108 protein-coding genes, 1 tRNA gene and 1 pseudogene (2 of these 110 only partly in view) are annotated in these 113,276 nt (G+C 56.9%); 45 read left to right on the top strand and 65 right to left on the bottom strand.

All coding sequences use genetic code 11. The features are described 5' to 3' along the window. From AA74_RS0106990 to AA74_RS0106970, 5 genes are all read right to left on the bottom strand, one after another. Nucleotides 1–1,957, bottom strand: partial view of an ATP-binding sensor histidine kinase gene (locus AA74_RS0106990; protein WP_025912071.1) — the beginning only. The gene continues 3,626 nt to the left of window position 1, outside the view; 1,957 of the gene's 5,583 nt are visible here — the first part of the coding sequence; the start codon lies at nt 1,955–1,957; its stop codon lies beyond the left edge, outside the window. A gap of 9 nt (nt 1,958–1,966) precedes the next feature. After that, nucleotides 1,967–2,347: a response regulator transcription factor gene (locus AA74_RS0106985; protein ID WP_008501346.1), complete on the bottom strand. Its 381-nt coding sequence runs from the start codon at nt 2,345–2,347 to the stop codon at nt 1,967–1,969. A 20-nt stretch (nt 2,348–2,367) separates the two neighbouring features. Next, nucleotides 2,368–2,631 carry a XapX domain-containing protein gene (locus tag AA74_RS0106980; protein ID WP_008501347.1) on the bottom strand — a complete coding sequence of 88 codons (264 nt, stop codon included), beginning with the start codon at nt 2,629–2,631 and terminating at the stop codon, nt 2,368–2,370. Further along, a complete protein-coding gene (locus AA74_RS0106975; protein WP_008501348.1) occupies nt 2,628–2,849 on the bottom strand; it encodes a DUF1427 family protein in 222 nt (73 codons plus the stop codon). The genes AA74_RS0106980 and AA74_RS0106975 overlap by 4 nt, the downstream gene beginning before the upstream one ends. Nucleotides 2,850–2,910: 61 nt before the next feature. Further along, nucleotides 2,911–3,597: a hydrolase gene (locus AA74_RS0106970; protein WP_008501349.1), complete on the bottom strand. Its 687-nt coding sequence runs from the start codon at nt 3,595–3,597 to the stop codon at nt 2,911–2,913. A gap of 218 nt (nt 3,598–3,815) precedes the next feature. Here AA74_RS0106970 and AA74_RS0106965 point away from each other — a divergent pair, with 218 nt between their 5' ends. From AA74_RS0106965 to AA74_RS0106950, 4 genes are read left to right on the top strand one after another with little or no spacing between them, the layout of a single operon-like run. Further along, the gene (locus AA74_RS0106965) at nt 3,816–5,687 is read left to right on the top strand and encodes an amidohydrolase (RefSeq protein WP_025912068.1); all 1,872 of its coding nucleotides are present in this window, start codon (nt 3,816–3,818) and stop codon (nt 5,685–5,687) included. Further along, nucleotides 5,687–6,094 (top strand): DoxX family protein, encoded by a 408-nt coding sequence (locus AA74_RS0106960; RefSeq protein WP_025912067.1) that lies wholly within the window; start codon nt 5,687–5,689, stop codon nt 6,092–6,094. Before AA74_RS0106965 ends, AA74_RS0106960 begins: the two co-directional genes overlap by 1 nt. Next, on the top strand, nt 6,091–7,710 hold the full coding sequence (locus AA74_RS0106955; protein WP_025912065.1) for an MFS transporter: 1,620 nt from the start codon (nt 6,091–6,093) through the stop codon (nt 7,708–7,710). The genes AA74_RS0106960 and AA74_RS0106955 overlap by 4 nt, the downstream gene beginning before the upstream one ends. 30 nt (nt 7,711–7,740) lie before the next feature. Then, complete coding sequence (locus tag AA74_RS0106950; protein WP_025912063.1) at nt 7,741–8,562, top strand: alpha/beta fold hydrolase; 822 nt, start codon at nt 7,741–7,743, stop codon at nt 8,560–8,562. Nucleotides 8,563–8,603: 41 nt separating this feature from the next. On the opposite strand, the gene AA74_RS0106945 is transcribed toward AA74_RS0106950, so the two are convergent. Together AA74_RS0106945 and AA74_RS0106940 are read right to left on the bottom strand one after the other, a co-directional pair. Continuing rightward, nucleotides 8,604–9,998, bottom strand: a complete 1,395-nt coding sequence (locus AA74_RS0106945) for an MFS transporter (RefSeq protein ID WP_025912061.1) — start codon at nt 9,996–9,998, stop codon at nt 8,604–8,606. A gap of 50 nt (nt 9,999–10,048) precedes the next feature. Then, nucleotides 10,049–11,137, bottom strand: coding sequence for a cellulase family glycosylhydrolase (locus AA74_RS0106940; protein WP_025912059.1), 1,089 nt, complete (start codon nt 11,135–11,137; stop codon nt 10,049–10,051). A gap of 185 nt (nt 11,138–11,322) precedes the next feature. On the opposite strand from AA74_RS0106940, the gene AA74_RS0106935 reads away from it, so the two are divergent. Continuing rightward, nucleotides 11,323–12,330 (top strand): LacI family DNA-binding transcriptional regulator, encoded by a 1,008-nt coding sequence (locus AA74_RS0106935; RefSeq protein WP_025912056.1) that lies wholly within the window; start codon nt 11,323–11,325, stop codon nt 12,328–12,330. Here the strand turns inward: AA74_RS0106935 and fosA are convergent. Then, nucleotides 12,316–12,741 carry a FosA/FosA2 family fosfomycin resistance glutathione transferase gene (gene fosA / locus AA74_RS0106930; protein WP_025912055.1) on the bottom strand — a complete coding sequence of 142 codons (426 nt, stop codon included), beginning with the start codon at nt 12,739–12,741 and terminating at the stop codon, nt 12,316–12,318. The genes AA74_RS0106935 and fosA overlap by 15 nt on opposite strands. 199 nt (nt 12,742–12,940) lie before the next feature. On the opposite strand from fosA, the gene trpS reads away from it, so the two are divergent. Next, nucleotides 12,941–13,942 (top strand): tryptophan--tRNA ligase, encoded by a 1,002-nt coding sequence (gene trpS / locus AA74_RS0106925; protein ID WP_025912053.1) that lies wholly within the window; start codon nt 12,941–12,943, stop codon nt 13,940–13,942. 185 nt (nt 13,943–14,127) lie between these two features. Further along, nucleotides 14,128–14,469, top strand: coding sequence for a hypothetical protein (locus AA74_RS0106920; protein ID WP_025912051.1), 342 nt, complete (start codon nt 14,128–14,130; stop codon nt 14,467–14,469). A gap of 55 nt (nt 14,470–14,524) precedes the next feature. On the opposite strand, the gene AA74_RS0106915 is transcribed toward AA74_RS0106920, so the two are convergent. The 4 genes from AA74_RS0106915 to AA74_RS1000000123240 all read right to left on the bottom strand — a co-directional run bounded on the left by AA74_RS0106915 (nt 14,525) and on the right by AA74_RS1000000123240 (nt 16,508). Beyond that, complete coding sequence (locus AA74_RS0106915; protein ID WP_025912048.1) at nt 14,525–15,022, bottom strand: type VI secretion system tube protein Hcp; 498 nt, start codon at nt 15,020–15,022, stop codon at nt 14,525–14,527. Between the two features lie 18 nt (nt 15,023–15,040). Further along, nucleotides 15,041–15,373: a DUF1493 family protein gene (locus tag AA74_RS0106910; RefSeq protein WP_025912047.1), complete on the bottom strand. Its 333-nt coding sequence runs from the start codon at nt 15,371–15,373 to the stop codon at nt 15,041–15,043. Further along, nucleotides 15,367–15,825, bottom strand: coding sequence for an STM2901 family protein (locus AA74_RS0106905; RefSeq protein ID WP_025912045.1), 459 nt, complete (start codon nt 15,823–15,825; stop codon nt 15,367–15,369). Before AA74_RS0106905 ends, AA74_RS0106910 begins: the two co-directional genes overlap by 7 nt. 215 nt (nt 15,826–16,040) lie before the next feature. Continuing rightward, nucleotides 16,041–16,508 carry a SymE family type I addiction module toxin gene (locus AA74_RS1000000123240; RefSeq protein ID WP_084832417.1) on the bottom strand — a complete coding sequence of 156 codons (468 nt, stop codon included), beginning with the start codon at nt 16,506–16,508 and terminating at the stop codon, nt 16,041–16,043. 300 nt (nt 16,509–16,808) lie between these two features. Here AA74_RS1000000123240 and AA74_RS0106895 point away from each other — a divergent pair, with 300 nt between their 5' ends. Continuing rightward, complete coding sequence (locus AA74_RS0106895) at nt 16,809–17,675, top strand: phosphorothioated DNA-binding restriction endonuclease (RefSeq protein ID WP_025912041.1); 867 nt, start codon at nt 16,809–16,811, stop codon at nt 17,673–17,675. Nucleotides 17,676–18,051: 376 nt separating this feature from the next. Here AA74_RS0106895 and AA74_RS0106890 read toward each other — a convergent pair whose 3' ends face one another. The 7 genes from AA74_RS0106890 to rraB form a co-directional block, all read right to left on the bottom strand. Then, nucleotides 18,052–19,440, bottom strand: coding sequence for a hypothetical protein (locus AA74_RS0106890; protein WP_025912039.1), 1,389 nt, complete (start codon nt 19,438–19,440; stop codon nt 18,052–18,054). Beyond that, on the bottom strand, nt 19,440–21,452 hold the full coding sequence (locus AA74_RS0106885) for an ATP-binding protein (protein WP_025912037.1): 2,013 nt from the start codon (nt 21,450–21,452) through the stop codon (nt 19,440–19,442). Before AA74_RS0106885 ends, AA74_RS0106890 begins: the two co-directional genes overlap by 1 nt. Beyond that, nucleotides 21,449–22,417, bottom strand: coding sequence for a site-specific DNA-methyltransferase (locus tag AA74_RS0106880; protein WP_025912034.1), 969 nt, complete (start codon nt 22,415–22,417; stop codon nt 21,449–21,451). Before AA74_RS0106880 ends, AA74_RS0106885 begins: the two co-directional genes overlap by 4 nt. A gap of 679 nt (nt 22,418–23,096) precedes the next feature. Then, a tRNA-Leu gene (locus AA74_RS0106875) sits at nt 23,097–23,181 on the bottom strand. A gap of 106 nt (nt 23,182–23,287) precedes the next feature. Continuing rightward, nucleotides 23,288–24,010: a hypothetical protein gene (locus tag AA74_RS0106870; RefSeq protein ID WP_025912032.1), complete on the bottom strand. Its 723-nt coding sequence runs from the start codon at nt 24,008–24,010 to the stop codon at nt 23,288–23,290. A 30-nt stretch (nt 24,011–24,040) separates the two neighbouring features. Beyond that, nucleotides 24,041–24,799 (bottom strand): tRNA isopentenyl-2-thiomethyl-A-37 hydroxylase MiaE, encoded by a 759-nt coding sequence (gene miaE, locus AA74_RS0106865; RefSeq protein ID WP_025912029.1) that lies wholly within the window; start codon nt 24,797–24,799, stop codon nt 24,041–24,043. A 46-nt stretch (nt 24,800–24,845) separates the two neighbouring features. Beyond that, nucleotides 24,846–25,262, bottom strand: coding sequence for a ribonuclease E inhibitor RraB (gene rraB / locus AA74_RS0106860; protein ID WP_025912027.1), 417 nt, complete (start codon nt 25,260–25,262; stop codon nt 24,846–24,848). A gap of 99 nt (nt 25,263–25,361) precedes the next feature. Between rraB and AA74_RS1000000123610 the strand changes: the two genes are divergently transcribed. The 3 genes from AA74_RS1000000123610 (at nt 25,362) to xynR (ending at nt 27,381) form a co-directional block, all read left to right on the top strand. Further along, complete coding sequence (locus AA74_RS1000000123610; RefSeq protein WP_216593740.1) at nt 25,362–25,457, top strand: hypothetical protein; 96 nt, start codon at nt 25,362–25,364, stop codon at nt 25,455–25,457. Continuing rightward, complete coding sequence (gene argF, locus AA74_RS0106855; RefSeq protein ID WP_025912024.1) at nt 25,427–26,431, top strand: ornithine carbamoyltransferase; 1,005 nt, start codon at nt 25,427–25,429, stop codon at nt 26,429–26,431. Before AA74_RS1000000123610 ends, argF (AA74_RS0106855) begins: the two co-directional genes overlap by 31 nt. Before the next feature lie 191 nt (nt 26,432–26,622). Next, nucleotides 26,623–27,381, top strand: a complete 759-nt coding sequence (gene xynR, locus AA74_RS0106850) for a DNA-binding transcriptional repressor XynR (protein ID WP_025912023.1) — start codon at nt 26,623–26,625, stop codon at nt 27,379–27,381. Between the two features lie 4 nt (nt 27,382–27,385). Here the strand turns inward: xynR and AA74_RS0106845 are convergent, their stop codons facing one another. The 5 genes from AA74_RS0106845 to AA74_RS0106825 form a co-directional block, all read right to left on the bottom strand. Beyond that, nucleotides 27,386–28,996: a glycoside hydrolase family 43 protein gene (locus AA74_RS0106845; protein WP_025912021.1), complete on the bottom strand. Its 1,611-nt coding sequence runs from the start codon at nt 28,994–28,996 to the stop codon at nt 27,386–27,388. An 11-nt stretch (nt 28,997–29,007) separates the two neighbouring features. Beyond that, on the bottom strand, nt 29,008–30,390 hold the full coding sequence (locus tag AA74_RS0106840; protein ID WP_025912019.1) for an MFS transporter: 1,383 nt from the start codon (nt 30,388–30,390) through the stop codon (nt 29,008–29,010). 226 nt (nt 30,391–30,616) lie between these two features. Then, nucleotides 30,617–32,584: a xylonate dehydratase YagF gene (gene yagF, locus AA74_RS0106835; RefSeq protein ID WP_025912017.1), complete on the bottom strand. Its 1,968-nt coding sequence runs from the start codon at nt 32,582–32,584 to the stop codon at nt 30,617–30,619. Between the two features lie 14 nt (nt 32,585–32,598). Beyond that, on the bottom strand, nt 32,599–33,507 hold the full coding sequence (gene yagE / locus AA74_RS0106830; protein WP_025912015.1) for a 2-keto-3-deoxygluconate aldolase: 909 nt from the start codon (nt 33,505–33,507) through the stop codon (nt 32,599–32,601). Between the two features lie 223 nt (nt 33,508–33,730). Continuing rightward, a complete protein-coding gene (locus AA74_RS0106825) occupies nt 33,731–34,183 on the bottom strand; it encodes a YhcH/YjgK/YiaL family protein (protein WP_025912012.1) in 453 nt (150 codons plus the stop codon). A 674-nt stretch (nt 34,184–34,857) separates the two neighbouring features. Between AA74_RS0106825 and arcA the strand changes: the two genes are divergently transcribed. The 5 genes from arcA to AA74_RS0106795 all read left to right on the top strand — a co-directional run bounded on the left by arcA (nt 34,858) and on the right by AA74_RS0106795 (nt 40,042). Further along, a complete protein-coding gene (gene arcA, locus AA74_RS0106815) occupies nt 34,858–36,078 on the top strand; it encodes an arginine deiminase (protein WP_025912007.1) in 1,221 nt (406 codons plus the stop codon). Nucleotides 36,079–36,088: 10 nt separating this feature from the next. Further along, entirely contained in the window at nt 36,089–37,000 is a 912-nt protein-coding gene (gene arcC, locus AA74_RS0106810; protein WP_023293410.1) for a carbamate kinase, read from the top strand. A gap of 26 nt (nt 37,001–37,026) precedes the next feature. Next, a complete protein-coding gene (gene argF, locus AA74_RS0106805) occupies nt 37,027–38,031 on the top strand; it encodes an ornithine carbamoyltransferase (RefSeq protein WP_008501386.1) in 1,005 nt (334 codons plus the stop codon). A gap of 47 nt (nt 38,032–38,078) precedes the next feature. Next, nucleotides 38,079–39,482: a YfcC family protein gene (locus tag AA74_RS0106800; RefSeq protein ID WP_008501387.1), complete on the top strand. Its 1,404-nt coding sequence runs from the start codon at nt 38,079–38,081 to the stop codon at nt 39,480–39,482. A gap of 80 nt (nt 39,483–39,562) precedes the next feature. Beyond that, complete coding sequence (locus AA74_RS0106795) at nt 39,563–40,042, top strand: arginine repressor (RefSeq protein WP_025912003.1); 480 nt, start codon at nt 39,563–39,565, stop codon at nt 40,040–40,042. Between the two features lie 3 nt (nt 40,043–40,045). On the opposite strand, the pseudogene AA74_RS1000000123370 reads toward AA74_RS0106795, so the two are convergent. Continuing rightward, nucleotides 40,046–40,163, bottom strand: a pseudogene (locus AA74_RS1000000123370) (hypothetical protein). On the opposite strand from AA74_RS1000000123370, the gene AA74_RS1000000122695 reads away from it, so the two are divergent. From AA74_RS1000000122695 to ridA, 4 genes are all read left to right on the top strand, one after another. Next, nucleotides 40,143–40,247 (top strand): pyrBI operon leader peptide, encoded by a 105-nt coding sequence (locus tag AA74_RS1000000122695; protein WP_022646880.1) that lies wholly within the window; start codon nt 40,143–40,145, stop codon nt 40,245–40,247. The pseudogene AA74_RS1000000123370 and the gene AA74_RS1000000122695 sit on opposite strands and share 21 nt — an antisense overlap. A 34-nt stretch (nt 40,248–40,281) precedes the next feature. Beyond that, entirely contained in the window at nt 40,282–41,214 is a 933-nt protein-coding gene (gene pyrB / locus AA74_RS0106790; protein WP_023326589.1) for an aspartate carbamoyltransferase, read from the top strand. 12 nt (nt 41,215–41,226) lie between these two features. Next, entirely contained in the window at nt 41,227–41,688 is a 462-nt protein-coding gene (pyrI, locus tag AA74_RS0106785; RefSeq protein WP_008501390.1) for an aspartate carbamoyltransferase regulatory subunit, read from the top strand. Between the two features lie 73 nt (nt 41,689–41,761). After that, the gene (gene ridA, locus AA74_RS0106780) at nt 41,762–42,148 is read left to right on the top strand and encodes a 2-iminobutanoate/2-iminopropanoate deaminase (RefSeq protein WP_008501391.1); all 387 of its coding nucleotides are present in this window, start codon (nt 41,762–41,764) and stop codon (nt 42,146–42,148) included. A gap of 52 nt (nt 42,149–42,200) precedes the next feature. Here ridA and AA74_RS0106775 read toward each other — a convergent pair whose 3' ends face one another. Beyond that, nucleotides 42,201–44,585: a beta-N-acetylhexosaminidase gene (locus AA74_RS0106775; protein WP_025911998.1), complete on the bottom strand. Its 2,385-nt coding sequence runs from the start codon at nt 44,583–44,585 to the stop codon at nt 42,201–42,203. A 199-nt stretch (nt 44,586–44,784) separates the two neighbouring features. Then, a complete protein-coding gene (gene mgtA, locus AA74_RS0106770; RefSeq protein ID WP_025911996.1) occupies nt 44,785–47,493 on the bottom strand; it encodes a magnesium-translocating P-type ATPase in 2,709 nt (902 codons plus the stop codon). Nucleotides 47,494–47,884: 391 nt separating this feature from the next. Here mgtA and treR point away from each other — a divergent pair, with 391 nt between their 5' ends. The 4 genes from treR to AA74_RS0106750 all read left to right on the top strand — a co-directional run bounded on the left by treR (nt 47,885) and on the right by AA74_RS0106750 (nt 52,969). Next, nucleotides 47,885–48,832 (top strand): trehalose operon repressor TreR, encoded by a 948-nt coding sequence (gene treR, locus AA74_RS0106765; RefSeq protein ID WP_025911994.1) that lies wholly within the window; start codon nt 47,885–47,887, stop codon nt 48,830–48,832. 129 nt (nt 48,833–48,961) lie between these two features. After that, complete coding sequence (gene treB / locus AA74_RS0106760) at nt 48,962–50,380, top strand: PTS trehalose transporter subunit IIBC (protein WP_008501395.1); 1,419 nt, start codon at nt 48,962–48,964, stop codon at nt 50,378–50,380. 51 nt (nt 50,381–50,431) lie between these two features. Further along, nucleotides 50,432–52,087, top strand: a complete 1,656-nt coding sequence (gene treC / locus AA74_RS0106755) for an alpha,alpha-phosphotrehalase (protein WP_025911992.1) — start codon at nt 50,432–50,434, stop codon at nt 52,085–52,087. Nucleotides 52,088–52,222: 135 nt separating this feature from the next. Further along, nucleotides 52,223–52,969 (top strand): oligogalacturonate-specific porin KdgM family protein, encoded by a 747-nt coding sequence (locus AA74_RS0106750; protein WP_025911991.1) that lies wholly within the window; start codon nt 52,223–52,225, stop codon nt 52,967–52,969. 8 nt (nt 52,970–52,977) lie between these two features. On the opposite strand, the gene AA74_RS0106745 is transcribed toward AA74_RS0106750, so the two are convergent. Then, entirely contained in the window at nt 52,978–53,637 is a 660-nt protein-coding gene (locus tag AA74_RS0106745; protein WP_023293418.1) for a MurR/RpiR family transcriptional regulator, read from the bottom strand. A gap of 179 nt (nt 53,638–53,816) precedes the next feature. Between AA74_RS0106745 and AA74_RS0106740 the strand changes: the two genes are divergently transcribed. From AA74_RS0106740 to nrdG, 5 genes are all read left to right on the top strand, one after another. Beyond that, nucleotides 53,817–55,220: a PTS fructose transporter subunit IIC gene (locus tag AA74_RS0106740; protein WP_025911989.1), complete on the top strand. Its 1,404-nt coding sequence runs from the start codon at nt 53,817–53,819 to the stop codon at nt 55,218–55,220. A gap of 10 nt (nt 55,221–55,230) precedes the next feature. After that, complete coding sequence (locus tag AA74_RS0106735; RefSeq protein WP_025911987.1) at nt 55,231–57,828, top strand: glycoside hydrolase family 38 C-terminal domain-containing protein; 2,598 nt, start codon at nt 55,231–55,233, stop codon at nt 57,826–57,828. 1 nt (nt 57,829) lies between these two features. Next, complete coding sequence (locus AA74_RS0106730) at nt 57,830–58,402, top strand: fructose PTS transporter subunit IIA (RefSeq protein WP_023293421.1); 573 nt, start codon at nt 57,830–57,832, stop codon at nt 58,400–58,402. 369 nt (nt 58,403–58,771) lie between these two features. Further along, the gene (gene nrdD, locus AA74_RS0106725; RefSeq protein WP_023293422.1) at nt 58,772–60,910 is read left to right on the top strand and encodes an anaerobic ribonucleoside-triphosphate reductase; all 2,139 of its coding nucleotides are present in this window, start codon (nt 58,772–58,774) and stop codon (nt 60,908–60,910) included. A gap of 105 nt (nt 60,911–61,015) precedes the next feature. Next, complete coding sequence (gene nrdG, locus AA74_RS0106720; RefSeq protein WP_008501398.1) at nt 61,016–61,480, top strand: anaerobic ribonucleoside-triphosphate reductase-activating protein; 465 nt, start codon at nt 61,016–61,018, stop codon at nt 61,478–61,480. Nucleotides 61,481–61,512: 32 nt separating this feature from the next. Here the strand turns inward: nrdG and AA74_RS0106715 are convergent, their stop codons facing one another. The 12 genes from AA74_RS0106715 to pmbA form a co-directional block, all read right to left on the bottom strand. Then, on the bottom strand, nt 61,513–63,423 hold the full coding sequence (locus AA74_RS0106715) for a transcription antiterminator (protein WP_025911982.1): 1,911 nt from the start codon (nt 63,421–63,423) through the stop codon (nt 61,513–61,515). Nucleotides 63,424–63,442: 19 nt separating this feature from the next. Beyond that, on the bottom strand, nt 63,443–64,579 hold the full coding sequence (locus tag AA74_RS0106710; RefSeq protein WP_025911980.1) for a lactonase family protein: 1,137 nt from the start codon (nt 64,577–64,579) through the stop codon (nt 63,443–63,445). Nucleotides 64,580–64,604: 25 nt separating this feature from the next. Then, the gene (locus tag AA74_RS0106705; RefSeq protein ID WP_025911978.1) at nt 64,605–65,345 is read right to left on the bottom strand and encodes a KDGP aldolase family protein; all 741 of its coding nucleotides are present in this window, start codon (nt 65,343–65,345) and stop codon (nt 64,605–64,607) included. Continuing rightward, nucleotides 65,342–66,460 carry a DgaE family pyridoxal phosphate-dependent ammonia lyase gene (locus AA74_RS0106700; protein ID WP_025911976.1) on the bottom strand — a complete coding sequence of 373 codons (1,119 nt, stop codon included), beginning with the start codon at nt 66,458–66,460 and terminating at the stop codon, nt 65,342–65,344. The genes AA74_RS0106705 and AA74_RS0106700 overlap by 4 nt, the downstream gene beginning before the upstream one ends. Continuing rightward, nucleotides 66,444–67,577, bottom strand: a complete 1,134-nt coding sequence (locus tag AA74_RS0106695; RefSeq protein ID WP_025911974.1) for an amidohydrolase/deacetylase family metallohydrolase — start codon at nt 67,575–67,577, stop codon at nt 66,444–66,446. Before AA74_RS0106695 ends, AA74_RS0106700 begins: the two co-directional genes overlap by 17 nt. Nucleotides 67,578–67,619: 42 nt before the next feature. After that, nucleotides 67,620–68,261 carry a DUF4310 family protein gene (locus AA74_RS0106690; protein WP_008501407.1) on the bottom strand — a complete coding sequence of 214 codons (642 nt, stop codon included), beginning with the start codon at nt 68,259–68,261 and terminating at the stop codon, nt 67,620–67,622. Nucleotides 68,262–68,274: 13 nt separating this feature from the next. Beyond that, nucleotides 68,275–69,051: a DUF4311 domain-containing protein gene (locus tag AA74_RS0106685; RefSeq protein WP_008501408.1), complete on the bottom strand. Its 777-nt coding sequence runs from the start codon at nt 69,049–69,051 to the stop codon at nt 68,275–68,277. 22 nt (nt 69,052–69,073) lie between these two features. Further along, entirely contained in the window at nt 69,074–69,373 is a 300-nt protein-coding gene (locus AA74_RS0106680) for a DUF4312 family protein (RefSeq protein ID WP_006810338.1), read from the bottom strand. Nucleotides 69,374–69,375: 2 nt separating this feature from the next. After that, the gene (locus AA74_RS0106675) at nt 69,376–69,738 is read right to left on the bottom strand and encodes an SFCGS family glycine-rich protein (protein WP_006810339.1); all 363 of its coding nucleotides are present in this window, start codon (nt 69,736–69,738) and stop codon (nt 69,376–69,378) included. A 10-nt stretch (nt 69,739–69,748) separates the two neighbouring features. Beyond that, nucleotides 69,749–70,087, bottom strand: a complete 339-nt coding sequence (locus tag AA74_RS0106670; RefSeq protein WP_025911967.1) for a glycine dehydrogenase — start codon at nt 70,085–70,087, stop codon at nt 69,749–69,751. 315 nt (nt 70,088–70,402) lie between these two features. Continuing rightward, the gene (gene cybC / locus AA74_RS0106665; protein WP_008501412.1) at nt 70,403–70,789 is read right to left on the bottom strand and encodes a cytochrome b562; all 387 of its coding nucleotides are present in this window, start codon (nt 70,787–70,789) and stop codon (nt 70,403–70,405) included. A 38-nt stretch (nt 70,790–70,827) separates the two neighbouring features. Next, complete coding sequence (gene pmbA, locus AA74_RS0106660; protein WP_008501413.1) at nt 70,828–72,180, bottom strand: metalloprotease PmbA; 1,353 nt, start codon at nt 72,178–72,180, stop codon at nt 70,828–70,830. Nucleotides 72,181–72,275: 95 nt separating this feature from the next. On the opposite strand from pmbA, the gene yjgA reads away from it, so the two are divergent. Continuing rightward, on the top strand, nt 72,276–72,827 hold the full coding sequence (yjgA, locus tag AA74_RS0106655) for a ribosome biogenesis factor YjgA (protein ID WP_008501414.1): 552 nt from the start codon (nt 72,276–72,278) through the stop codon (nt 72,825–72,827). Nucleotides 72,828–72,903: 76 nt separating this feature from the next. Here the strand turns inward: yjgA and mpl are convergent, their stop codons facing one another. After that, nucleotides 72,904–74,283 carry a UDP-N-acetylmuramate:L-alanyl-gamma-D-glutamyl-meso-diaminopimelate ligase gene (mpl, locus tag AA74_RS0106650; RefSeq protein WP_025911962.1) on the bottom strand — a complete coding sequence of 460 codons (1,380 nt, stop codon included), beginning with the start codon at nt 74,281–74,283 and terminating at the stop codon, nt 72,904–72,906. Between the two features lie 197 nt (nt 74,284–74,480). Between mpl and fbp the strand changes: the two genes are divergently transcribed. Together fbp and AA74_RS0106640 are read left to right on the top strand one after the other, a co-directional pair. Continuing rightward, nucleotides 74,481–75,479, top strand: a complete 999-nt coding sequence (gene fbp, locus AA74_RS0106645) for a class 1 fructose-bisphosphatase (protein ID WP_008501416.1) — start codon at nt 74,481–74,483, stop codon at nt 75,477–75,479. A 150-nt stretch (nt 75,480–75,629) separates the two neighbouring features. Next, nucleotides 75,630–75,986, top strand: coding sequence for a LysR family transcriptional regulator (locus AA74_RS0106640; RefSeq protein WP_025911961.1), 357 nt, complete (start codon nt 75,630–75,632; stop codon nt 75,984–75,986). Here the strand turns inward: AA74_RS0106640 and AA74_RS0106635 are convergent. From AA74_RS0106635 to ytfQ, 5 genes are all read right to left on the bottom strand, one after another. Beyond that, entirely contained in the window at nt 75,958–77,529 is a 1,572-nt protein-coding gene (locus AA74_RS0106635; RefSeq protein ID WP_021240693.1) for a methyl-accepting chemotaxis protein, read from the bottom strand. The two genes, AA74_RS0106640 and AA74_RS0106635, sit on opposite strands and share 29 nt — an antisense overlap. Nucleotides 77,530–77,613: 84 nt before the next feature. After that, nucleotides 77,614–78,615, bottom strand: a complete 1,002-nt coding sequence (yjfF, locus tag AA74_RS0106630; RefSeq protein ID WP_008501419.1) for a galactofuranose ABC transporter, permease protein YjfF — start codon at nt 78,613–78,615, stop codon at nt 77,614–77,616. After that, the gene (gene ytfT, locus AA74_RS0106625) at nt 78,602–79,627 is read right to left on the bottom strand and encodes a galactofuranose ABC transporter, ATP-binding protein YtfT (protein ID WP_021240695.1); all 1,026 of its coding nucleotides are present in this window, start codon (nt 79,625–79,627) and stop codon (nt 78,602–78,604) included. Before ytfT ends, yjfF begins: the two co-directional genes overlap by 14 nt. Before the next feature lie 10 nt (nt 79,628–79,637). Next, nucleotides 79,638–81,140, bottom strand: a complete 1,503-nt coding sequence (gene ytfR / locus AA74_RS0106620; RefSeq protein ID WP_025911955.1) for a galactofuranose ABC transporter, ATP-binding protein YtfR — start codon at nt 81,138–81,140, stop codon at nt 79,638–79,640. A gap of 105 nt (nt 81,141–81,245) precedes the next feature. After that, nucleotides 81,246–82,202, bottom strand: coding sequence for a galactofuranose ABC transporter substrate-binding protein YtfQ (ytfQ, locus tag AA74_RS0106615; protein ID WP_021240696.1), 957 nt, complete (start codon nt 82,200–82,202; stop codon nt 81,246–81,248). Between the two features lie 309 nt (nt 82,203–82,511). Between ytfQ and ppa the strand changes: the two genes are divergently transcribed. Continuing rightward, nucleotides 82,512–83,042 carry an inorganic diphosphatase gene (ppa, locus tag AA74_RS0106610; protein ID WP_008501423.1) on the top strand — a complete coding sequence of 177 codons (531 nt, stop codon included), beginning with the start codon at nt 82,512–82,514 and terminating at the stop codon, nt 83,040–83,042. 54 nt (nt 83,043–83,096) lie between these two features. On the opposite strand, the gene AA74_RS0106605 is transcribed toward ppa, so the two are convergent. From AA74_RS0106605 to tamA, 3 genes are read right to left on the bottom strand one after another with little or no spacing between them, the layout of a single operon-like run. Then, a complete protein-coding gene (locus AA74_RS0106605) occupies nt 83,097–83,441 on the bottom strand; it encodes a gamma-glutamylcyclotransferase (RefSeq protein ID WP_008501424.1) in 345 nt (114 codons plus the stop codon). A 2-nt stretch (nt 83,442–83,443) separates the two neighbouring features. Continuing rightward, nucleotides 83,444–87,220 carry an autotransporter assembly complex protein TamB gene (gene tamB / locus AA74_RS0106600; protein WP_025911951.1) on the bottom strand — a complete coding sequence of 1,259 codons (3,777 nt, stop codon included), beginning with the start codon at nt 87,218–87,220 and terminating at the stop codon, nt 83,444–83,446. Continuing rightward, entirely contained in the window at nt 87,217–88,950 is a 1,734-nt protein-coding gene (tamA, locus tag AA74_RS0106595) for an autotransporter assembly complex protein TamA (protein ID WP_008501426.1), read from the bottom strand. The genes tamB and tamA overlap by 4 nt, the downstream gene beginning before the upstream one ends. Before the next feature lie 224 nt (nt 88,951–89,174). Here tamA and msrA point away from each other — a divergent pair, with 224 nt between their 5' ends. Further along, nucleotides 89,175–89,816: a peptide-methionine (S)-S-oxide reductase MsrA gene (msrA, locus tag AA74_RS0106590; RefSeq protein WP_008501428.1), complete on the top strand. Its 642-nt coding sequence runs from the start codon at nt 89,175–89,177 to the stop codon at nt 89,814–89,816. 211 nt (nt 89,817–90,027) lie between these two features. Beyond that, a complete protein-coding gene (locus AA74_RS0106585; protein WP_008501429.1) occupies nt 90,028–91,365 on the top strand; it encodes a hemolysin family protein in 1,338 nt (445 codons plus the stop codon). A 71-nt stretch (nt 91,366–91,436) separates the two neighbouring features. Here AA74_RS0106585 and AA74_RS0106580 read toward each other — a convergent pair whose 3' ends face one another. Beyond that, complete coding sequence (locus tag AA74_RS0106580; protein WP_008501430.1) at nt 91,437–91,643, bottom strand: DUF1107 domain-containing protein; 207 nt, start codon at nt 91,641–91,643, stop codon at nt 91,437–91,439. A 324-nt stretch (nt 91,644–91,967) separates the two neighbouring features. Between AA74_RS0106580 and AA74_RS0106575 the strand changes: the two genes are divergently transcribed. Continuing rightward, nucleotides 91,968–92,525 (top strand): YtfJ family protein, encoded by a 558-nt coding sequence (locus AA74_RS0106575; RefSeq protein ID WP_025911942.1) that lies wholly within the window; start codon nt 91,968–91,970, stop codon nt 92,523–92,525. Here the strand turns inward: AA74_RS0106575 and cysQ are convergent. Beyond that, a complete protein-coding gene (gene cysQ, locus AA74_RS0106570) occupies nt 92,519–93,259 on the bottom strand; it encodes a 3'(2'),5'-bisphosphate nucleotidase CysQ (RefSeq protein ID WP_025911941.1) in 741 nt (246 codons plus the stop codon). The two genes, AA74_RS0106575 and cysQ, sit on opposite strands and share 7 nt — an antisense overlap. A 190-nt stretch (nt 93,260–93,449) precedes the next feature. On the opposite strand from cysQ, the gene AA74_RS0106565 reads away from it, so the two are divergent. After that, complete coding sequence (locus AA74_RS0106565) at nt 93,450–95,393, top strand: bifunctional 2',3'-cyclic-nucleotide 2'-phosphodiesterase/3'-nucleotidase (RefSeq protein ID WP_025911939.1); 1,944 nt, start codon at nt 93,450–93,452, stop codon at nt 95,391–95,393. A 91-nt stretch (nt 95,394–95,484) separates the two neighbouring features. Here the strand turns inward: AA74_RS0106565 and AA74_RS0106560 are convergent, their stop codons facing one another. Further along, nucleotides 95,485–95,871 (bottom strand): helix-turn-helix domain-containing protein, encoded by a 387-nt coding sequence (locus AA74_RS0106560; protein WP_008502885.1) that lies wholly within the window; start codon nt 95,869–95,871, stop codon nt 95,485–95,487. Between the two features lie 84 nt (nt 95,872–95,955). On the opposite strand from AA74_RS0106560, the gene AA74_RS0106555 reads away from it, so the two are divergent. The 3 genes from AA74_RS0106555 (at nt 95,956) to AA74_RS0106545 (ending at nt 98,751) form a co-directional block, all read left to right on the top strand. Further along, a complete protein-coding gene (locus tag AA74_RS0106555; protein WP_025911938.1) occupies nt 95,956–96,804 on the top strand; it encodes an SDR family oxidoreductase in 849 nt (282 codons plus the stop codon). An 81-nt stretch (nt 96,805–96,885) separates the two neighbouring features. Continuing rightward, the gene (locus tag AA74_RS0106550; RefSeq protein WP_025911937.1) at nt 96,886–97,710 is read left to right on the top strand and encodes an AraC family transcriptional regulator; all 825 of its coding nucleotides are present in this window, start codon (nt 96,886–96,888) and stop codon (nt 97,708–97,710) included. Nucleotides 97,711–97,785: 75 nt separating this feature from the next. Continuing rightward, a complete protein-coding gene (locus tag AA74_RS0106545) occupies nt 97,786–98,751 on the top strand; it encodes a DMT family transporter (protein WP_025911935.1) in 966 nt (321 codons plus the stop codon). 87 nt (nt 98,752–98,838) lie between these two features. On the opposite strand, the gene AA74_RS0106540 is transcribed toward AA74_RS0106545, so the two are convergent. After that, the gene (locus AA74_RS0106540) at nt 98,839–100,488 is read right to left on the bottom strand and encodes a methyl-accepting chemotaxis protein (RefSeq protein WP_023293442.1); all 1,650 of its coding nucleotides are present in this window, start codon (nt 100,486–100,488) and stop codon (nt 98,839–98,841) included. 244 nt (nt 100,489–100,732) lie between these two features. Here AA74_RS0106540 and ytfE point away from each other — a divergent pair, with 244 nt between their 5' ends. After that, a complete protein-coding gene (ytfE, locus tag AA74_RS0106535; protein ID WP_025911934.1) occupies nt 100,733–101,395 on the top strand; it encodes an iron-sulfur cluster repair protein YtfE in 663 nt (220 codons plus the stop codon). Nucleotides 101,396–101,481: 86 nt separating this feature from the next. Here the strand turns inward: ytfE and cycA are convergent, their stop codons facing one another. After that, nucleotides 101,482–102,891, bottom strand: coding sequence for a D-serine/D-alanine/glycine transporter (gene cycA, locus AA74_RS0106530; protein WP_008502891.1), 1,410 nt, complete (start codon nt 102,889–102,891; stop codon nt 101,482–101,484). A gap of 312 nt (nt 102,892–103,203) precedes the next feature. Further along, entirely contained in the window at nt 103,204–103,824 is a 621-nt protein-coding gene (fklB, locus tag AA74_RS0106525; protein ID WP_008502892.1) for an FKBP-type peptidyl-prolyl cis-trans isomerase, read from the bottom strand. 233 nt (nt 103,825–104,057) lie between these two features. On the opposite strand from fklB, the gene AA74_RS0106520 reads away from it, so the two are divergent. Continuing rightward, a complete protein-coding gene (locus AA74_RS0106520; protein ID WP_008502893.1) occupies nt 104,058–104,702 on the top strand; it encodes an OapA family protein in 645 nt (214 codons plus the stop codon). Nucleotides 104,703–104,771: 69 nt separating this feature from the next. On the opposite strand, the gene rplI is transcribed toward AA74_RS0106520, so the two are convergent. From rplI to rpsF, 4 genes are read right to left on the bottom strand one after another with little or no spacing between them, the layout of a single operon-like run. Continuing rightward, nucleotides 104,772–105,221 carry a 50S ribosomal protein L9 gene (rplI, locus tag AA74_RS0106515; protein ID WP_008502894.1) on the bottom strand — a complete coding sequence of 150 codons (450 nt, stop codon included), beginning with the start codon at nt 105,219–105,221 and terminating at the stop codon, nt 104,772–104,774. Between the two features lie 41 nt (nt 105,222–105,262). Next, complete coding sequence (rpsR, locus tag AA74_RS0106510; protein ID WP_000135199.1) at nt 105,263–105,490, bottom strand: 30S ribosomal protein S18; 228 nt, start codon at nt 105,488–105,490, stop codon at nt 105,263–105,265. A 4-nt stretch (nt 105,491–105,494) separates the two neighbouring features. Continuing rightward, nucleotides 105,495–105,809: a primosomal replication protein N gene (priB, locus tag AA74_RS0106505; RefSeq protein WP_008502895.1), complete on the bottom strand. Its 315-nt coding sequence runs from the start codon at nt 105,807–105,809 to the stop codon at nt 105,495–105,497. 6 nt (nt 105,810–105,815) lie between these two features. Next, a complete protein-coding gene (rpsF, locus tag AA74_RS0106500; RefSeq protein ID WP_008502896.1) occupies nt 105,816–106,211 on the bottom strand; it encodes a 30S ribosomal protein S6 in 396 nt (131 codons plus the stop codon). Between the two features lie 341 nt (nt 106,212–106,552). Between rpsF and yjfY the strand changes: the two genes are divergently transcribed. Beyond that, on the top strand, nt 106,553–106,828 hold the full coding sequence (gene yjfY / locus AA74_RS0106495) for a DUF1471 family protein YjfY (RefSeq protein ID WP_008502898.1): 276 nt from the start codon (nt 106,553–106,555) through the stop codon (nt 106,826–106,828). Nucleotides 106,829–106,968: 140 nt separating this feature from the next. On the opposite strand, the gene AA74_RS0106490 is transcribed toward yjfY, so the two are convergent. Genes AA74_RS0106490 through ulaA form a run of 6 tightly spaced genes read right to left on the bottom strand, consistent with a single transcriptional unit; the run spans nt 106,969 to nt 111,376 of the window. Further along, nucleotides 106,969–107,655, bottom strand: a complete 687-nt coding sequence (locus tag AA74_RS0106490; protein ID WP_025911930.1) for an L-ribulose-5-phosphate 4-epimerase — start codon at nt 107,653–107,655, stop codon at nt 106,969–106,971. Further along, entirely contained in the window at nt 107,648–108,508 is an 861-nt protein-coding gene (locus AA74_RS0106485; protein ID WP_025911928.1) for an L-ribulose-5-phosphate 3-epimerase, read from the bottom strand. Before AA74_RS0106485 ends, AA74_RS0106490 begins: the two co-directional genes overlap by 8 nt. Before the next feature lie 9 nt (nt 108,509–108,517). Next, nucleotides 108,518–109,168 carry a 3-keto-L-gulonate-6-phosphate decarboxylase UlaD gene (ulaD, locus tag AA74_RS0106480; protein WP_008502901.1) on the bottom strand — a complete coding sequence of 217 codons (651 nt, stop codon included), beginning with the start codon at nt 109,166–109,168 and terminating at the stop codon, nt 108,518–108,520. 12 nt (nt 109,169–109,180) lie between these two features. After that, entirely contained in the window at nt 109,181–109,648 is a 468-nt protein-coding gene (gene ulaC, locus AA74_RS0106475) for a PTS ascorbate transporter subunit IIA (protein WP_003856024.1), read from the bottom strand. 9 nt (nt 109,649–109,657) lie between these two features. Beyond that, nucleotides 109,658–109,963: a PTS ascorbate transporter subunit IIB gene (gene ulaB, locus AA74_RS0106470; protein ID WP_003856022.1), complete on the bottom strand. Its 306-nt coding sequence runs from the start codon at nt 109,961–109,963 to the stop codon at nt 109,658–109,660. A 12-nt stretch (nt 109,964–109,975) separates the two neighbouring features. Next, on the bottom strand, nt 109,976–111,376 hold the full coding sequence (gene ulaA, locus AA74_RS0106465; protein WP_021240705.1) for a PTS ascorbate transporter subunit IIC: 1,401 nt from the start codon (nt 111,374–111,376) through the stop codon (nt 109,976–109,978). A gap of 359 nt (nt 111,377–111,735) precedes the next feature. On the opposite strand from ulaA, the gene ulaG reads away from it, so the two are divergent. Both ulaG and ulaR read left to right on the top strand, forming a co-directional pair. Beyond that, nucleotides 111,736–112,800: an L-ascorbate 6-phosphate lactonase gene (ulaG, locus tag AA74_RS0106460; RefSeq protein WP_006810379.1), complete on the top strand. Its 1,065-nt coding sequence runs from the start codon at nt 111,736–111,738 to the stop codon at nt 112,798–112,800. Nucleotides 112,801–112,909: 109 nt separating this feature from the next. Continuing rightward, nucleotides 112,910–113,276, top strand: the beginning of a protein-coding gene (gene ulaR / locus AA74_RS0106455; protein WP_008502904.1) for an HTH-type transcriptional regulator UlaR. 389 nt of this gene lie beyond the right edge of the window; only the first 367 of its 756 coding nucleotides appear in the window; its start codon is at nt 112,910–112,912; the stop codon falls past the right edge of the window.

Here is a 113,276-nt window from a genome sequence, read left to right as displayed (position 1 = left end):
TCTCCATCTCGCCCGTGCCGCCGAGACAGGCGATGCTGCCCAGCAGGCGGCGCGTCTCGTCGGGCAGCTCTTCGAGCTGCTCCAGCACCAGGGTGACCACGTTTTCGGTGTAATGCCGGGCGCGGATCGCCTGCAGATCGTAATGCCACTTGTCCTGGTATTTGTTATGCACCACCAGCCCGTCGTCGACGATGCGGCGGAAAAATTCATGCACAAAAAGCGGGTTGCCGCCCGTCTTCTCGTGGATCAGGGTGGCAAGGTCGGTCGTCGCCGCGCTGCGGGTGCGAAACACCGTTGCCAGCCAGCGCGCCACGGCTTTAACCGAGAGGGCCTGCGGGACAATCTCGCTCGCGTGCTGTGCCGCCTCCGGCAGGCTCGCCAGCTGCTGTTGCAGCGTGGGGTCGGACAACGAGCCGATATCGCGGTGAGCGACAACCACCAGCAGCGGGATGGCGCCGCAGTTCACCAGCAGAGCGTTGAGCGTTTGCAGGCTGGCGGCGTCGCTCCACTGAAGATCGTCCAGCACCAGCACCAGCGGGCAGCCCTGCGAGGCAAAGGTTTTCACCAGCGCCAGCACCATATGGCTGAAGCGCGCCCGGGCATCAATAGAAAACGTATCCGCCGAGAAGCGCGGCTTGCTCTCAAGCAGCAGGCCCAGCTCGGGCACCAGGCTGACGGCCAGTTCTTCATAGCCTTCAAGGGCGCGCGAGAGGCGGATTTTCCACTTCGCCACCTCGTCTGCCGGCAGCCCCAGCAGGTGCAGCGTCAGGGTGCGGAACGCGGAGCTTAATACGCCGTAGGGCAGCGACGGTGAAAACTGATCGACTTTGCCCACCGCCAGCAGCACCGCGCGCTGCTGCAGCGTTTTAAGCGCCGTCGCGATGATCGAAGATTTGCCGATCCCCGACGGCCCGCCGATGGTCACCAGCTCCGGCACGCGGTTCTGCCCCACCCGCTCAAACGCGGCAATGACGTCGTTCGCCTGCGGATGGGTCGCGAACAGGGAGTCCGCCAGATGGATCGCCGGGGTACGGTCCTGCTGGCCGGGAGTAAAGGCGACGATGTCGCCCTCGCAGGTCAGCGTCGCCTGGCAGCGGCGGAGGTCGGCAATCAGCCCGTCGACCGTCTGGTAGCGGTTATCGGGGTGCTTTTCCAGCAGCTTCAGGATGATGGTCGACAGCATCCCCGGCACGTCCGGGCGTATCGCGTCCGGGGCCAGCGGCGCCGAGGCGATGTGGTAATGCGCCCAGTTGGTCTGGTCGTCCTCTCCCAGCTCAAACGGCAGGCGGCCGGTCAGGAGTTCATACAGCACCATGCCGAGGCTGTAGAGATCGCTGCGGTTATCCACGGGACGCTGGGTGCGGGAGGTGTGTTCCGGCGACATCCACGCAGGCGTACCGCCTGAAACCGCAAGCCGGGTCTGGGAGAAAGCATCGGAGAGCGTGCAGGAGAGGCCAAAGCTGCCCAGACGGCAGGTGGCATCGTGCTGAACAAAAATGCTGCCGGGCTTGATATCGCCGTGGATCAGGTTTTGCAGATGCATCTGGCGCAGAGGGACGCAGATCTGGATCGCCAGCTCGATAAAGCGCGCGATCCCCGAGATCGCCCTGCCCGCGCGCCGCGCCAGAAGCTCAAAGGAAAACGGGGCGTACACCAGCGCGAAGCGCCCCCGGTACTGGGTGGAGGCGACGGCGCGAATGGCCCAGCTGTCCTGCAGCATATCGCGCAGCGCAAACTCGTTTTTGAGCAGCCGGGTGGCCCGCTCTTCCTCTTCGTCGCTCACCGCGGTGGCGATAATGAACGAGCCGCCGGAATGAGGATGTCGCGCGTGCATCCAGGCGATTCCGCCCTCCTGCGCCAGCACGGTAAAAATCACATCCTCTTTAAGGACAAAAACCCGCCCCTGGTGAAGATTTCCCTGGGCGGGCCAGAATGCAGGCTGCTCGTGTTCGTTCATCCGCGATCCTTATTGTCGGCGGGCCAGCTCCCGCTGAATATGATCCAGCAGAATATCGATGTTAATCGGCTTACGCAAAAAAGCAGCGGCGCCCAGACCGAGAGCGTACCGCTGCATATTTTCATCAGCATGACCGGAGATAAAGAGCACGGGCGGCGGCGGTACGGCCAGCAGCCGCAGCTTGTCAAACAGCTCAAGGCCGCTCATGCCCCGCAGCTTGATATCGGTGATCACCAGCGCCGCGCCGGACAGGGCGAGCGGATGGCTCAGAAATACCTCTGCCGAATCAAACGTATCGGTCGAATAGCCTTCCGACTCCAGGAGATTACTCAACCCGCTGCGGACGGAACGTTCGTCATCAATGATGGCAATGCGCCACGGCAGCGTCATGCTGTTATTCCTCTAACCAGTCATTTAACGTCGCGGGTATCCTTCGCGGGCGCAGGGGGCGCCGTGCCGCTGATTTTCGGTACGCATTCGTGACGAAACCAGGCGAGGGTAAGCGGTTCGCGACTCAGTAAACGCCGTCCCACCGGGATGAGCTGTTCACCCACCAGCATGCCAAACAGGCCAAGCAGGGCGACAACCGGCGGCGCCGGGGAATGGACGTCGAGCAGAGCGTAAATTACCCCAGCACCCACGCCGCACACCAGCGAAATTATCCATGCTTTCATGACGACGCTCCCGTCTGCGAACTGGCCTGCGGAACGATCGCCTGAGGCGGCGGCGCGCCGTCGCGGGATAAGAGATGGCGCGTCGCCTGTTCACCCGCCAGCATCCCCAGCAGGCCAATCAGCGCCAGCGCGGGCGGCGCGGGGGAGCGCACCTTCAGCACGGCATACATCAGGCCAATCAACACGCCTGCCGCAAGGGATATCAGCCCAGTACTCATCGTGAACTCCAGAGAAAGAGGCAGCGGCGAGCCGGATGAGGGACCAGCCCGCCGACGGGACTTAGCGAGCCGGAACCGGCGCTAAGGTGCGGTGCTCGCTCTTCTGGCGAGACGGCGCTTTGTGCACCATGGTGTAGGCGTAATCCACGCCCATGCCGTACGCGCCGGAGTGCTCGCGCACGATGTCCATCACCGCGGTGTAGGTCTCTTTACGCGCCCAGTCGCGCTGCCACTCCAGCATCACCTGCTGCCAGGTCACCGGGATCACGCCCGCCTGGATCATGCGCTGCATCGCGTAGTCGTGGGCTTCTTTGGAGGTGCCGCCGGACGCGTCCGCCACCATATAAATTTCGTAGTCGCCTTCCAGCATCGCGCACAGGGCAAAGCTGTTGTTGCACACTTCGGTCCACAGGCCGGCCACCACCACCTTCTTCTTGCCGTTGGCCTTCAGCGCGTCGCGCACCTTCTGGTCGTCCCAGGAGTTCATGGAGGTGCGCTCCAGAATGTCCTGGCCCGGGAACACGTCCAGCAGCTCCGGATAGGTGTTACCGGAGAAGCTTTCGGTCTCAACGGTGGTGATGATGGTCGGGATGTTGAACACCTTAGCCGCTTTCGCCAGCGCCACGGTGTTGTTTTTCAGCACCTGGCGGTCAATCGACTGCACGCCAAACGCCATCTGTGGCTGGTGATCGATAAAGATGATCTGACAGTTCGCAGGGGTTAACACTTCGAGCTTTGAAGAGGTCATAGCATTTTCCAGTGGTTAAGGGTAGAAATCGCCGCGAGCGCCGCGACGATAAAGTCACCTTCATCCTGCGGTTTTCCCTCTCCGCGCGTAATTATCTCTTCGTATAGTTAACCTTAGGTATAGTTATACTTTGGTATACCTATCCTATTGTATAACTGGATCTTTGCCGAAACCGGTTCCCATAATCCTGACCATTCCCCTCTCAGTCAGGAGCAGTTATGGTTACCCTCGGTAAAGCCGATCTCATTCTGGTTAACGGCCAGTTTCACACCGTCGATCGCGAGAACCCCGTCGCGGAAGCCGTTGCCGTGCGCGACGGAAAATTTCTGGAAGTGGGTACCGTCGCCGAGGTGATGCAACACCACGGCGACGGCACCAAAGTGGTCGATCTGAAAGGCCACACCGCCATCCCCGGCCTCAACGACTCGCACCTGCACCTGATTCGCGGCGGGCTGAACTACAACCTCGAGCTGCGCTGGGAAGGCGTGCCCTCCCTGGCCGACGCCCTACGGATGCTGAAAGAGCAGGCGCTGCGCACCCCGTCGCCGCAGTGGGTGCGCGTGGTGGGCGGCTGGACCGAGTTCCAGTTTGCCGAGCGCCGCATGCCGACCCTGAACGAGATCAACGACGCCGCGCCGGATACCCCGGTCTTCATCCTGCACCTCTACGATCGCGCCCTGCTCAACCGCGCCGCGCTGAAGGTGGTCGGCTACACCAAAGACACGCCAAACCCGCCGGGCGGGGAGATCCAGCGCGACGCCAACGGCAACCCGACCGGGATGCTGATTGCCCGTCCGAACGCCATGATCCTCTACGCCACGCTGGCCAAAGGGCCGAAGCTGCCGCTGGAGCAGCAGGTCAACTCCACCCGCCAGTTCATGCGCGAGCTCAACCGTCTGGGGCTGACCAGCGCCATCGACGCGGGCGGCGGCTTCCAGAACTACCCGGAAGACTACGAGGTGATCGCCGAGCTGCACGCGAAAAAGCAGATGACCATCCGCATCGCCTACAACCTGTTTACCCAGCGCCCGGGCCACGAGCTGGAAGATTTTGAAAAATGGACCGACATGCTCACGCCGGGCCAGGGCAGCGACTTCTTCCGCCACAACGGCGCGGGCGAGATGCTGGTCTTCTCCGCCGCCGATTTTGAAGATTTCCTCGAGCCGCGCCCGGACCTTGCGCCGGGCATGGAGGACGAGCTGGAGCGCGTGGTGCGCCATCTGGTGGAGCACCGCTGGCCGTTCCGCCTGCACGCCACCTATAACGAATCCATCAGCCGCATGCTGGACGTCTTCGAGAAGGTGAACCGCGACATTCCGTTCAACGGCCTTCACTGGTTCTTCGACCATGCGGAAACCGTCACCCAGGCCAACATCGACCGCATCAAAGCGCTCGGCGGCGGCATTGCCGTCCAGCACCGCATGGCCTTCCAGGGGGAATACTTTGCCGAGCGTTACGGCATCGAAGCCACCCGCCACACGCCGCCGGTGGCGAAAATGCTCGAGACCGGCGTGCCGGTAGGCTTAGGAACGGACGCCACCCGCGTGGCGAGCTACAACCCGTGGACCGCGCTCTACTGGCTGGTCTCCGGCCGCACCGTCGGCGGAATGCAGATGTACGACCACAGTGCCCGTCTGGACCGCGATACCGCCCTGATGCTCTGGACCCAGGGCAGCGCGTGGTTCTCCAGCGAGCAGAACCAGAAGGGGCAGATCAAGGTCGGCCAGCTCGCGGACCTGGCGGTGCTGAGCAAAGACTACTTCCGCGTGCCGGAAGAGGAGATCAAGGGCATCGAGTCCGTTCTCACGGTGGTGAACGGCGACATCGTCTACGCCGCGAGCAGCTTTGGCCCGCTCGCGCCGCCGGCCATCCCGGTCCTGCCCGAGTGGTCACCGGTGGTCAAGGTGCCGGGCCACTACCGCAGCGCGCCGCCGCAGGCCGCACGCGTCGGCATGAGTCCTATTCACCACTGCAGCGGCCCGTGCGGGGTTCACAGCCACCAGCACGATTTCGCCCGCACGTCAGCGATGCCGGTGTCCGACGATAACGCTTTCTGGGGGGCGCTGGGCTGCAGCTGCTTTGCATTCTGATGAAAAACACCACTATGCCGCCCCGGGTCGACCTGGGGCTGTTCTTCCTGCGCCTGACCGGCAGCCTGCTGCTGCTCTACGTGCACGGCCTGCCGAAGGTGCTGCACTTCAGCGAAGAGCTGACGCGCATTGAAGATCCGTTCGGCTTCGGGCCTTACGCCAGCCTGATCCCGGCGATTGTTGCCGAGGTGGTTTGCCCACTGTTGATCATTGCGGGCGTTTACACCCGCCTGGCGTGCCTGCCGATTATCGCCGTGCTGCTGGTGGCGATGCTGGCGGTCCACCCGAACTGGTCGATTGCCGAAGGGCAGTTTGGCTGGCTGCTGCTGATTATCTTCACCACTCTCGCCCTCACCGGGCCGGGCCAGTGGCGGCTGCAGCGTAAGGCAGCGGAGAGGTTCGCATGACCCAGGTTAACGACGTTCGCGACGCACACGTCGAGACGACGCCCGCGCGGGCGGTTTCGCCGTGGCAGCCGCTGAGCCAGCCGGTGTTCCGCATGCTGTGGATAGCCACGGTGGTCTCTAACGTCGGCTCATGGATGAGCGACGTCGGCATCAACTGGAGCATGCTGACCCTGAGCGCCGATCCGCTGGATATCGCGCTGGTGCAGGCGGCCAGCAGCCTGCCGATGTTCCTTTTCGCCCTGCCGTCCGGGGTGATGGCGGACATCGTCGACCGACGTAAATACCTGCTCTTCTCCCAGCTGTGGGTGTTCATCGCCGCCGCCGGGCTGACGGTGCTCTCCTTCACCGGACACGTCACCCCCGCCGTGCTGCTGGTGGCGACGTTTCTGCTGAGCGTGGGGGCGGCGATGAGCTCGCCGCCGTTCCAGGCCGTGGTGCCCGATCTGGTGAGCAAGCCGGAGCTGGGCGCCGCCGTGGCGCTGAACTCGCTCGGGGTGAACATCAGCCGGGCGATTGGCCCCGCGCTGGGCGGTTTCCTGCTGTCGCTCGCCGGGCCGTGGATGGTGTTTGCCCTGAACGCGCTGTCCGTGGTGGGCGTGGCGTGGGTGCTGTGGCGCTGGCGTCCGGCCCCGTCCATTCAGCGTCTGCCGCCGGAGCACTTCTTCTCGGCGGTGCGCACCGGCATCCGCTACGTGCACGCCGCCCCGGTGCTGCGCAACGTGCTGGTGCGCACCGTGGCGTTCTTCGTTTTCGGCAGCGCGGGCTGGGCACTGCTGCCGCTGGTGGCGCGCCGCGAGCTGGGCCTGGGCCCGGCGGGCTACGGTGTGATGCTGGCGTGCATTGGCCTGGGGGCCATTGCCGGGGCCATCCTGCTGCCGCGCCTGCGCCAGCGGCTGAACGCCGACCGCCTGATGGTGGCCGCGAGCCTGGTCTTTGCCCTCACCATGCTGGCGCTGGCGTTTGTGCGCCACGTCTGGCTGCTCAACCTGTTTGAGTTCTTCACCGGCTTCGCGTGGATTGCGGTGCTCTCCACCCTCAACCTCGGCGCCCAGCGCAGCGCCGCCCGCTGGGTGAAGGCCCGGGCGCTGGCGGTCTACCTGACGGTGTTCTTCGGCTCGATGACCACGGGCAGCGCCATCTGGGGGCAGATTGCCTCCCGGTTCGGCACCCCAACCGCGCTGGTTGTCGCCACGCTGGGGATGGTGCTGGCAAGCGCCACCGTGTTCCGCTGGAAGCTGGAGAAAGACCCGGAATTGAACCTCGACCTGAGCGGCCAGCCGCTGGACGGCGTGGAGATCGACCTGCCGAACGAGCGCGGCCCGGTGCTGGTCTCGCACGAGTACATCATTGACCCGCACAACGCGAAGGCCTTCCTGGAGGCGGTCCACGAGCTGCGCCGGGTACGCCGCCGCGCCGGGGCGATGAGCTGGGCGGTGTACGAGGATATCGAGCGTCCCGGCCTGTTTATCGAGACCTTCCTGATGGGCTCCTGGATTGAGCATCTGCGCCAGCAGGAGCGCCACACCATGAATGACCTCCTGCTGCAGAGCCGCGTTCTGGCTTTTCATCAGGGCACATCATCACCGGCTATTCGCTATCTGGTCGCGCCGGTATAACCCTAACCATCACCTGTACAGGAACACACTATGGCAACGTTTAAGGCAAAAGACGGCACGCAGATTTACTACAAAGAAGGCGGCGCGGGCAAACCGGTTCTCTTCAGCCACGGCTGGCCGCTGGACGGCGACATGTGGGACAGCCAGCTGAACTACCTGGCCGAGCGCGGCTTCCGCGCCATCGCCTTTGACCGCCGCGGCTTTGGCCGCTCGGATCAGCCGTGGAACGGCTACGATTACGACACCTTTGCATCCGACATCAACGACCTGATTACCACTCTGGATCTGCAGGACGTGACGCTGGTGGGCTTCTCCATGGGCGGCGGCGACGTGACCCGCTACATCAACAACTACGGCAGCGCGCGCGTGGCCGGTCTGGCGCTGCTGGGCGCGGTCACGCCGATCTTCGGTAAATCCGACACCTTCCCGCAGGGTGTGGATCAGAGCGTGTTCGACGGCATTCGCGACGGGCTGCGTAAGGATCGCGCCCAGTTCATCAGCGACTTCGCCACCCCGTTCTACGGCATCAACGCCGGGCAGACCGTTTCCGCCGGTGCCCTGACCCAGACGCTGAACATCGCCCTGCTGGCGTCCCTGAAGGGCACCATCGACTGCGTGACCGCGTTCGGCGAAACCGACTTCCGCCCGGATATGGCGAAAATTGATGTGCCGACGCTGGTGATCCACGGCAGCAACGACCAGATCGTGCCGTTTGAAAGCACCGGCAAGCTGGCGGCAGAGATGATCAAAAACGCCACGCTGAAGGTGTACGACAACGCGCCGCACGGCTTCGCGCTGACCCACCAGGACCAGCTCAACGAAGATCTGCTGGCGTTTTTGAAGTCGCTTTAACTCTTTAAATGCGAAGCCTGATGGCGCTTCGCTTATCAGGCCTACAAGGGCTGGTCCTGTAGGCCGGGTAAGGCGCAGCCGCCACCCGGCGCTTTCGCAGACGCGTTCCGCTCCGCCAGCAGCCGACAAATCTCCGCGTGCTTCTCCTCGGTAAAGGTAAAGCGCGACATAAAGCCCATGCGGATCAGCGAGCCAATCGCCGGTAACAAACAAATCCCGAAGAACAGCCCCGACAGCACGCCTTGGCTCTGAATTTGCGCCTGCGGCACGTAGCCGATCATCGTCAGAAACACGCCGATTAACCCGCCGCCCACCGCCACCGACATCTTGCCGGTAAAGGTCTGCCCGGAGAAGGTGATCGCCGCGCAGCGCTTGTGGGTGTGGTACTCCGCGTACTCGATGGTGTCGGCAATCATCGACGAGGTGAGGATGTTGGTCATCATCACGAACAGCGTGCTCAGGCCGAGCAGAATAAACAGCATCGTCACCTGCTGATACCCGACAAACCACATCACCACGCGCACCGCCACGTCCAGCCCGCAGAGGATCATAAACAGCTTCCGCTTCTGCATCCGGCGCGTCAGCATCGGGGCGACCAGGCACAGCACCGCCGCGACTATTCCCATCACGCCAATCGCCATCTGCAGGCTGCCGTCGCCCAGATTGTTGATAAAGAAGTAGATGTACAGACCGCCCGCCACGTTGTGGAACACACAGAAGAAGAACGACAGCAGGACGATAAACAGCGGCTTGTTCTGGCGCAGGTTGTGGAAGGTGTCGCGAATGGTCACCTTTTCCGGGCTCGGCGGCACGCGCTCTTTGATCTGCATAAAGCCGTTAAGCATCAGCGGCAGGCCCACCAGCATCATCACCAGCGCCGCCATAAAGTAGCCTTTATCGCTGCTGTACTGGGCGAAGAACGCCGCCAGCTTCGGGAAGAAGATGTTGGCGCAGGCAATGCCCGCGTTCACCCCGAGCATCGCCGCCGTCACCGCGCGGGTGCGCTGCCCGGAGTCGTTGGTCATCACCGACGACATCGACCAGAACGGGATATCGGAGATGGCGTACAGCGTCCCCCACAGGATGTAGGTCACCCCGGCGTAGAGGATTTTGGTGGTCATATCCGCTTCGATTTTATAGAACGACAGCAGCGTGACGCCGGTGATCAGCAGCGGGGCGATCAGCAAAAAGTGGCGAAACTTGCCGAACCGGCTGTTAATGGTGTCCATAATGCTGGCAAACAGCGGATCGTGAACCGCGTCCCACGCGCGGGCAATCAGGAAGATGGTACTGGCCGCCAGCGCCGAGATCCCCAGCACGTCGGTGTAAAAATAGTTAATAAACGAACCCACTAAACCAAAGCTAAAACACTGACCTAAACCATAGCCAAAATAAGACCACAGCTCGCGAGACGGTATTTTCATTGTCATTGCCATTGTTATATGCCTGCCTGGTTGCCCGGCGGTCGGCCGCCGGGTCGATATTATTAGCCCTGAACTTTCGGGGCGATCTTGCGCAACTGCTGCATCAGGGCGATTTCACGGCGCGAGAACGGAATACCGTTCTCCTCAAACACGTCGTGGAACCAGAGGCGGCAGTAGTCCGTGGACTCCTTCATCACCACCGGCCACGGCAGCCACGTCTGGGTTTTGCCGCGCACCAGCCCCCACTGGTACGGCGCGACCTTCGCCGCGTACATCAGCGGAAGCTGCTCTTCCATCGTGCTGCCCACGTGGCGCGCCAGCCATTCGGTACAGAACAGCGGGCGACCAAGCTGTTGCAGCTGCTGAATAATCGCCGCCATGCGCCCGGTGTGGGTGTAGGCGTGGAAGCTCACCACGTCCGAGAGCGCCAGTGCGGTCTGGTCCAGCGGATGCTGGAAGAACGTCTCGCCCTCCTCTTCCGGCGGCAGACGCCAGGCGCAGACGGTGAGCGGCTGGGTTGGATCTTCTTCACGCACCCACTGGAACGCCAGCTTCATCAACTCGTGAGCGCAGGTCTCCAGCTTCGCGTCGTACTGCACCTCCTGCGTGCCGGTGGCGAAAATGCCGCGGTTGCCCGGCTCGTTGTAGAGATCCCACAGCAGCACGCGCCTATCCTCGCGGAACTGGCGGACAACGTCGCGGATATAGCGCTCAATGTCTGCCCAGCAGTCGGGATTGCACACCTTGTCGCGCCCCGGGCTCGCCGCCGCCTGGCTGTTGTGCTTGCCCGGTACCGGCGGCTTTTGCGGGCCGAGGTACGGCTCGTCGCCGGAGAAGCCGCAGTCGTCCATCAGGGTCAGCATGGTGCTGAAGCCGCGGCCGTCGGCAATCGTCAAAAACTGGTCGATGCGCGCCATCAGCCCGTCGCGGTCGTGCTCCCAGACGATAAACGGCAGGTTGATGCGCAGGGTGTTGTAGCCCGCTTCCGCCGCCCAGCCCAGCTCGCGCTCGATGGTGCTGGCATCGAAGGTCTCCTCCTGCCAGATATCGGTCCAGTTCACCGCCGTCGACGGCAGATAGTTAAACCCGCACAGCCAGCCCTTCTGCTGATACCACGCCTGTGCCTGCTCCCTGCTCCACTGCTCTTTCATTACGCGTCCTCTTACTGATAATATTTAGCTAATAAATATTAGTTGCAGGATAAATGCGCAAATCACGGCGTTGAGAAAAGCGATGCCCCTCACAAAGTTCACGCTTCGATGAATGAGAAACGTGATCGACGGCGCTAAAGCGTGCGGTTAGGGTATGATGCGAAGTCGCGAAAGGGAGAGGACGGATGAAGCGAAAAACAAAAGTGACGATGAACGATATTGCGCGGGCGGCCGGGGTGTCGCAGGCGACGGTATCGCTGGTGCTCAACCAGTCCCGCAACATCAAGCTCAGCGACGACACCCGCCAGCGGGTGATAAGCGTCGCCACCGAGCTCGGCTACGACCGCCTCCCCGCCGTTCACGCCCCGCGCAACCAGGAAGAGATCGCCCTGCTGGTGAGCTCCATGCAGAGCTTCGACCCGTTTATCGACGCCATCAGCCAGGCGCGGGAAGCGGCGTGGCGCAACGAGACCCTGCTCACCGTCTACGACTACGGCGACGACATCGAGCTGGCGCTGAACATCATCCGCCAGCTGGAGAAGCGCAACTGCATCGGGATTGTCCTCGCCTCACCGGTCACCACGCTGGTCGACATGGCGGCCTTCCATGACTGCACCCGCATCCCGCTGGTGCTGCTCAACCAGCGCGACCCCGGCTCACCGCTGCTGCCGTCGTTTATCCCGGACGACTACGCCAACGCCTTCCAGGTGACTAAACACCTCATCGCCTGCGGGGCCACGCGCATCGCCCACATTACCGGCGAGAGCTGGATGGAGGCATCCCGCCAGCGTCTGGCGGGCTACCAGGCCGCGCTGCAGCAGGCTGGACTCGCGTGCGACGACGGCCTGGTGCGCCAGACCAACTGGCAGTTCAGCGAGTCCTTTACCGCCACCACCTCCCTGCTGGAACTGGCCGAGCGCCCGGACGCCATCTTCTGCGCCAGCGACTGGCTGGCGATTGGCTGCTATCAGGCGCTGGCGGTGAACGGCGTGCGCATCCCGCAGGACATGCTGCTGGCGGGCTACGACGACCAGAAGATTTCCGAACAGCTCACCCCGCCGCTGACCAGTATCCAGCTGCCCTACAGCGAGCTGGGACGGCTGGCGGTGGAGTACCTGTGCAATCAGGAAGATGCCGCCACGCACGTGACGCTGGCGGGCAGGCTGAAGGTGCGCGCCTCAAGCCTCGTCTGAGGTAAACACCATGCCCGCATAGGGCTTCTCGCGACACGCCGCCAGCCGCGCGGCGAGGCTGCCCACGTGCAGCTCCAGCTTGTGCCCGTCCGGGTCGAGAAAATAGAACGACGCCCCCGCGCTTTTGTTCTGCTTCCAGACGGTGACGCCCGCCTGCTCCAGCCTGTGCGAGAAAGGTTCAAAATCCTCTTCCGCCACGGTAAACGCGTAGTGGGTGTAGTCGCTCTCCTGCGGCGGCACGTACTGGCGCGCCTCGTCGTACGACAGGCAGACCCACAGATCGCCGCAGGTGAGATAGGCCCCGGTATTCCAGCGGGCGTGCAGCCCAAGGCCCAGCAGTTCATGCCAGAAGGTGACGCTTTTTTGCAGGTCGCTGACCGCGAGGGTCAGATGGTTGAGTGATTGCAGCATGACGTGCCCTTTTGTTTTTCGCGCCGGACGTGATACGGTAAAGAGATGAACATAAACCACGCCGTGCTCACCGTAAACCGCTGGTGGCTGCCTTCTTAAAGGCGGCACGGAGTAGTTTTCCCCATTTTCAGATAGCCGCCGAAAGGCGGCTTTCACACATCTAAGACCCCTTTCGGCCACTGCACATTAAGGAGTCTTTATGAACGCACCCACCATCCTCACCGGCGATCGTCCAACCGGCCCGCTGCACCTCGGCCACTTCGTCGGATCGCTGCGCCAGCGCGTGGCGCTCCAGCACACGCACAACCAGTTTGTGCTGATTGCTGACCTTCAGGGGCTAACCGACAACGGCAGCAACCCGCAGAAGATCCGCGACAACATCCCCGAAGTGCTGGCCGACTATCTCGCCGCCGGCATCGACCCGAACCTGACCACGATCTGCCTGCAGTCCGCCCTGCCCGCCCTCGCCGAGCTGACGATGCTGTATATGAACATCGTCACCGTCGCCCGCGTGGAGCGTAACCCGACGGTGAAAAACGAGATTGCGCAGAAGGGCTTCGCCCGCTCGCTGCCGGTCGGGTTTATGGCCTACCCCATCAGCCAGGCGGCGGATATCACCGCGTTTAAGGCCGAGTGCGTGCCCGTCGGCGACGACCAGCTGCCGATGATTGAGCAGACCAACGAGATTGTGCAGAAGATGAACAGCCTGCTGCCCGCCCCGGTGCTGCGCCACTGTAAGGCGATGCTGAGCGACACCAGCCGCCTGCCCGGCATCGACGGCAGCGCCAAAATGTCGAAATCGCTGGGCAACACGCTGCACCTTTCGGCCAGCGAAGAGACGATTCACCGTGCGGTCAGCGCCATGTACACCGACCCGAACCACCTGAAGGTAAGCGACCCGGGGCAGATTGAGGGGAACGTGGTGTTTACGTATCTCGACGCGTTTCACCCGGACAAGGAGAAAGTGGCGGTGATGAAGGCGCACTATCAGGCGGGTGGGCTGGGCGACCGGGCGTGTAAGAACGAACTGGAGGCGTGTTTGCAGGAGCTGATTGCGCCGATGCGGGAGCGAAGGGCGATGTATATGCGAGATAAGGGTGAGCTGATGGCGATGCTGAAGCGCGGAACCGAACGGGCGCAGGGAGTGACGCAGGAGACATTGAGGGAGGTGAAGGTTGGGCTGGGGGTGCCGGTGTTTTGAAAGTATGAGTTAAGAGAGAGTTAGCGGTGGAGTGTATGGTACCGGCATGAAGCCGCTAACTCGTTTATTACGAAAATAAGCAAGGCGCAATAAATTCTTAAATGCATTATTAGCCATTGTTGTTTGTTATTCTATTAAGAGCGCTATATTCATAGACTCTTTTTTTAACCGTCTCGGCAAATGCTATGGGCAAGTTTATTATTTACATGCTACATATATTATTCTGTGGTTATGTACTGGCTACATGCCTCATTTCTTTGGTTAGTTTTGATAACAAGGATGACCGTACAATCGCAATAACAATCATATTAGGAAGTGCACAGCTTATTGCGACATTATTTAATCGAGTACTGCCTCATAAGTTACATATTTTAGGGGGGATAGCTGAACTGGTAGAAGGTCCGCTATTAGTGATTGGCGCAATTGTGTGTCTGGATGTGTTAGAACCCTGGCCGATGAAGATTATTGGGATGTTTGCGTGGGTTATTTTTATGATGTTTAGGCCAACATTTACGAAAAAAGATTAGTAATAATAATCCCTGCCCGCGCATACGAAACGCTGGCAGGCAAGTTCATATAACATTATGCAGCAGAGCCAGAGGTTGGGCGTTCATTCCACGCATCGTGCGCTAACAAGTTACCGTCCTTGTACAAATGGGTAATCTTCTCATAATTAAATGCCACCTCCTCCATATGCCCCGTCCCCGGACAGCCTCGGGTGTCGTACATTACTGGACTCACAGAAATGACCTTAACGTTCTCGAGCGTGATTCGGTAATATTCCTCCTCTTGCCCGGAATAGTTAATATGGTAAAACCTGAATTCTGCCGTTTTAAGGGTCTGACCCGTTGCTGCCGCTTTGAACAGATAGGGCGAAGAGCTATCCAATTCCTTGGTAAACTGAAACGGCGAATGTTGGCGAGTGCCGGTGACCTTTCCCGTTGCCGAGTCGGTTGGCAGGCTGAGGTTATGTTGTAATCCTCTTAGCTCAATACTGCCTTCCCTATGTGCAACGTCACAGGAACCGCAAATCATTGTGCCGCCGTCATTGGTTAAAAAAAGATGTACAGGTACGGCCATTCTATTGCTCCTTGCATTTTAGTCGTATAACCATTTGCCCGCTTTTGCGGATTCAATAAGCATTCCAATGGTGAAATCTGGAACCATCACCACCGGGAATTTTTTGAATGGATTCCATGAAAAAGGCTCATCAGGGTAGTAGGTGTGTATGTTAAAATTCCCTCTATCAACATCAAATTCTTTAAAAAACTCTTCCATTAAATCTTCTGCTTCAGTGACATCAAGCTGCATATCAGTATCCAAATCAGTTTTAGCATTCAGTAATTTTTGCTTCGCTTCGTTATTCATCAGATAAACGCCGTTATAGCGTCTGGCTAAGGCGTAGATGCGCTGCTCAATATTCTCTACCATAGTTTGTCGCTGCCCCGTGCGATTCGATTATAATCACGTATTGCAGCATAGGTGATTAGTGATACATCAGCGACTAATATCACCATACCAACTAATGGAATCGTTCTTCCGATAAACGTACTGATTTGTGAAACCATCCTACAGCGTACAGTCCATGGCGTATAGCCGCCAATCCATGTCGGGAGCCTGATGCCATACGGGAACTTAGCTTGTTTGAAATAGCGCCTCATGGCTTTCGAGGCTCGGGACGTTCCTTCCTTCGCTCCCGCGGGTTTCTTTCTGGTCTTCTGATTATTGGCTCCGCTGTATAACGCAGCAATTCCAGCGACGTCGTCAATACCAAAATGATCGGCAATTGATTCGCAGTAAATCATAAAGAAAAGGCCGCCAGCGGTAAGATTTGTTCTACCAGCATAAAAATACGTTCCATTTAGTTCTTCTGTTGTGTCCATAGTTCATTCCATTGAGTTTCTCCAGGAAGAATCATAAATGTTGGAGAATAATTAAATTGAGATCTCCAACATACTTCTGAAAATCCTCTTTATATAACCGCAATGATAAAAACACAGCCATAACATTCAGTTCAATAATGTTATTGAAAAAAAGATTACCCCTTCCACTAATTTAAACACCCTCGATTCAGGAGCAAGGGTGTTCCACTGCGTTATTATTTTGCCTGCCCTATATTGCGCTTAACTACCGGGATATCACCTGTATCATTCAGCGCCCCCGGAAACGTTTTTAACCACTGCGCGACTTTTTGCTTATTTATATTCACCACACTCATACCTTCCAGGCATCCCCATAATTCTCTTGTATGTTGTGGCGTAATCACAATGCAGTCTTTCATGGCGCGGATTTTCACCGGCATGCCGTCGATAAAGCCCGCACGGGTTAACCACTCGCCGCCCAGAAGAAGGTATTTCATATCTATGCGGGAATAGAGTTCGCAGCAGGCTGCACTGTCCTGCGGCGTCTCCGCGCGGGGATGGACGGGGGCCGCGTTGAGCTGGTTGCCGTGTAAACGGCGGGCGCTGTTTTTGCGTACCAGCTCGCGGTTTTCAATCACGCCGGTGAAAGCGTCTGATTCTGTTTTGCAAACAGTAAACTCTGGCTTAAAATTCGTCGCAGCCATTTTCAACTCCTGTCTAGTTGGTTGTGGTTAGCGGTATGGGGGTGTTGCAGCACCTTCATATCGCGAATTCTTCGTTAAATATTCCTCGATACTACTTTTGCCGTTCGGCGTAATCTCTGGTGCCCATTATACAGGGCTGAATATAAATACAGCGGTTTGGTGTGGGGTAAATTTAGAATTTGCGAGGGGGATTCAGGAAATAAGGTTCTGTGGGGTAAGGTCATGTTTTTGTTGGTTACAGGTTGATTGGTCTGAGTTTTGCGAGCATCATCGCAATTATTTACCCTCTTCCGTAACGCGATGGCTTCCAGCAAAACTCTCGAACAGGCAATTGCCGACATCACCATCTGGCGCAAAGGCGAACAGCGTGCGCCGCATAAGCCTTTATTGCTTCTGTACGTGCTGGCGAGCTATCAGCAGGGGCATGCACGACTGTTTGATTACGGTACTGAGGTCCACGAACAGTTGCTTAGCCTGCTAGAACGCTTTGGCCCACAGAGGAAGGCGCATTACCCAAATATGCCCTTCTGGAGGCTCAAAGGGGACGGCTTTTGGGATCTGAAGAATACTGAGTTTTGTTCGACCACTGGCAGTAAGCAGCCGCCCATTAAAGAACTTGTGGAACATAACGTCGCAGGCGGGTTTGATGAAGAACACTTTGCGCTGCTGAGTAAGAACAAAAACCTGATCGGCTCGCTTGCGCAGCAGATTCTTGAAGCGCATTTTCCGGAAAGCATTCAGGAAGAGATCGCGGATGAGATGGGTTTTGATATTCAACAGATCCGTAAGGTTCGCGATCCGCTGTTCCGTCAGCAGGTGCTGCGTGCATATAATTATGAATGTGCCATCTGCGGATTTAACATGCGGCATGATAATGCCTCCGTTGGACTTGAAGCTGCACATATTAAATGGAAGCAGTTTGGCGGGCCGTGCGAGATCCCAAACGGATTGGCGTTGTGTGCGATTCATCATAAGGCGTTCGATAAAGGATCGATTGGGCTGGATGAGAGTATGCGGGTGCTGGTGTCTGAGGCAGTGAATGGGAATGGGATCGTTGGGCGGTTGTTCTGGGATTTTGCCGGGAAGCAGATTGCTTTGCCGATGGTGAAAGGGAACTATCCAAAGGAGGGATATGTAGAGTGGCATCGTAGGGAGGTGTTTAGGTGATGAGTGCGAAGGCCGGACTCGAACCTTACTCTCCGTAACCTGCTCTAATCGCGTGCCCATTCGTTTTGAAAGAGCGTGATTATAGGACGTCTCTGTCAGAGACGCTACATAAGAATTTGCCAGTTATCTCTGAATACATTTTGATAGGTTGGTCGATGCTGTTTATAACGGAAGCTCATCGAGACCACGTTATCGCGTATCAGAGCAAGGTCATCAGTTGTTGGGACAAATCAACAAAGATACAAAGCATTACGATATCTCATGATTTTTTGCTAAATATATCTAATAATCTATAGAAAAAATCATATACACTTAGTTTTTTAACAGCGCATGAAGGTGAACATTAATTCACCTTCATATCTAATGTTTTGTGCGCTTATTCATTCATTGATTGAATAGCAAATTTTTCTAACATATTAGAAGATGGGTGATTTGCAAGAGATACGAGCTGATTAACCAGCGCGATTGGGACAATAGCATTCTCATACATGTCACACTTCAGATGTTCAACAACATTAAGAATCTCATCTAAATTAGAAAATGAAGTTCTATTTAATTTTTTTATTTCCTCACTGGTTTTAATAGGTATAGTTAAAACCCAAACCCTATCCGATTTGCTACGATAAATCAATTTCCCACTGTAATAAGAAGTTGAGGCATATGGAGGCACTTTATTTAACTCCTCTTCAGTGGAAGGACCAGGAAGTATATGTTTATAAATATAATTATTAAAAAGTGGCAGCGCTTGACCTTTTAGCAAACAAGCACTATCTCCAGAAGAAATTTGCTCTGCATGTTCAACAAAAGAACCTGATTTTTCTAAGCCGACTAATTTTAGCGAATATTCATCAATATATAAGTTACATAACTCCCTCATATCTTTATGCAATTTTGCTGTTTGTCCAAAAAAACCTAAAGGGCCATCTTTAATGAAAAGGAAACGTTTTAAAAATGAAGGCTTCCGAGTTACAATTTCTTTTATGCAATGAACAATAATTATATGCTCAATAACATTCGTCAAGTATCCTAAAATACCGCCCCCCCCTAATTCTTCATCTACAACCTCATGAAACCTTAAAATATCAATAAGATTAAATGTCTCCCCACCATAAACAAAATACCCTTGACTATCTATATCAAATTTACTAATAACAACATCTTTAAATATCTCCCCATTCCGTTTAGGCAAACTCCCAAATGTTATTTGGCGAAGAGATGAATCACAGTCAATGCTTTTCTTTTTAAACTCATGAAATACCAACCATTTAAGTGTATCTATATATTTCTTACCATCTCTACTCTCATTAAAAAACTCAATAATAGGTATTCTGACAGAATCAACCATTGAAAGAGAATCTAAAGACGTAGCCTTTGTAGGGATGGCAAGTTTAAATCTTGCTAGTTTTTTAAATTTTTCCATTTTTTCTGGATGGATAAAGGGATAATCACCCAACTGTTTCAAGTCATCCAAACTAAACTCCAGCCCACCAAATTGAAAGAATGCAACCTTCGAGCTCGGATAATTTTTCCTGACAGTAACCTCAGTATAACCACCATCGACAGCTATGATGGTCGTTACGTCTCTGGATGCACCTGTATTTATTTCGAAAGAATGCTCAAGGACATCATTTTTCGACTCTTCATTGGTAGAGGGAAATTTACATCTTTTCATCAAATTTTGAACAGAGGGATCATTAATCACATGAGTATGCTGTGATTTACTAGCCCACTCAAATGGGCGGTTGCCTTTTGCATTATAACTCATCACATACCTTTATTAGCTAAAAAACGATCAATTTGGACTGGAACAATAAAAGGATTTGTATAAGTTTTCATCCTAACAAAACCTTTATCATTGGTTGCAGAAAAATTAACTAATGAATGTGTGAAATCTTTAAAATCATAATATTTCTCAAGCTCTTTTGTTTCATCAATATTATTTAAATGTGCGATAAACCAGTTTTGTGTATTCTTTAATATATTCGAGCTAATAGAACTAACCTCTTGAGTAGCATATATCATCCCTAAATGTAGCTTAGCTCCTTCTTTAGCAATTCTGTTATATATCTGACTAAGATCTTTATCATCTTTTTTAGGAAATAAGTTATGTGCCTCTTCAAAATAAAATTGGATAAAATTATTTGGAAGGTTATTGATAAAGCGATCCATAGAAATGTTAAATGTGGAACGACAAATTTTCTCAGAGAATAATCGCTGAACTACCGGTTCCCCCTGTGACAAGTCAACAATAACAATTTTCCCTTGTTGTAACAGACGAGGAATTTCTATTTCAAACGATTCATCCATACTCGTAGTGTGTAAATTATGCAATTGTTTTACACGAATTTTCTTATAACCACTTACTTGATTTTTTTTACCCGGTAATTTGTAAGTCGTTAAAAATACCATCATTGATTTTAAATCATCATTTGCCCATTCATATCCTTTCTTATTTATATAATCTTTGAAAAATTTCAGATCGTCATACTGTTCCCATACTCTTTCAAACCATGTGCAAGCCTCTTCAAGAGTTAATCCTAGTTTAGGATCCAAAACTCTATCCTCTAGAATTTCACTATTGATTTCTGCCGCTCCAGTGAATTTTATTTTTTCACCATTTGGTGCTTTGAAACCAGCTCTGTACAAACAACATTTATAGGCAGCAACTAATCTATTATATCTTGTCCATTCTGAACCATTCAGATTTGTGCTTTCAGGTTTTTCAAAACTAACAGCAATAAAGTTGTTAACATAGTCGCCCCCTAAAGATTGCTCTTGAAAGTAACTAGATATAAGACTAAAACCACTTTCAATGTCTTTAAAGAAATTAACTTTCATTACTTTGAAATCATTTTTTTCTAATACACTATATCTATAAACCTTTTCTTTATATAGATCATATATAGCTGTTCCAGAATCCTGTCTATTTGCATTTGCATACTCACCATTCACATCAAATATAATCTGCCCTACTGGAAATGTTGGACTTCCAGAAGATGTAAACTCAGATGTTTCAGGAGAAGCTGAATCCAATAGTATTAAAGCTTTTCTTGAAATTTCTTCAGTTGCTTCTATCACTTTTTTTACAGTATTCGACTTACCTGTACGGGTCATCCCAAACATAGCAGACCTTTTTCCTAAAAAATCTTTAGGATTTACCCATACATTTACATTTTCCTCTTGAGATTGATGTCTACGGCTAGATGAATATCTTACGCTACCAATTTTAAATTCAGAGTCCTGGCCAACTAAACCTCCATCATCTCGTTGATTTACTATAAATTCAAGAACATCTCCATTGGCTTTGTATACAGTGTAATTATTAGCTGCATAGAAGTTCTCAAGGTCAGCACCAAATTCTATATTCCCTTTATGGGTTCTATAAAATACTCCAAGAACCCTACATTCTAAACCTGAAAAACTAAATTCGTAACGTGTAAATTCATCTAGCTTCCCACCTTTCAAACTACCAGCTCGCCCTGATATATCCAAGTTATCCTTGTAATACTCTATCATTGATGATATTACATCATTATCAGTAGGGAGTTTTGTCTGAGAAAGTGCCCTAAGCAATACAGCCTCTTCAACACCATCTTCACCATCGTAAAATGCAAGTAGAAAACAACCGGCAGGTATCCCTTTAACTTGTGCTTTCCAGGCATCACAAACTAACAGCCTAGCAATATCATAAGATAAATAGAACGGTCGACCAACAAACTGTTCTTTATTTCTACCTTCTTTTAATAAATCTGTTGATAAAGCTGCATTTAAATTCATATTATTTCCTTTTTCAATTCAGGGTCTTCAAATCTGATTTTTGATTGTTCTGCGTATTTCTCATCCGCTTCTATTGCTAGCCATCTTCTTTTTTTTAATTCAGCACAAAATCCTGTTGTATTACTACCACCGAAAGGATCAAATATAAGATCGTTTTCATCTGTTAGAAAATCGATGAAGAAATTAACTATACCTTTATTCATTCGTGCTGGATGAGGCTTAATGCCTATTTCTTTACATTTTCTAATAAAAAAATCATTAGATGATACATTTGAAAAAGACATTACATTATGCGGTAATCGCACATCGCGATAGTCATCTATAGGCTCAAGTTCAAAAAAATTGTGGGATATACTTCCGCCATGGTCCTTTAGGAAACCTTTTTCACTAATTTTGTGTTCAGATGGTCGCATTCCAGCATTGTAAGTTTGACGCTCTAATAGTTTTCGCATACTTTTACTATAAGGTCGTAAGACTTTTTTATTGTCTGCTTTCGGATAATCAGTCTTAGCAAGCCACCAAACATGGGTATAGCTATCAACAGTACGCAACCTATTAACTGTGACCCATTGAGCAGGAGATGGCAATTTTGCGGGGTTATAGCAAATAAACTCCTGAATTAATCTGAGTTCAGAGTTCTTCTGTTTTGTCATTTCAAACAAACATTCTAAGTGCAAAGTTGATTGCACAGGCCTCTCCGGTTCCCAAGCGTTACCTATCTCAATGACAAGTGAACCATCATCAGCAAGGAGTTGATTAAATATAGGTGTCAGTTTTTTAAACCATTCGCGGTATGCTTCGCCTATCTCGTTACCATATTTTTTCTTATTATTCAATGGGAAAGGTGGTGATGTAACGATAAGGTTTACTTTCCCTATGTATTTACTGATGTCCTCGTCATTAAGGACATCAAGAGAGTCCCCAAGATAGAGCTTTCCAAGTTCTGTTTTATAGTAGAGATTCATATGGTATTGAATACCTTGTAAATTTATTTAATTTTCTAAAAAAATCTGTGTTTCCTCAGCGGCTTCCAGCCCTAGTAACACAAGATCTCAAAGGGACTGAGATTCTTAAGTTCGCACGAGAAATCTATCCCTTACAAAATTCTTTTGATGTTAAATGTTTCAGTTTTCAGCGTATTTGAGCATTTGTAGACACAATTCTATCGTATAGCACATCTGAATGTACATTCTAAGACGTCAATCATAATCTGTTAACGTAGTAACAATATATTCAACAAAATTAGATAGTTCACTTTACTCACAAGCAAATTACCCTATTGCTCAATAACCAAAGATGTGCATAATTCAAACTATTTTGTACGCGACCAGAGCCTTCAGGTTGCCACCCAACCCGGTGAGGCTCGCTTTTCGTCCGCTCCGTATCATCCTCGCGAACAGCGCTTGGCACCTGATACATACTCTACTCCACCATGCAGGGAATCCCCCTTCGCATATTGAATACCTTTTCAAGGGTTCTGTGTGGGTACAATCATTATCGAACCGGGAAATACCCGCAGTTGTACCCGCATCAGTAAGTTGATGTAGATTGAATCAGGTTATTGAAAAAGCAAGGAAAGTCTTGCAGATACTGGATTCCAGACAAAAAAAAAGCCGCCCTTAAGCGACTTTAATTTGCATCTTATGGTGCCGAAGGCCGGACTCGAACCGGCACGTATTTCTACGGTTGATTTTGAATCAACTGCGTCTACCGATTTCGCCACTTCGGCACTGAAGGGGATGCGGAAACGTTGTGGATTATACCTGTCGCGCGCCGCCATGCAAGCGACGACGCGCTAAACCCGCGCTAAGTGCCCAAAAAACCAGCGTCCTTCGTTACTCCAGTTCAGACACCGCCAGACGAATCACCCCCGCCGCCTTCTGCTCCGGCAGCGCCAGCACCTTCGCCCACATCTCCTGCACCATATCGCAGGAGAGCTTCTCTTTGCCCGCCGCCTTCTCCGGCATCTGCAGCAGCTGGATGTCCTCGCCGTACTTATCGGCAAGTTCCTTCATAATCGGCCGCACGTCCTCGACAGCCGCCTCGCGTTCGGCCGGGGTCACGGTGTGGCGGTTTTTGCCGTAGGCCGCGCGCATCATGTCGGCGTCGGCCTGCATGCGCCGCGCCATCAGGTCTTTATCCAGCATGCGCATCGGGTTCACGCCACCCTTCACCATCGGGTAGAGGAAGCGGAAGCAGGCGTCGTCGCTCACCTTCTGGATGGCGGCGGTCTGCTCCATGTTGATGGTCATGTAGTTCACCACGTTGGCGTCCGGGGCGTTTTGCAGGCGCGACATCTGCAGATGCAGGATCTGCGGCTGGATGGTGTCGATAATCTGCTGCTCCGGCTCGCCCGCTTTTTGCAGGGCGGCCATCTGGTCGAGGATGCGCTGATGCAGCGCGGGCTCCTGCTCCTTAATCACCTGCCAGGCGGGCATCGCGTTAAGGGCGTTATCCATCTGCCGTTCCGGGGCGCGCTGCCTGTCGAAAAACACCCAGAACGCCACGGCGGCAGCCGCAATGACGACAATCACAATACGGGTCCACGTTTTATTCATCTCGCATCCTTATCCTTGAGTTATGCCGGTTTACACCGGCACGCCGCTGTGGAAGCGAAACTCGTTGTCCGGTGTCGAGATAAGTGTGGCTTCAATTTCGCCAAAAAGCTTTATGCGCGGTGAGATATCGTCGTCGCTCACCTGCTGGGCCAGCGTCAGGTAGTCCTGATAGTGGCGCGCTTCCGAGCGCAGCAGCGAGAGATAAAACTTCTGCAGGTCGTCGTCGAGGAACGGGGCCAGCGCGGCGAAGCGTTCACAGGAGCGGGCTTCGATGTAGGCGCCGCAGATAAGCTTGTCGATCAGCGTCAGCGGCTCGTGGGTGCGCACCTCCTTCAGCATCCCTTTGGCGTAACGGCTGGCGGTGATTTTGACGTACGGAATGTCGCGGGCCAGCATCGCCTCGCGCACCTGCCAGAAGTGGTGCAGCTCCTCTTTAATCAGCAGCACCATGCTGTCGATGAGCGCCTGGCACCACGGGTCGTCGGTTTTGGGCATCACGCTTTTGCCAATCTGCCTGTGCAGGGCGATGAAGTCCGGCTCCGGGCCGTCGCGGAAGGTGAACTGTTCGTAGGGTTTGAGCCAGTCGAGCAGCGCGTCGGCACCGCTTTCGTCGGCGACGTATTTACGCACCAGCAGCAGCGCGGTCTGGGCGGCCTTGAGCTCGCATACCATGTGGTCGGTGAGCAGCAGCGGCAGGTTCGCCGGGTCGCGGGCTTTATCAATCCATGCTTGCGGGGTCGGGCACTGGAGGAAGCTGAGTACGGGGGCGAGTATCTGCGGGTAATCCATGGTTCTGCCTTGAAAAAGCGGTGGCGCGGGCCACCGCCAGAAACGCTTAGTGACGCACGCCGTCGTCGTCTTCGTCGACGTAATCTTCGTCGTCGCCCTCTTCGCCGTTCGGATCTTCGAAGTAGGTTCCCCAGCCGTCGTATTGCACGTCAAACTTCTCGGCCAGGTTCATCAGCTGTTCTACCTGCGCGTCGATCAGCTCCGCCTTCAGCGCGCCTTCGCTCAGGATGTCGCAGCAGATGACGGTGTCGCCCTCTTCCACTTCCAGCTCTTCCGGCTCGGTCACTTCGTAACCCAGCTTGAAGGCTTCCACGGCCATTTTTTCCAGCGCGTCGAAATCATCCGCAGAGAAATGGTGCTCGATGGTGTACAGCGCGTCCGGATCGCTACCGTCTTCCAGCAGCTCTTCAATAATCAGACGCGTCTCTTCGCGTTGCTCTTCCAGTAATTCCGGGTTTGCCATGGCTCAATCCTCTTTAAAGTGCGGCAGATACTTCTATTTTCACACACGGACGGGTTTGCCTCCACCTTTGTTGGAAAGATTTGTGAAACGGGGTTGCAAATGAATAATTACACATATAAAGTGAATTTTAATTCAATAAGTGGCATTCGCCATGTGAGGATAAAATGTCTGATCTGTACAAGAAAAACTTTCTGAAATTGCTCGATTTTACCCCTGCACAGTTCACTTCTCTGCTGACCCTTGCCGCACAGCTCAAAGCCGATAAAAAAAAGGGCAAGGAAGTACAGAAGCTTACCGGTAAAAACATCGCGCTCATCTTCGAAAAAGACTCAACCCGTACACGATGCTCTTTCGAAGTTGCCGCATTTGACCAGGGCGCACGCGTTACCTATTTAGGGCCGAGCGGCAGCCAGATTGGGCATAAAGAGTCAATTAAGGACACCGCGCGCGTGCTCGGGCGGATGTACGACGGCATTCAGTATCGCGGCCACGGCCAGGAAGTGGTCGAAACGCTGGCGCAGTATGCGGGCGTGCCGGTGTGGAACGGGCTGACCAACGAGTTCCACCCGACGCAGCTGCTGGCGGACCTGCTGACCATGCAGGAGCACCTGCCGGGCAAGGCGTTTAACGAGATGACGCTGGTTTACGCGGGCGACGCGCGCAACAACATGGGCAACTCGATGCTGGAAGCGGCGGCGCTGACCGGGCTGGATCTGCGCCTGGTGGCCCCGAAAGCCTGCTGGCCGGAAGAGAGACTGGTGGCGGAGTGCAGCGCGCTAGCGGAGAAGCACGGCGGGAAAATCACCCTGACGGAAGACGTGGCGGCGGGCGTGAAGGGCGCGGACTTTATCTATACCGACGTGTGGGTGTCGATGGGCGAAGCCAAAGAGAAGTGGGCGGAGCGGATTGCACTGCTGCGTGGGTATCAGGTGAACGCGCAGATGATGGCGCTGACCGGCAACCCGGACGTGAAGTTCCTGCACTGTCTGCCGGCGTTCCATGACGACCAGACCACGCTCGGCAAGCAGATGGCGAAAGAGTTCGACCTGCACGGCGGGATGGAAGTGACGGACGAGGTGTTTGAGTCGACGGCGAGCATCGTGTTCGACCAGGCGGAAAACCGGATGCATACGATTAAGGCGGTGATGGTGGCGACGCTTGGGGAGTGATCCTTTCTCCCACTTTATTGATTCGGTGCGCTCTTCTTGCCGGGTGGCGCTGCGCTTACCCAGCCTACACAACCCGTAGGCCCGTGCAAGCGTAGCGCCGCCGGGCGGATCAGGCCAGCTCCATTTCATTGATTTTTCACCCCGAAAAAGGTACGTTTTCGCCTTAATTCCAGCGTGGACATACCAGCATTATGCCGATTATTCAGTCTGTTGAACGTGCGTTGCAGATCCTCGACCTGTTCAACGAGCAGGCCACCGAGCTTAAGATCACCGACATCAGCAAACTGATGGGGCTGAGCAAGAGTACCCTCCACTCGCTGCTGAAAACCCTGCAGCTTCACGGCTATATCGATCAGAACCCGGAAAACGGTAAGTATCGCCTCGGCATGAAGCTGGTCGAGCGCGGCCATTTTGTCGTGGGCTCCATCGATATTCGCCAGAAGGCGAAGGGCTGGCTGACGGAGCTGTCACAGCGGACCGGGCAGACCACCCACCTGGGGATCCTGGACGGGCGTGAAGGGGTCTATATCGAGAAGATTGAAGGCAAGCTGGCCGCCATCGCCTATTCGCGCATTGGCCGCCGCCTGCCGGTTCACGCCACCGCCATCGGCAAGGTGTTGATTGCCTGGCTGGGCGAGACCGAGCTGAACGCTCTGCTGGAGGGCTATCAGTACACCACCTTTACGCCCGCTACCCTCTCCTCTCGCGAAGCCTTAATGAGCGCCCTGGCGCAGACCCGCGAGCAAGGCTATGCCCTGGATAGCGAAGAGAACGAGCAGGGCGTGCGCTGCGTGGCGGTGCCGGTGTGGAACCATGAATCCCGCGTCATCGCCGCCCTGAGCCTGTCGACGCTGACCTCCCGCGTGGACGACGCAGAGCTGGCCCGCTTCCGCGAGGAGCTTCAGCAGGCCGGGCTCGAGCTCTCACGCGCCCTGGGCTACCCGGCCTGAGCCGTTAGGCCGGCTCGTAGGTGAAGTAGTCGAAGTCCGCGTGGCAGCCGTCGCCGCTGATGTCCTCGCAGTGCAGCCCCACAAACGCGCCGGTAAAGAAACCGCGCCCGCCAATGTAGTCGTCCGACAGCTTCCACGCCTCATACGTCACCGGCACGGTGTGCCACGCCTCGCCGTCGAACGAGTAGCTGTAGCGGTAGACCAGCGTATCCACGTCCACCCGCAGCCAGACGCTCTCGGCCTGTTCCGGCACCGGAATCGGCTGCTCGTGCAGCGGCCATGACGGCACGTTGTGGTCGAGCTGGATCACTTTGATGGTTCTCCCCTGCCCCTCCTCGTAGTCCACAAAGCAGTAGCTCCAGTTTTTGCTGTTGTAGTAGCAGGTCAGCCCCGCGCTCTGCTGGAAGTGGACCGGCGAGAACTGCATCCGCGTTTCCGCCCGGAAGGCAAAGTGCTGCCAGCGGCGCGCCACGGTCGACTGGGTAAAGGTCGAGTTGAGCGAGTCGTTGCCGTAGAGCCGTAAATAGCCCGGGCGCGCGGTGAGTGAGCCGAGAGTGTCGTCGAACGGAATGCGCAGGGTCTGCAATTCAGGGTCAAGCGTGCTGCCGTCGAAGTCCTCTCGCCAGCTACCCTGAGCGGCGCCAGGCTGCTCGGCCACCTGCGGGCCTTTCACGGTCAGCTGCGCGTGCTTGCCGCCTTCCACGTACGGCCAGCCGTCGCGCCATTCAATGCGGGCGATACCGGTCTCGCGCCCCAGCGGGCAGTAGCCGCGCCCGCCGGAGGCCAGCAGCGGCACCCCGGGCAGGCGCAGCGGGCGGCTGGTGAGATAGGCCATGTACCACTCCCCGGTGTGGGTCTGCAGCAGCGAGCCGTGGCCGCTCTTCTGCAGCGGGTTCTCCGGCAGGTGCCAGCTGGTCATCATCGTCACGTCCGGGTGCAGCTCGTACGGCCCGTCGATATTTTTGGAACGCAGCACCACGACGGCGTGCTCGTAGCTGGTGCCCCCTTCGGCCACCATCAGGTAGTACCATCCCGCGTGCCGATAAAGGTGCGCCCCCTCGGTGTAGCAGAGCGGCGTGCCGGTAAACAGGGTTTTGCGCTCGGGCGAGAGGGTGCCGGTCTGCGGGTCAAACGCCTGCATCACGATGGTGTTGTGCGGGTTGCTGTGGTGGCGCGGCCCCCACGGACGATAGAGGTAGTACTTACGGCCATCGTCGTCGTGGAACAGGGACGGGTCAAACCCGCCGTTGCCCATCGGGATCGGCTCGCTCCATGGCCCTTCGATGGACGGCGCGGTAACCAAGAAGTTGCGGCCGTTTTTCCACGGCGAGTCGACAATCTTTACGTCGGTGTAGAGCAGCCAGAATTTGCCGTCGGCGTAGCTCAGGCACGGCGCCCAGATGCCGCCGGAGTCCGGGTTGCCCTTCATGTCCAGCATCGACACGCGGTCCAGCGGCGTGCTGACCAGCGACCAGTTTTTCAGGTCACGGGAGTGGTAGATGCGCACGCCGGGGAACCACTCGAAGGTCGAGGTGGCGATGTAGTAGTCCTCGCCCTGGCGGCAGAGGGACGGGTCCGGGTTGAAGCCGGTCAGAATGGGATTAGTGATTTCCATGTTGCCTCCGGTTAATGGGATGCGGCTGTCGCGGCGTCGGGAACGGCCTCGCCCTGCGTCGCGCGGTGCTTGATCAGCTGCTGGCTGATGGCCTCCACGCGGGCGTCGGTGAGCTTATAAAACGACAGCATGATGAACATGCCCGCGTAGAGCACCACCGGCACCACGCAGAACAGAATTTTGATGGTGGTCAGCACCTCTACCGGCTGCACGCTGCTGCTGGCGGAGTAGTTCACGTACGCCAGGATCCAGCCTACCACCGCCCCGCCAATCGCCAGGCCAATCTTCAGGCTGAACAGGTAGGTGGAGAACACCAGCCCGTCGAGGCGGCGCCCGCTGCGGCTCTCCTCGTAGTCCACCACGTCAGAGGCCATCAGCCACTGCAGCGGCGTGGTGGTGTTAAAGACGAACAGGAACAGGATGTTGAGGGCGAAAATCAGGGCGATATGCTCCGCCGGGGTGACGAAAATCAGCAGGCTGATCAGCGAGTAGGCGACGATGATCCACTTGAAGGCGGTGACGCGATCGAAGCGGCCCAGCAGACGGGAGGAGCAGAGCGAGCCAAACATGGTGGCGAGGCTGCCGTAGAGTAAAAACTGGGTCGCCATCTCCGGGTGATCCATCACGTATTTGACGAAGTAGAGCGTCGCCCCGCCGCGCACCACGTTGGAACAGGTCGCCATCATCTTGAACGCGCACATGATCCGCCACTGGCCGTTGCCGAGCAGCAGCTTGAGATCTTTCGCCACCGACGAGCCCGGCTGCACCTCAAAGGTGTAGCGCTCTTTGGTGGTAAAGAAGCAGACGTAGAGCAGCACCACGCCGGTCAGCCCCAGCACGCACATGGCGCCGAAATAGCCCACCTGCTCGTCCCCTTTGCCGATGATGCTCACCAGCGGCAGCGCGATGCCGCTAATGGCAAGCGAGCCCGCCGCCGCCAGGAAGAAACGCCACGACTGCAGGGCGTGACGCTCTTTCGGGTCGGCGGTAATGACGCCCGGCATGGCACAGTACGGCACGTTAACGAAGGTGTAGACCAGGGTCAGGAGAATGTAGGTCACGCAGGCGTAGATGATTTTGCCCTGCGCGGAGAAGTCCGGCGTGTAGAAGGTCAGCACGCAGACGATGCCAAACGGGATGGCGCCCCACAGCAGGAACGGGCGGAACTGGCCGTGCCGCGTGCGGGTGCGGTCGACCAGCAGCCCCATCAGCGGGTCGGTCACGGCGTCGAGCACGCGGGAGATTAAAAACAGCGTCCCCATAATGCCCGCCGACAGGCCGAAGACGTCGGTGTAAAAATAGGCCAGCAGGAACATGGTAGCCTGCCAGACGAAGCCGCAGGCGGTGTCACCCAGCCCGTAGCCAATTTTGTCTTTCATGGTTAATTGCGTCATCAGAATTACACCCTTATGTAGTGTGCTGAATTACAACATCGTGTTAATGGAGTGTAATGAGCTGTTCAATTAACCAGCAATGGTCATATCTTATTTCTGAATTACGTTATTTTGCTTTTGTGACGCCAACGATATATCACAACTTATTGTTTAAATTGATAAAATAAAGACACGCAAAAACCGCCCGCGGAATATTTCCCGCAGACGGTTTTATCTAATGAAATAATTAAATGCCGAGCGCTTTTTTACCGGCGTTAATTACCTCGATAATTTTATCGGTGTCATAAATACAGCCTTTCCAGGTGCCGCCGCTGACCGACTGTAATGCTGCCCACAGGCGGGTATCGTCCGGCAAAAAGTCGTGGGCGTGCAGGTCCGGGTGCGTCTGCCGCATTGCCAGCGCGCGTGCCCCCTCCTCCGGCGTCAGCGGGTTGTCCGCGGTGCCGATAAAGTTCACGCTGCCCGTTAATGTCAGTCGGTCGACGGCTATCTCGATGATGTCGTTATCGCGCAGCTTGCCAATCGGCCCGCCCGCCAGCGCCTCCGGCGACACGTGGCCGAAGCAGGCGCCCGTCGACACGCCCGAGAAGCGCGCATCGGTGATGAGCGACACCGTCTTGCCCCACGAGATATGCTTCAGCGCGGAGGTAAGCTGGTAGGTCTCTTCCATGCCGGTGCCGGACGGCCCGCCGCCGATCACCACCATGATATCGCCCTGCTTGATCTCTTCCCGCTTGATGGCCTTGATAGCCTGCGCTTCCGAGACAAACACCCGCGCCCGGCCGGTGTGGCGGTAAACGCCATCTTCACCGACGACCGACGGGTCGATCGCCGTGGCCTTGATCACCGAGCCTTCCGGCGCGATGTTGCCCGTCGGGAAGCAAACCGTTGAGGTCAGCCCTTTCGCTTTTGCCTTCTCCGGCGGCAGGATCACGTCATCCGGATCCACGCCATCCTGCTCGCGCAGGCACTGGCGGAAGCGCGCCCGGCGCTCGGACGCCTGCCACCAGTCGAGGTTTTCGCCCACCGTCTGGCCGGTCACGGTCATGGCGTCCAGATGCAGCAGGCCAAGATCGCGCAGGTGGAGCATCACCTCCGGCACGCCGCCTGCCAGGAAAGCGCGCACGGTCGGGTGATAGTCCGGGCCGTTGGGCAGCACGCTGACCAGGCGCGGCACCCTGCGGTTGACGCGCGTCCAGTGTTCAACGTCTGGAATAGTGCAGCCTGCCGCGTAGGCGATGGCCGGAATGTGCAGCAGTAAATTGGTGGAGCCGCCGAACGCCGCGTGGATCACCATCGCGTTTTCGATGGCTTTATCGGTGAGGATGTCGCGCGTGGTAATGCCCCGGTTATCCAGCTCGCTCACCGCCCGCGCCGACTGGCGGGCGATCTCCAGCCACACCGCCTGCCCGGACGGGGCCAGCGCGGAGTGCGGCAGCGCAAGGCCCAGCGCTTCCGCAACCACCTGCGAGGTGCCCGCCGTGCCGAGGAACTGACACCCGCCGCCTGGCGAGGCGCAGGCGCGACAGCCCAGCTCGGCGGCCTCCTGCAGGGAGAGTTCGTGGTTGGCAAAGCGCGCGCCGATGGTCTGCACTTTGCCCGCGTCTTCCCCCACGGTTGGCGGCAGCGTCGCCCCGCCCGGCACCAGAATGGTCGGCAGGTCGTGCATCGCGGCCAGGGCAATCATGGTGGCGGGCAGCCCTTTATCGCAGGTTGCCACGCCGATCACCGCCCGGCGCGTCGGGAGGGAACGGATCAGGCGGCGAAACACGATCGCCGCGTCGTTGCGGTACGGCAGGGAGTCGAACATGCCGTGCGTGCCCTGAGAACGGCCGTCGCAGGGATCGCTGACGAAGGCCGCAAACGGGATCCCGCCGTTGCGGGTGATCTCTTTCGCCGCCGCCTGCATCTGCATGCCGATTTCCCAATGCCCGGTGTGGTAGCCCAGCGCGACCGGGCGTCCGTCCCCGGCGCGGATGCCGCCCTGGGTGCCGATGATCAGCACCTCTTTGCCGGTCAGCTTGTTGGCATCCCAGCCCATCCCGGCGTTCTGCGTCATGCCGAACAGGTTGCCGCTGGGGGATTCCATCAGCATCTGCGGGGTCAGCGGCAGCGCGCCCTGCGGCCCCGCCGCGTGGGTGATGACGGCATAAAACGCCTCGTCCTGCGGGGTGAAAATCTTCTCGATGGTCATGGTTATCGTCCGGCTCAGCAGAGCTTGAGCTGTTGCAGCAGGGTTTTCAGCTGCGCCTTACGCGGCTCGTCCAGCGCAGAGGCGGGCGGCAGCACGTGGGTAGAAATCGGGCGGCCGCAGAGCACAATCGCCTCTTTAATCACGTTCACAAACGGCGTATCCAGCTGATACATCTGCGGAATTTGCAGCAGGGTCTGATGATACTCAGCCGCCTTCGCCACGTCTTTATCCCGCCAGGCTTTCAGCAGATTCACCGACACCTGCGGGGCAAAGTTGCCGCTCGCCGAAATCGCCCCGTCGCCGCCGAGCAGCAGGGTATTAAACAGATGATCGTCGTAGCCGCACAGCACCGTGAAGTGCGGATGGGCGCCTTTAACGGTGTGGATCATGCTGCGCAGGTGGGCGACGGAGTCGATGGTGTCTTTAATGCCGACGATGTTGCTGCGCGAATCGGCCAGGGTTTTCACCAGCGCCGGGGTCAGATCCTGCCCGGTCAGCGCCGGGAAGTTATAGAGCATCACCGGCAGCGTGACGCTGTCCGCCACCTGCTCGAAATAGCGGATCAGGTTCGCTTCCGACACTTTCCAGTAGTAAGGGTTGATCACCACGATGCCGTCCGCCCCCGCCTGCTGCGCGTGCTGGCTGAGCGCAATGGTTTCCCGGGCGTTGGTGCCGCCGGTGCCGATCAGGACCGGTACGCGACGATCGACATGATCGATAGCAAATTGGGCAATGGTTTTACGCTCTTCGGCGCCGAGCTGGGAAAACTCGCCGCCGCTGCCCAGGAAGAACAGGCCGTCAACGCCTGCCGCGATCAGATCGTCGATCAGCGCGGCGGTACCCTGCTTATCGAGCTGGCCATCGGCAGTAAAAATAGTGGAGACAGGGGGAATGATTCCCGTAAACAACGCGGACTGCGGCATGAGATCTCCTTGCTGAATCATGATATTCTACATTATAGAACAGCGTTCATTAAATTAACGATCATACTATGACGCAGGAAAAGCGCAGGTAAATGAGAGATGGAGAGGGAGTGCGGGAAATTTAAGCTGGATCACATATTGGAAGGTGCGGCCTGATGCCCTCACCCTAACCCTCTCCCACAGGGAGAGGGAACTTTTACACCCTCTCCCCTTGGGAGAGGGGTTACTCTACAAGCATCTTCACCACCACTTTCCTGACCTTAGCAGGCGCACCCACCGCGCACAGCGGCTTGTGCACCTCACCCGGCCAGAACACCACAAAATCCCCTTCGCTCAACACCACGGTTTTCTCCTGCTCGCCTTCCGGCAGGAACGCGATGTCTTTGTCCGCCAGCCAGTCGGTGTCCGGCGTGCCGGGCGGCAGGATGCTGAATGTCATCCCTTCCTGTCCCTTCATCACGATCTGAATATCCAGATAGCGCGCGTGGTACTCGGCGCGACGCTCGGCGAACGGCTGGGTTGTATCTTCGGAGACCAGATAAAACAGGCTGTTGCCGTTGACGTCGTGCTTGCCGAGCGGCGTGGTGTCGGTGACGTGAGTTTTAACGTGCTCAATGGCCTGACGCAGATCCTCAGGCAGCCAGGACTGCAGATGGTGGATGTTGCCGATAATCATCAGAATACCCTCAATATAAAACAACGTTTCATTTTTATCTTTTATACGAGAATCCCGACTGCCATACCAGTCCTTTTTAGGCGGGATTTGCGCGAGCGCATGTTTATCGGGAATGGTGTTAATTTGCTGTTAAGCCCTCGCAGGCATTTATGCAGTCATTATGCATATCTTCAGTTCTTCGTTATCACGGCCTTGCGCTAACTTACTGATCGTCATGCCTTAACAACAAAACTCGCTACAGCTTCACATTTTATCACTTTGATAATTTGCTATTAAATTCAATAAATATTTATTGATTTTCCTTAAGCCAAAAATAGTTAATTAGCAATATTGCATAGCCATTCCCTGCCGCCTTTAAAAACAATTAAAATCAATGGCTTAACAAAATATTTCAAAGCATGAAATTCTACAAAACACTAACAACTGCAAATAATGACAACGGATAGTGCTTAGCTATTCACCTCGCCAGAATAGCCAATTAATCATTATCTGATGCGAATCATGCAAATGAAAACAAACCGCTTAATATCCATTTCCGCGTGAGCAATATCACAATACGGATTATTTAACTGCCTAGTATGAACCACGAAATCAATTGAGCTTAGCCGCCATGCAATTAAATACATGACATGGCGCATGCCCTTTTTATTCTGAAAAAAGTTAAAGGAATAATTATGGAAAAGCATTACGTCGGTTCTGAAATTGGTCAATTGCGTAGCGTTATGCTGCACTGCCCAAATTTAAGTCTGAAACGCTTAACGCCATCAAACTGTCAGGAGCTGCTTTTCGATGACGTGCTCTCGGTTGAGCGGGCGGGTGAGGAGCATGACATCTTCGCCAACACGCTGCGTGAGCAGGGGGTGGAAGTCCTGCTGCTGACCGACCTGCTGACACAAACCCTTGATATCGCTGAGGCGAAAGCCTGGCTGCTGGAGACGCAAATCTCTGACTACCGCCTCGGCCCAACCTTTGCTGGCGACGTGCGCGGCTGGCTGGCGGATATGCCGCACCGGGAACTGGCGCGCAGATTAAGCGGCGGATTAACCTACGGTGAAATTCCGGCAGCCATTAAAAATATGGTGGTGGATACCCACACGGCGAATGATTTTATTATGAAGCCGCTGCCAAACCATTTATTTACCCGCGATACCTCCTGCTGGATCTATAACGGCGTCTCTATTAACCCAATGGCCAAACCGGCGCGTCAGCGTGAAACCAATAACCTGCGGGCAATATATCGCTGGCACCCGGCGTTCGCCGACGGCGATTTTATTAAGTATTTCGGCGACGAGAATATTAATTACGACCACGCCACCTTAGAAGGCGGCGACGTATTAGTCATTGGCCGCGGTGCGGTATTGATCGGCATGTCCGAGCGCACGACGCCGCAGGGTGTGGAGTTCCTCGCCAACAGCCTGTTCAAACACCGCCAGGCCGAGCGCGTCATCGCCGTTGAGCTGCCAAAACACCGCTCCTGCATGCACCTCGACACCGTCATGACCCACATCGACGTGGATACCTTCTCCGTGTACCCGGAAGTGGTGCGCAAAGACGCCCAGTGCTGGACGCTCACCCCGGACGGCCGCGGCGGCCTGCTGCGCACCCAGGAAACCGACCTGCTGCACGCCATCGAGAAGGCGCTCGGCATTAATCAGGTACGTCTTATCACCACCGGCGGCGACGCCTTTGAGGCCGAACGCGAGCAGTGGAACGACGCCAACAACGTGCTCACCATTCGCCCGGGCGTGGTGATCGGCTACGAGCGCAACGTCTGGACCAACGAGAAGTACGACAAAGCGGGTATCACCGTGCTGCCTATCCCGGGCGACGAACTCGGACGCGGCCGCGGCGGCGCGCGCTGCATGAGCTGCCCGCTGGAACGCGACGGAATTTAAAGGAGCCATCATGGAACGAAAACCCACTCTGGTTGTGGCCCTGGGCGGCAACGCGCTGCTCAAGCGCGGCGAGCCGCTGGAAGCGGAGATCCAGCGCCAGAACATCGAGCAGGCCGCCCGCACCATCGCCGGCTTAACGGCGCAGTGGCGCGTGGTGCTTGTGCACGGCAACGGCCCGCAGGTCGGACTGCTGGCGCTGCAAAACAGCGCCTACGACAAAGTCACGCCCTACCCGCTGGACGTTCTTGGCGCCGAAAGCCAGGGAATGATCGGCTACATGCTCCAGCAGGCGCTGAAAAACAGCCTGCCGCAGCGGGAGGTGAGCGTTCTGCTCACCCAGGTGGAAGTGGACGCCGCCGACCCGGCCTTCAGCAACCCGACCAAATACATCGGCCCGGTGTACAGCGAAGCCCAGGCAAAAACGCTGGCCGCAGAGAAAGGCTGGGTGTTTAAGGCCGACGGCAGCTACGTCCGCCGCGTGGTGCCGTCGCCGCAGCCGAAGCGCATCGTTGAGAGCGACGCCATCACGGCGCTGATCCAGCGCGATCACCTGGTGATCTGCAACGGCGGCGGCGGGGTGCCGGTGGTGGAACAGGCCAACGGCTATCGCGGGATCGAGGCGGTAATCGATAAAGACCTCTCCGCCGCCCTGCTGGCGCGCCAGATCGAAGCCGATGCCCTGCTGATTTTGACCGATGCCGACGCGGTGTACCTCGACTGGGGCAAACCAACCCAGCGTCCGCTGGCGCAGGTAACGCCGGAGCTGCTCAGGGGCATGCAGTTCGACGCCGGATCGATGGGGCCGAAGGTGGCCGCCTGCCGCGAGTTCGTTGAAGCCTGCAACGGGATAGCCGGGATCGGCGCGCTGGCCGACGGCGCGGAGATCCTCGCGGGCGAGAAAGGCACGTTGATTCGTAACTGAACACTCATTTTAAAAAGGATTTACCCATGACCATCAACCTGAAAAACCGCAACTTCCTGAAACTGCTGGACTACACCCCGGCGGAGATCCAGTACCTGATCGACCTCGCCATCGAGCTCAAGGCCGCCAAAAAAGCCGGGCGCGAGAAGCAAACCCTGGTCGGGAAAAACATCGCCCTGATCTTTGAAAAAACCTCCACCCGCACCCGCTGCGCCTTCGAAGTGGGCGCGTTCGACCAGGGCGCGCAGGTCACCTATCTCGGCCCAAGCGGCTCGCAGATTGGCCATAAAGAGTCGATGAAAGACACCGCCCGCGTGCTGGGCCGCATGTACGACGGCATCGAATACCGCGGCTACGGCCAGGCCATCGTCGAAGAGCTGGGCGAGTACGCGGGCGTGCCGGTATGGAACGGCCTGACCGACGAGTTCCACCCGACCCAAATTCTCGCCGACCTGATGACCATGCTGGAGCACTCCCCGGGCAAAACCCTGCCTGAGCTGAGCTTTGCCTATCTCGGCGACGCGCGCAACAACATGGGCAACTCCCTGATGGTCGGTGCGGCCAAGATGGGGATGGATATCCGCCTCGTTGCGCCGAAATCCTTCTGGCCGGAAGCGGGGCTGGTTGAGCAGTGCCGCGCCATTGCGAAAGAGACGGGCGCGCGCATCACCCTCACCGACGACGTGGAAGAAGGCGTGCAGGGGACCGATTTCCTCTACACCGACGTGTGGGTCTCCATGGGCGAGCCGAAGGAAGCCTGGGCCGAGCGCGTCAGCCTGATGAAGCCGTATCAGATTAACGCGCAGGTGATGAAGGCCACCGGCAACCCGAACGTCAAATTCATGCACTGCCTGCCGGCATTCCACAACGAGCACACTAAGGTGGGCCGCGAGATCGAGATGGCGTACGGGCTGAAGGGGCTGGAAGTAACGGAAGAGGTCTTCGAATCACCGAACTCCATCGTCTTCGACGAAGCAGAGAACCGCATGCACACCATTAAAGCGGTCATGGTGGCGACACTCGGCGACTAATCACCGCCCGGCGCGCCGCGGGGTGCGCCGGGTTTCAGGAGAACATCATGGGCAAGTTCAAGTTTCCCTCCGCTTACACCATTCTCTTTTTTCTGATTGCCGTCGTGGCCGTGCTGACGTGGATTGTCCCGGCCGGGCAGTACCATATGGCAATGAACGAGGCGCTCGGCAAAGACGTCCCCGTTGCAGGCACCTACGCGCACGTCGCGGCGCATCCGCAGGGGCTGGTTTCGGTGCTGATGGCGCCGATTGCCGGGCTGTACGATCCGGAATCCGGCCAGGCCGGGGCGATCGACGTGGCGCTGTTTATTCTGATCATCGGGGGATTCCTCGGGATCGTCACCAAAACCGGGGCGATTGACGCCGGGATCGAGCGTGTAACCACCCGGCTGCGCGGACGCGAGGAGTGGATGATCCCGATCCTGATGGCGCTGTTTGCCGCAGGCGGCACGATTTACGGTATGGCCGAAGAGTCGCTGCCCTTCTATACCTTACTGGTGCCGGTGATGCTGGCCGCGCGGTTCGATCCGGTTGTCGCCGCCTCTACCGTGCTGCTCGGGGCGGGGATCGGCACCCTCGGCTCCACCATTAACCCGTTTGCCACGGTGATCGCCGCCAACGCCGCCGGGATCCCCTTCACCAACGGCATCGCCCTGCGCGTGGCGCTGCTGGTCATCGGCTGGATCATCTGCGTGGCGTGGGTGATGCGCTACGCCCGCAAGGTACGCAAGGATCCCTCGCAGTCCATCGTTGCAGACAAGCAGGAGGAGAACCTCGCCCATTTCCTCGGCAACAAGGGCGAACAGTCCCTGGAATTCACCCCGGTGCGCAAAATCATCCTGGTGATTTTCGCTCTGGCCTTCGCGGTGATGATTTACGGCGTGGCGGTGCTGGGCTGGTGGATGGCGGAGATTTCAGCGGTGTTTCTCGCCAGCGCGATCATCGTCGGCCTGATTGCCCGCATGAGCGAAGAGGAGCTGACGTCGACGTTTATCAACGGCGCGCGAGATTTGCTGGGCGTCGCGCTGATTATCGGCATCGCGCGCGGTATCGTAGTCATCATGGATAAGGGCATGATTACCCACACCATTTTGCACAGCGCGGAAGGGCTGGTCAGCGGGTTGTCCACGGTAGCGTTTATCAACGTGATGTACTGGCTGGAAGTCGTGCTGTCGTTTCTTGTGCCTTCTTCATCCGGCCTGGCCGTTCTGACGATGCCGATCATGGCGCCGCTTGCTGATTTCGCTAACGTCAACCGCGACCTGGTGGTTACGGCTTACCAGTCGGCCTCCGGCATCGTTAACCTCGTCACGCCGACCTCTGCGGTGGTCATGGGCGGGCTGGCTATCGCCCGGGTACCTTACGTGCGCTACCTGAAATGGGTGGCGCCGCTGCTGGCGATCCTGACGGTGGTGATTATGGTGGCGTTAAGTCTGGGGGCGTTGTTGTAATTTGCCGGATGGCGCTGCGCTTATCCGGCCTACGGATCGGTGCGGTGTCACCGGTTATTTCGGGAACTGATATGGGAAACATGATGGATTACGAAGAGTACTCTCCCAAAGAACAGCTGCAGCTCACGGTGTGCCAGCGTTTGATCGCCGAAAAGAGTTACCTTTCGCAGGAAGAGATTCGCCGCGACCTGCAGGAGAGAGGGTTTGACAGCATCAGCCAGTCGACCGTTTCGCGATTGCTGAAGTTGCTCGGAGTCATAAAAATTCGAAATGCCAAAGGGCTAAAGATTTATTCGTTGAATCCTCAGCTGCGCCCTGCCCCCGACGCCGCGCGTACCGTTTCGGAAATGGTGGTCAGCGTTGAGCATAATAGCGAGTTTATCCTTGTCCATACCGTCGCCGGATATGGCCGCGCGGTGGCGCGTATTCTGGATTATCACCAGCTTCCGGAAATTTTAGGCGTGGTGGCCGGCAGCAGTATTGTCTGGGTCGCCCCCCGGGTGGTAAAGCGCACCGCGCTGGTGCATAAGCAAATTAATTATTTACTCAGAACGCATTAATATTCACAAAGAACCGTTTGCATTGAGTAAAGCGTGCATTAAATCGCTTGATCCGAAAAGCGAGCTGCGTATAATGCCCGACAATTTGCCGGGAGGAAGCATGGTCAAGCGTGTACGACATAACGTCTTACCGCGTCTGAAATCAGACGCTGGCCTGCCGTTTTTCTTCCCGTTGCTAAACCTATTCCCAGAGCCCCTCATTTGAGGGGCTTTTTTTTGCCCGGCGTCAGGAGATAAACATGAATCCGCTTTATCAAAAACACATCATTTCCATAAACGACCTCAGCCGCGAAGAGCTGGAACTGGTTCTGGAAACCGCGGCAAAACTGAAGGCCAATCCGCAACCGGAGCTGCTGAAGCACAAGGTGATTGCGAGCTGCTTCTTTGAAGCCTCGACCCGCACCCGCCTCTCCTTTGAGACCTCCATGCACCGCCTGGGCGCGAGCGTGGTGGGCTTCTCTGACAGCAGCAACACGTCGCTGGGTAAAAAAGGCGAGACCCTGGCGGATACCATTTCAGTGATCAGCACCTACGTCGACGCGATTGTGATGCGTCACCCGCAGGAGGGCGCGGCGCGCCTGGCAACCGAGTTTTCCGGCGGCATTCCGGTGCTGAACGCCGGTGACGGTGCCAACCAGCACCCAACGCAGACGCTGCTGGATCTGTTCACCATTCAGGAGACGCAGGGCACGCTTGAGAACCTGAATATCGCCATGGTTGGCGACCTGAAGTATGGCCGCACCGTCCACTCCCTGACCCAGGCGCTGGCGAAATTTAACGGCAACCGCTTCTACTTCATTGCCCCGGAGGCGCTGGCGATGCCGCAGTACATTCTCGACATGCTGGACGAGAAAGGCATTGCGTGGAGCCTGCATGCCAGCATCGAAGAGGTGATGAGCCACGTGGATATTCTGTACATGACCCGCGTGCAGAAAGAGCGTCTGGACCCGTCCGAATACGCCAACGTGAAGGCGCAGTTCGTGCTGCGCGCCAGCGACCTGGAAGGCGCGCGCGACAACATGAAGGTCCTGCATCCGCTGCCGCGCATCGATGAGATCACCACAGACGTGGATAAAACGCCGCACGCCTGGTACTTCCAGCAGGCCGGGAACGGCATCTTCGCTCGCCAGGCGTTACTGGCACTGGTTCTGAATCGCGAATTAGCTCTGTAAGGGGAGACGACCATGACACACGATAACAAACTCCAGGTTGAAGCCATCAAGCGTGGCACCGTGATTGACCACATCCCTGCACAGGTGGGCTTTAAGCTGCTGACGCTTTTCAAACTGACCGAAACCGACCAGCGCATCACCATCGGCCTGAATCTGCCGTCGGGTGAAATGGGCCGCAAGGACCTGATTAAAATTGAGAACACCTTCCTGACCGACGAGCAGGTTAACCAGCTGTCGCTGTACGCACCGGACGCCACGGTCAACCGCATCGACGAGTACGAAGTGGTCGGCAAATCCCGCCCGAGCCTGCCAGAACGTATCGAAAGCGTGCTGGTCTGCCCGAACAGCAACTGCATCAGTCATGCTGAACCGGTTTCCTCCAGTTTCGCAGTGAAAAAGCGCGCGAATGACATCGCGCTCAAATGCAAATACTGCGAAAAAGAGTTTTCTCATTATGTGGTGCTGGCCAACTAATTGAGGTTGGTAATGAAATCCCGGCTGTTATAATGGCCGGGAACATTCTTAACGCTGTAATTCTGGAGAAAACATGAGCAAAGTACTCGCGACGGAAAATGCACCAGCCGCTATCGGCCCTTACGTTCAGGGCGTTGATCTGGGCAGCATGATCATCACTTCAGGTCAGATCCCCGTAAACCCAAAAACCGGCGCGGTGCCGGAAGATGTCGCGGCGCAGGCGCGTCAGTCGCTGGAAAACGTGCAGGCTATCGTTGAATCTGCCGGCCTGAAAGTGGGTGATATCGTGAAAACCACCGTGTTCGTGAAGGATCTGAACGATTTCGCGACCGTTAACGCCACCTACGAAGCGTTCTTCACCGAGCATAACGCCACCTTCCCGGCGCGCTCCTGCGTGGAAGTGGCGCGTCTGCCAAAAGACGTGAAAATTGAAATCGAAGCGATTGCCGTTCGTCGCTAATTCGCTTTGGCGATGAAAAAAGGCAGCCCAGGCTGCCTTTTTTTATGGCCCGCTACTGATTCCGCGTGGCGCGAAGCAGCGTCTCCAGCGGGTACACCGCCGCAATCACCACTTCGTCCTGCACCTTCGCCGCGTTATCCAGCTCGCTCTGAATCGAGGCGATCTCTTTGTCATCCAGCGTGCCCTGACGCGCCACCAGGTCGGTGAGCCGCAGGCCAATCGACGCCAGCTTATCCACCTCCTGGATCACCGGCTTTATCGCCTTCAGCTGATAGCTGTTTTCGCTTAAGGCCAGCGCGTCGCTGGTGTTGCTCTGCCAGCGGTTAAAGACGTGGCGCAGGGCGTCGGCGCTTTCCGTGTCTTCCGCATCGCTCACCAGGCGGTCCGCCCACTTGTGCATCTGGCGCACGGTGGTGCTTTCGGCGTTCAGCGCATCCGCAAAGCGGTTGAGCGGCTCGAACTGATGGTAGTTTCCGGCCCGGAACTTCAGGTGCTGGCGGGTGTAATACTGAGCCGGTTCAATCGCCTGCGCGAGGACCTGCAGCGGCAGGGTGTCGGCATTACCGGCGAGGCGCGTGAACTGCACCTGCTGCTGGGTATGCTGCTGCAGCCCGACCGACACCGTCGACCAGCTGTCCATCGCCTGCAGGCGGGTGTACATGTTGTCGACGTCGTTGACGTCCTGCGCGGACCAGAGCCGCTCCGCCACCGCAAACGTACGCGGCCACAGGCGAATATCCAGCACCGGCGCCACCACGTTTTCCGCCCACAGCGCCGCTTCGCCGCCGAGCAGGTTGGACTGGTTCGCCACGTCCGGCACGACGGGCGGAACGCCTTTCGGCACGTCGTCCAGACGCGTGCCGCTAATCGGGTAGCGCGTATTCCCGACGAGGAAATAACCGGAGAGTTTGTCGTTATCAACGGTGACAACCGGGCGCGTTTCGCCCATCCAGGTATCGACGGTGAAGGTCACCTGATTGTCATCCCGCCATTCAATATCCTGCACCGCGCGGCGGGATTTCCCGGCAAAATCAATAAACCCGCGCCAGCCGGCATCCCCTTTCACCAGCGTGAAGCTCCCCTCCACCGGCTTGCCCTTCAGGCGCGGCATGGAGAAGGCCCAGCTCTGGGCGCTGTCGGTATCCGCTATCACGTCCACGCCGTTTAACCCCTGCGGGACGATCTCGTTGCGGTAGTGATAGGCGGTGGACTGGGGCTGGTCGAGATAAAAGCCGGTCGACAGAATGCCCTTGTAGCCGCTCTGCGCCACCTGCCCCAGCGCGTCCTGGCCCTGCCAGGACTGGATCAGAATGCTTTTCGGCAGATCGGGATGGTAGATCTCATCCCAGCCGACCATCTGGCGGTGATGCTTCTCAAGGATCGTTTCCAGCCTGCGGTTGAAGTACGCCTGCAGCGCGTGGCTGTCCGCCAGCCTGTTGTCGCGCATAAACTGCTGGATGGCCGGATTCGCTTTCCACTGGCTGTCGTCCACCTCGTCACCGCCGATGTGCAGATACGGATCGGGGAAGATCGCCGCCAGTTCGCTGACCATCGCGTCGGCAAAAGCGTAAGTAGCGTCTTTTGTGGGATCCAGCACCGGCTTCAGCACGCCCCAGTGGCGTTCCATGGCGTACGGCCCCGGCGCGCTCATTAGCTCCGGGTAGGCCACGGCAATCGCCGAGGCGTGGCCCGGCATGTCGATCTCCGGCACCACGCGAATACCGCGCTCGGCGGCGTAACGCACCACCTCGCGCATCTGCTCAGGCGTGTAGAACAGCCCGTCGCTGGCAAGCTGGGTTAATTTTGGATAACGCTTCGAGCTGAAGCGCCAGCCCTGGTCGTCGGTCAAATGCCAGTGCAGCACGTTGAGCTTCGCCGCGGCCATGCCGTCGATCTGGCGTTTGATATCCGGCAGCGGGAGAAAGTGGCGTGCCGAATCGAGCAGCAGCCCGCGCCACGGGAAGCGCGGTGAATCTTCAATGGTCACCCACGGGATCGAGGTGTTTTCCGCCCCGTTCTGCACTAGCTGGAGCAGGGTTTCCATGGCGCGCAAGGCACCGAAGCGGGTGTTGGCGGAGATGTTCACGCCGTTGGCGTCCACCGTGAGCTTATAGCTTTCATCGCTGTCCGGCAGCGGCTGCGGCTTCACCTTTTTAGCGATGGCGATGCGGATAGTTGGTTTGTCTGGCTTTTCAGCCTGAGGCTGCAGCGTCCAGCCGGTTTGCAGGGCGATGCGCTGGCGCAGTCGGTTGACGGCGTCACCGAGATCGTCCCCGCTGACGCTTACAGAAACGTTGTTGCTAAGCACCAGTGCGCCCTGGGTCGTCTGGCGTTCGACCTTCGCAGGCCAGGGCATTAAGGGGAGATCCCCTGCCGGGGCGGCAAAGGCAGAGGCGCCGAGCATCAGCCCGGCGGTTAAGAGACTGTACCGTAACATGAATGTTCCTTATCTGACGGGCCAAATAAAGGCAAAACATTCTGTTAACATGCGCTCATTTTGTCGTCAAGCGAATGCGCCGACGGAGATCACAGGTTGTTGAATTTGGGAGGAAAGCTATTGCCGGGTGGCGGCTTCGCCTTACCCGGCCTACGTTCGGATCGTAGGCCCGGTAAGCGCAGCGCCACCGGGCTTGCCGTTACTGCCACCCATACCGACGCGCATAGAACCCTTTCACCATCTGGGTCAGCACCATATAACCGGCGAGGATCGCCACCAGCCACGGGAAGTAGCTCAGCGGCAGCGCCTGCAGCTGCAGGTAGCTTGCCAGCGGTGAGAACGGCAGCGCGATGCCGAGCGCCATCACAATCCCCGTCATCACAATCAGCGGCCACGCGGCGCGGCTCTGGATAAACGGAATGCGGCGGGTGCGGATCATGTGCACAATCAGCGTCTGCGACAGCAGCCCGACCACGAACCAGCCGGACTGGAACAGCGTCTGATGTTCCGGGGTGTTGGCATGGAACACAAACCACATCAGGCAGAAGGTCAGGATGTCGAAGATGGAGCTGATCGGGCCAAAGAACAGCATAAAGCGCCCAAGATCTGCCGGGTTCCAGTGCTGCGGCTTCTGGATCTGCTCGTCGTCCACGTTATCAAACGGGATCGCCACCTGAGACACGTCATACATCAGGTTCTGGATCAGCAGGTGCAGCGGCAGCATCGGCAGGAACGGCAGAAACGCGCTCGCCACCAGCACGCTGAAGACGTTACCGAAGTTGGAGCTGGCGGTCATCTTGATGTACTTGAGCATATTGGCAAAGGTACGGCGCCCTTCGATCACGCCCTCCTCCAGCACCATCAGGCTCTTTTCCAGCAGAATGATATCCGCCGCTTCGCGGGCAATATCGACCGCCCCGTCTACGGAGATACCGATATCCGCCGCACGCAGGGCGGGCGCATCGTTGATGCCGTCGCCCATGAAGCCCACCACGTGCCCTTCTCGCTTAAGCAGGGTGACGATGCGCTCTTTGTGCATCGGCGTCAGGCGGGCAAACAGCGTGGTGCGCTGGGCCAGCTTCGCCAGTTCGTCATCAGAGAGATGTTCAATATCGCTCCCCACCACCACGTCGCCCGCGTCCAGCCCAACCTCGTGGCACACTTTGGCCGCCACCAGCTCGCTGTCGCCGGTGAGGATTTTCACGGTAATACCGCTCGCCTTCAGCGCCTTCAGCGCCGGGGCGGTGGTCTCTTTCGGCGGATCGAGGAAGGCGATGTAGCCCTCGAGGATCAGATCGGATTCGTCAATACGCTGGTAATCCCCCTCCCGCGCGGGCAGGAACTTGCTCGCCACCGCCACCACGCGCAGCCCCTGACGGTTGAGGTTGTCGGTGACGCGCTTGATGCGGCGCAGCATGGTGTCGTCCAGCGGCACGATGTCGCCGTTATAGCGTACCTGCGTCGACACGTTGAGGATCTCCTGCAGCGCCCCTTTGCAGATCAGCTGATGCACGTTCGGCTGCTCGCTCACCACCACCGACATACGGCGGCGCTCGAAGTCGAACGGGATCTCATCCACCTTCTGCCAGCGGCCGGAGAGCGTGCGGGCGGCCTCCTCGTCCACGCCTTCCAGCACGGCGACGTCGAGCAGGTTTTTCAGCCCGGTCTGGTAATGGCTGTTCAGCCACGCGCTGTGCAGCACGCGCTCGCTGGTTTTGCCGGAGATATCGGTGTGGTTCTCCAGCACGATTTTGTCCTGCGTCAGAGTGCCGGTTTTATCGGTGCAGAGAATGTCCATCGCGCCAAAGTTCTGAATGGCATCAAGGTGTTTGACGATCACCTTTTGTTTAGAGAGCTTCACCGCCCCGCGCGCCAGCGTAGAGGTCACAATCATCGGCAGCATTTCCGGCGTTAAGCCGACCGCCACGGAGAGCGCGAACAGCGCCGCCTCCCACCAGTCGCCTTTGGTGTAGCCGTTAATCAGCAGCACGATTGGCGTCATCACCATCATAAAGCGGATCAGCAGCATGCTGACGCGGCCAATCCCTTTCTGGAAGGCATTCGGCTCGCTCTCCTGCTCGCTGACGCGCCCGGCAAGCTGACCAAACCAGGTGTTTCCCCCGGTGGCGGTGACAATCGCCTGCGCGGTGCCGCTGACGACCGTGGTGCCCATAAAGCACAGGGTGTCGCACTCGAGCGGGTTCATCTGCTGCGGGTCGCGGCTGCGCGCCACCTTTTCAACGGGCAGGGATTCGCCGGTCAGGGAAGCCTGCGCCACAAACAGATCGCGCGCCTGGATGATGCGTAAATCCGCCGGGATCATGTCCCCCGCGGCCAGCTTCACCAGATCGCCCGGCACCAGCTGGTCGATAGGCAATTCCACCCAGGCGTTTTCGCCGAGATCGTTGATCACGCGCGAGACGGTCGCGGTGTTGCTGACCATCGCCTTCAGGGCGTCCGCCGCTTTGGTGGAGCGGGCCTCCTGAATAAAGTTCAGCAGCGTGGAGATGCCCACCATCAGGGCAATCACCCCTGCGGCAAACAGATCTTCCGTCGCGTAGGAGATGAGGCCAAGCACGGTCAGCAGCAGGTTGAACGGGTTGCGGTAGCAGAGCCACAGATGCACCCACCACGGAGAGGGCTTTTGCGCCGGAATGAGGTTATCGCCATGCACGGCGCGGATTTTTTCCACTTCTGCCGCGTTCAGCCCTTCCGGGTGCCCGCCAAAGGCGCGCCAGACTTCGTTTTCATCCATCGCCGCCACGTTCAGGCAGCGTTCGGTCAGGGACGCGGGGATCGCCGCCCCCGCTATGTTTTTGGCGTTTGGCAGCGGGTCGCGCTGAACAAGACGGTGTGGCAGGTGGCGGCTCAGCAGGGCCTGCAGCTGCCGGGTGATATTTTTAAACATCGTCATTCCTCCGCATCCGCAAAGGCGGACGCAGCATTTCCTTCAGGCGTGGCAAAGCCGTACCTGAGAGGCACTCAATTTTTCAAGCAGGAACGTTTGGGACGCTGCTGCCTCACATCACCGGTGAGTCAGCAGCAGGCTGGCTTACCGGAAAGAACGCATTCTCCCGTTCAGGAGAGGTGTGGGATCGGGATCCATGAAGCCTCCGGTAAGTAAAAAGTAGGGTGTCGCCGCGCAGTATAAGGATTTAAGCGTACCCTTTTTGATGATTCGGGCGGTATTATACCCCCCTGCAAATAAACCGAACGTAAACCAGATTTAGCCCATAGCGAAATCGCGCTATAGCATTAGGCTCAATTCATTACATTGTCGTTGTTACAGGGAATACAGCATGCAGAACCGCCTTACGATTAAAGACATCGCGCGTTTAAGCGGCGTGGGGAAATCGACCGTCTCACGCGTGCTGAACAACGAAAGCGGCGTCAGCGAACGCACCCGCGAGCGCGTTGAGGCGGTCATGAATCAGCACGGCTTTTCCCCTTCCCGCTCCGCGCGCGCCATGCGCGGGCAGAGTGACAAAGTGGTCGCCATCATTGTCTCGCGTCTGGATTCTCTGTCTGAAAACCTCGCCGTGCAGACCATGCTGCCCGCCTTCTATGAGCAGGGATATGACCCGATCATGATGGAGAGCCAGTTCTCGCCCCAGCTGGTGGAAGAGCATCTGGGGATGCTTCAGCGGCGCAACATTGACGGCGTGGTGCTGTTCGGCTTTACCGGCATCAAAGACGAGATGCTGAAACCCTGGCAGCCGTCGCTGGTGCTGCTGGCGCGCGATGCCCACGGTTTTGCCTCCGTCTGCTATGACGACGAGGGCGCGATTATCACCCTGATGCAGCGCCTGTTTGACGAAGGCCATAGCCACATCAGCTTCCTCGGCGTACCGCACGCGGACGTTACCACCGGCAAGCGACGCCATGAGGCCTATCTGGCGTTTTGCAAAAAGCACAACCTCTCCGCCGTGGCCTCCCTGCCGGGGCTGGGCATGAAGCAGGGCTACGAGCAGGTCGCCAGCGTCCTGACGCCGCAGACCACCGCGCTGGTGTGCGCCACGGATACGCTGGCGCTGGGCGCGAGTAAATATCTGCAGGAGCAGCGTATCGACGGTCTGCAGGTCGCGAGCGTCGGCAGCACGCCGCTGATGAAGTTTTTGCACCCGGAGATCATCACCGTCGATCCGGGCTACGCTGAGTCCGGCAGACAGGCCGCCGCGCAGCTGATCGAGCAGATCACCGGGCGCGCAGAGCCGCGTCAGATCGTTATTCCTGCCCACCTTTCATAACCCCCACCAATCGGTTTATTGTGATCTTCGCCCGATTTCGGGAACGTTCCCATTTTCGCCGTCACGCTGAAGGAGTAGGCTTGCGCTCAGGTCATTACACCCCCTCACCATCTGTCATGAGGTTTCATGATGAGTAAAGTCAAACAAGCAGATATCGATCAGCTGATCGTCCTGGTCGGCGGCCGCGAAAACATCGCAACCGTCAGCCATTGCATTACCCGCCTGCGCTTCGTGCTGAACGATCCGGCCAAAGCGAACCCGAAGGCGATTGAAGAGCTTTCCATGGTAAAAGGCTGCTTCACCAACGCCGGTCAGTTCCAGGTGGTGATTGGTACCGAAGTGGGCGATTACTATCAGGCTCTGCTGGCGACCACCGGGCACAGCGCGGCGGATAAAGAGCAGGCCAAGAAGGCTGCGCGCCAGAATATGAAGTGGCACGAGCAGCTGATTTCCCACTTCGCGGAGATCTTCTTCCCGCTGCTGCCGGCGCTGATCAGCGGAGGCCTGATTTTAGGCTTCCGTAACGTCATCGGCGACGTGCCGATGAGCGACGGCAAGACCCTGGCGCAGATGTACCCGGCGCTGAAAACCGTGTACGACTTCCTGTGGCTGATTGGCGAAGCGATCTTCTTCTATCTGCCGGTCGGGATTTGCTGGTCCGCAGTGCGCAAGATGGGCGGTACGCCGATCCTCGGTATTGTACTCGGCGTCACGCTGGTCTCTCCGCAGTTAATGAACGCTTACTTACTTGGTCAACAGGTGCCAGAGGTGTGGAACTTCGGCCTGTTTAGCATCGCCAAAGTGGGCTATCAGGCGCAGGTCATTCCGGCCCTGCTGGCGGGCCTGGCGCTGGGCTTTATTGAAACCCGACTGAAACGCATCGTGCCGGATTATCTCTATCTGGTGGTGGTGCCGGTCTGCTCGCTGATTCTGGCGGTCTTCCTGGCGCATGCCTTTATCGGTCCGTTTGGCCGCATGATTGGCGACGGCGTGGCCTTCGCGGTGCGTCACCTTATGACCGGCAGCTTCGCCCCGATTGGCGCCGCGCTGTTTGGCTTCCTGTACGCCCCGCTGGTGATCACCGGCGTGCACCAGACCACGCTGGCCATTGATATGCAGATGATCCAGAGCCTCGGCGGCACGCCGGTCTGGCCGATTATCGCCCTGTCTAACATTGCCCAAGCGTCCGCGGTGACCGGCATCATTATCGTCAGCCGCAAGCACAACGAACGCGAGATCTCCGTTCCGGCGGCCATCTCCGCCTACCTCGGCGTCACCGAACCGGCAATGTACGGTATCAACCTGAAATACCGCTTCCCGATGCTCTGCGCGATGATCGGTTCCGGTCTGGCAGGCCTGGTGTGTGGACTGAACGGCGTGATGGCGAACGGGATTGGCGTCGGCGGCCTGCCGGGCATCCTCTCCATCCAGCCCGCTTACTGGCAGGTGTTTGCCCTGGCAATGGCCATCGCCATCATCGTCCCAATGGCGCTGACCACCGTGGTTTACCAGCGTAAGTTCCGTCAGGGCTCGCTGCAGATTGTTTAACTTCATCTTTCGGGGCGCAGTTGCGCCCCTTCGCATTTGCAGGAACGCATTATGAATACCCTTCCTCACTGGTGGCAGAACGGCGTCATCTACCAGATTTACCCAAAGAGTTTCCAGGACACCACCGGCAGCGGCACCGGCGATTTACGCGGCGTGACGCAGCGTCTGGACTATCTGAAAACCCTCGGCATTGACGCCATCTGGCTGACGCCGTTTTATATCTCTCCGCAGGTGGACAACGGCTACGACGTGGCGAACTACACCGCCATCGATCCGGCCTACGGCACGCTGGATGATTTCGACGAGCTGGTCGCTGAGGCGCACGCGCGCGGCATTCGCATCGTGCTGGATATGGTGTTTAACCACACCTCAACCCAGCACGCCTGGTTCCGCGAGTCGCTGAACAAAGCGAGCCCGTACCGCCAGTTCTACATCTGGCGAGACGGCACGCCGGAGCAGCTTCCCAACAACTGGCGCTCCAAGTTTGGCGGCAACGCCTGGCGCTGGCACGCGGAGAGCGAGCAGTATTACCTGCACCTGTTCGCGCCAGAGCAGGCGGACCTCAACTGGGAAAACCCGGCGGTGCGCGCCGAGCTGAAAAAGGTGTGCGAGTTCTGGGCCGATCGCGGCGTGGACGGCCTGCGTCTGGACGTCATTAACCTGATTTCAAAAGATCAGGATTTCCCTGACGACAACATCGGCGACGGTCGCCGCTTCTATACCGACGGGCCGCGCATCCACGAATATCTCCAGGAGATGAGCCGCGACGTCTTTACGCCGCGCAACCTGATGACGGTGGGCGAGATGTCCTCGACCTCGCTGGAGAACTGCCAGCAGTATGCGTCTCTCGACGGGCGCGAGCTGTCGATGACCTTTAACTTCCATCATCTGAAGGTGGACTACCCGGGCGGCGAAAAGTGGACGCTGGCGAAGCCGGACTTCGTGGCGCTAAAAACCCTCTTCCGCCACTGGCAGCAGGGGATGCACAACAAAGCCTGGAATGCGCTGTTCTGGTGTAACCACGATCAGCCGCGCATCGTGTCGCGCTTTGGTGATGAAGGCGAACACCGCGTAGCGGCGGCGAAGATGCTCGGCATGGTGCTGCACGGGATGCAGGGCACGCCGTATATCTATCAGGGTGAAGAGCTTGGCATGACCAACCCGCACTTCAGCCGCATCACCGACTATCGCGACGTGGAAAGTCTAAACATGTTCGCCGAACTGCGCGCCAGCGGCCGCGAGCCGGATGAATTACTGGCGATTCTGGCGAGCAAGTCCCGCGACAACGGGCGAACCCCAATGCAGTGGGACGCGTCGCACAATGCGGGCTTTACCGAGGGCGAGCCGTGGATTGGGGTCTGCGATAACTACGAAACCGTGAACGCCCGCGCGGCGCTGGACGATGCGGATTCGGTGTTCTACACCTACCAGTCGCTGATTCGCCTGCGCAAAACCCTGCCGGTGCTGACGTGGGGGGATTATGAGGATCTCCTGCCGGAACACCCTTCCCTGTGGTGCTATCGCCGCCAGTGGCAGGGGCAGACGCTGATGGTGGTGGCGAACCTGAGTCGGGAACGCCAGCAGTGGCAGCCGGACCCGGTACAGGGCGCCTGGCGGGTCGCTCTCGGCAACTATGATGACGTTCCCTCCCGCCCCAATGCGCGGCTATTGCGCCCGTTTGAAGCCATCTGGTGGGTGCAGGAATAAATACCAGGAGATACAGCATGCTGTATCTCCTTTTTTATGTTTAGCGATACGCTAAATGTACGACGATAACTTTTACATCACGCTGTGCCCAAAATAAAAATAGCCCTGCCAATTAAATAACCTCGGCAGGATATGATGAAAAAGACAATTATTAAAGCAACGTGTATTAGCGCATTATTATTAAGCACGCAGGGATGGTGCGGAAATACATCCGTCGACCTTCGATTTGGTCATAATACGCGCTCAGACGTAAATGATTCACGTATTAAGGTCATGCATCAGGCAAATAACGGTTTTTACTTCTCCATTGAAGCCGCACAAAACCACAACGATACCTTTTTTGGTGATACCGACCGATATAATCCCGATGACAAAGGGTTAACGGAAGCAGCACAGGAGATTGAAACGCGCTGGCGCTTCGATCTGGGTAATGGCTTCGCCGTTGCGCCTGGCATGGTGACGGTTTTCACCGCCAGCAATACCCATTACCGCCCCTTCATTCAGGGCTGGAAAGCGTTCGATAACGGTCTGAACCTCTCCGCCCGTTACCGATATAACACCGTCAATGACGCACACAGCGACAAAGAAGTAGACGGCAGCGGCTACACCCGCCGCCAGTCACACCAGTTCGACATTTGGTTCGCGTATAACATTGGCAAATTCGGTATGTCCTACAACCCGCGCTTCCGCTGGCAGGATGATGTCGATCAGGGAACCGGGGATGACACCTACTGGGAGCATACCGTTGCGTTCAACTACAAGCTCGACGATGGCTGGACGCCTTACGTCGAGCTGGTTTCACTGGATAAAACCTACATCACTGCCGATGGCAGTCATGAAAATGATTATGCCGTACGTCTGGGGATAGTGAAGCAACTCTGACGGTCTGACTACACCGTATCGTGCTGCAGCAGCCTGCAGCCGATACGGTCCACGGCGCTTAACAGTTCAAGTTGCCCTTCCCGCTGATACAGCGATACCGCGTTAATGTCGATCGGTAACGGCCAGCATAGCGATGAGATCGCCGCCAGTGTCGATCCCTCGCGGGTAATCGCAATAATCTTTAACCCTTTGCGCAACGCGTTACGCGCCATTTCAATCAGCGACTGCGTCTCCCCAGATTTACTGATCAGCACCAGCGTCCCCTTCGATACCCGTGTCAGCTGGTGCATATCATTCAAAATAAGGTGCGGCAGGCTCGCCAGCGATAAAAAGCGCGACAGGTAATTGAGGCTGGTGAGCGAGGCTCCCCGTGCGTACAGATAGATATGGCTGGAATGGGTAAGCAACCCGGACACCTCCGCCACAATATCGTCCGCCTGCGGCCCTACGTCAGGCTCTACGGGTGCGGGTGTAAAATGATCGCGCAAAAAACGATACCGAAGCTCGGTATAACTTTTATAGCCCATTTTTTTACACACACGATTAACGGAAGTTGTCGTCGTAAAGGTATCACGGGCAATCTCTTTTGCCGATATATTAGAAATATTACATGCGTGATGCTGAATGTATTCAAATATCAAACGTTCACTTCCCTGGAATGAATTCATAAATTACGCCCTGTTTAATCCCGGCATGATACTAACACAACGGGAAAATAGTCTCTGGAAGACGCTTCACACATTGCATTTACGCGTATCACGATACGTAATTAGTATTAGCAAACATTAAAAACCGGTTTAGGTTCTCTTTATACTTTCCCTGTTTTCACATCCAGGGAATTATGACAATGACGAAACAAAAAGTTGTCGCGGTGACGGCCTGCCCGACAGGCATTGCGCACACCTTTATGGCGGCGAATAAAATTACTACATGGGCTAAAGAGCACAATATCGAGGTAAAGGTCGAAACGCAGGGCAGCGACGGCGTTAAAAACCGCTTAACGAAACAGGATATCGCCTCCGCCACAGCCATTATACTGGCAACCGACGTTCCCATTCAGGATGCCGAGCGCTTTGAAAACGTTCCCCACCTTCAGACCCGCACGCAAGAGCTGATTAAGCATACCGATCGCTATCTACGTCAGGCGCTGGCCATGGAAAAAAACGTCACCTCCACTACCGTCGAAGACGAAGACGATCTTCCGCGTTCGGCTTACCAGACTTTTATCGGCCATATCATGGCGGCCATCAGCTATATGCTGCCAGTGGTGGTCATGGGCGGGCTGATGATGGCAACGGCCAAAATCACCGGCCAGTTTATTAACATCGACCACTCGCCGTTCAGCGTGCTGGATAAAGTGGGCTTTATGACCATTAAGTTCATGTATCCTGTTTTCGCCATGTATCTGGCATTTTCCGTTGCGGGTAAACCGGCGCTGATCCCCGGGCTTATCGGCGGCATCATGTCAGACGAGGTCTACAAGCGCTTCTTCGATATCGAAGGCTTTATGCCGTCCGGCTTCTTTGGCGCGATTGGCATCGGCTTCTTTGTAGGCTATCTGGTGCGCTGGCTGAATGATTCCATTCACGTCCGCCAGCAGCTCACCACCATTAAGACCATGCTGATCGTCCCGCTGATCACCGGCATTACGCTGGTGATGGTCATGGAATACCTGATCAACCCGATTTTTGGCTCGCTTAACCAGCTGATGGTGGTCTTTTTTACCTCGGCAGGTGACACCGGGCGCGGATTCTATTCCGCGATGATCGCCGCGGGCACCGCGTTCGACCTGGGCGGTCCGGTCAACAAGGCGGCAGGCTCGGTCGCGCTCGGCCTGAATGGCATGAGCGAAACGTTTGATCTCACCGCCCGCGAACTCTCCATCGTGATCCCCTCTATTGGCGTCGGCTTTGCGGCGTTTCTCAACGGCCGCTTTGGACTACCGGATGTCTTCAGCCGGGAAGAGAAAACCGTCGGGAGTACCTCGTTGCTGCTGGGCGTGATTGGGATTTCCGAAGGCGCGATCCCGTTCATCCTGAAAAACCCACGTCTGATCCCGGTGTTCATGACCGGTGCCGTTGCCGGCGCGCTAATCGCCATTGCACTTGGCGTGAAGCAGACGCTGCCTCTGCCTGCCATCTGGGGCTGGCCGCTGGCAACCAATGTGGTGGGCTACCTGGCGAGCGTCTTTATTGGCGCACTGATTTGCGCCCTGGGCGTGCTCTATGTCAGCCCAAAGAACGCCAGGTAAGGGGAACGTCATGAATCAGATCCACGTCATTGCCCATACGCACTGGGATCAGGAGTGGTATTTCACCCGTCAGGACAGCATGGTGCTGGCATCCTATAACTTTGCGGATGTCATCGACACGCTGGAGCGGGACCCCGCTTACAGCTGTTATCACCTTGACGGACAGATGGCGGTAGTGGAGGACTTTCTCGCCATCAATCCCGATTATCGCGCCAGGCTGGAAACCCTCGTCAAAGAGAAAAGAATCTTTGTGGGGCCATGGTATACCCAGACGGACACCTACAACGTGCATGGCGAATCCATTATTCGCAATCTCAAGTACGGCATTTTCGCCGCCCGTGCGCTGGGGCATGCTATGCAGGTCGGGTACCTTCCGGACACCTTTGGCCACAATGCTCAGATGCCCACCATTTTGCAGGGCTGCAATATCGACAATATCGTCTTCTGGCGCGGTATCGATCACGACATACAAGCGAAAAGCAGCCAGTTCCTCTGGCGCGCGCCGTCTGGGGCGACCGTTATCGCCTGCGCGATGGCATTCGGTTATGGCGCAGCTAAAAACATGCGTTCAGACGCGAGCCATCTGCAGGGTAAAATCTTCCCGATGGTCAATCTTCTGCGTTTACGGGCCGGGATAAACGACCTGCTCCTGCCCTGCGGCGGCGATCAGGTCTGCATCGACCCGGCGCTGCCGAAAATTCTGCAGGTCGCCAGCGCACGCTCTCCCGATGGGGATCGATACGTTATCAGTTCGCTGGAGCGCTACGTCGACATTCTGCGCGCGCAGCGTGAACAGTTTGAAGGCTGGGAAGGGGAGCTGAAATCGCCGCGCTACACCCGCATCCATAAAACGATCGGCTCCGTGCGCTACGACATCAAAAAGAAAAATGATGAGGTGGAGCAGTTCATCCTGCGGCAGTTGGAGCCGACAATCGCTATGGCTCGCCATCAGGGGATTGCGGTCAACCTCTCTGTGGTCGATACGCTCTGGAAGAAGCTGTTGCGAAGCCATGCCCACGACTCTATCGGCGGCTGTAATAGCGATACCACCAACCGCGACATACTGCATCGGCTGGAGCAAACCGAACAGCTGTGCCACAGCCTGTGGAACCTGGTGGTAAAAACCCTGGCCGCCGCCTGCGCTCAGGAAAATGACCTGCTGATTTTCAACCCGCTGGGCACCCCAACGCAGCGCGTAGTGATAACCACCCTGTATAGCCGTGCTGATAATATCGCCCTGACATATCAGGGGCAGCCCATCTCTTTCGACGTCCTGAAAAGAGACATTCTGCCCGGCGGAACGGCGATCTCCCTTAGCGCTGAAGGCGAATGTGAAACGCCCCTTCCTCCCTATTATCGCTGGCACGTTGCTGTGAAGACACCGGTTCTGCCGCCGGTCGGCTATCTCAGCGTTAACGTTAACGATGACCCGGCGCCTTTCCAGCAGCAGGAACAGACAAAGGGCAGCGAGATAGAGAATGCGCATTATCGATTAACGCTGGACGCCGGAACGCTCACCCTGCACGACAAACGCAGCGGCAGATGCATTCCCTCTTTCTTTACTCTCGAAGACTGCGCGGATGCGGGCGACAGCTACGATTTCTCACCGCTTGCGGGCGACACGCCGACGCGGTGCGACCAGTTCACGCTCGTCGACTGCCTGAAAACGCCGCTTGTCGAAAAGCTGATCGTGGAAGCCACCCTGCTTCTTCCGCCGGATCTCGCAGACCGTCAAGAAAATGCCCGAACGCCGTTATCCCTTCGTCTGGCGTGTGAATTACGCGATCACGATCCGAACCTGTATGTGGACAGCTCGCTGGAAAACAGCCACTGCGATCACCGGCTACGTTTGCTGATTAACAGCGATATTCACACCCGCCACGCAATCGCCTCGCAGCCCTTCGCGATAATCGAGCGCGAAACGGGGTGTCACGCTGAAGAGTGGCAGGAACACTATCGCGAAATGCCCGTGGATATCGAAACCAGCGAGGGAATCATCGCTGTCGCACAAGCGGGCAAAGCGCTGGTGGTGAATAGCCGCGGCATGAAGGAGTTTCAGATAATCGGCGACGCACCGGCTACGGTTGCCCTGACGCTGTTTAAATCAACGGGCGTGCTGGGACGCAGCGATCTCGACTGGCGACCGGGCCGGGCATCCGGCATCAATAATACGGTGGTCGAGACCCCCGATGCCCAGTTGCTGAAACCGTTGCGCTTCTCCTTCACCGTCGCGCTGGCCGATAGCGCCGATCATCTCACGCTTCGCCAGCTGGAAAATCAGACAGCGGGACAGCCCTTCACCTATCAACGGCAAACGCTGCACACGCTCGATCACCGTCTTGAGCGCTTTTCGTTGCGTCTGCCCGACCGCAGGCTTCCGGCAGAATTCTCATTATTGTACCTGCCGGAGCCGCTCATCCTCTCTGCCTTGCCCCATGCGCAGCAGTCGCAGGGTACGGTCGTTCGCGTGTTTAACGCCGGCACGGAGCCCGTTCCCGTCCCGGCAAGCCTGGAGGGGTTTCGTCAGATCAACTATCTGGAAGAGCCGGTGCAGCCGGTAACGGCTATTCCCCCTTTCACGACCTGCGATTTTTTAATGGAGGCTTAATATGAACCTGCTTGCATTGACGCATCCCGATCTGGTTTTTATCAACCCGCCGCACCGTTCGCCTGAAGCGCTAATACGCTGGCTCGCCGAACCGCTCGCCAGGCAAAAAATCATCAGTGATGAAGAAACGTTCATCCAGAGCGTGTTACAACGCGAAAGTGAAGGTCCTACCGCGCTGGGTGAAGCGCTCGCCGTCCCGCACGGTAAAACCGAGGCGGTGCAGCAGGCGGCTTTTTGTCTGGCCCTCTTCGATGACCCGATACGCTGGCCGGGGCTGGACGGTGATGAAGAGGTGAGAATGGTTTTCCTGCTCGCCATTCCGCCTGCGGAAGCAGGGAGTACCCATATGCAGCTGCTGACGACGCTGACCTGTTTATTGACGGAAGATCGGGTGCGTGAGCGACTGCTGGCGGCGCGCACCCGGGAAGAGGCGATGTCCGCGCTGAGTGCTGAAGAACCACAAAAACAGGACGATGCTCCTGAACGCTCCTTTCTCATCCCGGCGGTGCTGGGCAGTATCGCAACCGCAGCCTTTTTGCAGGCGGGACTGAGCTGGATCTGCGGGGGGAGTTAAATGAACAGCGCTTAGCACACACCGTGCTGAGCGCTTGTTTTTGTTGAATAATCAATCAGATTTTTCTCGCCCGCCTTTACAATCGCTGAAGCGCCCGTCGTTTGTACTCTCGTCTTTTTACTTTGTTCTGCATCAAATAAATCGCAAACATGTTTGATGCAAATCACTATATGTAGCACTTAAAATGCACGCCGACCCAACATCTTGTATTTATCGTCTACTATTCCAACAACAAGACGGCGCTTACGCTGGCCGGAATTGTGGATAACACGAGCTGGGAACGCGGGAAGTCTTTGGCCTGGCGGGAAATGCGTCCGGTGAATACTTCTCCACCTCTGTGGATAACCTGTTTTTAAAAATGGAGTGATCATGACACCGCATGTGATGAAACGTGATGGCTGTAAAGTGCCGTTTAAATCAGAGCGCATCCAGGAAGCCATTCTGCGTGCAGCTAAAGCAGCGGGAGTCGATGACGCAGATTACTGCGCCACCGTCGCAGAAGTCGTTAGCAGCCAGATGACTGAACGCAGCCAGGTTGATATCAACGAGATCCAGACCGCGGTTGAGAACCAGCTCATGGCAGGGCCCTACAAGCAGCTGGCGCGCGCCTATATTGAGTACCGCCACGATCGCGACGTGCAGCGCGAGAAGCGCGGCCGTCTGAACCAGGAGATCCGTGGCCTGGTGGAGCAGACCAACTCCGCCCTGCTCAATGAAAACGCCAATAAAGACAGTAAAGTGATCCCCACCCAGCGCGACCTGCTGGCCGGTATCGTTGCCAAACACTATGCCCGTCAGCATCTGCTGCCGCGCGACGTGGTCTCGGCGCACGAGCGCGGCGAGATCCACTACCACGATCTCGACTATTCGCCATTCTTCCCGATGTTCAACTGCATGCTGATCGATCTGAAAGGCATGCTGACCCACGGCTTTAAAATGGGTAACGCGGAGATTGAACCGCCTAAGTCGATCTCCACGGCTACCGCGGTCACGGCGCAGATTATCGCCCAGGTCGCCAGCCATATTTACGGCGGCACCACCATTAACCGCATTGACGAAGTGCTGGCCCCGTTCGTGACGGCGAGCTTCAACAAGCACCGGAAAACCGCCGAAGAGTGGCAGATTCCGGACGCGGACGGCTATGCGCATTCCCGTACCGAGAAAGAGTGCTACGACGCCTTCCAGTCGCTGGAATATGAGGTGAACACGCTGCACACCGCCAACGGCCAGACGCCGTTTGTAACCTTCGGCTTTGGGCTGGGCACCAGCTGGGAATCACGCCTGATCCAGCAGTCGATCCTGCGCAACCGTATTTCCGGCCTCGGCAAAAACCGTAAAACCGCCGTGTTCCCGAAACTGGTGTTCGCGATTCGCGACGGCCTGAACCACAAGTTTGGCGATCCGAACTACGACATCAAACAGCTGGCGCTGGAGTGCGCGAGCAAGCGCATGTACCCGGACATCCTGAACTACGATCAGGTCGTCAAAGTCACCGGTTCGTTTAAAACGCCAATGGGCTGCCGTAGCTTCCTCGGCGTGTACGAGGATGAAAACGGCGAGCAGATCCACGACGGGCGTAACAACCTGGGCGTGATCAGCCTCAACCTGCCGCGCATCGCGCTGGAGGCAAAAGGTAATGAAGCTGAATTCTGGAAACTGCTGGATGAGCGCCTGCAGCTGGCGCGTAAGGCGCTGATGACCCGCATTGCGCGCCTCGAAGGGGTCAAAGCCCGCGTGGCGCCGATCCTCTATATGGAAGGGGCCTGCGGCGTGCGCCTGAAGGCGGACGATGACGTATCCGAGATCTTCAAAAACGGCCGCGCGTCGATTTCGCTGGGCTATATCGGCATTCACGAAACCATCAACGCCCTGTTTGGCGACACGCACATGTACGACAGCGAAGCCCTGCGTGAGAAAGGCATCGCCATCGTTCAGCGCCTGCGCGACGCGGTAGACCAGTGGAAAGAGGAAACCGGCTACGGTTTCAGCCTGTACAGCACCCCAAGCGAGAACCTGTGCGACCGCTTCTGCCGCCTGGACACCGCCGAGTTCGGGATTGTGGAAGGCGTGACCGATAAAGGATACTACACCAACAGCTTCCACCTCGACGTCGAGAAAAAGGTAAACCCGTACGACAAGATCGACTTCGAAGCGGCCTATCCGCCGATCGCCAGCGGCGGCTTCATCTGCTACGGCGAGTACCCGAACATTCAGCACAACCTGAAGGCGCTGGAGGACGTGTGGGACTATAGCTACCAGCACGTGCCGTATTACGGGACCAACACGCCAATTGATGAGTGTTACGAGTGCGGCTTCACCGGTGAGTTTGAATGTACCAGTAAAGGCTTCACCTGCCCGAAATGCGGCAACCACGATGCGGCTCGCGTCTCCGTGACCCGTCGCGTATGCGGCTATCTCGGCAGCCCGGACGCCCGTCCGTTTAACGCCGGCAAGCAGGAAGAGGTGAAGCGCCGCGTGAAGCATCTGGGAAATGGGCAGATCGGTTAATCCGCTGCCACGTTAATGCCCGGTGGCGCTGCGCTTACCGGGCCTACGGACCGCTCTCTTTTGTAGGCCGGGTAAGCGCAGCGCCACCCGGCGTGGTTATTCACAATGAACTATCACCAGTACTACCCTGTCGACATCGTCAACGGCCCCGGCACCCGCTGCACCCTGTTTGTTTCAGGCTGCGTCCACGAATGCCCCGGCTGCTACAACAAAAGCACCTGGCGACTCAATTCCGGCATGCCGTTCACCGCGGAGATGGAAGATAAAATCATCAACGACCTGAACGACACGCGCATCAAACGCCAGGGGATCTCGCTCTCCGGCGGCGATCCCCTGCACCCGCAAAACGTGCCGGATATGTTGAAGCTGGTGGAGCGCATTCGCGCAGAATGTCCGGGAAAAGATATCTGGGTCTGGACGGGCTACAAGCTGGATGAACTGAATGCGCAGCAGATGGAAGTCGTGGATCTGATTAACGTGCTGGTCGACGGCAAGTTCATGCAGGATTTAAAAGACCCGGCGCTCATCTGGCGCGGCAGCAGCAACCAGGTTGTACATCATCTGCGTTGATCAAAGGCGGATATTATCCATCCGCCCTTATCTCAAAAACGACTCAAACTCTCCATCGCCACCGCCTTAAACCCGGCGAAATCCTCGCAGCTACAGAGCCGTGACATCGCCCGCTCGCGCAGGAAAGTGACGAAAATATCGTAAATCGCCATCGCCTCTTCGTACTCGCTTTTGCTGATGGCGAGCAGGAAGATAACGTGCGCGGTTTCGTCGCCCCACTGCACGCCGTGCGGGGCGAGCACGGTGTAGACCACCGTTTTCTGCGCCAGCAGGCCGAGGGAGTGCGGCAGCGCGATGCCGTCGCCGAGCATGGTGCTGACAATAGCTTCACGCTCAACAACCGAATCCAGAAACTCCGCGCCGACAAAGCCTTCGGCCTCAAGCTGTTCACACAGCTCGCGGAAGAGCGTCTGCTGATCGATAGGCTTGCCGATAATGCGGAAATGGGCCGCGTCGAAGTATTTATCCAGCATCCACGGGCGGGTGCGGTCCACCAGCACCAGCTTGCCAATCTGCTCTAACTGGTAGTCGGTCGGGAACGGGGCGATCATCACCACCGGTTTCGACTTTTCGCTGACGCGGGCGGTCGCGATCACAAAGTCTTCGCTAATGGTTTCTGCCAGCTCGTACTCGCGCAGGGTGAGCGTGCGCGTCACCTCAATCTGCGGGTATTTACGCTGCAGTACCGCCTCAATCATGCGGACCATGGCATTACCGGCGTCGCATACCAGCAGCACGCGCGGCTGACGCTGGTAGCCGATGTTGTAGTGGCGCTCAAGCCCGACGCCAATATGCAGCACCAGGAAGCCAATCTCGTTTTCGCTGATCACATACGGCGTGTATTTGCCCCAGCTCGACACCGCGGCCAGCGTCATGTCCCACGCCATCGGGTAGTGCTGCTTGATGTTATCCAGCAGCGGATTGGGGATCATGATTTGATACCGCACGCGGGTGATCATGGTTTTGATGTGCGTGAGCAGGTCCGCATGCAGCTGCGCGTCGCTGAGCAGGTTGTAGTTATAGTGAGTGTTGATATACCGCAGGATGTAGTTGACCAGCGCCTCGTCGTCGTCAGCGTTAATGGCGCTGGGCGCGATCTCCTGAATCTGCCGCGCCGCAATGTGCACGCACAGCCAGCTCTCCTCCGACGGCGAAAGCGCCTTGCCCGCCAGCTGCTGGATGGTCACCGCGATATCCTTCGCCGCCTCGCGCACGTTCTCTTCCACGTCTTCGGCATGGAATTCCGGCAGCGGGTAACCTTCGCTGATGCGACGTACCGATACCGCGCAGTACAGGCGCAGGAACAGCTCGCCTTCATCGGTCAGGCGAATGTGGTGACGGGTCAAGGCGTCGTGCAGCACCGGCACCATCTGCTCCGCCACGCCCGCATTCAGCGCCACGTCGGTTACCAGCGGGTTCAGGCTGTCCTGCTGCGCCAGCTCCCAGAGCAGATCGGTCAGGCAGGCGCGGGTCGACATCTCGCTGCCAAACAGCTTCATGCCGTGGCGCGGACGGGTTTCCAGCGTCAGGTTGTAGCGATGAAACCACTCGCGCACCTCCGCCATATCGCTTTGCAGCGTGGCGCGGCTGACGAACCACTCGTCCGCCAGATCCTCCAGCTTAAGCGAAAACGCAGAGGTCAGAAAACGCACCACCAGATAATGCACGCGCTCCGGCCCGGTCCGCGGGATACGCAGCGCGCGCGGGTGGGATGCCTGAAGCTGCTGATAGCGCTCGGCATCCTCAATTTTGAGCTGGTAGCCGTTGCCCCGGCTCAGGATGAACTGCGCGCCGTGGCTGGCCAGCAGCGCGTTCAGGGCGGTGATGTCCGCACGGACGGTTCGCGTGGAGACCGACAGCCGCTGCGCCAGCTCGTCCTGCGGCAGCGTCTCGTTTTGCAACAGGTCGAAAAGTTGCGCCAAACGTTGGTTCGGAAATCGCACGTCGTTGTCCTCTTACGGCTTAAGGTGAAATGACCATCTGGGATGGGCTGCCGACCGGGGTATAGTCCGGTTCGAAGGTTAATTTCCCGTCCGGCGCCACGCGGAAACGGGTAATGTTGTCGCTGCGCTGGTTCATGACGTACAGCCAGCGCCCCTGTTTATCGAGCGTCAGGGTGCGCGGGTAGTCACCGCGCGTCCACACATCGTCCTGATGCGTCAGCGTGCCCTCCGCCGTTACGGTAAAGTGGCCGATGCTGTTATGCAAACGGTTAGCCACATACAGCTGCTTACCGTCGGCGCTTAATGCGAGCCCGGCAGCAAAGCTGGTGCCTTTGTAACCTTCCGGCAGAGCAGAAACCGTTTTACCCTCTTTCAGGGTGCCGTTGGTATTCACGGTATACCGGGTGAGCGTAGACGCCTCTTCGTTAATCAGCCACAGGGCATCGCCCTTCGGCGTAAAGACAAAGTGGCGCGGCCCGGCGCCTTTCGAGGAGGCGCTGATAAACGGCGGATCGTTCGGCGTCAGCTTTCCTGTCCGATCGTCAAAGCGATATTGGTAGATGCGATCCAGCCCAAGATCGGTGGAAAACACGTATTTCCCGCTCGGATCGGCGGCGATCATATGCGCATGGGGGCCGTTATGATCGCTGATCGCGAAACTGCCCTCGACGGCAGCTTCCGGCTTCGCCGCGCCCGGTTCGCCTTGATCCTGATGTGTGTCCGTGGCGTCACCCAGGCTGCCGTCTGCGTTAACGGGTAAAACGGCAATGGAGCCGCTGACGTAGTTCGCCACCAGCAGATGCTGGCCGTTCGGCGTCAGGGAGAGATACACCGGCCCGGCACCGCCGGAGGCCACCTGACTGAGCTCGCTCAGCTCACCGTTATCGCCGACGCGCAGCGCCTGCACCACGCCCTGCTCCACTTCGCTTGCCAGATACAGCGTTTTGCCGTCCTGTGAAAGGGTCAACTGCGCCGCATTCGGCAGTTTGCTTACCCGCGTTTTATCGTTCAGCGCGCCGGTTTGCGGGTTAACAGTAAAACGGTACAGCCCTTCACCGTTTGGATTATAGGTACCCACCCAGGCGTATTGCGTCTGGGCGACAGCGGCGGTGGCGAACATTGAGAGTGAAGCGACAAGCAAGGTACGGGTGTGCATGGTGGCTCCTGTATAGGTGTGAGTTCTACTTCACCAGCTTCTTCGTCATCGCCAGCAGGGTACGCACATCTTCCGGACGCGTATCGCCGCTGGCTTTGTCGATAATCGAGCTGTAGATATGCGGGATGATTTTGCTCACGCCCGCGTCGAGGGCGATCTGCAGGATCGCCTCATAGTTTTCCAGATCGATACCTCCGGTCGGCTCCAGCCAGAAGTCGTGACGGGCGCAGGCTTCCGCTACCGCTTTGTACTCGTCACGGCACTTCAGGCCGCCCATCGGGAAGTATTTGATAGAGCTGCCGCCGAAATCTTTCAGCAGAGCAATCGCCGTTTCCACCGGCACAATGCCGTCCGGCGCCGCGCTGCTCAACGGGCCGGTGGAGATTTTCACCATCCCGACGGTACCGGTCGGAGAGACCAGACCGTTGACCACGGAGTCGTTCTGCCCCAGCAGCGCGCGGCTGGTGGCCACGCCGGTAAAGACCTGGTTAACGTGCTGCGGCTGCACCTGGCGGGAGATTTCACTCACCATCGCCGACTGGTTCGGATCGCCCGCGCCCAGGCCAACGGAGAGCGCGTTATCAATCAGCTTCGCGTATTCGCGCATATCGGCAACGGCGCTCGCCACGTCCGGGTAATTTTTGGAGAGCACGCCCACCAGCACGTGGCCTTCCGCCGCCTCGTAGATGGCGCTGGCGTTGGCCTTTGAGCCAGCCAGCACGTTCAGACAGACGCGGTCACGGTAAAAGTTGGGGGTCAGTTTCATGCGTTTTTCTCCTGTCCTAATACTTCACTAATGCGGCGGTACACAATGTTCAGCTGGTCAGCATTCACGCTGCGCACGTCCGCCTCGATAATCCCTTCGTTGGCCTTGTAGCCACGGAAGTAAATGGCGTACTCGCCCTGCTTGAGCTTCGCCACCAGGTCCCCCGTGCCGAGGCCGGTGGTGGCTTCGTCAAACTTAATCTCGGTGCGGGCGATGTCGCGTCCGGCGCTGTCCCAGACCACGCGCGCGGTCACACCGTTCAGGGTGTTGAGCGCCTCGATAAACGGCGTCATTTTCGCCACCATCTCGGCACCGCTCTCTTTGGTGGCCGTCAGATAGTGTTCGATGGCGCAGGTCAGGCCAAGAATGCCCTCTTTACCCACCTTCATGGCGCGGCCAATCCCCGCCGTCTGGCGCTTCACCCACTCAACGTACTGGGTCTTGCCGATCACCAGCCCGCTGGTTGGGCCTTCGATCGCCTTCGCACCGCTGTAGATCACCAGGTCCGCGCCGGCGCGGTAGTACACGTGCAGATCTTCTTCCGCCGCGGCATCGACGATGAGCGGCAAGTCGTGTTTACGTGCGACAACCGCCGCCTGCTCGACGCTGAGCATGCTTTTCTGCACGCAGTGGTGAGATTTGATGTACATGATCGCCGCCGTGCGCGGGGTAATCGCCGCCGCCAGCTGATCGGCGGAACATTCGTTGGCGTAACCCGCTTCCACCAGCCTGCCGCCGCCAAGCGCCACCATGGTGCCCACCGGCGCGCCAAAGTTCACGTTGTGCCCTTTCGGCAGGACGATCTCGTTGTTCTCAATCGGGGTCACGTGCAGGTTTTCCAGCAGCCAGTCGCTGTCTTTCACCAGCACCGCGGCCACGGACTGGGCAATGCCCGCCGACGCGCAGGAGACCACCGTCGCCCCTTCCACGTCCAGCAGCTTCGCGATGTATTCTCCGGTTTTATTGACCAGATCCTTCATCTCGAAATAGTGATTCATGCCGTCCATCGCCGCCTGTACCACCTCCGGACGCGGCGTGGAGACGCCCAGCGCCGTCATGCGGCCAGAGGTGTTGATAACCTGCTTTAAGCGGTACTTCTCATAAATCGAAGGCATGTTCCGTGCTCCCTTGTTCAGTCATGTAGCCCTTGCCCGCGCGGATCGCGGCAAGCGGCACCAGTATGTGTTCAGCCTGTAGGCTGTCGTTTTCGGCATCCGTCAGCACCGTCGGCTGACGTTTAAGGGTGAACAGCGTCAGGTCGGCATCGAGACCCGGCTGAATGCGGCCTTTGCGCGTCAGGCGCAGGCCGTCGGCGGCGTTCGCCGTGACGCAGTCAATCACCTGCGGCAATGACATGCCGATGGCGAGGAATTTCGACATCACGCTTGCCAGCGAGCCCACCGGGCCGTTGATGCGGTTGCGGCAGTAGATGTCCGAGCTGATGGTGTGCGGCAGAATGCCCATCGCGATGGCGCGTTTCGCCACCTCAAAGCTGAAGCTTGCCGTGCCGTGGCCGACGTCCAGACGCACGCCGCGCTTCAGCGCAGACGTAATGGAGGCGCGCAATTCGCCGGAGGGCGTCAGAATGCGATTAGGCTTGCCGTTGTAGCAGTGGGTGATGATGTCGCCAGAGCTCAGCAGCTCGGCAATTTCGTCGAGGTTCGGCGGGTTGTTGCCAATGTGCACCATCAGCGGCAGGTCGCCGTTCTCTTTCTGAATGGCTTTGGCGCGCGCCAGCGGCGTGATGCCGTTGTCACCGACCACGCTGCTGCTCATGCGCGCCTTCAGGCCGACGATAAAATCAGGATGGCGTTTCACCGCCTCTTTCACCGCGTCGGCGTCAATATTGGCCATGTTGGCCAGCTCGTTCTGGGCAATCAGCCCCACGCGGGAGATGTTCAGCAGGGCAAAGACCTCGGTGGAGGCCTTGCGGGTAATCGCGTAGAAATCGTCCACGTCGTCGGCCCCGGTGCTGCCCGCGTCTACCACGGTGGTCACGCCGGTGGCAACGCCCACGCTGTCCGGTTCGTCGTGGTAAATCGGGGAGTTCGGATAGCAGTGTACGTGGGAGTCAATCCAGCCTGCGCTGACGAACACGTCACCGTTTAGCTCCACCGTTTTGCGGGCGGGAGCGTCTATGTCGCCCGTCGCGGCGATCTTCCCGTCCTGAATGGCGATATCGGTCAGGGTATCGTCGGCGAGGCGCGCACGGCGCAGGAGTAAATCAAACATGAGGATCTCCTGAAAAGGCAGGCGCCGGAGCGCCCGCGGGTATTAAAGGGCAACCGGGAACAGCCAGCCCAGAATCATTGCGCCGAGGATAGCGCCACCGGTAATGGGCTTCTGCCAGATGTAGAACAGCAGCGCACCCAGCAGAGAACCCACGCCAATCGGAATGGAGGCGGTCATGGCGCTGAGGATAATCAACGGTCCGAGGAAGCGGCCGGAAGCGTTGCCCGCGCCCATCATCACGTCTGCGCCGTAGGTGGAGTTGCTCTGGTTGATGGTGAACTTACGCGCCAGGATGATGACGTAGCCAATCGCAAGGCCAATCACCAGGCCGGTGATCAGCGCGGCAATGAAGTTGGTCACCGGGAACATGATCCCCGCGCCCAGCAGCAGCGCCGGAACCCCGAGGCCCACGCCGGTCTGGATCGCCCCGCCGATGTCGAGAATACCGACCAGCGAGCCTTCGATAATACGGGCGAACAGGAAGCTCGCGCCGAACGCCGCCACCGCGCCGTAAACGCCGGTGTCAATTCCCGCTTTCAGCATCGCCACGAAGGCCACTTCGTTAAACGCGCCGATGCCGTAGAGGTAGTACATGTGCGTCCCGGCAAACACGCCGGAGGAGAGCAGGCCAACGAAGATCGGGAACGACCAGTCGGCATACCAAAAACCTTTATTCTGTTCCATTTAGAGGCTCCTGTTATTTACCGCTGAGCGAGTTGTGGATCATGTCGAGCCAGTTGGGCACGGTCAGATGGAAGGATTCGATCATCTTCATGTCGAAGCCGCGGAAGAAGCCGCTCAGCACGAACAGCAGAACGATCGCCGCCATCATCACTTTGGTGACGTGGTTCCAGCCGCTCTCTTCCACGCCTTTACCGATCAGGATCCCCAGCACCAGGCCCGGTACGGCGTTGCCCATAATCAGCTGCGCCGCGCCGCCAAAGATGGTGGCCCAGAAGCCCGATTTTTTACCCGCATCGATGGCCGCCAGCCAGAAGATCACCGGCATCACGGTGTTGACCAGCAGGTTCGCGGCAGGCACCAGCACCTTCACGGCGGTGACCTGAAGCGCAGCGGGCACGGAGGAGGCAGTCAGGTTAAGGAAGGTCACGACGATCATGCCGATCACGCCGCAGGCAATCGCCATTTTGCGCGGATCGTGCAGCGTTTCGCCGACGTTACGGTTTTTGATCATCAGCGCGGCCGCACCCCAGTTCGGGATGATGCGGTGGTCAACGTCCTGTGTGAAAGCCCCTGCGGCCACGGAAGAGGCCCAAGCGTTAAAGAAGAAGCCTAACCCAAAGGAGAAGTGGGACGCCGGATCCCCTTCGCAGGAGTTCAGTTCCCCCAACGTACGAAACGCGCCCATACCCTGAGTGGTAGGCGCATGAAACATGCGTGCAGCCCCGGCCCCGACACCGACGCCTACCAGGCCGCCGATGATGAGCGATTTTATTAATATAATTAAGAACATCAGTCTGCCCTTTTATGAATAATCAGCGTTGCGTGACGAAATCCACCTGGTCGAGATTGATGGCGGTCACGTTGACGGTCACATCCAGCTCCACGCTGTAGGTGCGTCTTTCCCGGCGCAGAAAGAAGAACAGAAACGCTTCTTTTCGCACCGCTTCTTGCGCCTGAACGACCTGCACATCCTGTGGCTCAATACGCAGTAAGATATGCGGTGAGGCTTTCATCACCGCGGCCTGAACGTGGTTGAGCGCGTCGGCAAAGGCGCGCGCTTTGGCGTCGCCCTTCCCCTTCACTCTCACCGTGGTTGTGAACTGTTCTTTCATGCTTATGCGCCGTATTTTTTCTGCCACGCCTGTACCAGACGCTCGCCCAGCTCTTCTTTATCCATAAAGCCAAAGCCCAGCACGTTGCAGCCTTCGTTGATGGCGGTGACGCCTTCATCCACGGAACGCATACCGTATTTGGCCTTGTAGCCATATTTGGTCTGGGCGGTGATGGCACCCGCGCCGCCGCTGCCGCAGAAGGAGATGCCGAAGGTGGCGTTTTCTGCTTTCATCACGTCACCGAGCTTCATGTCTGCCGCCATGCCCGGTACGACAACCGCGCGTCCACCTGCTTTTTCCACACCGGCCGCCACTTTCTGACCTTTACCCAGGCGATCGCCAATCACGACTGTAATCTGTTCCATGTGTTGCTCCTTAAAGGTTGTCTTTCGCGACTTCAAAGTGAACGGAGAGCAGCCAGGCCTCTTCATCTGGAAGGTTGCCAAACTGCGCCACCACTTCACGGGCAAGCCGCATTGAATCCGGTGAAATTTCGTCAAACAGCTCTGCTTCAACCTCCGGCAGCGGCTCGCCGGTCACGGACCGGTGCGCCATGGCGCGCACGTGGGAAGTAAGCATCTGCTCCTGTACCGCATTGGGGATGATGTTGTTCCGGGCCAGCAGGGCATAAACCTGCTGCAGCATGGTGTTCGCGAGCTGTTCTGTTTGCTCTGCCTGTTCCCCAACGTCGTTCATTACCGCTCCGTTAATCACTGGTCTTACCCCGTTAATGGCTCTGGAATAAAACTAACGTTGGGGGGGAATTGTTTGTAGCGAGTTGTTTTCCACTTCGAAGTGGAAAGGGGAGCCGCAGCAGTGATCTGTGCCACATAAATACGGTGAATCTGGATTAATCACGGCATTTGCGTGATGAATATCACGTATTCCAGCGGCAAAACGCGCGCCGGGGAAGCGAAAACGTTCAGGCGTGGTGACGCAAAAATGTGATGGCGATAGGGTTTACTTATTACCGCGCAAAAAAACGGGGGCCACTGGCCCCCGCTGATTATTTGTCAGATGCGCGATCGGTTAACGGTATTTCTTGTGATACGTATTACGGGTCGTCACAAACTGCTCGGCCGCCGCCTGGGCTTCCTTCACTTTGCCTTCGTTAGCGAGCTTCAGCGCGCCGTCGATCTGGCCGACCAGCACGTCAAAGCCGTGGCGGTAGTCTTTCATCTCTGCACTGTCTGCCGCTTTGCTTTCCAGTTTAGGAGGCGTCGCTTTTTGTGCGTCCAGCGCCGCTTCACGCATTTTGGTCAGCGCGTCTTTCATTTCCGCCGCATTGTCGGTTTTCTGCACCACCTTCAGGTTTTGCCCGAGGATGCCCATGTCGTCTTCAAGATCGGCAGCAAACGCAGAAGAGCCAAGAACCAGCGTTGAAGCCGCGACGATCGCTAACAGATGTTTACGCATTGCTCACTTCCTTTTTTATTATTAACAAAACGCTATCTCTATTGTCCGGCGATTTTCATTTCCGGGAGTAATACAGAACCACACTGTATATTGCTGCGTGTTTCAATATCGTTACCGACCGTAACGATATTGCGCCACATATCCTTCAGATTGCCAGCGATGGTAATTTCGCTCACCGGATACTGGATTTCGCCGTTTTCAACCCAGAAGCCCGCCGCGCCGCGAGAGTAATCGCCGGTGATGCCGCTGACGCCCTGACCCATCAGCTCGGTCACCACCAGACCGGTGCCCATCTCTTTCAGCATCTGCTCAAAGTTGAGGCCCTGCCCGGCAATGCGCCAGTTGTGAATGCCGCCCGCGTGCCCGGTGCTTTTCAGCCCCAGCTTGCGCGCGGAGTAGTTGGTCAGAAGCCACTGGGTCAGAATGCCGTCTTTCACGATGTCACGACGCTCGGTGCGCACGCCTTCGCTGTCGAACGGCGTGGAGGCCAGGCCTTTCAGCAGGTGCGGATGCTCTTCGATGGTGAGCCATTCCGGCAGGATCTGCTTACCCAGCGAGTCGAGCAGGAAGGTCGATTTACGGTAAACGGAGCCGCCCGCGATAGCGCCCACCAGATGGCCAAACAGACCGGTCGCCACTTCGTTGGCAAAAATCACCGGCGCTTTCATGGTGGAGAGTTTACGCGGCGACAGGCGAGACAGCGTGCGTTCGGCACACTCTTTGCCTACCCACTCCGGAGACTGCAAATCCCCCAGCGCGCGGCCAATGGTATAGGCGTAGTCGCGCTCCATGTCACCGTTCTCTTCGGCGATGACGCAGCTGGAGAGCGAGTGGCGGGTAGAGCAGTAGCCCTGCAGCATGCCGTGGCTGTTGCCGAAGACTTTGATGCCGTAGTGGCTGTTAAAGCTGCCGCCTTCGGTATTGGTGATGCGCTTGTCGGCCTGCAGGGACGCCTGCTCGGCGCGCGCGGCCAGCTCAATCGCTTCGTCCGGCGTCACTTCCGCCGGATGGAACAGGTCGAGATCCGGCGCGTCAAACGCCAGCAGATCTTTATCCGCCACGCCGGCGTAAGGATCCGGTGAGGTATAACGGGCGATATCCAGCGCGGCCTGCACCGTACGGGCGATGGCATCCGGACTGAGATCGGTGGATGACGCACTGCCTTTGCGATTCTGGTGGTATACCGTGATACCCAGCGCGCCGTCGCTGTTGAATTCAACATTCTCCACTTCGCCATAGCGGGTGCTCACGCTAATGCCGGTGGTTTTGCTGACCGCCACTTCGGCGCCATCTGATTTTTCTGAAGCAAGCATCAGCGCGGTGGAGACGGCTTCTTCCAGAATCTTACGCTGCGCTTCAACTTGTGAGGTTACTTTCATCGCAAATGCCATACTGTAAGAGAGAGTTAACTGAAGTCTAACAGAGAACCGTTTTTCAGTGCGCGTCTTAACTGGTAACATTAGCCTCTTTTTTTAAGGAGCCTGACATGACTAAGCAGCCCGAAGACTGGCTCGACGACGTTCCCGGTGATGACATCGAAGACGAAGATGATGAGATCATCTGGGTCAGTAAAAGTGAAATTAAACGTGACGCCGAAGAGTTAAAACAGCTTGGCGCGGAAATGGTAGAACTGGGTAAAAACGCGCTGGATAAGATCCCGCTCGACCAGGATCTGCGCGATGCCATTGAACTGGCACAGAAAATCAAAAAAGAAGGCCGTCGTCGCCAGCTTCAGCTTATCGGGAAAATGCTGCGTCAGCGCGATGTTGATCCGATCCGCCAGGCGCTGGACAAGCTGAAAAACCGCCACAACCAGCAGGTTGCGCTGTTCCACAAGCTGGAGCAGATCCGCGATCGTCTGATTGAACAGGGTGATGACGCCGTACCGGAAGTGCTGAACCTGTGGCCGGATGCCGACCGCCAGCAGCTGCGTTCCTTGATCCGCAACGCGAAGAAAGAGAAAGAAGGGAATAAGCCGCCGAAGTCTGCGCGCCTGATTTTCCAGTATCTGCGCGAGCTGTCTGAGAACGAAGAGTAATCCGTCCCCCTCACCCCGGAGGGGCGAGGGGGAAAAGAACGTAGGCCCGGTAAGCGCTAGCGCCACCGGGCTTTTTTTACGCCTCGGCGGCCGCTTCCGCTTTCTTCGCCAGCCCGTCCAGCAGCTTCTGATGGATCCCACCAAAACCGCCGTTGCTCATCACCAGAATATGGTCGCCGGGCTGAGCGGCTTTCACCACCATATCCGCGAGCGCATCCACATCCGCGCTCCAGTGCGCAGGCTGGATGCAGGCATCGGCCACTTCCGCCACCTGCCACGGAATATGCTGCGGCTGCAGCAGGAAGACTTCATCGGCACGTCCTAACGACGGCGCGAGATCGTCTTTGCAGATGCCCATCTTCATGGTGTTCGAGCGCGGTTCCAGCACCGCCAGAATGCGCGCGGTACCGCCAACTTTGCCACGCAGGGCGGCAAGCGTCGCCAGAATGGCCGTTGGGTGGTGCGCGAAATCGTCATACACGGTGACGCCGTGGGCTTCACCGCGCAGCTCCAGACGGCGGCGGGCATTGATAAATGAACCCAGCGCATTCGCCGCATCCGCAGGCTGAACGCCCACATGGCGTGCGGCAGCGATTGCCATCAGGCCGTTGTGCATGTTGTGTTCGCCCACCAGGCCCCACTTCACCTCGCCCACTTTTTCGCCGTCGAGCAGCACTTCCCACTCGGAGGCATCGGCGTTGAGTTTCTTCGCCTGCCAGTGGCCCTGCTCGCCCACCAGCTCCTGCTCGCTCCAGCAGCCCATCGCCAGGGTCTGCTTCAGGTTGATGTCGTTTTCCGGCAGGATGATGCGGCCCTGGCCCGGCACGATGCGCACCAGGTGGTGGAACTGTTTCTGTATGGCCTTCAGATCGTCAAAAATATCCGCGTGGTCAAACTCAAGGTTGTTGAGGATCAGCGTGCGCGGGCAGTAGTGCACGAACTTGGAGCGCTTGTCGAAGAACGCGCAGTCATACTCGTCGGCTTCGATCACAAAGAACGGGCTGTCCCCCAGGCGCGCAGAAACGTCAAAGTTGCCCGGTACGCCGCCGATGACGAAGCCCGGCTTATAGCCGCAGGCTTCGAGGATCCAGGTCGCCATGCCCGCGGTGGTCGTTTTGCCGTGGGTACCGGCAACGGCAACCACCCAGCGGTCGCGCAGGACGAAGTCATGCAGCCACTGCGGGCCGGACATGAACGGAATATTGCGTTCCAGTACCGCCTCAACGCACGGATTGCCGCGGGTCATGGCGTTGCCAATAATCACCAGGTCCGGCTCGGGATCCAGCTGGCTGGCATCGTAGCCCTGAATAAGAGAGATGCCCTGTTTCTCCAGAAGTGTGCTCATTGGCGGATACACATTGGCGTCCGAACCTGTCACCTCATGGCCCAGCGAGCGCGCCAGCATTGCCAGTCCGCCCATGAAAGTGCCACAAATCCCCAATATATGAATGCGCATACGTCACTATCCTTCTTCAATGTGGCGCACATTTTACTCACATGTTAGCGGCTGTGAAACGCATTTCAGGTAAATCCGTATGTTGCTGGCGCGATTCACCTCTGCGCTACTATTTGAATATTTGTTAAGATTGTTGGGCTTTAGTCGTTTTAGTGAACATACAATCGCTCTACTCACAAAGATGCAGGGAAAGTGTTATGAAAACGTTAGGTGAATTTATTGTCGAAAAGCAGCACGAGTTCTCTCATGCTACCGGTGAACTCACTGCTTTGCTGTCGGCAATAAAGCTGGGCGCTAAGATCATCCACCGTGATATCAACAAGGCCGGTCTGGTCGATATCCTGGGTGCCAGCGGTGCCGAGAACGTTCAGGGCGAGGTTCAACAGAAACTCGATCTGTTCGCAAATGAAAAACTGAAAGCTGCACTGCGCGCGCGCGACATCGTTGCGGGTATCGCCTCCGAAGAAGAAGATGAAATTGTTGTTTTCGAAGGGTGTGAACACGCGAAATACGTTGTTCTGATGGATCCGCTCGACGGCTCCTCCAACATTGATGTTAACGTTTCTGTCGGTACCATTTTCTCCATCTACCGCCGCGTCACGCCTGTTGGCACGCCGGTGACCGAAGAAGATTTCCTGCAGCCGGGCATTAATCAGGTTGCTGCCGGTTACGTCGTCTATGGCTCCTCCACCATGCTGGTCTACACCACCGGTTGCGGCGTACATGCCTTTACGTACGATCCTTCCCTGGGCGTTTTCTGTCTGAGCCAGGAACGCATGCGCTTCCCGGAGAAGGGCAATACCTACTCCATTAACGAAGGTAACTACATCCGCTTCCCGAACGGCGTGAAGAAGTACATCAAATTCTGCCAGGAAGAAGATAAAGCGACGCAGCGCCCGTACACGTCCCGCTATATTGGCTCTCTGGTCGCGGATTTCCACCGTAACCTGCTGAAAGGCGGCATCTACCTCTACCCAAGCACCGCCAGCCACCCGGACGGGAAACTGCGTCTGCTGTACGAATGCAACCCGATGGCGTTCCTGGCCGAACAGGCGGGCGGTAAGGCGAGCGACGGTAAAGAGCGTATTCTGGAGATCGTGCCGGAAAGCCTTCACCAGCGCCGTTCGTTCTTCGTCGGCAACAACCACATGGTTGAAGACGTTGAACGCTTTATCCGCGAGTACCCGGACGCGTAATCCCTCTCTTCAGGGGAGCCGATCCGGCTCCCCTGTTCATTTATATATTTTACCGTATAAGTGTTTATAAAAAACACGCTTTAATATTCGCCACTGCTCCTGCATTATTTCCATAACAGTTTGACAGATATTTCGTGGAGCAGAAACGCAATGAAAAATTATTCCCGTGCTAATACCGGCATTGATTTAAATCTTATCCCTGTATTTATTGAAATCGTCCGCTGCGGCAGCATGGCAAAGGCCTCTTTGCGTCTGGAGATGTCACGCCCTGCGGTGAGTCTGGCATTAAAGCGTTTTAATCAACTCTTTGATGAGCCGTTATTTCTCCGCAAAGGCTTATATCTTGAGCCGACGGAAAAAGCATTAGCCTTAACCCGCTCGCTGGAAATATTAATGGGCGAAATTCACGATAATATCGGGGCGCTTAATTCCGAAAGGAATAAAACCCCGGCACAGAACGTACCGGGGCTGGGTAATATTATGCCGCGTTCTGAGTCGTCACTTTGAATGATGACATGGCTTCCATCAGCTGACGCGACTGCTCCTCAAGGGAGCGGGTCGCGGCGGAGGATTGCTGCACCAGCGCCGCATTCTGCTGCGCGGTTTCATCCATCTGGTTTACCGCAATATTAACCTGCTCAATGCCGCGGCTCTGCTCCTGAGACGCGGTCGCAATCTCACGCATCAGTTTGGTCATGCGCAGCACTTCTGTTGCGATCTCATCCATTGTTTCGCCCGCCTGCTGGGCCAGCTCGCTGCCCTCGTTAACGTGGGTTTGCGAATCACTGATAAGAGAACGAATCTCCTTCGCCGCGTCGGCGCTGCGGCTGGCCAGGTTTCGCACCTCGCCCGCGACGACGGCAAACCCGCGCCCCTGCTCGCCCGCGCGCGCCGCCTCTACGGAGGCGTTAAGCGCCAGGATATTGGTCTGGAAGGCAATGCCGTCGATCACGCTCAGGATGTCGGCGATGCGCGCCGAGCTGCCGGAGATATCGCGCATTTTTTCAATCACGTAGCAGACCATTTCGCTGCCGTGATCGGCCGTGTCGGAGACCGACTTCGCCAGCTGGTGCGCCTGCTCGGCGTTATCGGCGTTGAGCTTCACCGTGGCGGTGATCTGTTCCATGCTGGCCGCCGTCTGCTCCAGCGACGTGGCGGTGGATTCCGTTCGCTCGGCGAGATCCCGGTTCCCCAGCGTCAGCTCGCGGCTGCCGGTGTCAATCTGCGCGCTGGCATCGCGTACCCGCAGAACCGAGTTCATCAGCGACTGACGCATCTCCTCAATGACCGCGTTAAGGCGGTTAAACTCCTGGCTCGCGGGCGCGGCCAGCGTATGGGTTAAATCGCCCGCCGCCACGTTCTCCAGCTGAGCAATCGACGCCGAGAGCGGCTTGAGCAGCATATGGCGCAGCGCAAGCCAGGCCAGCACGATAATGCCCGCCGTCAGCAGCGCGGCGACGATAATCAGGATCAGGACGCGGGTTTTGCTCGCCTGCACGGCACTCACTTCCGCCTGACCTCGCGCTTCGCTCCATTTCTGAAACGCCTGCATGTCGTTATCAAACGCTGACGCCAGCGGGATCAGCGTCTTCTCCAGCAGGTCGTAATACCCGTCCGCGCTCTGGTCATTGAGGGTTTTCAGCATCGGGTTGATCCCCTGCTGGTTATACGCCGCCAGGCTGGCTGCCACTTTATCGAGCAGCTGCTGCCCCTGCTCGTCAGCCACGCCGCCGTCGATCACGCCCTTCAGCGTTTTCTGGGCCAGGGCAACTTCCTGATTGATGTTTTTTACCGCGCTGGCCGCATCGTCCAGCATGCCGATTTCCATCATGCGGACGGCCTGACCCGCTTCATTGCGCGCGCGGAGGATCAGCGTATAGCCTGAATTAAGCTGCACCATCTGCTCACCCTGAAGGTGATTAATGCGCTGCAGCGAAGAAGAACTCTGTGTGAGGGCATAAATGCCAATGCCGCTGACAATCAGCAGCAGAAGGGTCATAACGGCCAGTAAAGAGAGCAAGCCGGTACGAATCGATAGCGTTTTCAGCATGATATTATTTCCGGTAGCGAGATATTTCTGGGCATAAAAAAAGAGTATCGGCCGCTACCGGAAAATGTTTAGACTTTCAGCATGTTATCGCTCTGTTACCGATGTGTTCACGCGGGTAACAGGCGAGCTTTGACGGTTCTCCCAGAGCACCGTCAGGCCGCGCTGCAGGGCAATAAAAATAAACAGCAGAATGCCGATGGCGATCTTCGTCCACCAGGAGCTGAGCGTGCCGTCAAAGTTGATATAGGTCTGGATCAGCCCCTGAATCGCCACGCCGAACAGCGTCCCCAGTACCGTCCCCACGCCGCCGCTGAGCAGCGTGCCGCCGATGACCACAGAAGCAATCGCATCCAGCTCCACGCCAACGCCTGCAAGGGCATAGCCCGCCTGGGTATACACCGAGAAGACGATCCCCGCCAGCGTCGCCAGGCCGGTCGAGAGCATATAGATGCGGATGGTGGTGCTGCGGGTCGAGATCCCCATCAGGTTGGCCGACGTGGCGTTGCCGCCAATAGCGTAAACCTGATTGCCAAACCGGGTGCGGTGGGCGAGGAAGATGCCAATGACGACCACGCCCAGCATCAGCAGCCCCATCGCGCTCAGACGACCGCCGCCGGGAATTTTCCACGCCAGGCTGGAGAGCGTGTCGTACACCGGATGGTTAATCGGGATCGACTCTTCAGACACCAGATAACTTACCCCACGCAGGAAGAACATCCCCGCGAGGGTAATGATAAACGCCGGAATTTTTAACGCGTCGATCAGCAGCCCCATAAAGGCGCCAAACGCGCAGCCCATCACCAGCACCAGCGGGAACGCCAGCAGCGGTGAGATGCCCCAGAAGCCAATCGCTTTCGCGAGGAACACGCCCGTAAACGCGATCACCGAGCCGACGGAGAGATCGATCCCGCCGGAGAGGATCACAAAGGTCATGCCGACGGCGATGATGCCTAAAAAGGCGTTATCGGTCAGGATATTGCAGATCACGCGCGTCGAGGCAAACCCCGGGAACTGGGTCAGGCAGTAGAGATAGCCCAGCACAAACACGCCCAGCGTGATCATTAGCGGTAAATTACGTTTTATCATGGCCACGGATCCCCTTAATGATGCTGACAAAGCGCGGCGACTGGACGATCAGCACGCAGAGCACGACCACCGCTTTCACCACCTGGTTGAGTTCCGGCTGGAATCCCGAAAGCAGGATCCCGGTGTTCATGCCCTGAATGATCAGCGCGCCGATCGCCGAGAGCAGCAGGTTAAAGCGCCCGCCCATCAGCGACCCGCCGCCGATGACCACCGCCAGGATCGCATCCAGCTCCAGCCAGAGCCCGGCGTTGTTGGCATCGGCTCCGCGAATATCCGCCGCGACGATCACGCCGGCGATGGCGGCGCAAATACCGCTCAGCACGTAGGTCAGCATCACCATCAGCCGCGTGTTGACCCCGGCGTTGCGCGCGGCGCGAATGTTGATCCCGACGGCCTCAATGAACATGCCCAGCGCCGTTTTGCGGGTGAAAAGCCAGAACACCACGAGCGTCACCAGGGCAATCATCACCGGCGTCGGGAAGAACAGAAGGTTGCCGCTGCCGAGCCACGCCAGGCTCGGGGAGTTAAAGGTGACAATCTGGCCGGAGGTAATCAGCTGCGCGACGCCGCGCCCGGCCACCATTAAAATGAGCGTGGCGACAAAGGGCTGGATTTTCAGCACCGCCACCAGAATGCCGTTCCATAATCCGGCCAGCACGCCAGTGCCTAAGGCTGCAAGCAAGACCACCGGCAGGCTATGCCCGGCCACGGTCATGGAGGCTGCCGTGGCCCCGGCGATAGCCATCACCGCGCCGACGGAGAGATCAATCCCGCCGGTGGCGATGACCAGCGTCATCCCGATGGCCAGCAGCGCCACGGGCGCGGCGCGGTTTAAAATGTCTATCGGGCTGCCAAACAGGCGGCCATCCTGCACGATAATCTGGAAGAAATGCGGCGCGACCAGGCTATCCACCAGTAAAACCACCAGCAGCGCCGCGATTTGCGGCGTGCCGGTCGGCCAGCTGAAGCGGCGCTTTGACTCACCGGTTTGCGAAAGCGAACGGGACATCACGATTCACTCCTTATGCCGCGATGGCATTCATGATCGCCGGAACGGACAGCTTATCCAGCGGGATCTCTGCCACCTGTTTACGATCGCGCATGATGATGACGCGATCGGCATAGCCCACCAGTTCCTCCAGCTCGGACGAAATGACCAGCAGGGCCAGACCGTCTGCGCACAGGGTTTCGATAAGCCGGATAATTTCGGCGTGCGCCCCTACGTCAATGCCGCGGGTCGGTTCGTCGAGGATCAGGAACTGGGGTTTGGTCAGCAACCAGCGGGAGAGCAGCACTTTCTGCTGGTTACCACCGGAGAGGAACTCGATGGGCTGTTCCGCGCTCGGGGTGCGGATGCCGAGCTGGCGGATAAAGCGCTCAGCAATGGCGTTCTGCTCTTTGCGTGGGATCGGCCGCAGCCAGCCGCGCTGCGCCTGAAGCGCCAGAATGATATTTTCCCGCACCGAGGCGGCGGCAATAATGCCGTCCGTTTTCCGGTCTTCCGGGCAGAAGCCCACACCCAGACAGGAGGCCTGATGCGGCGATCGCAGGGTTTGCGGTTTGCCCTTGATCAGCGCGCTGCCGCTGTCGGCGGGCTTGATCCCGAAGATCACCTCGGCTGTCTCGGTACGCCCCGAGCCCAGCAGGCCCGCCAGCCCGACAATTTCGCCCGGCCGCACCTCAAGATTAAACGGCGAGATGACCCCTTTTTTGCCGTAATCGCTGAACGCGGCGACCGGCTTCTCGCTCAGCAGCGTGCGGCCCGCGCGCTGAAGGGCGTTGGTCTCCAGCTCGCGGCCCAGCATCATTTTGACCAGCTCGATCTGCGGCAGCTCGCGGGTTTCGCGGCAGCCGACAAAGCTGCCGTTGCGCAGCACCGTAATGCGATCGCTCACCTCATACACCTGATCGAGGAAGTGGGTAACGAAGATCAGGCTGACGCCCTGATCGCGCAGCTGGCGCATCAGGGTAAAGAGCATTTCCACCTCCTGGGTATCGAGGCTGGCGGTGGGTTCGTCGAGGATCAGCACCTTTGCCGAGAGATCGATCGCGCGGCAAATGGCGACGATCTGCTGCATCGCCACGGAAAAGCGGTTCAGCGGCTCGCGGACGTCGAGGGAGAAGCCGTAGGATTCCATCAGCTTTGTCGCCCGCGCCTCCATCTCTTTACGGCGCAGCAGGCCAAAGCGTCGTGGCTCACGGCCAATAAACAGGTTATCCGCCACCGACATATTCGGCAGCAGGTTCACTTCCTGGTATACCGTCCCGATCCCCAACTGCTGGGCATGGGCGGTGTTTTTGGGCGAAATGGCGCTGCCTTCCAGCCAGATGGTGCCGCGGTCGGCGTGATAAACGCCGGTCAGAGATTTAATCAGCGTCGATTTTCCCGCGCCGTTTTCCCCCAGCAGCGCCATGATCTCCCCGCGCCGCAGGCTGAAATCAACGTTATCCAGCGCCTTTACGCCGGGGAAGAATTTACTCAAGCCCTCTGTGCGGAGGATTTCCTGGTGTTGTTCAGTGGTCATGGTTTCCCCCTGCATCAAGCCGGAAGGCGCTACGCTTATCCGGCCTACAAAAGAGCGTATCGTAGGCCGGGTAAGCGCAGCGTCACCCGGCATGTTCAGACAGGCTTAGTAGCCCATATTTTTCTTCTTCTCTAACTCTTCTTTCGCCGTGTCAGGCAGGTAGAGCGTGGATTTGGTGACCGTCACTTTCTCCGGCATCGTGCCGTCTTTCTTGAATTTCTCCAGCGCGTCGAATGCCGGGCCGGCCATGTTTGGCGTCAGCTCCACGCTGGCGTTGGCTTCGCCGTCGATCATCGCTTTGTAGATATCAGGCACGCCGTCGATAGAGCCGGTGAGGATATCTTTGCCCGGCTTCAGGCCCGCTTCTTTAATTGCCTGAATCGCGCCGATCGCCATGTCATCGTTGTGGGCGTAAACCATGCAGATGTTCTTGCCGTTGTTTTCAGCCTTAATGAAGCTCTCCATCACCTCTTTACCTTTGCTGCGGGTAAAGTCGCCGGACTGAGAGCGGATAATCTTGATGTTTGGCGCTTTCGCGATGGCTTCAGCAAAGCCTTTTTTACGGTCGATGGCCACGCTCGCCCCGACGGTGCCCTGCAGTTCAACAACGTTACACGGCTTGCCGTCGACCTGTTTTATCAGCCAGTCGCCAATTAACTGCCCTTCCAGCACGTTGTTGGCCGTCACGGTGGTCATATAGAGAGATTTGTCTTTGACGTCGATGGAACGATCGAGCAGGAAGACCGGGATTTCAGCGTCTTTCGCTTCCTTCAGGACGGGTTCCCAGCCGGTCGCCACGACGGGTGCAATAAAGATGGCATCCACGCCCTGGGCGATAAAGGAGCGCACGGCTTTGATCTGATTCTCTTGTTTTTGCTGGCCATCGGCGATTTTCAGGGTAATGCCGCGTTTCTGAGCTTCGCTTTTCGCCACGTTGGTTTCTGCCGCTCGCCAGCCAGATTCAGAGCCGACCTGCGAAAAACCTACGGTTAAGGGAGCGGCCATCGCCATAGACGACATGGCTGCCGAAACTGCTGTGACAAGGAGTAAGCGCTTCCACATATGAACGTCCTCGTAGGGTGAGTTATTGTTGGTTAAAAGATGTTCTGCGGAATGACTATAGCCCATGAAATATGTAACGAATTGCGTTACATCACACTTCAGAAAAGTGAATAAAACGTTAATCACAAGTTTGTAATCGCTTTCATTTCTCCATGAAAAATGCGGCTGAGTTTATGGATTTTTCTGTCATGGAATCGGTCTGAAAAGTGGGAAGAACGTGGAGAGAAGGCGAAAACAGGCGGAGACATTCAGCGCGAGTTGGCTATAATACCTGCCACTTGTTTACCATCCATTTTAAAGGACACCGACATGAGCTTACTCAACGTCCCAGCGGGTAAAGAACTGCCAGAAGACATCTACGTAGTTATCGAAATCCCGGCTAACGCAGATCCGATCAAATACGAAGTGGACAAAGAGAGCGGCGCCCTGTTCGTAGACCGCTTCATGTCTACCGCGATGTTCTATCCGTGCAACTACGGTTACATCAACCACACCCTGTCTCTGGACGGTGACCCGGTTGACGTGCTGGTCCCAACGCCATACCCACTGCAGCCAGGCGCAGTGATTCGCTGCCGTCCCGTTGGCGTGCTGAAAATGACCGACGAATCCGGTGAAGATGCGAAGCTGGTTGCGGTACCGCACACCAAGCTGAGCAAAGAATACGATCACATCAAAGATGTGAACGACCTGCCAGAGCTGCTGAAAGCGCAGATCACTCACTTCTTCGAGCACTACAAAGACCTCGAAAAAGGCAAGTGGGTTAAAGTTGACGGCTGGGACAACGCAGAAGCAGCGAAAGCGGAAATCATCGCCTCTTTCGAACGCGCTGCTAAGAAGTAATTCTTACTGCCAGACACAAAAAACAACGCCACCTTACGGTGGCGTTGTCGTTTTTCAGTACTGGTCTCTGTCTAACCAGTTACCGCTTACGATCCGCGTTAACCCGTCGACTGGACGCTGGTAGACATACATCCACGCGCTTCCGTACGGCGTCTGGATCAACTGGCGTGCGTATTCACCGCCCCTGGTGCGCAAGGCATCAAGTTCGGCAAGCGTCGCGTTATCAATACGATAAACTTCACCCTGTACTGTTCCTTCACCCGGAACCGCGCCTGGATAGTGGCCCAGGCTGTACAACTGGTAGTTCTCGATATTGTAATTCCCCAGTAGCTGGGCATTGGTCATCCAGTGACTGTTGCCTTGCCTGGTTCGTAAACTGCCGTAGACAAATATTCGCATTGCTAAAACTCAAACTGATAGAGCAGATCAAGTGCCTGGTCTACGCCGGACACTGCTTCCAGATATAGCTTAGGCATCAGGCGATAGCGTAACGTGAGTGTTGCCAGTGAGTCAAAGATCCCCACACCATATTTTACCTGCAGACCCGGCAGTACATAGCCGCTGACCACCACCTGCGAGGAGTCACCCACGCCCTGGGTGTCCAGCGCCAGATTGCTTACGCCGAACGTCTCGCCGATTTTACCCACAACCTGCCCACTTTGTGCAACCCCCAGCCCCACTAACATCGAAGTCATCGCCGCGCTGTCGCTCTGACCGCTGTCGAGACCTTGACCACGCAGCAGGTAAGAGAGGGCTTCCTGCTGGGACATCGCCGGGTCAGAGAAGATCTCCGCCTTCGGTTCGTCGGCGGAACCGGTGACGCGTACCCCGGCAATGACGTCGTTTTCCGTCGCTTCCGGGTTACGAATCGCTTCAATGTTCAGCAAGGGTTGATCCGGTGGACCGGAGAACAGCAGCTCGCCTTTGCGGACAATCAGATCCTGACCATAGGCGTGGAATCGCCCTTCAGGGATATTGATCTGCCCGTTCAGGCCAAGCCCTTGTTTATCCTGCGCCACCTTCAGGTCGCCCGTAAGCCTCGCCTTCAGCCCAAACGCATCCAACCGCACGTTATTCCCCACGTGCACGATAAGGTTACTATTAATCGGTATGCCCGCGCTCTTCTGTTCGACCGGTTTCAGATTTTCATTGAGCATAACTTCATCACTTGAGACGCCGACCGCACTTTCCGGCACGTCGTGAACCACGATGCGCGCCCACGGCACGTCAACGCGACCGTCAAGCGTGAAGAGGCTTGGCGTAGCTTCAAAGACCACATCAGGCGAGACGTCCAGTCGCACCATCGGCGGTACGGTGATGCGCACCTTACTGCCCTTCGCGGCAATACGGGCGCGCCAGTTGTCGAGCTGGCTCCAGTCCGCGTCGCCGCTCAGATTGATTTGCCCCTGCTGCGTCAGTACCGATCCGCTCAGCGTCGAGCTCATGCCGTTGAAGTTCATCGCGATCTGGCTCGGCTGCATGTCAAACGGCATAAAGTTGCCGTCAATATCCACGCCGCTGAGGCGCAGCTGGCCGAACAGCTGTGGGCTTTGCGCATTGCCCGCCAGGCGCAGGTTGGCATTTACCATGCCCTCGGCTTTTTCCCCGCGTGCGAAAATCGGGTTCACCATCGCCAGGTTGAAGTTGCGGATAGTGACGTTGCCGCCCAGATTTCGCCGTCCCTGTGGGTCGGTAATTTGAACCTTGCCGTCAAACTGACCGTTGTTGGTGAGACGAATCAGCCAGCCCAGCTCCGCACGGTTGTTATGCAGGTCCGCGCTCAGGTTCAGGGTGTCGAAGGCCACCGGCAGCGGCGCGTCATTCACCTCCTGCGTCACCTTCACGTTACGCCCGGACAGCGTGACGCTGCCCTGCGGCAGCCCCTCTTTGGTGGTGTCCCAGGCGACATCGGCTTTTCCGCTGAAGACGCCGCTGGCCTGGGTAGTATCCGGCATAAACGGTTTCAGCATCGCCAGATCGAAGCGGTTGAGGTTGATCTGCGCGCGTCCTTCCGCGCCCGCGTCGATGGTCTGCGGCACGCACAGTTCCGCATTCGGGTTGGTCCAGCAGTGCGGCCCAATGCTGATCTTCTGCTCGGCGTTGCGGTAGTCCAGCGCGATGGCGCGCGACAGCGCCAGCGGCCCGACCGGCGTGTTGAAGCGGGTGTTATCCAGCGTCCCTTTCCAGCGCTCCTCTTTGCGGTCGAAGCTGCCGGTCAGGTGAAGCTGGCCGGAGACCGGCTCGCCCTGCACGCGCAGCTGCAGGTCGTGCTGCTTCTCGTTCCCTTTCGCGTCCAGGGTGACCAGGCTGATGTTGACGTCCGGCTGAGAAATGCGCTCCACGCGCAGGTTCAGGTTTCCGCCGATCTGGTCAGTGGATTTCACATCCCCTTCCACGCGAACGCGGGCAACGCTCAGCGCCTGCCAGCGCAGGTTATTGGCGGTAATGTCAGCCAGCAGCTGCGGCGCGTCTACCGTGCCGCGCACCTTCAGGAGCCCCTTCGCCGTACCGCCCAGGCCCGGCAGGGCGTTATCCAGATTCGGCGCGTCGATGGTGGCGTCCAGATTGAGATCTTTCACCCCCAGCTCGCCTTTGATATCCGCCGTGTTGCGGCCCAGCGCCACGTGCAGACCCGGGATAACCCACTGCAGGTAGCTGTTGCCTTTCACCGAGCCTTCAACGTTTACCTTGTTCTGCTTCACGTTCCCGGTGAGCTTGATCTCCGGCACGTCCATCTGCCACGTGCCGCCGTACAGGCTGCCGCGGGTTTTGATCAGGCCATCCAGCTTCGACGGCCAGTCCGGCACCTCTTTGGCGGTGTTAATGCCCGTCAGCTTCAGCTCGCCGCGCCAGCTGATCGCCTGCTGCCAGTCGAGCAGCGCGGTCAACTCGGTTTTGCCTTCCAGCGCCGCGACGGTCAGCTTGTCGAGGTTAACCTGCTGTTCGTTGCCCTTCGCATCCAGGGTGATGTTCGCGGGCGGCACGCCCTGCCCCTTCACTGCGGTGCGGAACGAGAGCGTATAGTCGGTCATCTTGCCGCTCAGCTTCAGCTTCAGGTCATCGGCCTGGTACTGTTTTTCGCCGGTGAATGGCCAGTAAAGCTGCTTGCTGACCACCTCAAGATTGAGCGGCAGCCCGGCTTCCGCCAGCTGGGTTTGCGCACGCAGGACCATGTCTACCGGGCCGGAGAGATTGACCCCGACATCCAGCTTCTCGCGCAGCGCCCCGCCTACTTTGACCTTCACCTTCTCGCCTTTGAGCGGGTCAATGTTCAGGGCGCTATTCAGCGTGATATCCACCGGCCAGTTGTCGCGCAGCAGGGCGTTGCCTGACGCGTTCACCGAGCCCTGATTGGTGTCGATATCCAGCGCGTCGAGCTTCATATTGCCGTCAATGCTGCTGACTTTCAGCAGCATGTTATAGACCGTCAGGTCGGTATCGCCGGTCAGGCGCAGCTGCTCGCCTTTGAACTCTTCAATATTGAGGTTCAGCGGCAGATGCACATCGGTCATTTCCGGCAGGACAGGCTTCGAGAAGAGGTCTTTCAGCGTTTCGCCCAGCGGCTTCTCTTCCGGCTGCGGGTTCTGGATCTTCGGCTCGACGATCTCTTCCTGCGCCACGTCGGCCACTTTCGGCAGCGCGATCAGCAAGCCCTGCAGGGAGGTTGGCGTCAGGGTGAGGTTTTTCTCCTGCCAGCGCAGGCCGGAGCTGAAATCCATCACGGACACGGTGGTGTCGTCGATTTTGACATTGACGTTATCAAGCGCCACCCGATAAAGCGCGATCGGGTACGGCGTGGAGAGATTCAGCGGACCGCTGTCCTCTTCCTCTACCGGCGCAGACTTCGGCATTTTCTTCGAATCTATCGCCACGTTGACGTCTTTTAGCGACAAATCGTTGACGCAGAGCTTGCTATCACGCAGACAGCCCAGCTTCACCGCCAGGTGAAACTCCCCGGCGTTCACCGCCACGCCCGGCTGCTCATAGCGGATGTTCTTCAGGCGCAGGTCGCGCCAGCCGCCCGTCACCTGGCCAATCTCCAGCCCCGGCACCCAGCGGTTCGCGGCGTTAAACAGCAGATGCAGCCCGGTCGTCGTTCCCACCAGAAACGCCACCGTACCGAGCAGCAGCACGATAAAAATCAGCACCCCGAGGCTTATCTTCTTCCATAAACTCATAATTCAGGCCCCAGACCGATGTAAAACTGTAATCCGTGTTCTTCTTTGTCGCCCACCGGCACGGCGAAATCGAGCTTGATGGGCCCGACGGGTGACTGCCAGCGTACGCCGACGCCCGCGCCGGTTTTAAAATCGCTGCGGCGGATATCGCTCACCGCTTCGCCGCCGTCGACGAACATAGCGCCCCACCATTTTCCGCTGACGTTGTACTGGTACTCCAGCGAGCCGGTAGCCAGCTTAGAGGCACCGATCAGCTTGCCGTCATCGTCCTTAGGCGCGATGGATTTGTATTTATAGCCACGGATGCTGCGATCGCCCCCGGCGAAGAAGCGCAGGTCCGGCGGGACCTTGTCGAAGTCGCCGGTTTCAATCCAGCCGAGGTTGCCGCGCACCACAAAGCGGTGTTTGTCATACAGCGTGCGGATCCAGACGTTCTGCGCCTGAATCACCGAGAAATCTACGTCGGAACCCCACATGGTGTTGGAGTAATCGATAGAGTAACGCTGGGAATCGCCCCAGGTCGGCATCAGGCCGCCGCGCGAGCGGGTGCGGCTGATCATCACCCCAGGATAGAGCAGCATGGTGGTGTTGGTGACGTTGGCCTGGGTAAAGTGATCCAGGCTCCAGCGCAGGTTGATGGCGCGCTGCCAGCCGCTGGAGAGATCCCAGTAACGCGACACGGCAAGCGTGGTGGAATCGGACTCGGTATCGTTGAGGTCGGTGCGCTTAAAGCCCCCCTGAACCAGGTAATATTGCTCAAGCGGATTTTTCAGCAGCGGCATTTTATAGCTGAAATCGAGCTGCTGTTCCGGGGCGGAAATGCTGGCGCTGGTGGTCAGGCTATGGCCGTAGGAGTTCATCCACGGCTTTTTCCAGGTGGCCTTCACGCGCGGGCCAACGTCCGTCGAATAGCCCACACCGGTTTCAATGGTGTTCTCGGTGCGCGGCGAAACAACGCCGTGCAGCGGCAACACCTTGGTTTTGCGAGACTTATCAAATTCAGGGGCGACAACCACGGAGTTAAACCAGCCGGTGGCTGAGAGCCGTCGGTTCAGCTCACCCAGGTCGCTCGACTGGTAGTAATCCCCTTTTTTAAAGGGCACGAGGTTTTGCAGGTACTCTTCACGAATTTGCGACCCTTCGAACGTCACGTCGCCAAAGCGGTAGCGTTCTCCGCTATCGTAGTCGATATCCCAGAAGGCCTGACGTCGCGCCAGCGCAATGCCCAGCTGGCTTTTATTGAACTGGCTGTCAAAGTAGCCCTTACGCAGGGAAACGCTGGTCAGCTCTTTTTTGAAGTGGTCGTAGTCACCGTGGTTGAGCACGGTGCCGATTTTCGGCCGCGTGCTGAGCAGGTCCAGGTAATCCCGGTCGGTACGCGCCCCGCCGCGCAGGATGACGTTGGTGCCGCCAATCAGCACCGGCTCGCCCGGCGAAACGCGGGCAATAAGCACCTGGCGCCCCTTCTTTGGGGGCGGGCGGAGATCGAAATCAATGGTGGGTTCGTAATACCCTAGCGCTTTTAGTCCTTCACGGATGGCATCATCGACGCGCGCGCGGAAACGCCGGTCCGGCGTCACCTCATCACTCTGGATGGTCGATAGCTGCGCACGCACGTTTTTTTGTAGCGCCCCGGATAACCCCTCAACCTGCAAACGGACATTCGCCGCGCTGGCAATCCCGCTTGTCAGCAACAGACTGACTAAACATAACTGGCGGATTTTTGTCACGTTTTCTCCTGAATATCCCTGTTTCCACCCTGGAAGCAAATGAAGTGCCGCTCCGCGGCAAAATACGGCCTGTTGGCCAAAAACCCGAATCTCGGGTTGAAAATGGGTGTAACACCCAAATATTTCTTATGATTAAATCTAGACTCATTCAGCGCATTTATTGTGTTCAATTAAACGCGCCGTGACAACCTTAACCGAAACATCGCACCCCGGGAGGCCCCACCGTGAGTTTATTCGACAAAAAGCATCTGGTTTCACAAGCAGATGCATTACCGGGACGCAACACCCCTATGCCTGTGGCGACTTTACACGCCGTCAATGGCCATTCCATGACTAACGTTCCTGATGGCATGGAAATCGCCCTGTTCGCTATGGGCTGCTTCTGGGGCGTTGAGCGCCTCTTCTGGCAGTTGCCTGGCGTTTACAGCACGGCAGCCGGCTACACGGGCGGTTACACGCCGAATCCAACCTACCGCGAAGTCTGCTCCGGCGAAACCGGCCATGCGGAAGCGGTACGCGTAGTGTACGACCCGACGGTAATCAGCTACGAACAGCTCCTGCAGGTCTTCTGGGAAAACCACGACCCGGCGCAGGGCATGCGTCAGGGCAACGACCACGGCACGCAGTACCGCTCGGCTATCTATCCGCTCACCCCTGAGCAGGATGCCGCCGCGCGCGCCAGCCTTGAGCGTTTCCAGCAGGCCATGCGTGAAGCGGGCGATACGCGCGAGGTGACCACGGAAATCACCACCGCGAAACCGTTCTACTACGCCGAGGACGATCACCAGCAGTATCTGCATAAAAACCCGTACGGCTACTGCGGAATCGGAGGTATCGGCGTCTGCCTGCCGCCACAGCTGGCCTGATTATCAGCCGTTAGATCGTCGCCCGTACCGGGCAGCACCCGCTGTCCGGTCTGTTTTATGTAAAAATGTGACCTCTGGCAGATTTACATCTCTTTACGCTATACTACCCGCTGAAATAATCGGCTCAACGCTACGAGCTGATGTTCAATGTGTTTCCACACAAATGGTATCAACTCCCCTTCTGAGGATCTGGCGAGAAGCCGGATAAACTATGTTAAACAGTATTTTAGTAATACTTTGTCTGATTGCCGTCAGTGCATTTTTCTCGATATCCGAGATCTCGCTGGCCGCGTCCCGTAAAATCAAACTGAAGCTGCTCGCCGACGAGGGCAACATCAACGCCTCACGCATTCTCAAAATGCAGGAAAACCCCGGTACGTTCTTTACCGTGGTGCAAATTGGTCTGAACGCGGTGGCTATCCTGGGCGGTATCGTGGGCGATGCGGCATTTTCCCCGGCGTTTTATAGCCTCTTTGCGCAGTACATGTCCGCAGAACTGGCCGAACAGCTGAGCTTTATCCTCTCCTTCTCGCTGGTGACCGGGCTGTTCATCCTCTTCGCCGACCTGACCCCGAAACGCATCGGTATGATTGCGCCAGAAGCCGTGGCTTTGCGTATCATCAACCCGATGCGCTTCTGCCTGTTTGTGTTCCGCCCGCTGGTGTGGTTCTTCAACGGCCTGGCAAACGTCATTTTCCGCATCTTTAAGCTGCCGATGGTGCGTAAAGATGACATCACCTCTGACGACATTTATGCGGTCGTGGAAGCCGGTGCCCTGGCCGGGGTACTGCGTAAGCAGGAACACGAACTGATTGAGAACGTATTCGAACTGGAATCCCGTACCGTGCCCTCTTCCATGACGGGCCGTGAAAGCATTATCTGGTTCGATTTACATGAAGATGAGCAGAGCCTGAAGAACAAAGTGGCGCAGCATCCGCACTCCAAGTTCCTGGTCTGTAATGAAGATATTGACCACATCATCGGTTACGTCGACTCCAAAGACCTGCTGAACCGCGTGCTGGCGAACCAGAGCCTGGCGCTGAACAGCGGCGTGCAGATCCGCAATACCCTGATTGTGCCGGACACCCTGACGCTCTCAGAAGCGCTGGAAAGTTTCAAAACCGCCGGGGAAGACTTCGCGGTGATCATGAACGAATACGCGCTGGTGGTGGGTATTATCACCCTGAACGACGTCATGACCACGCTGATGGGCGACCTGGTAGGCCAGGGGCTGGAAGAGCAGATTGTTCAGCGTGACGATAATTCATGGCTGATTGATGGCGGCACGCCAATTGAAGACGTGATGCGCGTGCTGGATATCGACGAGTTCCCGCAGTCCGGAAACTACGAGACCATCGGCGGCTTTATGATGTTTATGCTGCGTAAGATCCCGAAACGCACCGACTCGGTGAAGTTCTCCGGCTACAAGTTTGAAGTGGTGGATATTGATAACTACCGCATCGACCAGCTGCTGGTGACGCGCATCGACAACAAACCGACCGTACTGGTGCCGAAGCTGCCGGATGCGGAAGAGAAGGTGTCGGCGTAAGGTTCCTGCCCCCACAAACATCAACGGCTCCCATCGGGAGCCGTTTTTTTAACTACTGCATAGCACGTTGGTTAAGCCATCTCAGTTTGCAGACGCATAACCTGACGGTTGACTTCGGACATCACAGACAGGTGCTGTTTGTCCTTCACTTTTGGGACAAGGATTTTGCCCTTATCAAACTCAAAAGCGCCAACATCCTTGATATACAACCGTCCACGGAACAGGATCTTCACGTACTTCGCCACCTGAAGCGGGTTGTAGCGTTGGAAAATTTTCATTCTTGTATCTCCTGCGAATCATACGCTCTTGCGGTGCCACAATCGGCCCGACTGTCCTGAGCGCAAATTTTAATGCCCAATGACTATAGACCAGAACTACGGTGTTACCCAGTGTGCATAAGTTTATTTACCGTTTGATTACAATTATTCAGAATAATCTTTGCAAAGCGTGACTGAGCGCAGTATAAGCCGTCGTTTTTTCATGGATATGTGCGTTCACCCGCAAAGTGGCATCGGGATTGCGGGAAAACCACATTGATCGCACTTATCATTAAAAGTGCATGACCAAGTGGTCGGATCACCTGCAAACAATAAGGAAACGCCATGACCCTACGTACTATCCTTGCAGCAGCCTGCCTGCTGCTGCCCCTGTGGGCTTGTGCTCACAACATTGAAAAAGGACAACGTGTACCGCCAGTCGGCATTGCTGACCGGGGAGAATTGATTCTCGACAATGATAAGTTTAGCTACAAAGCCTGGAATAGCGCGCAGCTCGCGGGCAAAGTGAGAGTTGTACAACATATTGCCGGTCGTACATCTGCAAAAGAGAAAAATGCCAACCTGGTGGAGGCGATCAAGGCGGCAAAATTCCCACACGATCGTTACCAGACCACCACGATCGTGAATACCGATGACGCCATTCCGGGCTCCGGGATGTTTGTGCGTTCAAGCCTTGAGAGCAATAAAAAGCTCTACCCGTGGTCGCAGTTTATCGTCGACAGCAACGGCGTCACCCGTAAGGCCTGGCAGCTGGAGGAAGAGAGCTCTGCGATTGTCGTCCTGGATAAGAACGGCCGCGTACAGTGGGTGAAAGACGGGGCGCTGACCCAGGAAGAGGTGCAGCAGGTTGTCGACCTGCTGCATAAGCTGCTGGCTCAATAAAGAGAGACGCGGAAGCCGGGGTTGAGGAAGGATTCGCGCGGGGTGTAGTCCAGCGGCTTACCCTGCCAGTCATGAACGTGCGCCCCGGCGGCCGCGGCAACGGCATGCCCGGCGGCGGTGTCCCAGACGTTCGTCGGCCCAAAGCGGGGATAGAGCTGAGCTTGTCCTTCCGCCACCAGGCAGAATTTCAGCGATGAGCCAATCGAGGTGGTCCGGTGTTCACCCAGCTGCTGCAGATACTCCTGCAGCTCGCTGTCGCTGTGCGAGCGGCTAATCACCACCAGCGGCGGACGCGCGTCGCGCACCTGGATCTGCTTGCGCACGCCGCACTCTTCCTTCCACGCCTTTCCTTCCGCAGCGCTGTACATCACCTTCATGACCGGCGCGTAGACCACGCCCAGCACCGCTTTACCCTTCTCAATCAGGGCGATATTGACGGTGAATTCACCGTTACGCTTGATGAACTCTTTTGTCCCGTCCAGGGGGTCCACCAGCCAGTAGCGCTGCCAGTGCTGGCGCTCTTCCCAGCTTTGCGGCGCTTCTTCTGACAGGACGGGGATGTCCGGCGTTAAGGCCTGTAACCCTTTCAGGATCACCTTATGCGCCGCGATATCTGCCGCCGTGACCGGAGAGTCGTCCGCTTTGCTGACAACCTCCATGGGTTTACTACCGTCATACACCTGCATGATGGCATCCCCCGCATCCCGTGCGAGCTGACAAATTTTATCTAGCATTTTCCACCTCTTTGTTAACGCAGTGAGGTTAACTCTTTGTTTTAGTTATATCGTAATGTGAACAATTCCGCTATCTGTGAAGCAATTCCGGTTTCAGGTTGCTTTTTTCTGTCAGGATTCACATTTATGTAAGCAACACGTTATAGATACATACTCTTTTGTGGCCTGGATCGAAAAAAGGACTCTTCTGATGATTAAGTTTAGCGCAACGCTCCTGGCGACGCTGATTGCGGCGAGCGTGCAGGCAGCGACGGTCGATTTACGTATTCTGGAAACGACCGATCTGCACAGCAACATGATGGATTTCGATTACTACAAAGATACCCCGACGGAAAAATTCGGACTGGTACGCACGGCGAGTTTGATCAATGCCGCACGCGGCGAAGTGAAAAATAGCGTGCTGGTCGATAACGGCGATCTGATTCAGGGCAGTCCGCTCGGGGATTACATGGCGACCAGGGGGCTGAAAAAAGGCGAGATCCATCCTGTTTATAAAGCGATGAACACCCTGGACTATACCGTCGGTAACCTCGGCAACCATGAATTCAACTACGGTCTGACATACCTGCATGATGCCCTGGCAGGCGCAAAATTCCCGTACGTTAACGCCAATATCATCGACGTTAAGACCCAAAAGCCGCTTTTTACGCCTTACCTGATTAAAGAGACTGAGGTTGTCGATCAGGACGGGAAAAAACAGACGCTGAAAATCGGCTATATCGGTTTTGTCCCGCCGCAAATCATGACGTGGGATAAGGCCAACCTCGACGGTAAGGTGACCGTTAACGACATCACCGAAACCGCGCGCAAATACGTGCCGGAAATGCGTGAGAAAGGTGCCGATCTGGTGGTCGTTGTCGCCCACTCGGGCCTCTCCGCCGATCCATACCAGGCCATGGCAGAAAACTCCGTTTACTACCTGAGTGAGGTCCCGGGCGTCGATGCGATCCTGTTCGGCCACGCCCACGCGGTCTTCCCGGGCAAAGACTTTGCCAGCATTAAAGGGGCGGATATTGAGAAAGGGACGCTTAACGGCGTGCCGTCGGTGATGCCGGGCATGTGGGGCGACCATCTTGGCGTGGTGGATCTGGTGCTGAATAACGACGGCGGCCGCTGGAAGGTCACGCAGTCAAAAGCCGAAGCGCGCCCAATTTACGACGCGGCAGCGAAAAAATCGCTGGCCGCGGAAGATAAAAAACTGGTCGACGTGCTGAATCACGATCACGACGCCACGCGCGAATTCGTCAGCAAGCCGATCGGCAAATCCGCCGACAGCATGTACAGCTTCCTGGCGCTGGTGCAGGACGATCCGACCGTCCAGGTCGTCAACATGGCGCAGAAAGCCTATGCCGAACACTTTGTGCAGGGCGATCCGGATCTGGCGAAACTGCCGGTGCTCTCCGCCGCAGCGCCATTCAAAGTGGGCGGACGTAAGAATGACCCGGCAAGCTATGTGGAGGTCGAAAAGGGCCAGCTCACCTTCCGTAATGCCGCCGATCTCTATCTCTACCCGAATACGCTGGTGGTGGTTAAAGCCACCGGGAAAGAGGTAAAAGAGTGGCTGGAGTGTTCTGCCGGACAGTTTAACCAGATTGACCCACACAGCAGCAAGCCGCAGTCGCTGATTAACTGGGACGGCTTCCGCACCTACAACTTCGACGTGATCGACGGCGTGAACTACCAGATTGACGTCACCCAGCCGGCGAAATATGACGGCGAGTGTCAGGCGATCAACCCGCAGGCGGAGCGCATTAAAAACCTGACCTTCAACGGCAAGGCGATCGATCCGAATGCCACTTTCCTGGTGGTGACCAATAACTACCGTGCCTACGGCGGTAAGTTTGCCGGTACGGGAGATGGCCACATCGCCTTTGCCTCGCCGGACGAGAACCGCTCTGTGCTGGCGGCGTGGATCAGCGCGGAGTCGAAAAAGGCCGGCGAAATTCATCCGGCGGTGGATAACAACTGGCGTCTGGCGCCGATCCACAGCGATACGCCGCTGGATATCCGCTTTGAAACGTCACCGTCCGAGAAGGCAGCCGCGTTTATTAAGGAGAAGGCGCAGTATCCGATGAAACAGGTGGCGACGGATGATATTGGGTTCGCGATTTATCACCTGGATTTAAGTAAGTAGCGGCGATTGTGCCGGGTGGCGCTTCGCTTACCCGGCCTACGGGATGGAAGATTATGGGTAGGCCGGGTAAGGCGAAGCCGCCACCCGGCTTTTACGCCGCGCGATCGTCCCGATTCGCCATCACCTTCGGCGTATTCACCTCAATCCAGTCCGCCAGCGCGGCGACTTTCTCGCTGACCTCGATCCCCATCGGGGTCAGGCTATACTCTACGTGCGGCGGCACAACCGGGTACGATACGCGATCGACAAACCCGTCCTGCTCGAGCGCCTGAAGCGACTGGGACAGCATCTTTTCGCTCACCCCGCCCATTTTACGGCGCAGATCGCTAAAGCGATGCGTTCCCTGGCGCAGCGCCAGCAGAATCAGTACCCCCCAGCGGCTGGTAACGTGTTTGAGCACCTCTCGTGAAGGGCACTGTTCCGCGAAGAGATTGCCATCGCGCAATTGTTCGCTGAGCGTCGGTATCGTTGTTTTCATACTTACCTTTTTGTACGTACTTACTAAAAGTTAGCTATGGTGCTAGTGTGCCACAACACCAGATAAACACGAAGGAGATTCATCATGATCGCGATTACCGGCGCCACCGGCCAGCTTGGCCATCTCGTTATCGAACAGCTGTTGAACACCGTACCGGCTAACCAGATTGTGGCCATCGTACGTAACCCGGCAAAAGCTGAAGCCTTAAGCCAGCAGGGAATTGTGGTTCGTCAGGCGGACTACACGGATGAAGCCGCATTCACCGCCGCGCTGAACGGCGTGGATAAGCTGCTGCTGATCTCGTCCAGCGAAGTCGGCCAGCGCGCGGCCCAGCACCAGAACGTGATTAACGCCGCCAAAGCGGCAGGGGTGAAATTTATCGCCTACACCAGCCTGCTGCATGCGGATACCTCGCCGCTCGGTCTGCACGTTGAACACGTTGCCACTGAAAAAGCGCTGGCGGCGTCCGGCATTCCTTATGCCCTGCTGCGCAACGGCTGGTATACCGAAAACTATCTGGCGAGCGCGCCGCCTGCGCTGGAACACGGCGTGTTTATTGGTGCGGCAGGCGAAGGCAAAATTGCCTCTGCCACCCGCGCAGACTATGCCGCGGCGGCAGCGAAAGTGATTGCTGAAGAGGGCCATGCGGGCAAGGTGTATGAACTGGCGGGCGACCACGGCTGGACGCTGAGCGAACTGGCGGCTGAACTCAGCAAACAGAGCGGAAAGCCGGTCACCTACCAGAATCTCAGCGAAGCGGATTTTGCTGCCGCGCTGAAGAGCGTCGGCCTGCCTGCCGGGCTGGCCGATATGCTGGCGGACTCCGATATCGGGGCCTCCAAAGGCGGGCTCTTTGACGACAGCCATACGCTGAGCAAACTGATCGGGCGCCCAACCACTACGCTGGCGGAGAGCATTAAAGCCATTCTGTAATTGTTACGGGATGGTTATTTTTTGTGGCATCCCCTCGGGTCATCTTTGATAATGAAAAGATGACCCACAAGGAGGCTCACCGTGCAAGGCGTACCGGAACAGTTTAATGATGAAAGAGACAGCGCGCGCTTTCGCCATCTGGCGCAGCTGCCGGGCCTGGAGCTGTATCACGCGCATATTTCTGACTACGCCTTTGAGCCTCACACCCATGAAGCCTTCGGCATCGGCACGATTGAAACCGGTGCCGAACGCTTTCGCTATCGCGGCAGCCAGCATCTCGCGGCGGAGAAATCCGTCGTTACCATGAACCCGGACGAGATCCACACCGGCGAATCCGCCACCGAGGGCGGCTGGCGCTACCGGATGGTCTATATCGAACCCGATCTGCTGGAAGAGGTGACCGGCCTCCGACACTGGTGGTTCAGCGACGTGACCCGTCATGACCCGTTGCGCTCACAGCAAATCGGCAGGCTTATTTACGGCTTGTGGCACACTGACGATCCGCTTGCGCAAAAAGGATTACTGCTGGATCTGATTGAGACCTTCCAGCCGTTTGCCCACCACGCGCCACGGGTCCAGGAAGGCGCGCACCGCTTCGAACGGGTACGCGAGTACCTGCACGACAACTATATGCGCGCCCTGACGCTGGACGAGCTGGCCAGCGTCGTCTCGCTCAGCCCGTATCATTTCCAGCGCCAGTTCAAAGCCTATTTTCACGTGACGCCGCATCAGATGCTGATGGCCATTCGACTCTGGCGCGCCAAAGCGTTTCTCACCCACGGCATGCCCGCCGCAGAGGTTGCCGCCGCAACCGGGCTGACCGATCAGTCGCATTTGACCCGCGCGTTTACCCACCGCTACGGCATTACGCCCGTGCGCTACCAGAAGCAGGTCACCCGGCGCTAATGCGCAATCTCATACAATACGCGCGCATTTGCCCCTCCTACACTGACTACAGCGTAAATACCTGTGGATGGAAAAATGATTAGTGGAGTGTTGTATGCCCTGCTGGCCGGGATGATGTGGGGACTGATTTTCGTCGGCCCGCTGATCGTGCCCGAGTATCCGGCAATATTGCAGTCGACCGGACGTTATCTGGCGCTGGGGCTGATTGCCCTGCCCCTGGCGTGGCTGGGACGCGCGCGCTTGCGCCAGCTCAGCCGTCAGGACTGGGGGACCGCACTGGCGCTGACCATGATGGGCAATCTTATCTATTACGTTTGCCTCGCGAGTGCCATTCAGCGTACCGGTGCGCCGGTATCGACCATGATTATCGGCACGCTGCCGGTCGTCATCCCCGTCTTTGCTAACCTGCTCTACAGCCACCGCGATGGCAAACTGGCGTGGTCAAAAATGGCCCCGGCGCTGGTCTGCACCGCCCTGGGGCTGATATGCGTTAATATTGCCGAGCTGCGCCATGGGCAGGGCGATGTTGACCTGTGGCGGTACGGTTCTGGCATTCTGCTGGCGTTCATTTCCGTGGCGTGCTGGGCATGGTATGCCCTGCGCAACGCGCGCTGGCTGCGTGAGAACCCGGACAAGCACCCGATGATGTGGGCGACGGCGCAGGCGCTGGTCACTCTGCCCGTATCCGTCGTGGGGTATCTCGGCGCATGCCTCTGGCTGGGCCATCAGCAGCCGGACTTCGCCCAGCCCTTCGGGCCAAGACCGTGGGTGTTCATTGGCCTGATGGTTGCGATCGCGGTGCTGTGCTCATGGGTGGGCGCGCTGTGCTGGAACATTGCCAGCCAGAAGCTGCCGACGGTGATCTTAGGGCCGCTGATTGTCTTCGAAACCCTGGCCGGACTGCTTTATACCTTCCTGATGCGCCAGAGCGTGCCGCCGTTGTTCACGGCCTGCGGGATCGTGCTGCTGGTTGTGGGGGTAGTGATGGCGGTGAGAGCGAAGCCGGAAAAACCGAGGGTTGTTCCGGCATCGGAGGTGTGATATTTGCCGGGTGGCGGCTCCGCCTTACCCGGCCTACAAGGAGCCGTTTCGTAGGCCGGGTAAGCGCCAGCGCCACCCGGCATGATGTTAAAACGTTTCCCAGTTTGCTTCAGACGCCGCCGCGACAGGCTGCGCTTTTGGCACATAGGTTTTTACCGGCGCCGCTTTGACCGCCTGGTTGCGGGTAATTTTGAACACCGCCACCGCTTCGTTCAGGCGTGCAGCCTGATCTTCCAGCGCCGCCGCCGCGGCCGCAGACTCCTCCACCAGCGAGGCGTTCTGCTGGGTCACGCGGTCCATCTCGGCTACCGCCTGGCCCACCTGGTCGATACCGCGGCTCTGCTCGTCAGAGGCCGAAGCAATTTCGCCCATAATGTCGGTGACGCGGGTAACCGCATTGACGATCTCAGCCATCGTGGCCCCGGCTTCGTTAACCAGCTGCGAGCCCGCGTTCACGCGTTCGCCGGAGTCATCGATCAGCGCTTTGATCTCTTTCGCCGCCTGAGCGCTGCGCTGCGCAAGGGTACGCACTTCCCCTGCCACCACCGCAAAACCACGGCCCTGCTCGCCTGCACGGGCCGCTTCCACCGCCGCGTTCAGCGCCAGAATATTCGTCTGGAAGGCAATCCCGTCGATCACGTTGGTAATTTGCGCGATTTTGCTGGAGCTGGTGGCGATTTCGTCCATCGTCCGCACGACGCCTTCCACCACGTTACCGCCCTTCTTCGCCGTTGAGGAGGCATCCAGCGCCAGACGGGAAGCCTGACGCGCGTTATCGGCGTTCTGCTTCACGGTAGCCGTCAGCTGCTCCATGCTGGCTGCCGTCTCTTCCAGAGACGCGGCCTGCTGCTCGGTACGGGAAGAGAGATCGTTACTGCCTGCGGAGATTTCGCCTGCACCGGTGTAAATGGTATCTGCGCCTTCACGCACTACGCCCACGGTGTTCGCCAGCGAAGTTTGCATCTCCTGCACGTTGCGCGCCAGGATGGCCATTTCATTTTTTCCGTCGGCCTGAATCGGCTGGGTGAGATCGCCTGCCGCAATGGCGCGAATATGGTTGATCACCTCTTCCAGCGGCAGCAGCAGCACGCGGCGCATCGCAATCCAGCTGGAGATAATCACCACGATCACCAGCAGCATGACCGCAGAGAGGATCCACAGGATGCGTTTGTAATCACTTTCGTTATCCTGAATGCCTTTATCCGTGAGCGCGGCCTGCGCTTCACGCCATTCACGATAAACCGTCTGCATCGCATTCTGTTTTTGTTCGGCATTCTGCTTGAACATATCTTCCAGATTGCCCTGGCTCAGCAGAACATTCATTTGCGTCAGCGTTGCAGAGTAAATGCGGTACTGCTCTTCGAGTTGGTTGGTCAGGTTCTCATCCAGGCCTGGCGTATTCGGCAAGGCATAGTATTTATCGTAATGAACCTGGGCTTCAGTCAGCAGATTTTTCGCCGTGGTCACCAGCTCATTCAGCTGACCGCCGTTAATTTGCGAGGCCATGCTGCTTTGCAGGCGCAGCATCCCGCGGTTCAGGGTGACGCGCGCCTGGTTCAGACTGATCCACGCATCGGTAAACTCCGCCACGTTCTTGCTGGAGAGCTGCGACACGGTAAAGTTGTCTTTATCGTTATTCAGGGCGTTGATAAAGATACCGGCGGAAATCACTTGCATGATGCCGAGCACAAGCAGCACCGAAATCAGAAGGGTAATGACTTTTATACGTTTAAACATGCGTTGCCTTTGTTATATGCAGGTTTGTCTGACGTGGATATATCGGCAGGTGCAGCGGGTTGTTTACTGTTTCTCCACCTTTAAAAAGTTTCGAAACCACTTTCCTGAACCCATTCAGAGAGTTAAATCGGATATTTTTTTGTGATCTGCATCTCACTTTTACCCGTCCCTCTAAAGGGTTATAGCGTCGTTTATAAGATGCATTTAATATGCATCTTATATTATTGATGATGAGGTAACTGCTATGGCCTTTCGCGACCAACCCCTGGGCGAGCTGGCGCTCTCCATTCCTCGCGCTTCTGCGCTTTTTCGCAAATACGATATGGACTACTGCTGCGGCGGTAAGCAAACCCTGGCACGGGCGGCCTTACGCAAAGAGCTGAACGTTGAGGTGATTGAAGCCGAGCTGGCGAAGCTGGCCGAGCAGCCCGTCGACAAAGACTGGCGAACCGCTCCGCTCGCGGAAATCATCGACCATATCATCGTGCGTTACCATGACCGTCACCGTGAACAGCTGCCTGAGCTGATCCTGCAGGCGACCAAAGTCGAGCGCGTTCATGCCGACAAACCTTCCGTACCGCGCGGTCTGGCGAAATACCTGACCCTGCTGCACGAAGAGCTTTCCAGCCACATGATGAAAGAAGAACAGATCCTCTTCCCGATGATTAAACAGGGAATGGGAAGCCAGGCGATGGGGCCCATCAGCGTGATGGAAAGCGAGCATGATGACGCGGGCGAACTGCTGGAAGTGATCAAACACACCACCCACAACGTCACGCCGCCGCCAGAAGCGTGCACAACGTGGAAAGCGATGTACAACGGCATTAACGTGATGATTGACGACCTGATGGAACACATCAGCCTTGAGAACAACGTTCTGTTCCCGCGGGCATTAGCGGGGGAATAAAAAAGCCCGGTGGCGCTAGCGCTTACCGGGCCTGCAAGGTCCTCGAACGTAGGCCGGGTAAGCGTCAGCGCCACCCGGCAACATGCTTAACGCATGCCAGCCATCCGTTTCTTACCGATAAACATCCAGCCCAGCCCCAGCGCGATAAACCACAGCGGCGTGACGATCAGCGCCTGACGGGTATCATCTTCCAGCGTCAGCAGAACCAGCACGAAGACGAAGAACGCCATGCACACCCAGCACATCAGCTTGCCCAGCGGCATCTTGTAGATCGATTTTTCATGCAGGTGTGGGCGCTGTTTGCGGTACACCAGATAGGAACAGAGGATGATGGTCCAGACGAACATAAACAGGATCGCTGAGACCGTGGTAATCATGGTGAACGCGCCAATCACGCTTGGGTTTACGTAGAGCATCACCACGCCGCCCAGCAGGCACATGCAGGAGAAGGTCAGCCCTTTCGCAGGTACCGCACGCTTAGACAGCTTGGCGAACGCGCTCGGCGCCACACCTTCCTGCGCCAGACCAAACAGCATACGGCTGGTTGAGAACACGCCGCTGTTCGCGGAAGACGCCGCTGAGGTCAGCACCACGAAGTTAATCAGGCTCGCCGCCGCAGGCAGCCCCACCAGCACGAACAGCTCAACGAACGGGCTCTTGCTTGGCACCACCGAGCTCCACGGCGTCACGGACATAATGATGATCAGCGCGAAGACGTAGAACATGATGATACGCACCGGAATGGAGTTGATGGCGCGCGGGAGAGACTTCTCCGGATCTTTGGTTTCCGCAGCGGTCGTTCCGACAAGCTCAATCCCTACAAACGCGAACACCGCAATCTGGAAGCCGGCAAAGAAGCCGCTGATACCTTTCGGGAACCAGCCTCCATCATTCCACAGATGGGTAAACGACGCCTGAACGCCGGTTGGTGACTGGAAGTGGGTGAGCACCATCACCAGGCCCACCACGATGAGCCCGACAATGGCCACGATTTTGATCATCGCGAACCAGAACTCCATCTCACCGAACATTTTAACGGTGGCGAGGTTCAGGCTCAGCAGCAGAACAATAACCGCCAGCGAGGCCACCCAGTCCGACAGCCCGGGGAACCAGAACTGCGCATAGGCGGTTATCGCCACGACGTCCGCCATACCGGTCACGACCCAGCAGAACCAGTAGGTCCAGCCGGTGAAATAGCCCGCCCATGGCCCGAGCAGGTCTGAAGCGAAGTCGCTGAAGGATTTGTATTCGAGGTTCGAGAGCAGCAGCTCACCCATTGCACGCATCACGAAGAACAGCATAAAACCGATAATCATATAAACGAATATGATTGACGGTCCGGCGAGACTGATGGTTTTGCCTGACCCCATAAACAGCCCGGTACCGATGGCACCCCCAATAGCAATGAGCTGGATATGACGGTTTGTGAGATTGCGCCGTAGCGACTGTTCAGACGACGCCTCTTCGTCGGCGACGACTTTGACCTGATCTACCATGTGATATTTTCCTGTTTATGCCTGTCTGTGTTGTTAAGGCTCTTCTGGCCTTTAAATACGTCAAAAAAATGACGTTCCCTTGTTAGGGCTAATCGATATTAGGTAAGAATCGGCGGGATGAATACTATGATTTAGATATTATGTTAATAATATGTTGAAAGTGAGTGTCATATCACTCATGCAGCGCGAAACAGCTCACAAAAATACACGCAACAGTTTCGTTTGCAAGATAAAATATTGATTCCGACTTAACTATAGGTTTTCACGCTATTTTCCCCTCCCCAACCGGGGAGAGGAAATAAGAAAAGTCGATTACAGAATTTCCAGCAGCTCGACTTCAAAGACCAGAGTGCTGAATGGCGGGATGGACGCGCCAGCGCCGCGCTCGCCGTAAGCCAGGTTGTGCGGGATAGTCAGTTCCCATTTGGAACCGACTGGCATCAGGGTCAGCGCTTCGATCCAGCCTGCGATAACGCCATTCACCGGGAACTCAGCCGGTTCGCCGCGCGCGACGGAGCTGTCGAAGACGGTACCGTCGATCAGCTTACCGGTGTAGTGTACGCGAACGTGGTCGGTACGCGCCGGGATTGCGCCATCGCCCTGATTGATCACGCGGAACTGCAGACCAGACTCGGTGCTGTTCACGCCTTCACGCTCACGGTTCTCTTCCAGATATTTCACACCTTCGGCGGCCATCTCTTCAAAGCGCGCGCGACGCACGGCGTCAGCACGCTCGTGGATTTCACGCAGCGCACGGTGCACAACGTCAACCGGAACGGCAGGCTGTTTACCTTCCAGCGCGTCAGCGATACCCGCCACCAGCGCTTCAGGTAACAGACCTTCCAGGCCGGATTCGCTCAGCTGCTGTCCTACCTGCAAGCCGATACCGTAACTTGCCTGCGCTTCGATAGTGTCAAAAGTCGGGGTGGTCATGGGTTTTCCTTCCATCACATTTAAAGTAGCGGGCAGCATATCAGCCATGCCCTTATGGGTAAAACTTTGTCTGAAGTTAAGGTGACAAACCGCGACGAAACAGAAACAATAGAGAGAACCAGGATTAATCCCGAACTGATGTCACGGATGTCGGGTTTACTACGCCGTTCAGGCAGTTAGCAAACTATACTTCGGGGCACAGGATAAAAAATACGCGGAGCAGGAGGAGTGCCATGCCCGGGCGATTTGAACTGAAACCTACCCTGGCGAAAATCTGGCAGGCGCCGGACAATTTTCGCATCATGGATCCGCTGCCTCCTCTGCATCGCAGAGGGATCATCATTGGTGCGCTGATGGTGATTGTGGGCTTCCTGCTTCCTTCCGGTGGCGATGATGTTGATACTGCCCCCGTCACCCGCAATGCTCAGCTGGACCTTCAGTCGCAAACGCGACCGCAGCCTGACGCACAGCCGATGCAGACGCAGCTCGTTACCCCGTCTAACGATCCGGGTCAGGTCGCGCCGGTTGAGCCAGAGCCGATTCAGGACGAACAGCCACAGGAACAGGCCGCCGCCCCGTCTCAGCCTCAGACCCAACAGCCCACCGGCATTGAGCAACAGTGGCGTTCCTATCGCGTAGAGCCGGGGAAAACGCTGGCGCAGCTGTTCCGTGACCACAACCTGCCGCCGACAGACGTGTATGCCATGGCGAAGGTGGAAGGCGCGGGTAAACCGCTCAGTAACCTGCAGAATGGCCAGATGGTGCAAATTCGCCAGAATGCCAGCGGGGTGGTGACAGGATTAACGATTGATACCGGAAATGGACAACAGGTGCTGTTTACCCGCCAGACAGACGGCAGCTTTATCAGGGTACGTTAAGGGCGGGGTTCTGTAAAAAGCAAAACGCCGGCACAAGGCCGGCGTTTCAACGTGAGCAGAGTAAAAAAATTACTCAGCTACAACGTTAACAACCAGTTTAGCGAACACTTCGCTGTGAACCTGGAAGTCAACTTCGTGCTCACCAGTGGTACGCAGAACGCCGTTCGGCAGACGAACTTCGCTCTTAGCCACTTTAACGCCTGCTGCAGAAACTGCATCAGCGATATCGCGGGTACCGATGGAACCGAACAGTTTACCTTCGTCGCCAGCTTTGGACGCGATGGTAACGGTGCCCAGTGCGTTGATTGCTTCAGCGCGAGCGTTAGCAGCCGCCAGAACGTCAGCCAGTTTGGCTTCCAGTTCAGCGCGACGTGCTTCGAAAAACTCTACGTTTTTCTTGGTAGCTGGAACAGCTTTACCCTGTGGAACCAGGAAGTTACGAGCGTAACCCGCTTTTACGTTTACCTGATCACCCAGGCTGCCCAGGTTTGCTACTTTATCAAGCAGAATAACTTGCATTACCTTATCCTCTTAAAGTCGTATTAATGGACCGTGCCCGATTACTGATGACGATCAGTGTACGGCAGCAGGGACAGGTAGCGAGCGCGTTTGATAGCGCGAGCCAGCTGACGCTGATATTTTGCACGAGTACCGGTGATACGGCTTGGGACAATCTTACCGCTTTCGGTGATGTAGTTTTTCAGCGTTGCGATATCTTTATAGTCGATCTCTTGAACGCCTTCCGCGGTGAAACGGCAGAACTTGCGACGACGGAAATAACGTGCCATATGGCTAGTCTCCAGAATCTATCAAATCAATCTGCTCGGCATGCAGAACCATTTTGCTCAGACCGTTCTTTGCCTTGTGGCAAGAGATGAACCCCTGAACGATTACTGCACTACCGACCGTTAAACTGTGAGTAATGGCCTGGTTTTCGTGTCCGCTAATAATAACGGGCATTTGGCACCACGCCTGCCGGTGAAACCCGGCTTCCTCTTGCACAGAACGATGCTCAAGCACGAACTGGCAATGCGGAATTCCTGATGGACTGACCTTTCGAAGGGGAGCCCTGCATACGATGCCGGACAACGCCAGACGGTTGGTCATCAGAAATTACTCTTCAGAATCCCCAGCATCAGAATCATCTGCGGTTTCGTTTGCGAAATCATCGCGACGCTCACGGCGCTCGTCTTTCGCTTTAACCATCGGAGATGCTTCGGTCACTGCGTTTTTGGTACGCATAACCATGCTGCGGATAACGGCATCGTTGAAGCGGAAGTTAGTTTCCAGCTCATCGATCACTTCCTGCGGCGCTTCAACGTTCATCAGAACGTAGTGTGCTTTGTGCAGTTTGTTGATCGGATAAGCCAGCTGACGGCGGCCCCAGTCTTCCAGACGGTGGATCGTGCCCGCTGCTGCAGTGATTGCACCAGTGTAGCGCTCGATCATACCCGGAACCTGTTCGCTCTGGTCAGGATGGACCATAAAAACGATTTCGTAATGACGCATCGAATTGCTCCTTACGGATTATTCAGCCTCCTGTCTGGGTCAGCCGAGGCCCGGGGAGGCAAGGAACGTGTTAAAGGTCGGCTGAAAAATTGACGCGTCATAATACTTGCGCGCCCCTGGAAACTCAAGCTGATTGCACAAATAATTCGCACAAAGCGCGAAGCGGGTCTAAGTGGGTGATTTAAAATTACTCACACCCGTAAGCGGTGTTTTTTTGAACAACTGCATCAGAAATGGTCACGCATCCCCGCCGGAGGAGTGATTACACTTTAATCAGAGATAACCGAAACAGAAGAAGGAGCATCCCCCCTCTCACAGCACGCAGTCGTGGAGCGCATATCATGAAAAAAATCGCATTAGCCATAATGGCGGCGCTTTTGCTCAGTGCAAACGCGATGGCAGCCATCAAGATAGACAGCCGACAGGCCAGAAACATGGATGATGTGCACAGCTTAGGCGTAATCTATATTAATCATAATTTCGCCACCGAAAGCGAAGCAGATCAGGCACTAAATGAAGAGACCGACGCCCAGGGCGCAACCTATTACCACGTGATGTTAATCCGTGAGCCCGGCAGCAACGGCAATATGCACGCCAGTGCAGATATTTACCGATAACGCCTTAACGCTAGCACCAGGAAAGCCAACAACGAGAACATAGCCATAGTTGACGTTGCCCCCTGCCCGGGGGCTTTTTTTGTGAATGGCTCCGGAATACCACCGGTTACAACTGTTTTTCGGTATTCCAGAGCACTTATTCACTTCTGCCCGTAATAGGCATTCGGGCCATGCTTGCGCATGAAATGCTTGTTCATCAGGTAATCATCAATGCCCTGAAGCTGTGGGTTAATGCCGCGGGCAATCCACGCCATACGTGCCACTTCCTCCATGACGACCGCATTATGGACGGCGTCGTGGGCATCTTTTCCCCAGGCGAACGGGCCGTGCTGATACACCACAATCCCCGGCGTATGCAGCGGCTCGCATTCTCCCAGCGTGTCGATAATCACCTTTCCGGTGTTGAGCTCGTACTCTCCTTCCACTTCATCCTGCGTTAATGCGCGCGTGCAGGGGATGTCGCCAAAGAAGTAGTCCGCATGTGTCGTGCCCAGCGCCGGAATCGCCAGCCCCGCCTGTGCCCAGGCGGTCGCGTGCGTGGAGTGAGTATGCACCACACCGCCAAGGGACGGATAACGCCGATACAGCGCCAGATGGGTCGCCGTGTCCGAAGAAGGACGCCATTTACCGTCAACGACGTTTCCTTCAAGATCGACCACCACCATATCGTCAGCCTTCATGGTGTCATACGCCACACCGCTCGGCTTAATCACGATCAGCCCCTGCTCGCGATCGATAGCGCTGACGTTACCCCAGGTGAAGGTGACCAGGCCGTAGCGGGGCAGATCCATGTTGGCTTCAAAGACCTGCTGTTTAAGCTTAAGCATGTTCAGCCTCCAGTAATCCCGCGCGCGCCATACGCTCGCGCACCCAGTCCCGCGCCTTTGCTACTTCCGCAGCAGGGTTGTCCGACGTTTCGCTCCACATCTCAATCAGGTAAGGCCCGCAATAGCCTGTCTGCTTGAGCGTCTCGAAGCACCGTTCGAAATCCACCACCCCGGTGCCGAACGGTACGTTTTTAAACACGCCAGGACGGGTATCTTTGACGTGCACCGCCACGATATGCCCTATGCCTGCCTGCAGCTCCATCTGCACGTCGTTATCCCATGCCGACAGGTTGCCGATATCGGGATAAAGCTGGAACCACGGGTTGTTCAGATAGTGCGCGTAGCCCAGCGCCTTACTGATGGAGTTCATCAGCGGGTAATCCATGATCTCCATTGCCAGCGTGACCTGCGCACGGCTGGCCATCTCAACGCTCTCTTTCAGACCATCACGGAAACGACGGCGCGTTTCATTGTTGGCTTCCTGATAGTAAACGTCATAACCCGCCAGCTGGATCACGCGGATACCCACGTCCTGCGCAAAGCGGATGGCTTTACGCATGATCTCCAGCCCCTGCGCGCGCACGGCATCATCTTCGCTGCCGAGCGGAAAACGGCGGTGAGCGCTCAGGCACATGGATGGCACGCGCACGCCCGTTTCCGCGATGGCGCTTACCAGTGCCAGGCGCTGTTCGCGGCTCCAGTCGAGGCGAGCAAGACGCTCGTCCGTCTCATCCACCGACATTTCGACAAAATCGAAACCCAGCTGCTTCGCCAGCTGTAACCGCTCCAGCCAGCACTCCCCCGCAGGGAGTGCCTTTTCATAGATGCCAAGCGGGACCTGTTTTGACAACATACCCGCTCCTTAGCCCCAAAGCTGAGCGATTGAGCGTTTGAACTGACGCGCGGCTTCCACCGGGGACGCCGCATCACGAATGCTGCGACCGGCAATAAAGACGTGAATCGGAATGCCCTTGAACAGCGGCAGATCTTCCAGCGCCAGACCGCCAGTGACGGTCACTTTGAAACCCATATCGGCCAGACGTTTGATGGCGCTGATATCCGCCTCGCCCCACGCCACACCTGCGGCCTGGGCATCACGGCTGCGGTGATATACCACCTGCTGAATGCCCGCGTCGCGCCACTCCTGGGCCTGCTCCCAGGTCCAGAAGCCGGTCAGCTCAATCTGCACGTCGCCATTAAACTCTTTTGCCACGTCCAGCGCGCCTTTGGCGGTGTTGATATCCGCACAGCAGATCACGGTGACCCAGTCGGCGTTGGCTTCGAAGCACATGCGGGAGAGGATTTTGCCTGCGTCGGCGATTTTGGCATCCGCCAGCACGATTTTATGCGGATAGAGCGCTTTCAGGTCACGAACCGCACGAACGCCTTCGCCCACGCACAGAATGGTACCCACTTCAATGATGTCCACTTCTTCCGCAATCAGGCGGGTGGTTTCGTAAGCGTGAGACAGCGTTTGGTTATCCAGCGCAACTTGCAACATGGGTAATGACATATTCAATTCCTCTTAAACGGCCGCCGCAGTGGCGTTATCAATTAAATCCAGCACGTCCTGCGCGGTGCGGCAGGCGCGTAAACGGTCAAAATTGGCTTCGTCATCAAACAGATTGACGATCTGCATGATGCCCACCTCCTGGTGGGTATTGGCATCGACAGCCGCCATAGTGATAAGGATGTCGACCGGGTCGTTATCTTCGTGGTTAAACACCAGCGGCGTTTTCAGCGTCACCAGCGCGAAGCCGGTTTTCTTGACGCCCTCTTCCGGGCGGCCATGCGGCATCGCCAGGCCTGGCGCAATCACAAAGTAAGGGCCATGCTGCGCCACGCCATCCAGAATCGCCTGGTAGTAACGCGGCTCGACAACGTCAGCCTTAACCAGCAGATCCACACTCAGCTTCACCGCTTCCTGCCAGGTACTGGCTTCGGCCTGTAAAAGGATGGAGTTATTCTCTGCCAGCGAATCACGTAGTTTCATGTGGCGTCCTTACTTCACGTCTTGTGGGAAGTGTTCTTTGATCACTTCCAGCAGTTTTGGTCCGAAATCCGCAGGCGACAGCATGTTGCGTACGCCCACCACATATTTATTACCCGACACACTAATTTCGCCGGCGATATGAGTAGAGGCGATGATGATGTCCGCGCCGTTCAGCTCACTTTTGTATTCACCCACTGCGCAGCTGTTCACCGTGTGGTCGATGTTGGACTGGGTTAAAAACTGGTCCACTTTCATCTTCATGATCATGGAGCTGCCTTGCCCATTACCACACACAGCCAGGATACGTACGGTCATAATCGAAACTCCTTAATGAGCAGACACTTCTGCTGTTTGTTTTTCCGCATCTTCTTCAGCTCGCAGCGAACGGCCAGCGAAGAACATATAAGCCAGAGCAATCAGGATGATGATGGCCATAAAGATCAGTCCGATGGAGGCAAAACCCTGCATCATCGGCGGTGCCAGAATTGACCAGTCCGCCATGCCCATCCAGGCGCTCATACCGGTGAGCTTGACCGCCCACACGCAGCCAAAGATTTCAACCATGCCCATTACCAGGCAGATCTTGAGCGCCGCGCGCCAGCCGCCGAAGTGGTTAGCGAATACGCCGATGGTGGCGTTGGAGAAGAACATCGGGATAAAGCCCGGAATAATCAGGATTGAGGAGCCGCAGCCGACCAGGATGCCCACCGCAATCAGCTGGCCGATGGTGCCCCACATAAAGCCCCAGACCACCGCGTTTGGCGCGAAGCTATAGATAGCGGCACAGTCGATGGCCAGTACCGCGCCAGGAATCAGGCGCTGAGAGATACCGTTGAAAGCTTCAGACAGTTCGGCGACGAACATACGCACGCCCTGAGTAATGATGAAAATAGCCACGGCGAAAGAGAAACCGGTCTGCAGGATGTAAACCGTCCAGTGGGTTTTCCCCGCCATCGCCTGCACCACATCAATACCGAAGGAGAGCAGAATGGCGCCGAAGAAGAGGGTCATCACAATCGCGGTCGACACGATGTTGTCATGGAAGATATTCAGCCAGCCAGGCAGCTTAAGGTCTTCAACACTCTCTTCTTTTTTACCCAGGTACGGCGCAACTTTATAAGCAATCCAGGCAGCAAACTGTTGCTGGTGACCGATGGAAAAACCGCAACCGTCGGTCACTATCTGGGTTGGCTTGTACATCATGTTGGAGGTGATACCCCAGTAGAGCGAGACCAGCACCGCGGTGCAGATAATCGTGGTCCACATTGGGTAACCGAAGATATAGAGAGAAACCGCAATCAGCCCCGCCTGCTGGAACATAATGTGCCCGGTGAGCATGATGGTGCGAATACCGGTAATGCGGCGCAGCAGAACATAGATAATGTTCAGCGCCAGCGCGAGCAGAACGGCGTAACCTACCCAGCTATAGGCATCGCCCATACGATCGATGGTCGCCATCATTGAGGCGTAGGTATCAGAGATAGCCCCATTAATGCCATACACTTCCGACATTTTGGCAACGACTGGCTTAAACGTGCTGGTCAGTATGCCCGACCCCGCCTGCAACAGCATGAAACCGATAATGGTTTTGATGGTGCCTTTAATAATCACGCTGACGCTTTTACGCAGCAGGATATATCCCAGGCACGTCACGATACCCAGCAACAGCGGGGCGTTGGTCATTACCTGATTAAAGAAAACGGTAAAGACGTTGTAGAGGATCTCCATAACTCTCTCCAGAAATGAGAACACGAGGGGCAATCCCTGTGCGGTTGGTGCCATCACTCTATTAATCACAAATAATCACCACAAGATTGAATTTGATTATTTGTGACGCATCACGCAATTTATTTCCCTTCAGTTAGTAATGATTTTCACTACCGCACAAAAGAAATAAATTAGTCCTTATAATTCATGAAATTAATGTTTATTGCGCGATAATCTAACAAGTAACAAGCAGAGAGTCTGTGACGTTGAGCAGATAAAATTCCGCATTTTCGCTATTGCAAAGCGCGTAAAATGGTGCCAGCATTAATCACAACGAATCACAATGTGATTACTTTTGATTAAAACCAGGAGTCAAAACGATGAGTAAAGTGAAAACCATCACCCGTGAATCATGGATTCTGAGCACCTTTCCGGAGTGGGGTAGCTGGCTGAACGAAGAAATCGAGCAGGAACAGGTTGCTCCTGGCACGTTTGCAATGTGGTGGCTGGGCTGCACCGGGATCTGGCTGAAATCAGAAGGTGGCGCCAATATCTGCGTCGATTTCTGGTGCGGCACCGGCAAACAGAGCCACGGTAACCCGCTGATGAAAAAAGGCCACCAGATGCAGCGTATGGCCGGCGTTGAAAAACTCCAGCCGAACCTGCGTACTACACCGTTTGTGCTGGATCCTTTTGCCATTCGTCAGATCGATGCCGTACTCTCTACCCACGATCACAACGACCATATTGATGTAAACGTGGCGGCTGCGGTGATGCAAAACTGCGCGGACGATGTGCCGTTTATCGGGCCGCAGACCTGCGTGGATCTCTGGATTGGCTGGGGTGTGCCGAAAGAGCGCTGCATCGTGATGAAACCGGGCGACGTGGTGAAAATCAAAGACATTGAAATCCATGCTCTTGATGCCTTTGACCGTACCGCTCTGATTACGCTGCCGGCCGATCAAAAAGCGGCAGGTGTACTGCCAGACGGCATGGACGAGCGCGCGGTGAACTACCTGTTCAAAACGCCGGGCGGCTCCCTGTATCACAGCGGTGACTCCCACTACTCCAACTACTACGCTAAGCACGGTAACGAGCATCAGATTGACGTGGCCCTGGGCTCCTACGGCGAGAACCCGCGCGGTATTACGGATAAAATGACCAGCGCCGACATGCTGCGCATGGCGGAAGCGCTGAACACCAAAGTCGTTATTCCGTTCCACCACGATATCTGGTCAAACTTCCAGGCCGATCCGCAGGAAATTCGCGTGTTGTGGGAGATGAAAAAAGACCGCCTGAAGTACGGCTTCAAGCCATTTATCTGGCAGGTAGGCGGCAAGTTCACCTGGCCGCTGGACAAAGACAATCTTGAGTACCACTACCCGCGTGGTTTCGATGATTGCTTCACCATTGAGCCTGACCTGCCGTTTAAGTCCTTCCTCTGATTCCGAGGCCACATCGCCAGACTTGTGTCTGGCGATTTCATATTTATTTTAGTAATTTCACGCTATTTCAAATATCATCTTTTCAAATCAATTCTTATCGGAATAGCTCATGACGGAAGCGCAACGGCATCAAATTTTACTGGAACTCCTGGCGCAAACAGGGTTTATCACCGTCGAGAAAGTGATCGAACGTTTAGGGATTTCCCCTGCCACCGCGCGGCGAGACATTAACAAGCTGGATGAAAGCGGCAAGCTGAAAAAAGTTCGCAACGGTGCGGAAGCCATTAGCCAGCAGCGCCCCCGCTGGACGCCGATGAACATTCATCAGGCGCAGAATCACGATGAAAAAGTGCGGATCGCCAGAGCCGCGTCGCAGCTGGTGAATCCCGGTGAGAGCGTCGTTATCAACTGCGGCTCTACGGCGTTTTTGCTGGGCCGCGAGATGTGCGGCAAGCCGGTGCAAATCATCACGAACT

It is taken from the genome of Enterobacter sp. 5-4, from assembly GCF_000612205.1.
In the GTDB taxonomy this organism is placed as follows: domain Bacteria; phylum Pseudomonadota; class Gammaproteobacteria; order Enterobacterales; family Enterobacteriaceae; genus Enterobacter; species Enterobacter roggenkampii.
This window is presented reverse-complemented; position numbering and strand designations above follow the sequence as displayed.

What these genes read in the sequence shown, in the direction of transcription:
- AA74_RS0106945 (WP_025912061.1), bottom strand. Translation starts at nt 9,998, where the DNA reads ATGGCAATGACAATGAAAATACCGTCTCGCGAGCTGTGGTCTTATTTT.
- ytfQ (WP_021240696.1), bottom strand. Translation starts at nt 82,202, where the DNA reads ATGTGGAAGCGCTTACTCCTTGTCACAGCAGTTTCGGCAGCCATGTCG.
- AA74_RS0106695 (WP_025911974.1), bottom strand. Translation starts at nt 67,577, where the DNA reads ATGTTTGATTTACTCCTGCGCCGTGCGCGCCTCGCCGACGATACCCTG.
- rpsR (WP_000135199.1), bottom strand. Translation starts at nt 105,490, where the DNA reads ATGGCACGTTATTTCCGTCGTCGCAAGTTCTGCCGTTTCACCGCGGAA.
- ridA (WP_008501391.1), top strand. Translation starts at nt 41,762, where the DNA reads ATGAGCAAAGTACTCGCGACGGAAAATGCACCAGCCGCTATCGGCCCT.
- AA74_RS0106915 (WP_025912048.1), bottom strand. Translation starts at nt 15,022, where the DNA reads ATGGCCGTACCTGTACATCTTTTTTTAACCAATGACGGCGGCACAATG.
- AA74_RS0106540 (WP_023293442.1), bottom strand. Translation starts at nt 100,488, where the DNA reads ATGTTTAAACGTATAAAAGTCATTACCCTTCTGATTTCGGTGCTGCTT.
- AA74_RS0106980 (WP_008501347.1), bottom strand. Translation starts at nt 2,631, where the DNA reads ATGAAAGCATGGATAATTTCGCTGGTGTGCGGCGTGGGTGCTGGGGTA.
- pyrI (WP_008501390.1), top strand. Translation starts at nt 41,227, where the DNA reads ATGACACACGATAACAAACTCCAGGTTGAAGCCATCAAGCGTGGCACC.
- cycA (WP_008502891.1), bottom strand. Translation starts at nt 102,891, where the DNA reads ATGGTAGATCAGGTCAAAGTCGTCGCCGACGAAGAGGCGTCGTCTGAA.
- AA74_RS0106965 (WP_025912068.1), top strand. Translation starts at nt 3,816, where the DNA reads ATGGTTACCCTCGGTAAAGCCGATCTCATTCTGGTTAACGGCCAGTTT.
- AA74_RS0106700 (WP_025911976.1), bottom strand. Translation starts at nt 66,460, where the DNA reads ATGCCTTCGATTTATGAGAAGTACCGCTTAAAGCAGGTTATCAACACC.
- AA74_RS0106545 (WP_025911935.1), top strand. Translation starts at nt 97,786, where the DNA reads ATGATTAGTGGAGTGTTGTATGCCCTGCTGGCCGGGATGATGTGGGGA.
- AA74_RS0106885 (WP_025912037.1), bottom strand. Translation starts at nt 21,452, where the DNA reads ATGAATTTAAATGCAGCTTTATCAACAGATTTATTAAAAGAAGGTAGA.
- AA74_RS0106585 (WP_008501429.1), top strand. Translation starts at nt 90,028, where the DNA reads ATGTTAAACAGTATTTTAGTAATACTTTGTCTGATTGCCGTCAGTGCA.
- AA74_RS0106845 (WP_025912021.1), bottom strand. Translation starts at nt 28,996, where the DNA reads ATGGAAATCACTAATCCCATTCTGACCGGCTTCAACCCGGACCCGTCC.
- xynR (WP_025912023.1), top strand. Translation starts at nt 26,623, where the DNA reads ATGCCGATTATTCAGTCTGTTGAACGTGCGTTGCAGATCCTCGACCTG.
- AA74_RS0106520 (WP_008502893.1), top strand. Translation starts at nt 104,058, where the DNA reads ATGCCCGGGCGATTTGAACTGAAACCTACCCTGGCGAAAATCTGGCAG.
- AA74_RS0106710 (WP_025911980.1), bottom strand. Translation starts at nt 64,579, where the DNA reads ATGCACACCCGTACCTTGCTTGTCGCTTCACTCTCAATGTTCGCCACC.
- AA74_RS0106490 (WP_025911930.1), bottom strand. Translation starts at nt 107,655, where the DNA reads ATGCTTAAGCTTAAACAGCAGGTCTTTGAAGCCAACATGGATCTGCCC.
- fosA (WP_025912055.1), bottom strand. Translation starts at nt 12,741, where the DNA reads ATGCTGCAATCACTCAACCATCTGACCCTCGCGGTCAGCGACCTGCAA.
- AA74_RS0106890 (WP_025912039.1), bottom strand. Translation starts at nt 19,440, where the DNA reads ATGAGTTATAATGCAAAAGGCAACCGCCCATTTGAGTGGGCTAGTAAA.
- AA74_RS0106985 (WP_008501346.1), bottom strand. Translation starts at nt 2,347, where the DNA reads ATGACGCTGCCGTGGCGCATTGCCATCATTGATGACGAACGTTCCGTC.
- yagF (WP_025912017.1), bottom strand. Translation starts at nt 32,584, where the DNA reads ATGACCATCGAGAAGATTTTCACCCCGCAGGACGAGGCGTTTTATGCC.
- ulaC (WP_003856024.1), bottom strand. Translation starts at nt 109,648, where the DNA reads ATGAAACTACGTGATTCGCTGGCAGAGAATAACTCCATCCTTTTACAG.
- yjfY (WP_008502898.1), top strand. Translation starts at nt 106,553, where the DNA reads ATGAAAAAAATCGCATTAGCCATAATGGCGGCGCTTTTGCTCAGTGCA.
- AA74_RS0106735 (WP_025911987.1), top strand. Translation starts at nt 55,231, where the DNA reads ATGAATCAGATCCACGTCATTGCCCATACGCACTGGGATCAGGAGTGG.
- fbp (WP_008501416.1), top strand. Translation starts at nt 74,481, where the DNA reads ATGAAAACGTTAGGTGAATTTATTGTCGAAAAGCAGCACGAGTTCTCT.
- ulaG (WP_006810379.1), top strand. Translation starts at nt 111,736, where the DNA reads ATGAGTAAAGTGAAAACCATCACCCGTGAATCATGGATTCTGAGCACC.
- ulaB (WP_003856022.1), bottom strand. Translation starts at nt 109,963, where the DNA reads ATGACCGTACGTATCCTGGCTGTGTGTGGTAATGGGCAAGGCAGCTCC.
- pyrB (WP_023326589.1), top strand. Translation starts at nt 40,282, where the DNA reads ATGAATCCGCTTTATCAAAAACACATCATTTCCATAAACGACCTCAGC.
- AA74_RS0106970 (WP_008501349.1), bottom strand. Translation starts at nt 3,597, where the DNA reads ATGACCTCTTCAAAGCTCGAAGTGTTAACCCCTGCGAACTGTCAGATC.
- argF (WP_025912024.1), top strand. Translation starts at nt 25,427, where the DNA reads ATGTCTGATCTGTACAAGAAAAACTTTCTGAAATTGCTCGATTTTACC.
- AA74_RS0106605 (WP_008501424.1), bottom strand. Translation starts at nt 83,441, where the DNA reads ATGCGAATATTTGTCTACGGCAGTTTACGAACCAGGCAAGGCAACAGT.
- AA74_RS0106690 (WP_008501407.1), bottom strand. Translation starts at nt 68,261, where the DNA reads ATGGAACAGAATAAAGGTTTTTGGTATGCCGACTGGTCGTTCCCGATC.
- AA74_RS0106950 (WP_025912063.1), top strand. Translation starts at nt 7,741, where the DNA reads ATGGCAACGTTTAAGGCAAAAGACGGCACGCAGATTTACTACAAAGAA.
- rraB (WP_025912027.1), bottom strand. Translation starts at nt 25,262, where the DNA reads ATGGCAAACCCGGAATTACTGGAAGAGCAACGCGAAGAGACGCGTCTG.
- AA74_RS1000000123240 (WP_084832417.1), bottom strand. Translation starts at nt 16,508, where the DNA reads ATGGCTGCGACGAATTTTAAGCCAGAGTTTACTGTTTGCAAAACAGAA.
- AA74_RS0106680 (WP_006810338.1), bottom strand. Translation starts at nt 69,373, where the DNA reads ATGAAAGAACAGTTCACAACCACGGTGAGAGTGAAGGGGAAGGGCGAC.
- AA74_RS0106775 (WP_025911998.1), bottom strand. Translation starts at nt 44,585, where the DNA reads ATGTTACGGTACAGTCTCTTAACCGCCGGGCTGATGCTCGGCGCCTCT.
- AA74_RS0106635 (WP_021240693.1), bottom strand. Translation starts at nt 77,529, where the DNA reads ATGCTGAAAACGCTATCGATTCGTACCGGCTTGCTCTCTTTACTGGCC.
- ytfE (WP_025911934.1), top strand. Translation starts at nt 100,733, where the DNA reads ATGGCCTTTCGCGACCAACCCCTGGGCGAGCTGGCGCTCTCCATTCCT.
- priB (WP_008502895.1), bottom strand. Translation starts at nt 105,809, where the DNA reads ATGACCAACCGTCTGGCGTTGTCCGGCATCGTATGCAGGGCTCCCCTT.
- AA74_RS0106745 (WP_023293418.1), bottom strand. Translation starts at nt 53,637, where the DNA reads ATGAATTCATTCCAGGGAAGTGAACGTTTGATATTTGAATACATTCAG.
- treB (WP_008501395.1), top strand. Translation starts at nt 48,962, where the DNA reads ATGAGTAAAGTCAAACAAGCAGATATCGATCAGCTGATCGTCCTGGTC.
- AA74_RS0106840 (WP_025912019.1), bottom strand. Translation starts at nt 30,390, where the DNA reads ATGACGCAATTAACCATGAAAGACAAAATTGGCTACGGGCTGGGTGAC.
- fklB (WP_008502892.1), bottom strand. Translation starts at nt 103,824, where the DNA reads ATGACCACCCCGACTTTTGACACTATCGAAGCGCAGGCAAGTTACGGT.
- AA74_RS0106705 (WP_025911978.1), bottom strand. Translation starts at nt 65,345, where the DNA reads ATGAAACTGACCCCCAACTTTTACCGTGACCGCGTCTGTCTGAACGTG.
- AA74_RS0106800 (WP_008501387.1), top strand. Translation starts at nt 38,079, where the DNA reads ATGGGCAAGTTCAAGTTTCCCTCCGCTTACACCATTCTCTTTTTTCTG.
- rpsF (WP_008502896.1), bottom strand. Translation starts at nt 106,211, where the DNA reads ATGCGTCATTACGAAATCGTTTTTATGGTCCATCCTGACCAGAGCGAA.
- mgtA (WP_025911996.1), bottom strand. Translation starts at nt 47,493, where the DNA reads ATGTTTAAAAATATCACCCGGCAGCTGCAGGCCCTGCTGAGCCGCCAC.
- ytfR (WP_025911955.1), bottom strand. Translation starts at nt 81,140, where the DNA reads ATGACCACTGAACAACACCAGGAAATCCTCCGCACAGAGGGCTTGAGT.
- cysQ (WP_025911941.1), bottom strand. Translation starts at nt 93,259, where the DNA reads ATGCTAGATAAAATTTGTCAGCTCGCACGGGATGCGGGGGATGCCATC.
- AA74_RS0106640 (WP_025911961.1), top strand. Translation starts at nt 75,630, where the DNA reads ATGAAAAATTATTCCCGTGCTAATACCGGCATTGATTTAAATCTTATC.
- AA74_RS0106910 (WP_025912047.1), bottom strand. Translation starts at nt 15,373, where the DNA reads ATGGTAGAGAATATTGAGCAGCGCATCTACGCCTTAGCCAGACGCTAT.
- yagE (WP_025912015.1), bottom strand. Translation starts at nt 33,507, where the DNA reads ATGCCGCAGTCCGCGTTGTTTACGGGAATCATTCCCCCTGTCTCCACT.
- AA74_RS0106870 (WP_025912032.1), bottom strand. Translation starts at nt 24,010, where the DNA reads ATGAATAAAACGTGGACCCGTATTGTGATTGTCGTCATTGCGGCTGCC.
- yjfF (WP_008501419.1), bottom strand. Translation starts at nt 78,615, where the DNA reads ATGATAAAACGTAATTTACCGCTAATGATCACGCTGGGCGTGTTTGTG.
- AA74_RS0106880 (WP_025912034.1), bottom strand. Translation starts at nt 22,417, where the DNA reads ATGAATCTCTACTATAAAACAGAACTTGGAAAGCTCTATCTTGGGGAC.
- AA74_RS0106750 (WP_025911991.1), top strand. Translation starts at nt 52,223, where the DNA reads ATGAAAAAGACAATTATTAAAGCAACGTGTATTAGCGCATTATTATTA.
- AA74_RS0106905 (WP_025912045.1), bottom strand. Translation starts at nt 15,825, where the DNA reads ATGGACACAACAGAAGAACTAAATGGAACGTATTTTTATGCTGGTAGA.
- AA74_RS0106975 (WP_008501348.1), bottom strand. Translation starts at nt 2,849, where the DNA reads ATGAGTACTGGGCTGATATCCCTTGCGGCAGGCGTGTTGATTGGCCTG.
- AA74_RS0106935 (WP_025912056.1), top strand. Translation starts at nt 11,323, where the DNA reads ATGAAGCGAAAAACAAAAGTGACGATGAACGATATTGCGCGGGCGGCC.
- AA74_RS0106795 (WP_025912003.1), top strand. Translation starts at nt 39,563, where the DNA reads ATGATGGATTACGAAGAGTACTCTCCCAAAGAACAGCTGCAGCTCACG.
- AA74_RS0106485 (WP_025911928.1), bottom strand. Translation starts at nt 108,508, where the DNA reads ATGTTGTCAAAACAGGTCCCGCTTGGCATCTATGAAAAGGCACTCCCT.
- AA74_RS1000000122695 (WP_022646880.1), top strand. Translation starts at nt 40,143, where the DNA reads ATGGTCAAGCGTGTACGACATAACGTCTTACCGCGTCTGAAATCAGAC.
- treR (WP_025911994.1), top strand. Translation starts at nt 47,885, where the DNA reads ATGCAGAACCGCCTTACGATTAAAGACATCGCGCGTTTAAGCGGCGTG.
- AA74_RS0106960 (WP_025912067.1), top strand. Translation starts at nt 5,687, where the DNA reads ATGAAAAACACCACTATGCCGCCCCGGGTCGACCTGGGGCTGTTCTTC.
- pmbA (WP_008501413.1), bottom strand. Translation starts at nt 72,180, where the DNA reads ATGGCATTTGCGATGAAAGTAACCTCACAAGTTGAAGCGCAGCGTAAG.
- AA74_RS0106920 (WP_025912051.1), top strand. Translation starts at nt 14,128, where the DNA reads ATGGGCAAGTTTATTATTTACATGCTACATATATTATTCTGTGGTTAT.
- tamB (WP_025911951.1), bottom strand. Translation starts at nt 87,220, where the DNA reads ATGAGTTTATGGAAGAAGATAAGCCTCGGGGTGCTGATTTTTATCGTG.
- AA74_RS1000000123610 (WP_216593740.1), top strand. Translation starts at nt 25,362, where the DNA reads ATGAATAATTACACATATAAAGTGAATTTTAATTCAATAAGTGGCATT.
- AA74_RS0106575 (WP_025911942.1), top strand. Translation starts at nt 91,968, where the DNA reads ATGACCCTACGTACTATCCTTGCAGCAGCCTGCCTGCTGCTGCCCCTG.
- AA74_RS0106565 (WP_025911939.1), top strand. Translation starts at nt 93,450, where the DNA reads ATGATTAAGTTTAGCGCAACGCTCCTGGCGACGCTGATTGCGGCGAGC.
- AA74_RS0106740 (WP_025911989.1), top strand. Translation starts at nt 53,817, where the DNA reads ATGACGAAACAAAAAGTTGTCGCGGTGACGGCCTGCCCGACAGGCATT.
- cybC (WP_008501412.1), bottom strand. Translation starts at nt 70,789, where the DNA reads ATGCGTAAACATCTGTTAGCGATCGTCGCGGCTTCAACGCTGGTTCTT.
- argF (WP_008501386.1), top strand. Translation starts at nt 37,027, where the DNA reads ATGACCATCAACCTGAAAAACCGCAACTTCCTGAAACTGCTGGACTAC.
- AA74_RS0106730 (WP_023293421.1), top strand. Translation starts at nt 57,830, where the DNA reads ATGAACCTGCTTGCATTGACGCATCCCGATCTGGTTTTTATCAACCCG.
- treC (WP_025911992.1), top strand. Translation starts at nt 50,432, where the DNA reads ATGAATACCCTTCCTCACTGGTGGCAGAACGGCGTCATCTACCAGATT.
- AA74_RS0106825 (WP_025912012.1), bottom strand. Translation starts at nt 34,183, where the DNA reads ATGATTATCGGCAACATCCACCATCTGCAGTCCTGGCTGCCTGAGGAT.
- arcC (WP_023293410.1), top strand. Translation starts at nt 36,089, where the DNA reads ATGGAACGAAAACCCACTCTGGTTGTGGCCCTGGGCGGCAACGCGCTG.
- AA74_RS0106555 (WP_025911938.1), top strand. Translation starts at nt 95,956, where the DNA reads ATGATCGCGATTACCGGCGCCACCGGCCAGCTTGGCCATCTCGTTATC.
- rplI (WP_008502894.1), bottom strand. Translation starts at nt 105,221, where the DNA reads ATGCAAGTTATTCTGCTTGATAAAGTAGCAAACCTGGGCAGCCTGGGT.
- AA74_RS0106580 (WP_008501430.1), bottom strand. Translation starts at nt 91,643, where the DNA reads ATGAAAATTTTCCAACGCTACAACCCGCTTCAGGTGGCGAAGTACGTG.
- ulaD (WP_008502901.1), bottom strand. Translation starts at nt 109,168, where the DNA reads ATGTCATTACCCATGTTGCAAGTTGCGCTGGATAACCAAACGCTGTCT.
- arcA (WP_025912007.1), top strand. Translation starts at nt 34,858, where the DNA reads ATGGAAAAGCATTACGTCGGTTCTGAAATTGGTCAATTGCGTAGCGTT.
- AA74_RS0106895 (WP_025912041.1), top strand. Translation starts at nt 16,809, where the DNA reads ATGGCTTCCAGCAAAACTCTCGAACAGGCAATTGCCGACATCACCATC.
- AA74_RS0106940 (WP_025912059.1), bottom strand. Translation starts at nt 11,137, where the DNA reads ATGAAAGAGCAGTGGAGCAGGGAGCAGGCACAGGCGTGGTATCAGCAG.
- AA74_RS0106685 (WP_008501408.1), bottom strand. Translation starts at nt 69,051, where the DNA reads ATGTTCTTAATTATATTAATAAAATCGCTCATCATCGGCGGCCTGGTA.
- AA74_RS0106955 (WP_025912065.1), top strand. Translation starts at nt 6,091, where the DNA reads ATGACCCAGGTTAACGACGTTCGCGACGCACACGTCGAGACGACGCCC.
- nrdG (WP_008501398.1), top strand. Translation starts at nt 61,016, where the DNA reads ATGAACTATCACCAGTACTACCCTGTCGACATCGTCAACGGCCCCGGC.
- trpS (WP_025912053.1), top strand. Translation starts at nt 12,941, where the DNA reads ATGAACGCACCCACCATCCTCACCGGCGATCGTCCAACCGGCCCGCTG.
- mpl (WP_025911962.1), bottom strand. Translation starts at nt 74,283, where the DNA reads ATGCGCATTCATATATTGGGGATTTGTGGCACTTTCATGGGCGGACTG.
- AA74_RS0106675 (WP_006810339.1), bottom strand. Translation starts at nt 69,738, where the DNA reads ATGGAACAGATTACAGTCGTGATTGGCGATCGCCTGGGTAAAGGTCAG.
- miaE (WP_025912029.1), bottom strand. Translation starts at nt 24,799, where the DNA reads ATGGATTACCCGCAGATACTCGCCCCCGTACTCAGCTTCCTCCAGTGC.
- ppa (WP_008501423.1), top strand. Translation starts at nt 82,512, where the DNA reads ATGAGCTTACTCAACGTCCCAGCGGGTAAAGAACTGCCAGAAGACATC.
- yjgA (WP_008501414.1), top strand. Translation starts at nt 72,276, where the DNA reads ATGACTAAGCAGCCCGAAGACTGGCTCGACGACGTTCCCGGTGATGAC.
- ulaA (WP_021240705.1), bottom strand. Translation starts at nt 111,376, where the DNA reads ATGGAGATCCTCTACAACGTCTTTACCGTTTTCTTTAATCAGGTAATG.
- nrdD (WP_023293422.1), top strand. Translation starts at nt 58,772, where the DNA reads ATGACACCGCATGTGATGAAACGTGATGGCTGTAAAGTGCCGTTTAAA.
- AA74_RS0106560 (WP_008502885.1), bottom strand. Translation starts at nt 95,871, where the DNA reads ATGAAAACAACGATACCGACGCTCAGCGAACAATTGCGCGATGGCAAT.